Here is a 115343-nt window from a genome sequence, read left to right as displayed (position 1 = left end):
TACGATTGAAGAGTTAATGACTTTAAAAGGTATTGGACAAGCAAAAGGAGTTAATATTTTAGCAACAGTAGAATTGGGAAAAAGAATTCATCAATTTAAAGAAAAAGAGAAGTACGTTATTCGTAGCCCTGAAGATGGCGCTAATTTTGTCATGGAAGAAATGTATGCGCTAAAACAAGAGCATTTTGTCACCATGTTTCTCAACACAAAGAACCAAGTTGTTCATAGACAGACCATTTTTATAGGAAGTTTAAACGCTTCGATTGTACACCCTCGCGAAGTATTCCGCGAAGCCGTAAAGCGTTCGGCAGCCTCTATCATCTGTGCACATAATCACCCTTCAGGTGATCCCTCGCCGTCCCAAGAAGATATCCATGTAACCAAAAGGCTCACAGAATGTGGAAAGTTAATTGGAATAGAACTATTGGACCACTTAATTATTGGCGATCATCGTTTTGTCTCATTAAAAGAAAAAGGATATTTATAAGACTATCCATTTGGTTCAAAAATGAGTATAATAGTAGTTACAAGTATAAATAGCGCCATTTACACGGAAAGTGTGTATAATGGCGCTATTGTTAGAATAGAGATATAATAAATCAGTTGTACTGACTCATATACTACTTTTTTGATTGGCTCTGTGAAAAAGCATAGAATATGTTCAGGAAAAAATGTAAAAATGGTGAGAGGAAGAAGAAATTGGGATTTTTTAATTTTTCACAAGATTTAGGGATAGACTTAGGTACGGCAAATACATTAGTGTTTATTAAAGGGAAAGGGATTGTAGTTCGAGAGCCATCTGTAGTGGCACTTAATAAAACAACTGGGGATATTGAAGCAGTTGGCAGTGATGCCAAAAATATGATCGGTCGTACACCTGGAAATATATCTGTCATTCGTCCAATGAAAGATGGAGTTATCGCTGATTATGATACAACTGCTGCGATGATGAAGTACTATATTAAACAAGCACAACGTAATCGTTCTTCTTTTGCCAAAAAACCAAATGTGATGGTATGCGTGCCATCAGGGATTACGATGGTAGAAGAAAGAGCAGTGTTAGATGCTACAAAGCAAGCAGGTTCTCGAGATGCCTTTCCAATTGCTGAGCCATTTGCTGCAGCTATCGGTGCAGGTTTGCCTGTTTGGGATCCAACTGGTAGTATGATTGTAGATATAGGTGGTGGAACAACAGAGGTTGCAGTTATATCACTTGGTGGTATTGTAACAAGCAAATCTATCCGTACTGCTGGTGATGATATGGATGATGCGATTATTCAATATATTAGGAAAACATATAATCTCATGATTGGAGAAAGGTCTGCTGAATCGATCAAAATGGATATCGGTGAAGCACGCCCTTCAGAAGATGATGTAACGATGGAAATTAGAGGAAGGGATTTACTGACTGGGTTACCAAAAACAATCTCTATTAAAGCCTCTGAAATTAATTTATCATTAAAGGATACAGTTGATGCTATTGTGGAAGCAGTAAAAAATACATTAGAAAGAACACCACCTGAATTATCGGCGGATATAATGGATAGAGGAATTGTTTTATCAGGTGGCGGTGCGTTATTGAAAAATTTAGATAAAGTTATTAGTGATGAGACGAAGATGCCTGTATTTGTGGCGGAAGAGCCATTAGATAGTGTTGCGATAGGGACAGGGAAGTCTTTAGATTATATTGAACATTTTCAGTCACATCCGAATGTCTCTTCACAGCGTGTATCTGATTAAGAAGGTGTTGGCATGTTTTTTAGGAAGAAAAAATTATTTGTTTTGCTTATTTCATTGATTATTTTAGTTGGTATAATCGGCTTTTCGTTAAGAGAACGAACCAACTTGACGGTAGCAGAAGATTTTGTCCATGATACGGTGGGTTGGTTCCAAGCGATTGTGAATAAGCCTATAACTTTCACAACAAACATTACTTCTAATATAAAAGAAATAAAAAATGTTTATAAAGAAAATCAAATATTGAAAACAAGATTAGAAGAATTAAGAAAGCTGGAATACGAAAATCAAGAATTATCCAAAGAAATTGAGGAGTTAGAATTAGCTTTGGATAAAACAGAGTCTGATTTTTTAATGAATTTTACAACCATTCATGCCTCTGTAATGGCTAGGAGCAAGGATCAATGGTTTAAGCAAATAACCATTAATAAGGGGCAACAAGATGGTGTCGAGGCTAATATGGCGGTCATTACTGGAGAGGGCATGATAGGGAAAGTACAAACAGCATCGCCCTTTACCTCTACTGTACTTTTATTAAATGGATTTAATCGATCCAATCGGATATCCGTTAATGTGTTTCAGGATGACCAAAAGCGAGATATATCGGGTTTTATCGTCGATTATGATGAGGAAAGGGATTTGCTGTTATTAGAAATGAACGAGAATGATCCAGATTTAGAATCAGGACAAGTTGTTTTCTCATCAGGACTTGGCGGTGTATTTCCAAAAGGGTTGGAAATAGGAAAAGTAAAAGAGGTTGGGGTGGATCGTTATGAGTTAACTTCTATCGCATATGTAGAGCCATCCGCAAAATTGGACGAAGTGCAGCATGTTATGGTAATCGATCGTATGATGACAACTGAGGAAGAGAACGCAGAGGAGGAGGAGGATACATGATGCGTATCATTCCGTTTTCTCTTGCCTTTATTTGTGTCATCATGGTCGTTTTAGAAGGAACTATATCCCTAAATGTGCTACATATGATAGACTATTTAGAAAGTAAGTCTATTACCCCTCATTTTCTATTTCTTTTCCTTGTATATATAACCGTTTTTTTTGATCGAAGTCATACATACTATGGTCTAGCTTTTGCTGTTTTATTTGGCTTCACAATAGATTTAATATATACGGATATACTAGGAATATACCTTTTTGTTTATGCGTCAGTTATCTATGTGGTAAGAGAAATAATGAAGCTATTGCATGCGAATTTTTTAGTTGTCATGTTAATAAGTATAATGGGAATCTTGGCAACAGACATATTAGCTTATTTCTTATATAATATTATTCAAGTACATGATCAAATATGGCAAGTTTATTGGAAAAATCGTTTAATACCAACATTTATTTGGAATATTTTATTTAGTCCTCTTTTCTACTTGTTTTTTAACAAGCGTTTAAAAAAATGGTCAGCCATTATGTTTGATAGAAAAGGGTAGCAATCTATTACATGGTAGATAGGTGAAGGGTAGTCGTAATAAGGGGTTGAGTAGATCGTGTCAGCTAACCAAACTAACCAAAGGATTACAATAAAAGGGACAAGAGATGGTCTCACACTATTTATGGATGACACTTGTTCATTTGAAAATTTGTTAAAAGAGTTGCATGACATTTTAACATCACATCATTTCGCCGAAGATGAACCAATGATTACGGTAAAGGTTGAACTGGGGAATCGTTATTTAAATGGTGAGCAGGAAAGTCAACTTCGTGAAGTGATCCGGAAGCAAAATAAATTAGTAGTAGATCAAATCGTTTCCAATGTAATCTTAAAAACAGAGGCATTAGAATGGAAAGAAGATACCGAGATTCGGTTACATAATAAAATCGTGAGATCGGGGCAAGTTTTACATGTTAATGGAGATTTGCTATTAGTGGGTGATGTAAATCCTGGTGGTAAGGTGATCGCCTCGGGTAATATTTTTGTAATGGGAAATTTACGAGGAATAGCTCATGCAGGAGTAGATGGAAATGAAGAGGCTGTTATTGCAGCTTCCTATATGGCTCCTAACCAATTAAGAATTGCTGATAAAATAAGTCGTTCTCCAGATAATGAGCAAGGTGGAGTACATATGGAATGTGGATTTCTCGATGAACAACGAGAACAAATAATAATGGATCGAATCAGTTCACTAACAAAGGCTCGACCAGATCTAAATGCTTTTGAAAGGAGAATTTTCAATGGGTGAAGCAATTGTTATCACGTCTGGAAAAGGTGGGGTTGGTAAGACAACAACTACTGCTAATTTAGGTACTGCTTTAGCACTTTTAGATAAAAAGGTATGTTTGATAGATACAGATATTGGCTTACGCAATTTAGATGTGATTATGGGGCTTGAGAATCGTATTATCTATGACATTGTAGATGTACTAGAAGAACGTTGCAAAGTATCACAAGCATTAATTAAAGATAAAAGGTTTGACTGCTTATATTTGCTGCCAGCTGCACAAACAAGCGATAAGTCTTCATTAACGCCAGAAGGAATGATTGAGGTTATTAATCAATTAAAGCCTGATTATGATTACATATTAATAGATTGTCCGGCTGGAATTGAACAAGGGTATAAAAATGCAGTAGTAGGAGCAGATAAAGCATTAGTGGTGACAACCCCAGAAAAATCGAGTGTAAGGGATGCAGATCGTATTATTGGCTTACTTGAGCAGGAAGATATTGAACCACCTCACTTGATCATTAATCGTATTCGTAACCACATGATGAAAAATGGGGATATGTTAGATGTAGATGAAATTGTACAAGTGCTATCTATCGATTTATTAGGTATTGTGGCAGATGATGATGATGTCATTAAAGCTTCCAATCACGGGGAGCCAGTGGCTTTTCAGCCAAACACACGAGCATCCATTGCTTATCGTAATATAGCGCGGAGAATATTAGGAGAGTCTGTCCCGCTATTGTCATTAGAAGAAAAACCAGGGTTCATGGATAAAATCAAAAAAGTATTTGGATTAGCAAAATAAAGTAGTAAAAGAACTGGCTCATTGAGGCAGTTCTTTTTTAGCTAAGAAACTCTTAATTCTATATTATGATCACGACTGTATTCTATCTTTTGGTTCTTTTCCCTTATTCACTGTACAGTGGAACAAAACAGCGCAATACTGTGAGGGAGCGATTAAATAACGCTTCGGAAATATACTTCGCTTTCCGCGGGCAACGCTTCAGCTTCCTCGGAAGCAAAAATCGCTTCCTGCGGGATCTTCAGCTGTTGCTTTTCCCGCAGGAGTCTACGTATATTTCCTTCGCTAGTATGTACTGATTATCTTCATGTGTAGGATGTACAGTGGTTCAACAATGATGTTTCATAATCGTAACAGCAGCTGGAATATGCGAGACTCCTGTGGGAAAGCGATCCTAAGAGACCCCACAGCGAACGGTTTTGGTGAGCGAGGAGGCTCGTGGTGAGCCCACGGAAAGCGAGTATATTTCAGCTGCGTCGATAAATAGTCTCGCTACATTTACTTTATTATCACAAATTTTCTCTGCTTACGTCATATTTTATAGCTACTGTCCAATAGGTTTTATTTTAACAGCAACAATCTTTTAGAAAACTGCTTATCTTTTTGTGTGACTATCAAGGAAGCGCATCATAATTATTGTGTTACTCACATAGAATGGTACAAACCTTAATAAAGGAATGTGAGTAGGCCATGAGAAAAAACTTAGCACAAATTAGAAAAAACATTCATCGTCGTAAACAGGAGAGAAAACAGGCGACAGAGAAATTGATGTCACAATCAACGGACAAGTCTTTTATTAAAAATGTCATGATGGAGGATGAGGAGAGACATGGGTATTCTCCGCCTGTGCATGGTTGGGGAGGATCTTCTCAAAACTCATCAACTTCAAAGCCCTTCTTATTCAAGAGTGTATTAGCTTCTGCTATATTTTTTGTGTCCGTTTTAACAATGTCGATAGACAGTAAATGGATGGAAAAACCAAGACAATGGACAAGCTATGCGATTACGGAAGAATTCCCGTTTGCTACAGTAAATGCATGGTATCAAGCAAAATTTGGTGCACCATTTGCTATTCAAACAGATTTAGAAAAAGAAGAAGAGGTGGAACCAACCGCATTGCCAGTATCTGGACAAATTAGTCAGTCCTTCCAAGAAAATGGAGAGGGAATACGTATTTCCTCATCACAAGAAACAGAAGTGGTAGCAGTAGAAGCTGGTACTGTTCTATTTGCAGGAAATGATCGACATATGGGGAAAACGGTTATTGTTCAACATGCTGATAGAAGTAAATCTATTTACGGTTTTTTGTCAGATATAGAAGTATATTCGTACCAAACCATTCAAGAAAACCAGCCGATTGGGACATATATTCCGGATGAAAATCAACAGTCCATGTATTTCGCAATTGAAAAGAATAGGCAATTCATTGATCCGATTAGGGTGATGCAAGTTGATGAACAGCCTTAGAGTGCTGCCGCCCATTCATATTCACCCCATTGTCGTCTTTTTCTTTATTGTTGCTTCCTTTACGGGGATGTTCATTGAATTTTCCATTATTTTTTCTATTGTTCTGATTCATGAATTAGGACATTATGTTTGCGCCCGTTTGTTTCATTGGCGAATTAGGCGCATTTTTTTATGGATTTTTGGAGGGGTCATGGAGACTGATGAATATGGAACTAGACCGATAAAAGAAGAGTGGTTAGTTACCATAGCAGGTCCTCTTCAACATATATTTATTTTTTTATTCTTGTATTTAGCAAAAGATACAGGTATTCTTTCGGATTCAGTTATTTCCCTAGCGTGGCAATATAATGCTTTTATATTAATTGGGAATTTATTACCAATATGGCCCCTAGATGGTGGAAGAATTCTGCAATTATTATGGGATCGGTTAATTCCTTATAAACAGGCACGTCAAATTACATTAATCTTATCATGCAGTTCTATCTTGATTTGTTTGGTTATCGTTTATTTATTGGATTATTTATCATTAAGTTTAGCCTTACTTATGATTTTTTTATTTTGGGAAAATCGATTAGAATGGAAAAAGAGACATTTTAGATGGTGGCGTTTTTTGTGGGATAAACATTGCAGTTCTCCTCATTATGGTCGGGAGAAGCTTGTTTTTGCTGAAGAGGAACAATTACTCTCAGATGTTTTCCCTCGCTTTCGCAGAGATTGTTATCATATCATTGCAATTAAAAATAATAAAAATCCATCGATGATTCAATATATATCAGAGAAGGACTGTCTATTTGCTTTTTTTGAAGAAAAGTTGCATCAAGTAAGCATTGGAGAGATGGTTGAGTAATGAAGTTAGGGTGATCATAACACTATGGGCATTTTATATTTTCAAACAAAATTGTCCGAAAAAGTAGGATTATATATAGAAAACCAAAAAGTAAAAGATATACAAATAGATAGAGAATTAAACAATGGGGAGAATGTTGGATCTATTTATCTTGGGAAAGTTCGCAATGTTGATGAACAAGTAGAAGCTGCTTTTATTGATATTGGCGGAAAAAAGGTTGGATTTCTCCCGAAGAGAGAAATTCCTCCATCTAAGCTGAATGGCCGTAGATGGAGTTCTGTTCTTACAGAAGGGGCTGACATCATTGTTCAAATTGTAAAAGAAAGTTATCAAGATAAAGGGCCAAAGCTTACGGCTAATATTGCACTACCAGGTACGTCACTGGTTTATTTACCATTTAGCGATTATATAGCATGCTCGAAAAAAATTCTCTCTCGAAAACGTCATGAATTAGAGGTTTCTACAGCTCCTTTATTGTCTTATCCAGAAGGTGTGATTTTAAGAACCAATAGTGCCGAACTAACTTTAGCTGAATTGCAGCAAGAGCTAGTATCTCAGAGAGAAAAATGGGAATCTTATCTTCATTGGGCTGAAATAAAATCTCCTCCTGCTTGCTTGTATAGGCAATCTGTCATTCCAGAACAAATGCTGAATCAGTATCAGCATAAGCCATTAGATAATATAATTTTTGATCAGCCAAAAGTGATGAAATCAAGCAAACAATTATTTCCACAGCTGGCAATACGTATGGAATCGAAACAGCAAATGCCTCAAATAGAAGAAGGGGATTTGGACCAATTGTTTGATCAACTCCTATCACCATTGGTTAAAACAAAAGAAGGTTTATGTTTGATGATTGAACAAACAGAAGGATTAACGGTCATTGATATAGATAGCAGCCAATTTAAAAGTAAACAAAGTAAGCAGCGAACGGTTTTGGAAATCAATCAAAAAGCTGCTAAGTACTGTGCAGATGAAATTCGCAGGCGTAATATTGCTGGTATTATTGTGATCGATTTTCTTAAAATGAGAAAAAAAGAAGACCAAGAAAAGGTGATAAATGCATTAAAGACAGCATTCGGTGATGACCCTATTCGCAGTGAAATATATGGTTTTACAAAGCTTGGGTTGATTGAATTAACTCGTAAAAGAGAACGAGCTAGTATATTAGAATTATTCACTAAACCGCGGATAAGCATCGAGCGGACAGTTGAATCTTTTGCTTATCAGCTAGAACGTGAACTATTTGAATTGGATCAAACGCAAACAGAAGCTGTTATGATTGCGTGTCACCCGATATTATTAGACTATCTCAAGCAAAACATTTGGCCGACACTAAAAGAAATAATTTCTTTAACTGTTTTAGTGAAGAAGGACAAATCCATTCACTATTATGAATGGATTCGCTCAGGAAGTGAGAATTTGATACAGGATAGTTTAGAGGATAAATCGTTTCAAGAGATTGACAACATTCGATAAAGTATGGTATGATACATTCGTTGTTTTTATGTAGCACCTGTTGCTACAACCGCACAGAACAGGTTTTAAGCTTGAGAAAAAGCACCTGTATGGCGAGTCTGAGTCACATGAGGAGGTGCAGTTGATGTACGCTATTATTGAAACTGGTGGTAAACAAGTAAAAGTAGAAGAAGGCCAAGTGATTTATGTAGAGAAGCTAGCAGCAGATGCTGGTGAATCTGTAACATTTGACAAAGTACTTACAGTAGGTGGAGATGAATCCAAATTTGGTACTCCATACGTTGACGGAGCTTCTGTTACAGCAAAAGTAGAGAAGCAAGGACGTCAAAAGAAAATTACTGTATTCAAGTACAAGCCAAAGAAAAACTACTCTCGTAAACAAGGTCATCGTCAACCATATACAAAACTTACAATTGAAAAAATCAATGCGTAAGGTCTTGTCTATATGATTCAAGTGACGATAGATTGGGAGCACAATCATATAAAGTCTTTTACACTAAGCGGACACGCCGGAAGCGGTCCAGCAGGGCACGACTTAGTTTGTGCTGCTGTATCTGCTATTTCATTTGGTGCTGTCAATGCAGTGTTTGAGTTATGTGAGATTGATTTAATCATTGACCAAGCTGGCGATGAGGGCGGTTATTTACAAGTAGATATCCCCGATCATATAAAAGATGATACATTAGATAATGCATCTTTATTATTGAAGGGGATGCTTGTTTCATTAAAAACCGTAGAGCGGGATTATGGTCAATATATATCCATCCATGAAAATTAAGGAGGTGTAAAATATGTTACGTCTAGATTTACAGTTTTTTGCAACGAAAAAAGGTGTAGGTAGTACGAAAAACGGTCGTGATTCTGAATCCAAACGTTTAGGTGCTAAACGTGCTGACGGCCAATTCGTATCTGGTGGTTCTATTCTTTACCGCCAACGCGGAACTAAAATTTACCCTGGAGTGAACGTAGGCCGTGGTGGTGACGACACTCTATTTGCAAAAGCAGAAGGTGTTGTAAAGTTTGAACGTTACGGACGCAACCGTAAAAAAGTTAGTGTATATCCTGCATAAATAGGTATAAAGGCTCTAATCTAAATTTAGGTTAGAGCCTTTTCTATTGTTTGCTTATGTACATAAATTGTTCGTTCATGTAAAGGATGATTCTCCTTCCGTTCTATGCTATAATTTGCTTATTGCATAGGAGTGAGCGATATGAAAGAAGATAAAGTATTAGAAATATTAAGGCATTATCGTCATGACTGGCTCAATGACTTACAATTAATAATGGGATATGCACAATTGGGAAAGCTAGAAAAAGTACAAGATAAGATTAACCAAGTTCTGGAACGTACTGAAATGGAACGACAGTTGGACAGATTAGCCATTCCGCAAACAATGCTTTGGTTAATGACATATAATTGGAAATCTGAATCCGTCGATTTAACGTATGAGTTACGGCTTGACAAACGTCCAGATAAGTTATCAGATGAAGTGCTTTCGTCACATATACAAGAAGTGTTTTCTATCTTAGAACAATATCAGCAAAAATTTCAGCACTATCATGGTACACTGAAAATGCAATTACACAAAAAGCACTCCGTACATATTCAATTAATTTTTGAAGAAATTTGGGAAAATGAAGAAGAACTAATCGAGCAATTGCTTCATTTACCCTTTATTCAATCAGTTCATAGACCAGAGCACAAACCTTTACAAATTAAATGGTTAGAATAAACAAAGAAGGTGATACAGCATGTTTGTCGATCAGGTCAAAGTTTATGTAAAAGCAGGCGATGGAGGTAATGGTCTTGTTGCCTTTCGTCGTGAAATATATGTTCCAATGGGCGGTCCAGCAGGTGGAGATGGAGGAAACGGTGGAGATGTCGTTTTTGAAGTAGATGAAGGGCTCAATACTTTAATGGATTTCCGCTATCAAAAACATTTTAAAGCACCACGCGGAGAAAACGGCATGAGCAAAGGAAAACATGGAAGAAATTCTGAACCACTTGTCTTACCAGTACCTCCGGGAACGACGGTACGAGATGATGCAACAGGTGAAGTGATTGCAGACTTAGTAGAGCATAAACAAAGAGCGGTGATCGCAAAAGGCGGAAGAGGCGGTCGAGGAAATATTCGTTTCGCAAACCCGAGCAATCCAGCTCCAGAAATCGCAGAGAAAGGGGAGCCCGGTGTAGAACGTGACATCCAAATTGAATTAAAACTCATTGCAGATGTCGGTTTAGTTGGCTTCCCTAGTGTCGGTAAGTCTACTCTTTTATCTGTTGTCAGTGCAGCACGTCCGAAGATTGCTGACTACCATTTTACGACGCTATCACCTAATCTAGGAGTTGTGGATACGGCCGATCAGCGTGGCTTTGTGTTAGCGGACTTGCCAGGGTTAATTGAAGGTGCTCATGAAGGAGTCGGACTAGGATATCAATTTTTACGACATGTTGAACGTACCCGTGTTATTTTACATGTATTAGACATGGCAGGTACAGAAGGGCGAGATCCTTATGAAGATTTTGTTACTATTAACAAGGAATTAGAGCAATATGATCCATCGATTTTGGAACGGCCGCAAATCATTGTAGCCAATAAAATGGACTTACCAGACGCTAAAGATATGCTTGATATCTTTAAAGAACAATTGGAAGAAGATTATCCAATTTATCCAATTTCTACCGTGACACAGGAAGGTATTCGAGATTTACTGTTTGCTGTTGCTAATAAACTTGATGAAATACCGAAGAATTATCAGCCAATTGAAGATCAAGATGAACGCGTCGTATATCGTTTTGAAAAAGAAGAGAAAGCATTTGAAATCACAAGAGATCCAGATGGTGCTTTTGTTTTAACAGGTGAGAGAATAGAGAAATTATTCAAGATGACTGATTTTTCACGTGACGAATCTGTGCAGCGTTTTTCCAGACAAATGCGTGGAATGGGTGTAGATGATGCACTTCGGAAGAGAGGAGCAAAGGACGGAGACACTGTTCGATTACTTGATTATGAATTCGAGTTTATGGAATAATAGAAACAGTTTAAGTAGAAAACGTGTCGCTCCTTAGATAAAGAGAGACTTCCATCAGTGGGGGGCTTCATCCTACCCTGATGGTTAACGAAACTTATCAGGGTGCTAGCTTCCGTTATCCCCCACTTTATCCTGCTTTCATTGTTCTAAGTCATGAAATGTGGGGCTTACGGACGATTGTTCACCGTGATAAATAATTTTATAGGGGAATGAACGGATGACGGAAAAGAATGAAAAATTCTATTTAGTACGCGAAGATTTTTTGCCAGAAGCAATGAAAAAAACATTAGAAGCCAAAAAGTTGCTAGAAGGAAATAAAGTGGAATCTATTCATGAAGCGGCAAAACAAGTTGGGGTTTCTAGAAGTGTTTTTTATAAATATCGAGATGCCGTTTTTCCTTTTCAACATATGGTGAAAGAACAGATGATTACACTGTTCTTTCACCTTGAAGATCAAACAGGGGCATTATCGCACCTTTTATCGGTAGTCGCAAACGCCGGATGTAATATTTTAACCATTCACCAAACGATACCGATTCAAGGAAAAGCAAATGTGACACTTTCATTAAATACAACAGGGATGAGATCTGATTTGGATCAGCTCATTTATGATTTAAAACAGATCACATTTGTCAACCAAGTGGAAATTTTAAGTTCAGGTGTTTCATAATATAGGGGGAGCAATTTATGACAGGAGCTATCGGGTTTTTAGGACCAAAGGGTACTTTTACAAAAATAGCAGTAGATTCTATGTTCAATGGAGATGTAAAAAAGAGCTATAAAACTATTCCAGAATGCATTGATGCAGTTGTCAACAAAGAGGTAAAGTATGCTGTATTGCCATTAGAAAACGCAATTGAAGGAACTGTAAATATTACATTAGACTATTTAATTGATTCGAATGATGTCAAAATTGTGAGTGAGGTGATTGTCCCAATTAGACAACACCTGATGGTTCATGCAGACAATGTGGATCAGTGGTCTAATGTTGAAACCATTTATTCCCATTCCCATGCCATTGCACAATGTCATTCCTATTTACGGCAAAACTTTTCTGGTGTTGATACACAATCAATGACCTCAACGGGAGCAGCGGCAGAATATATAAGTCAAAATCCAGATAAGAACATTGCAGCGATAGCAAATCACTTAGCAGCTAAAGAATATGGATTGTCTATTGTGCAAAAAGATATCCATGATTTTGACAATAACCATACAAGGTTTGTGGTGCTGCATAAGCAAGATGCCTTTTTAACATCGAATAAACTAGAGGAAAAAGGACATAAAACGACGGTCACGGTTTCTTTGCCTTCGGATCGCCCAGGTGCCCTTCACCAAGTACTATCCGCATTTGCATGGCGAAACTTGAATTTATCTAAAATTGAGTCGCGTCCAATGAAAACAGGATTAGGCAATTACTATTTCCTTATTGATATAGAACAAAAAATGGATGATGTATTAATCCCTAATGCGATTGCGGAAATGGAATCTTTAGGTTGTAAAGTAGAGGTTTTAGGCAGCTATCCGTATTATTTGCATAGTGGAAATGGTGTAACGCTTGCGGTTTAATCCGCAAGCGTTACTTTTTTAATAACAGAAAGCATAAAAATAATGCACAAAAGGCATAAACTGCAACATAACTTTGAAATGTTTTGCTTTTGTCCTTTAAGAAGGGTGCTCAGAATACCGCTCCGGAAATATACTTCGCTTTCCGCGGGGCGACGGTTCAGCCTCCTCGTGAGCAAAAAGCACTCACTGCGGGGTCTTCACACTGTCGCTGTTCCCGCAGGAGTCTGCGTATATTTCCTCCGCTAATGAAAGGGCAACTACGTCTCTAACTTCGCCAAAGGCTCGTCAACCGACGAGTTTTCTTTACAAAAAGAGAGGTAAATATTATTGCACAATAAATCCCCTGTCATGTAATGCTTGCTCTGCTTGTTCTAGTTTCCATTCTTCATCTGCTATAATAGTATGATTATGAATACCGTCCGTAAGCTCTAGCAAATAAGGAGCTTTTTTATCCTCAATTTTTTGTACAAATTGATCTACTTCTGCTCGATTACTCACCATTACCGATGCTTCTAAATCACCATAAATGGGGTGCTCAATACTTACATTTTTCACAGTGACACCATGGTCCACTATCAAGTATAATTCTTCTCTTGTTTCTTCTGCTTTATGTTGACAAGCAATCACCTTATAAAAAGGTTTTTTCTCTTGTTTTTGCTGTATATATAAATAGCCATTACTTGTAGCGATAATAGGGTGGTTCTGTGCTTTTAATAGAGAGATATCTTGGACGATGACTTGTCTGCTCACATTCGCCTTTTGCGCAATATTCGTCCCTGTCATTGGTTCATCGCTCTGTGTTAACCACTTTACAATCGCTTTTCTTCGATCGCTTCCTGAAAGCTTTTTACCCATGAATGGCTTGCCCCTCCTTTATTCTTTGAAAAATTTGCTTAGAGATATCGATTAATTGATGGATGTCTTCTTCTGTTGTTAAATGACTAAAAGAAAATCTAACGAATCGTTTCCCATCATTTGGGCGTAAAACGGAAATAGATCTTGGTATTTCATGATGACCAAGTGTACAGGCACTGCCTGTCGATATCCCGACCCCAAATCGATTGTATTCAAGCATCACATAATCCCCTTGTATATAATTGTTCGTACAGCCGACAATACTAGGACATTGATGATTAAATTCAAGCGGTTCAAGTGGTATATTTTCTTCCGCTAATCTTCTAATAAATAGGTTCTTGATATTCGTAAGATGTGAATAGTTAGACGATAACTTTTCTATTACTTCTGTCACAGCAGCTGCAAAGGCAGCAATTCCCGGTACATTCACTGTACCTGGTCTCATCCCAGACTCATGATTTGTTGTAACCGGATGAGGGGTTGTTGGTACATGGGAATTTATATACAATGCCCCTACCCCTTTAGGGCCATAAATTTTATGACTCGAAAAGGTCATACAATCAACTGGCAGCTGATCCAGCTTCATGTTTATTTTACCAAAAGATTGAACAGCATCGCTATGAAAATATATGTTTTTCTCTTGTAAGAGTTGGCCGATTTCTGCAACCGGCTGCATAATACCAGTTTCCCCATTGACGTGTTGAATCGACACGATACACGTATTTGGTTTTATAGCTTTTTTAAGTGTGTTGATGTCTATGACCCCTTCTCCATTTCCTCTAAGAAAGGTTACTTCTATATCTTCCTTTTGGTTAAGTGATTTCATATAGTGATAGATCGAGCTATGCTCCATTTCTGTCGTAATAAGGTGTTTTTTAGGCATTGGCTTAGAAGCACGAAGTAAGGTATCGATTGCCAATAGATTACTTTCTGTCCCGCCGCTGGTAAAAGTGATGCAAGAAGCATCTGTTTGTAAACATTCTGCTATTTTTTTTCTTGACTGCTCTAATACCTGTTTTGCTTCTCCTCCAATATCATGTAAGCTGCTTGGATTTCCAAAATAGTTGGCAGCTACTTCCGTATATATATTTAATGCATTTGTAGACATTGGTGTAGTGGCGGCATAATCAAAATACAACATATTATCCCCTGTCCTTTCTAAAAAAAATACTTGCCATATGGTTCATTATATGTAAATATATCTGTAAAGACAACTGTAAAGTGTGGTGATAAATTGGTACAGCCAAAAGTATTGATCATTGGTGCAGGGTTAGCAGCATTTGCTCTAGCCGATAGATTATATCAACAAGCAGACGTCACCATTATCACGAAAGAATCGATACATGATACGAATTCTAAGCGTGCTCAAGGTGGTATTGCAGCTGCGATATCTGATGATGACGATTGGCAATATCATTATCAAGATACAATACATGCTGGCAATGATTATAATGACACATATATGGTAGAAATGTTAACGAAAGAAGGGATAGAAGGGGTACAAGAATTGTTGCAATCAGGGTTTCCAGCAGATCGAGATGAAAAAGGAAGGCTTTGTCTTGGAATGGAAGGTGCCCATCAGAATAAAAGGATTATTCATGCTGGCGGTGATCAGACCGGTAAATTTTTGATGTTGCATTACCAGCAAAAAGTTCTGGATAAAATTAACGTTATCTCACATCAAATGGTAGTCGAATGTTTGGTGAAAGAAGACACGTGTTATGGTGTGATCACAATAGATAAAAACGATCAATTTCATTTGCATATTGCTGATAAAGTAGTACTGGCAACTGGAGGTTGTGGGGCTTTATATGAAACGTCCTCCAATGATCCAACTGTTACAGGGGATGGCTTTTCGATCGCTTATCGAGCAGGAGCAGTGATCAGGGATATGGAGTTTATCCAATTTCATCCTACTATGCTTGCATCTAGTATGGATGGTAATGCTCTCATCTCAGAAGCAGTAAGAGGGCAAGGAGCCAAACTAGTAAATCAATATAAGCGTCCTATTATGGAGAAGGTTCATCCTTTTCAAGACTTAGCCCCACGTGATGTGGTTGCAAGAGCTATTACGAATGAAGAGATGAATGGAAATCACGTCTTTTTAGATATCAGCAATATTACTGATTTTAATAAAACTTTTCCATCGATTACTGCAATTTGTGAAAATTCGAGCATAGATTGGCGATCTGGTTATATTCCCGTTACACCTGGTGCTCATTTTATTATGGGGGGGATTCAGACAAACGAAAATGGAGAAACCAATATTCATCAATTATTTGCCATTGGAGAGGCAGCATGTACTGGGGTTCACGGAGCAAATCGATTAGCTAGTAATTCTCTTTTAGAAGGATTAGTTTTTGCTGATCGGCTTGCAAAGCGAATACTAAGTGATCCGCATAGTGCCAGACACGTTCCATCTGTGGCATATCCAAAAAAACGTGATTCTAAAAAGATGTATTTGCCTGAAAAAAATTTATTGAAGAAATATATGAAGCGATATGCAGGCATAGAACGAAATGAAGAAGGGCTCTTGAAGATGTGTAATTGGTTAGAGTCATTTGATTTAGATTTTCAAGCTTCTGACCTAAGTAGAAACGGATCACGAGAAGATATGGAATGGCTGCATATGTTGACAACTGCATGGTTAATCACTACTTCTGCTTTGAAGCGAACAGAAAGCAGAGGAGCACATTATCGAACTGATTTCCCAACAAGTGATACAAAATGGCACAGAGTACCTATCGAACGATTCAAGACGGAAGTACTGTCCAATAAGAGATTATTAATCAACCATTAAGGAGAGAAGCTATGAATGAATTGTTATTGGAACAAAAGTTAAAAGATTTTATGCATGAAGATTTAGGGGAAGGAGATAAAACCAATGATATCTTGTTTCCTGATTCGGAAATAGCAACGGGAATTTTTGTAGCGAAAGAAGATGGGATCTTTTCTGGACAGTTGATTTTGGAAAAAGGCCTGTCTTTACTAGATCAGCAAGTGGATATAACGATGTGGAAGAAGGACGGAAATTGGGTGAAAAAAGGGGAGACCATAGCCAAAGTCACGGGCTCGAAAAAAGCTTTATTGTCTGGAGAACGCGTTGTGTTAAATCTTGTTCAACGGATGAGTGGTATTGCGACGGTGACAAATTTAGCCGTTAGCAGGTTAGAGAATCAAGAAGTGAAAATTTGTGACACAAGGAAAACTACTCCAGGCATACGAATGCTTGAGAAATATGCGGTTACTTGTGGAGGTGGTGTTAATCATCGTCACGGTTTATATGATGCGATCATGTTAAAAGAAAATCATATTGCTGCAGTTGGGTCAATTACGAAAGCGGTGGAACAAGTTAGAAAATCGATCGGCCATATGGTCAAGGTTGAAGTCGAGGTGGAAACAGAAGAAGAACTGAAAGAGGCAATTAAAACGGATGTGGATGTGATCATGCTTGATAATATGGAGCCAGATCAAATCAGATCTCTCCTTTCAATGATTCCTGATTCTATTAAAACGGAAGCCTCTGGTAACATCGGATTAGACCAAATAAAAATATATGCAGAGACAGGAGTAGACTTTATTTCATTGGGATTTATAACCCATTCGGCAAAATCTTTAGATATTAGTTTTCGATTATCACGGTGAATAACCGTCCGTAAAACCCCTGCTTCAAAAATTCAAGTAAAGCAGTTTAAGTGGGGGATAACGGACGCTAATACCATTATTGGATCAACTAACAACCGGTGGGGGAAGAAAGAACCCCAACTGATTGAGTTTCACTTTATAAATTAAATGATAACCAAGATTAAATCATAGGGAGAGGATAAGATGGATGTTCAAGCACTTCTAGGTGTACAGCATCAGACATTACCTGAAAAGTATAAGCAATTAACAGATCGAGAAATGGAACTTCGAATACAAGAAATAAAACAAGAGTTAGGCGAACAATTATTTATACCAGGACACCATTATCAAAAGGATGAAGTGATTCAATTTGCGGACACAAGTGGTGATTCGCTCCAGCTAGCGCGAATTTCAGCCAAACAACATGCATCCTATATTGTCTTTTGCGGGGTTCATTTTATGGCAGAAACTGCTGATATATTAAGCAGTGAACATCAGCAAGTAGTATTACCTGACATGCGAGCAGGCTGTTCCATGGCAGACATGGCGGATAAAAAGCAGACAGAAGAAGCTTGGGAGATACTAACCGATATGTTAGGAGATACGATTCTTCCTTTAACTTATGTTAATTCTACTGCTGATATTAAGGCGTTTGTAGGAAGAAACGGAGGAGCCACCGTTACATCATCTAATGCAAAAAAGATGGTAAAATGGGCATTGGATCAAAAACAGCGATTGCTGTTTTTACCTGATCAACATTTAGGAAGGAATACGGCGGTGGACCTAGGCATTCCATTAGAACAAATGGCAGTTTGGGACCCTATTCATAGAAAACTTGAATATGAGGGGGACCTTGATAAGTTGCGTGTTATTTTATGGAAAGGACATTGTTCCGTACATGAAAATTTCACCGAAAACAATATTTCTTATATTCGACAGCAATACCCGGAAATGAATATCATTGTTCACCCAGAATGTAAAAGAGAAGTGGTGGAACAGTCCGATTATGCTGGATCTACGAAATATATTATTGATACCATTAATCAAGCGCCAAGCAGAAGTGCATGGGCTATTGGGACAGAGATGAATTTAGTGAATCGGATCATAGACCAACATGATGATAAACATATTGTGTCCTTAAATCCTTATATGTGCCCATGTTTAACGATGAATCGCATTGATTTGCCCCATTTATTATGGTCTCTTGAAGGAATTCGAGAAGGAGAAATTCATAACCAAATTAAAGTGGATCAAAATGTAGCTAAAGAAGCTAAGTTAGCATTAGATCGAATGCTCAATCGTTCATAAAGTAATTAGTAAAGAAGGTACCTTTTCAATGAAGAGGGTACCTTTTTTACTTTAGAAAGGTATAAGAATCACATTAAATGTCAAACACCTATTTTTTTAATCAACATTTTAGGCAAGTTGCATATGTTGGTAAGGAAGATGATCTTGAACGATGTTGGTTATCACAAGATACTTATAGGAAGAAAGGAGTAAGTACTTTGAAAATTCATATTGTACAGTCAGGAGAAACACTGTGGACGATATCACAAAAGTATAATGTAGATCTGCAAGATTTGATAGCGGCTAACGGACAGATTTCAGATCCAGATATGTTAATGCCAGGTATGAAAATTACCATCCCTTCATCAGGCCATTCTCCGAAGCCGAGTGGTGATAAGAAAGATAAAAAAGATAAGAAAGAACAGAAACCAAGTGATCAAACTCCAGTACAACCACAAATTACAGAAGACGATGATAAAAAATGGGAGCCATTAAAAAAGGAAATGCCGTCATTACCATTTCAATTTAAGAAGCAGCCATTAGATAAAAAGCCACAAGGTAAGCCAGGTCAAAAGTGGGATTTTTCCGAAAAAGACAAAAAATGGCCACCGTTTCAAGATAAAGAAAATAAGTTGCAACCTATGATGCCTATGGATGATTTTGATAAGTTGGAAGGTGCACAACAAATGCCACAGCAACAAAAGCCGCAACAGCAGCCAACACAAATGGCACCGCAACAACAGATGCCGCAACAGATGCCGCAACAGATGCCGCAACAGATGCCGCAACAAATGCCACAGCAGCCAACACCATGTCCGCAGTATATGCCTCACCAGCATGGTCCAAGTCAATTACCGCAGCATGGTCAAATGCCAATGCAGCAAGCACCATGTTATTCAACAGAAGGGATTCCTTATGGTTACGGGCACATGGGACCATCTTATCAACCGCAAGCTATGGGGCCATCTCAAACGCCTCCGTCTTCAATGCCTAAAGATAAACAAAGCAAAAAGCAAATGGATGATCAAAATTGGATGTCACAACCATCGACACCACATTCTCAACCTATGTATCCAGGAATGCAGCAAATGGGTACTCCTTATGGACAACAGAATCCGCAGCAAATGCAGCCACAGTATGTTAATCCTTACCAAATGTCCCACCAACCACAGCAAATGCCATACCAGCCGATGAATCAACATCCAATGATGGGGCAGCAAGGAGTACCATACTCTCCTTATCAGCAGCAAATGTATCCGCAACAACAGCAACAAATGCATCCGCAGCAACAACAAATGTATCCACAGCAACAGCCTTATACTCCATATGCAAAGCCTAAAAAAGATTGTGGATGCGGACACAGAGAAGGCTAACAGAAAAAAGCGGTTCTTATCGAATCGCTTTTTCTTTATTGCCATTTACGAAAGCGATATATTTTCAATATCTTCTTTCTGTGATAAAGTAATGAATAGAATAAAAATTTCATTCTAATGGATTGTAAGATAGATGAAGAGGTGAAAGAAATGGCAGGACATTCAAAGTGGAAAAATATACAGCGAAGAAAAAATGCACAAGATGCAAAACGTGGTAAAATTTTCATGAAGCATGCAAAAGATATTTATATTGCAGCAAAGCAAGGCGGCGGTGATCCAGAGATGAACCCAAGCCTTCGCTTAGCGGTAGAAAAAGCCAAATCAGATAATATGCCAAATGATAATATTGATCGTGCTATCAAGAAAGCAACAGGTGATTTAGATGGAGCTAACTTCGAAGAATTAACGTATGAAGGCTATGGCCCAGGTGGTACGGCAGTAATGGTAGAGGTATTAACCGATAATAAAAACCGTACTGCTTCTGAATTACGTCACGCCTTTAGTAAAAATGGCGGTAATTTAGGGGAAAATGGATGTGTAGCATTCATGTTTGACCGTAGAGGTTATTTAGTCATTGACCAGAATCAAACAGATGCAGATGAGGATACAGTCATGCTTGAATCCATTGAAGCTGGAGCAGATGAAATGGAGACATTGGAAGGTGCCTATGAAATTTATACGGATCCAGAAGAATTTCAATCTGTGAAAACCCAGCTTGAAGAAAGTGGATTTGTTTTCGATACGGCTGAAATTACCATGATTCCACAGACTCCATCACAAGTGGATGAACCGGATGCTAACAAGTTGGTCAAGCTCGTTCACATGTTAGAGGATATGGAGGACGTTCAAGAAGTCTATCATAATTTAGAAGCAGATGAATCCATTATGGCGCAATTATAAGTAAACGATAATCGTATAAGGCTATATTATATGAGGAGTACTTTTTTGGTAGTGAAATGACCGAAAAAGTGCTTTTTTTGTTGGTTAAAATTCCTACAATTGGACATTCTAATAATAGCCAACCAAAGGAGGGTCGATATGGGTAAAGTGTGGTTACTATTACATGTTTTAGTTTTATGTTTAGTAGGTATTATGACCTTTACTTCTGTTACCGAGTCAGACGACCAAGCTGAAGAAGAAAATATGACCGTTATGGCACAGGAACCATTAGAAATGAAGGTAACCTTAGAAAAATCGTATATGGATGGTAAAATAGAGAAAGAAACGGTGACCGAAACTATTTCGTCTATGCCTGATTTTTGGTCCACATATGAGGGCTGGGAAGTAATGGAGCAAAAGGAAGGACATATTCGTTTTCGAAAAGAAATGGACGATATCTCTCCATTTATGAAAACTTACGGTTATTTCGGTATAAAAGATGGTGTACTTACAATTTTTGAGGGTGTGCCAATAAATGAGACGGTAATTCAATCATTTTATCATATCGACACAGAAGAACTAGAAAGTCATTTATATGAAAATCTAAAAGATGGCATTAAAATAAAGACGAAAGAAAATTATCAACAAGTGTTAGAAACGTTTCGATCTTATCAAAATACAGAAGCAGTAAATAGTTGAACGATTTATGATCGTTCAACTATTTCTAGATCTTTGCTTTTTTTATATTTAAGAAAAATTCCTATCATGGCTACAAAAGTGACAATTGCCATCATATGGTACATGATATCTGATCCATAGTTTTCTAATATGGAACCCCCAATACTGCCTCCTGCAGCCCCTCCTAAACCAAAGCAAGTAGAGGTTAAAATCGCTTGTCCAGTACTTCTTAAATGATTAGGTATAAAATGGACCGCTGTTTGAAGAGCTACTAACCAGAATAAGCCAAATGTAATGCTTTGTGATATTTGCAGAAACACAATCCATTCAGCGGATTCAATAAACCCATATAGCATCCAACGAATCGTATAAAAAAAAGCAACACAGCCTAACAAAAATAAATGATTAAATTGCATAATTTTTGCTGTTAAAAAGTAAAAGACAGGAACTTCACTAAAGGCGGCTAGAGCCCATGCCAAGCCTACCAGAAACGTTGTAGCACCTAAACCTTCCAAATGCAACACTAGCATCGTATCATTCATTCGATGTGGTACCATGACAAGAAAGCATAAAGATAAAAACAGCATAAAAGGTTTATTTTGAATAATGGTTTTTAATCCATTTAATGTAACTGGATCAGCGCTATGGTTATCATCTTTTAAAAATAACGCTAAAGAAATAAAGAGAAGGATAAGGATCCAAAATAAGAGATAAATCCTGCTAATACCAACCCAGTCTAAAATTGGCCCAGAGATAATAGCAGTGGTAGCAAAGCCAACAGAGCCCCATAACCTTATTTTTCCGTATTGACCACGGTTTCTCTTACCTAAACTTTTAATGGCCATACTGTCTAACAATGGCATAGTTGGTGACATGACAAAATGAAATAGAATAAAGGAGCAGAAAACAATGAAAAAGTCTCCAACAAAAAAGATGCTGAAACTGACGGCGATCACACAAAAATATAATAGAATCAACAATCCTTTTATCGTTTTATATTTATCACTAATAAATCCAAAAAATGGTTGAGCTACAATGCTAACCATTGGTGCAATACCTAAAATGAGTCCGATTTCAAAGGAAGAAAACCCTCGGTAATATAAAAATAGAGGGAAAAAAGGTAGAATAAGTCCTTTATTACTTGCGTTCAACATAGTTAACGCTTTCAAAAATCGAATTTGTTGTTTCCTAGACATGCATATCCATCCTTTATGATTGGTTGATTATATTAATGTATCACATTATGTTTATCGCTATCATCTAATTTGCTTTTGCATCGACTTGAATTGCTCTACATAATAAGCTATGATAAATACGAACATATGATTGATTAGCTAGATATATTGGTGAAGAAAAGGGAGTTCATGATATGATTGCATATATTAAGGGGATTGTTGCAGATATAACAGACCAATCGGTTATATTAGAAGCAAACGGTGTTGGATATGAAATCATTTGTCCAAATCCATATCGATTTCAGTCACATATTGGACAAGAAGATAAAGTCTTTACATATCATTATGTACGTGAGGATACACAAATGTTGTATGGATTCCAAAATACAGATGAAAAAGATTTATTTGCTAACATATTAAATGTTTCTGGTATAGGGCCAAAGGGGGCTCTTGCCGTATTAGCTACGACAACTGTTCAAGATTTTGTTGTAGCCATAGAACAAGAAAATGAAAAATTTCTTACTAGCTTTCCAGGGGTAGGAAAAAAAACAGCTAGGCAAATGATATTGGATTTAAAAGGAAAGCTTTCGGCTTCTCAAGATTTATTGACTTCACAAGAAAATCAGGGAGATGCGGAAGAAGAGAGTACAGCCTTACTTGAAGCAATAGAAGCTCTGAAAGCATTAGGGTATTCAAATAAAGAAGTAAACCAGATTAAACCACAACTCAGCGCAGAACATCTAGATGAAACGGATGTATACATAAGAAAAGGGTTGGCATTATTGATGAAATAAAGGAAAGGAGTTCATAAATGGAAGATCGAATTATTTCAGGTGAGGTCCAAGAAGGGGATATGTCTGAAGAATTAAGCTTACGCCCAAAGCTGTTAAAACAATATATAGGCCAGCATAAGGCCAAGGAAAACCTATCTATTTTTATAGAAGCTGCCAAAATGAGAAATGAACCATTGGATCATGTCTTACTTTATGGGCCGCCAGGATTGGGGAAGACGACCATGGCCCAAATTATAGCTAATGAAATGGCAGTACAATTTAAATCAACCTCAGGTCCTGCTATTGAACGGTCAGGCGATCTTGCAGCCATTTTATCCTCATTGGAAGTAGGGGATGTATTATTTATAGATGAGATTCACAGACTACCTAGAGCAGTAGAGGAAATATTATATCCGGCAATGGAAGATTTTTGTTTAGATATTGTGATAGGATCAGGACCTAGTGCGCGATCTGTCCAGTTAGATTTACCTCCTTTTACTTTAGTCGGGGCAACAACCCGAGCTGGTTTGTTATCTGCTCCATTGCGTGATCGATTTGGTGTGTTAAGTCGCCTGGAATTTTATGAAGTGGAAGATCTGCAATCCATAGTGGAAAGAACGGCAGATATTTTTGCAGTAGAAATTGAGCAGACGGCTGCAGTAGAAGTAGCTCGACGCTCACGTGGTACTCCTAGAATTGCAAATCGTTTGTTAAAAAGGGTAAGAGATATCTCACAAGTAAAAGGAGAATATTCTATTTCGATGGAAACAACCCAAAAAGCTTTACACATGTTGCAAGTCGATCAAGAAGGGTTAGACCATATTGATCATAAATTACTGCTAGCTATGATGGACCATTTTCAAGGAGGACCTGTTGGTTTGGATACCATTGCGGCTTCCATTGGCGAAGAATCACAAACAATCGAAGATGTATATGAGCCATTCTTGTTACAGCAAGGCTTTATCCAACGGACGCCGAGGGGAAGGTTAATTACACCTAAAGCTTATACCCATTTTAACCGGGAGGTGCCTCACACTTGACGGATGTAGGGAAAATCTTTATTGTAATAGGGGTTGTTTGTATTATCATCGGTTTATTGTGGGGGTTTATAGGAAAATTGCCAGGTGATATTAGCTTTAAAAAAGGCAATGTGTCCTTTCATTTCCCTATTATGACATCCATTATTGTTAGCATTGTTTTAACGCTTATATTTTATATTATCGGACGCTTTAAATAGAAGGAGTAACATCATGCAAATTGAGGATTTTGACTTTGAATTACCAGAAGAGCTGATTGCCCAAACACCTTTAAAGGAACGAGCAAGTTCACGGTTAATGGTGCTAAACCGAGCAGAACGAACGATTACACATCGTCATTTTTATGATGTTTTGGATTATTTAAGAAAGGGAGACTGTCTTGTTTTAAATGATACCAAAGTATTACCAGCAAGGTTATATGGTGTTAAGGCTGAAACTGGTGCTAAAGTAGAAGTTTTGTTATTATCGCAACTGCAAGAGGATGATTGGGAAGTATTAGTAAAGCCAGCTAAAAAGATTAAACCAGGCACCAAAATATACTTTGGTGAAGGAATGCTCACGGCCACTTGTATAGAAATGAAAGAACATGGCGGAAGAATTCTTCGTTTTGAATATGATGGTATTTTTTATGAAGTATTGGATCAATTAGGCGAAATGCCACTTCCTCCATATATTAAAGAGCAATTAGATGAAAAAGACCGTTATCAAACTGTCTATGCCAAAGAAAAAGGGTCAGCTGCAGCTCCTACAGCAGGGTTGCATTTTACGGAAGAGTTACTTGACCAAATAAAGGATAAAGGAATTGAAATTGCCTTTATTACATTACATGTTGGATTAGGTACATTTCGTCCGGTTAACGTGGAAGATATTACAGAGCATGAAATGCATGCAGAGTTTTACCAGATGACAGAAGAGACAGCAAATCGATTAAATAAAGTAAAACAACAAGGCGGACGGATTATATCAGTTGGTACTACCTCAACTAGAACATTGGAGACGATAGCGAGAGATACTAATGGTGCATTTGAGGCTCGTAATGGCTGGACGGATATCTTTATTTATCCATCATATCAGTTCCGTGCAATTGATGGATTAATAACAAATTTTCATTTGCCGAAATCGACGTTGATTATGCTGGTAAGTGCGTTAGCTGATCGAGATTTTATTTTAGAAGCTTATCAACAAGCGGTAGAGGAACGATATCGTTTCTTTAGTTTTGGGGACGCTATGCTTATCCTATAACAGAAAAGCTTAAATGAAAGGGTTGCAAAAATGACAGCTATAACCTACGAACATATTAAAACCTGTAAGCAAACAGGTGCAAGACTGGGAAAAGTTCACACACCGCATGGATCTTTTGATACCCCAGCTTTTATGCCTGTCGGAACATTAGCGACAGTTAAAACGATGAGTCCGGAAGAATTACAAGAGATGGGTGCAAATATGATATTATCCAATACTTATCACCTCTGGCTTCGTCCGGGATCAGACATTGTAAAGGAAGCTGGCGGCTTACATTCTTTCATGAACTGGAACGGTTCTATATTAACAGATTCAGGTGGTTTTCAAGTATTTAGTCTTAGTGATTTGCGCAATATTGTGGAAGAAGGGGTTCATTTTCGAAACCATTTAAGTGGAGAAAAGCTATTCTTATCTCCAGAAAAAGCGATGCATATTCAAAATGATCTTGGTGCAGATATTATGATGGCATTTGATGAATGTCCGCCATATCCAGCAGAGTACGATTATATGAAAAAATCAGTTGAGAGAACGAGCAGGTGGGCAGAACGTTGCCTCGAAGCACACCAACGTCCAGATGACCAAGGTTTATTTGGTATTGTGCAAGGCGGAGAGTATGAAGACTTGCGTCGTCAAAGTGCTAAAGATTTGATTTCGTTAGATTTCCCTGGTTATGCCATTGGCGGACTGTCTGTTGGGGAGCCTAAAGATGTGATGAATCGTGTTTTAGAATTCACAGCACCAGTACTACCAGAAGATAAGCCCCGTTATTTGATGGGAGTGGGCTCACCAGATTCTTTAATAGATGGAGCCATTCGAGGAATAGATATGTTTGATTGTGTATTGCCTACAAGAATTGCAAGAAATGGGACATGCATGACTTCACAAGGGAGATTAGTAGTACGTAATGCAAAATTTGCCCGTGACTTTTCGCCACTTGATCCTAATTGCGATTGCCATGTTTGTAAAAATTATTCCAGAGCATATTTAAGACATTTGGTTAAATGTAATGAAACATTCGGTTTTAGGCTTACTACTTATCATAATCTATATTTTCTGTTAAAATTAATGGAGCAAGTCCGCGAAGCAATTAAGCAAGACAGACTTGGTGATTTTAAAGAAGCATTCTTTGAACAATATGGTTTTAACCAACCGAATGCCAAAAACTTTTAAGTAAGAAAGGGGGAGTTTTGATGGAGGGAGCATTAGCGACTTTTGCACCATTGATCTTGATGGTCGTGATTTTTTACTTTTTGCTTATTAGACCTCAACAGAAAAAGCAAAAGCAGGTCCGTCAAATGCAATCAGATTTAAAAAAAGGGGACAAGGTCATCACAATTGGTGGTTTGCATGCTACAGTACATGCATTAGATGAAAATGAAATTGTATTACTTGCGAATGATGGGTCAAAACTTACATATGACCGTTCAGCAGTAAGAGAAGTTGTCGAACAAAGCTAATTAGAAGCCATGGCAGTACTATAGCTGTCATGGCTTTTTTACCTTATTAAGAATTTTCACGGTGAATAACCGTCCCGTAAAACCCCACTGATTGAGTTTCACTTTATATCTTGTTACAGATGAAGTGAATTCGACGTAGAGACCACGATTAGGAAGATAGATAAGTGCAACTACGGCTTTGCTATCGCCTAAAGGCTCGGAAATCGCCGAGTTTTCTTTAAATTAGTAGCTCTCCTTTTCTTGACTATCAGACATATTCACTCCGATGATGGCACCAATTATTGCTAATAATAGAAAAGCAGTGTGATGGACGATTTCTACAATAGTAAATGTAGCACCTAATCCAAGGTATTGGTAACAAAACACGAAGAAAGTGAATAATAGACTTGTCAATCCGCCCACTAACATTCCTTTATGCTTCGCTTTTATTCCTGCAATAAATCCACCTGTAAATAATGCTAAAAAACTAATAAGTAACGTGGCCCACTGAAGTGTGAAATCAGCAAGAGATGTAAAACGAAGCAGCAATCCTAAAACAATACTAGCAACAAACATAACGATCAGAATACCAATCCATCCAAATAGTACTCCAACTATTGTTTTCATTCTATTCCCTCCTCTTAAAACCCTTCTCTATATTTATGTATGCACGTCCCTAAAAAATAAGACGCTTTCCTTTTTGAATAGTTTGGACACTTGCGAATATAAATGATATTAAGCTTGTCATATTTTGCGTGAAAGACATAAAGAGAGACTTCCATCAGTGGGGGCTTCATCCCCTTCTTGATGAGTTAGCGATACTTATCAGGGTGCTAGCGTCCGTTACCCCACCACTTATCCTTCTTTCATTTTGGGGCTTACGAACGATTGTCCACCGTGTTAAATAGTGATTTCTATACTGCTCATTTATACAGGGAAGGGGAGCAAAGAATGGCTGTTACAATTGCGATTGCAGTATTTTTAGTAAGTTATATATTTATCATGACTGAAAAAATAAATCGAGCACTAGTGGCTTTATCGGGTGGAATTTTACTTTTGTTAACTGGAGTCTACCAATGGGAAGATGCCGTGCAATCATATATCGATTGGAATACCGTAGCCTTATTGTTTGCTATGATGGTTCTTGTTGCGATTACAAAGAAGACAGGGGTATTTACTTATGTGGCGATATGGTTAGCCAAAACAGTGAAAGGGAAGCCCGTTCCATTGCTGGTGGGTATCGCTATCTTAACAGCTATTGGGTCAGCACTTCTGGATAATGTCACAACTGTGTTATTATTTGTTCCTGTAATCTTAACCTTAACTAATATCTTGAAACTTCCAAGCTTTCCTTATTTATTAACGATTATATTGGCAGCAAATATTGGCGGGACGGCTACCCTTATTGGAGATCCACCTAATATAATGATTGGTCAAGCTGTACCGCATTTAACGTTTGTTTCCTTTGTGCAGCATACAGCTCCGGTAGCCATTTTTTTGTTTATCATGACGATATCATTATTGGTGGTCTTATTTAAAAAACAGTTAAGAAAAGTGGATAAGAAAAACATCCATCGATTGATGGAAATGGAGGAAGAAAGTTATTTAAAGAAATCTCCATTATTATATCAATCTTTATCGATTTTAACCTTAACGATAGTTGGTTTTTTATTGCATCCTGTTTTTCATGTTGATCTAACGATTATCGCATTATGCGGTGCTATCCTTTTATTAATGATAAGTGAAAAAGAGGTTGAAACGGAGACGATTTTTCAACAAGTGGAATGGGTGACATTGTTTTTCTTCATTGGCTTATTTATGCTTGTAGGTGGACTAGAAGAAGTAGGGGTGATTGATGAATTAGCTCGAACCATCATGTGGGTAACGGAAGGAGACATTACCTCAACTTCCTTATTGCTTTTATGGACATCAGGTTTATTTTCGGGTATTGTGGACAATATTCCATTTGTAGCTGCTATGATTCCAGTAATAAAGGAGTTTGAAGCATACGGGATGGCAAATCTTGATCCGTTATGGTGGTCGCTTGCTTTAGGAGCATGTTTAGGAGGAAATGGCACATTAATTGGAGCTTCTGCTAATGTAGTAGTAGCAGGTTTAGCTGAGTCACAAAATAAACGAATCCCCTTTCTCAAATTTATGAAATACGGGATTCCAATAGTCATTCTTTCTTTAATTATTTCCACTATTTATGTTTACTTTCGATACTTATTGCCATTTCAACAGCCTTTTTAAGCATAGTTTCTAAAATGAAGGAAAAACTACTTCTAGTTTCTAACTAGAGGAAGTGAAGCAAGTGTCTTTAGAAGAAGCACTATTATTAGTTGTTCGGACACTTTTTTCCTATGTCATCGTAGTACTAATATTTCGAATGATGGGAAAAAGAGAAATTGGTGAACTCAGCCTGTTAGACATTGTTGTGTATATTATGATTGCAGAAATTGCTGTACTTACCATTGAAGATACGGAATTGTTTTTTGCTTATGGGGTGATCCCCATGGTAGTTCTCCTATTGATTCAACGTTTCACCGCATGGTTATCTTTAAAAAGTGCTTGGTTTCGTACTTGGTTTGAAGGGAAGCCTTCCATTATTATTTCCCAAGGGAAAATTGATGAATACGAAATGAAAAAAAATCGCTTTAACTTTGATGACTTATTACAACAACTTCGTGAAAATGGCACAGAAAGCATTAACGATGTGTCGTATGCGATTTTGGAGCCTTCTGGGAAATTATCGATCATTGAAAATAAGGAACAAAATATGCCGCATAATGATCAGATTAAGGGGCTTGTCTTGCCTTTAATAGTTGATGGGAAAATACAACCAAACGCCTTGAAATCTATTGAGCATGACGAAGATTGGCTGCGTCATGAATTAGACAATAGAGGGTTCCCAAGAGTGGAAGACATTTCCTTTTGTTCGATTGATGTCAATAATCAGTGGTATATTGATAGAAAAAATGAAAAGTAACACGTTATCTCAAGCGAGATAACGTGTTACTTTATTTTCTTTTTAGCTGTTGTAATTCTTCTTTACTTATAAATCGTAAGGAGAATAGGAAAATCATATAGCAAATAAGAAGGATAACCAAAATTAAGATGAAAGAATACATTTGCCCTTCGCTGAAAGAGAAAATCTTGATAAGTAAGATACCTGCCCAATAAGTAAAGCCTATAAGCGTAATCATTTTAAAAACCATTAGAAACGGAATGTAAAATCTTACTCTACGGTATAGCGTGACTAAGTGAAAAATTGTTCCGATCATGACACCAACACACATGGCAATAGCTGCACCATATATACCTATTTGCGGATTGGTGGTTAAACTAATTAAAATAGTAAATTTAATCATCGTCGCAATAATATTATTCCACATCGCTTGTTTGGCAAGGTCAAGTGCCTGAAGTGTAGCATTTAGCGGAAATTGGATATACATAAATAAGAAACATGGTGCCATTAATTTCAAGAAGAGACTTGCATTGTTTGTCCCATACATGGCTGTCAATATAGAATCAGCAAACAAGCTTAATATCACCGTTGCAATAGCTCCAGAAGCGAAAGATAACCGAATCGCTTGATGAATACGATAATGAATTAATTTTTTATGATTGTTCGCTTCTGCTTCGCTTATATTAGGTACCAATGCGACTGCTAAGGAATGGGTAATAAAAGTTGGAAGAAAAAGCAACGGTAATGCATACCCTGTTAAGGCTCCGTATTGTTTAGTAGCAACCGCTGTTTGCACACCGGCTATGGCTAAACTTTGTGAAACTAGTATTGGTTCTAAAAAATTGGAGATCGAACTTACCAACCGGCTTGCGGTACTTGGGATAGCGATAGAGAAGAGCTGGTGCAGTGTTTTTTTGCCTGATTGAATGTAATGAAAGAATTGACTTCTGAGCTTTATTCTCTTCTTTATTTGGAACATATGAAGCATAAATAACAGTGAAACAGCTTCTCCTATGATGACCGCAACCATTGCACCAGCTGCAGCGTATTCTATACCATAAGGTACTAGCCAGCTCACTAATAGTAGTATAAATAGAATGCGGACGATTTGCTCTATTACTTGGGCATAACTTTGCGGTTTCATGTTTTGCCGACCTTGAAAATATCCTCTAATGACCGCTGAGACAGCACTAATCGGAATAATAGGGATAATTGCCATTAAAGGATAATAGACACGCTGGTCTGTTAAAAGGTGGTTGGATATGAATGGTATCAGTAGAAACATGAGAACAGAAGAGATAATGCTAAGACTAATGGTTACTGTCAAGGAAATGACAAGTATTTGCTTTATTTTTTTATGATCATTTTTAGCATCTGCTTCTGCTACTCTTTTTGCGATAGCAATAGGTAGTCCAATTTGAGAGATGGTGTACATTAAGAACAGAGTGGGCAAAGCCATATTGTATAGTCCAATTCCTTCCTCTCCCATTAACCTTGCCACCACTATTCGATTAATAAACCCAAGAAACCTAGTGATCATACCTGCTATAATGAGAATGATAGTACCTTTTAAGAAATTTTGTTTGGTCACTTTTCTCGACCCGCCTTCTCAAATGGAAAATTTTCATATACAATGAAGTATATGCTTGGTGTTCGGACGAGCATGACAATTTTTTGGCTATTATCGGATATTAAAAAAAATGAGAAGGATAAATGCGTTAGGACTAGGATTCATTACATTGTAAAACGACGATAATGAGGGAGTGTGTGTGGTGAGCGTTTGTAAACCTGTTTCTAAGTGGAAGCAAGAAGTGGCAGGCATCTTGGAAAGTAAAGTAGAAGAATTGCAGCTTCTAGACTATTCAAAGGCTACTGTAGATGATGTGTGGAATTGTATAGTGGACAAGGTATGGAAAGGTAATCCAGAAAAAAGGCTCCATGAGGTGGTTCAGGACATATTCCACTTGCATCCTAATATCTATATTAGTTATTTAGCTCAACAATCCTGGCAGGATGATAATTTACAAGAGTCCATTGATGCTTTATTTGGAATGGAAGAAAATTCTCAAAAAAAGTGATGATGAATAAAGCAAAAGCTGTTGATTGAATATTTATCATTTTTTGTAGTAATATGGTTTTGGTGTGAAACTATTGGGGAGGCCTTACATATGGTGAAAAGAGGAAGACTCGTTGCTTTTTTTCTTATTGTATTAGTTTTAGGAGCAACGATTGGAACGACATACTCAGACGTAGCAAACAAAATAAAATTAGGTTTAGATCTACAAGGTGGATTTGAAGTTTTATATGATGTCGAGCCCATTGATGGAGATCAAGAAATAACAACAGATCAATTAGAGGCAACAGCACGTATTTTAGAAGAGCGTGTCAATGCGATTGGAATTAGTGAACCTAGTTTTAATATTGAAGAACCAAATCGAATTCGTGTTCAGCTTGCAGGAGTAGAAGACCAAGATGAAGCACGTGAAATGTTATCCACTACCGCACAGCTTTCTTTTCGAGATGTGAATGACAAAGAGTACCTAGATGGTTCAGATATAAAAGAAGGAAGTGCTAAACAAGACTTTGATCCAGATACGAATCAACCGATTGTTACGTTAAAGTTTAAAGATGCTGATCGTTTTGGTGATGCTACAAAGGAAATTTTTGAAAATCCAGATCTTCCTAATCGAATTGTGATCTGGATGGACTATGAAGAAGGAGATTCTTATCAAGAAGAAGCAGCCAAAACGGATCCAAAATTTATTTCTGCACCTGGTTTTGATCGAGTGTTAAGAACAACTGATATTATGATAGAAGGGCCGGATTTCACGATTGATTCTGCACAAAGGTTAGCAGATATCTTAAACGCTGGTTCTTTACCAGTAAACTTAGAGGAAGAATACTCTACTTCAGTTGGAGCTCAATTTGGACAGCAGGCTTTAGCAAAAACCGTCTTTGCTAGTGTAATTGGCGTTATCCTTATTTTCTTATATATGATTTTTTATTATCGATTCCCAGGGGTTATTGCAGCGATTACTTTAAGTATATACATATATTTAGTATTACTTGTATTCCAATTAATGAACGGTGTTTTAACATTGCCAGGCATAGCGGCATTAGTGCTTGGTGTAGGGATGGCAGTAGATGCCAATATTATTACGTATGAGCGGGTTAAAGAAGAGTTGAAAGAAGGAAAATCGACAAAAGCTTCCTTTAAAGCAGGGAATCAACATTCTTTATCTACCATTTTTGATGCAAACATTACAACAATGATCGCGGCGGCTGTCCTTTTTATCTTTGGTACAAGTTCTGTAAAAGGATTTGCGACATTATTAATGGTGAGCATTGTCTTGAGTTTTGTGACAGCAGTATTCGGTTCTCGACTGTTTTTAGGTTTTTGGGTAAAAAGTAATTTCTTAAATAAACGCCCTAGCTGGTTTGGTGTGAAAGAGGATCAAATCCAGGATATTAACAGTAAAGAAGAGGTCGAACCAACCTTTTTTGGTCGTCAGTTTGATTTTGTTCAACACCGAAAAAAGTTTTTCCGTTTATCGATTGCGTTGATTGCTTTAGGCATTATTTGTTTAGCTTTGTTCCGATTAAATGTCGGAATTGATTTCACAAGTGGATCTCGTGTGGAAGTGTTAGCTGATCAAAGCTTAACAGCAGAAGAAATAGAAGAAGCATATGAGCATTTGGAGCTGACGCCAAGCAGTCCCATTGTTTTATCTGGTGATAACCAAAACATTGCTGTCTCTCGCTTTGACAAAGAGTTATCACAAGAAAAAGTTGCAGAAGTTCGCAGCTATTTTGAAGAACAATATGGAAGTGCACCAACGATAAATACCGTTTCGCCGGTTGTTGGGAAAGAATTAGCAAAAAATGCGGTCATGGCCGTGCTATATGCATCTATTGGGATTATTATTTATGTCACGATTCGATTTGAATTTTATTCTGCACTTACAGCGATATTAGCTCTATTACATGATGCATTCTTTATCATTGCGTTATTTAGTATAACGAGGTTAGAGTTTGACATTACGATTATCGCAGCTATATTGACGATTGTCGGTTACTCGATTAATGATACCATTGTCACCTTTGACCGGATTAGGGAAAATTTGAAGAAGAAAAAACGAATCCGCTCCTTTACGGAACTTGCGGCTGTTATTAACAAAAGTTTAATGCAAACTTTAGCACGTAGTATTAATACGGTCTTAACCGTAATATTTGCGGCATTGATGCTTTTAATATTCGGCGCAACATCCATTACTAATTTTGCTTTTGCGTTAGTTGTCGGATTAATAGCTGGTACGTATTCTTCCCTCTTTATTGCAGCTCAAATTTGGCTTGTATGGAGAGGAAAAACGATCAACGAAAACCCAATCAACTACACAGAAAAGAAATATAACGATGGACCACAAGTCTAATCAAAGAAGCTGCGCATGAAAATGCCAGCTTCTTTAGTATTATCTAAAGTGCTTTCTAAAAAGTTATAATCAATCTCATGGCACAATAGAAAGATACTGCGTAGCAACTATGGGGAAGTTTCCCTGCTGCTCTGCTATAATGAGTCCTTAATCGACGCTGTGGAAACCGTAGTATCTTGGTGGAGCGTATCCCAGCACTTTTGCTCAATTGTGTCGTAAAACAACGAGGAATGAATGAAGATTTGTTTTTTGATAGATGATGCATGCATAGTGCGGTTAATTTAAGGGTAAAGGATTGAAAGACGTAAATTTTGTAAGTGATAAAAGGAGGGAGATATAGGTGAGAGGACAATCATATATTATTTTATCGGTGGTTTTTGCAGTGGTTATTGCGATTTTTGCAGTTATAAATGTCGATCCTGTTGAAGTGAACTATCTTTTTGGTAGTGGTGAAGCTCCACTAATTTTAGTGATATTATTCTCTGTGTTAATGGGGGCAGTAATAACAGCTACAGTTGGAGTATTTCGGCTGATTCAGCTGCAAAGAGAAATTCGTAGATTGAAACAAGAAAGCCAAACAAGAACAGAAATATATGAAGAACCGGATGTGTTGGTTGACAATAGGAGTGATCACTACAATTCGAACGAATTGTTAAAAAATGCCGAGGACAAAAAATAAATTCTGTTTGCTACCCTTGAAACACTTTTGTATAATAAGTGAGTCAGGGGTGAATTTATGTTATCAAGCCAATCTAATTGGACGTTTACATATAATGAAGAGAAAATAGAAGAACTAGCTATGTTGAAGGGTGTAGATCTGCCCGATACTTTAAAAAAATTATTATGGCAAAGAGGGATTCGAACAGAAGAGGAAGCAGAGCAATTTTTGTATCCAAGTTTGGATCAATTATGTGATCCTGCTTCTTTTTCTTCCATTGATCGTGCTATATCAAGAGTAAAGCAAGCAATCGAACAAGGTGAAAGTATCCTGGTTTATGGTGATTATGATGCGGATGGTGTTACCTCCACAGCCGTTATGGTGGAAGCCTTAAGAGAAAGTGGAGCTATGTGTGATTACTATATTCCAAATCGCTTTACAGAAGGGTATGGTCCTAATCAAGAGGCATTCGAAGAAGCTTACCGGCAAGGTTTTCAGCTAATTATAACAGTAGATAATGGCATTGCAGGGATTGACGAAGTTGAATTGGCGCAAAAGCGCGGAATGGATGTGATCATTACCGATCACCATGAAGTACAAGAACAATTACCAGAAGCCTATGCGATTATTCATCCAAAATGTTCGGATGCATACCCTTTTAAAGAACTAGCAGGGGTAGGAGTAGCATTTAAGTTTGCTACCCATTTATTAGGTTATTTTCCGAAACAATTTTTAGATTTAGTTGCAATTGGAACCGTAGCAGACTTAGTACCATTAGTAGATGAAAATAGAATTCTTGTGAAACATGGTCTAAAAACATTGACACAAACAAGCAGAGCAGGGGTTAAAGCTCTGAAAAAGCTTTGTTCTATTGAAGGAACCGTAAGTGAAGAAGATATAGGTTTTCGCATTGCACCTAGATTAAATGCGGTTGGAAGATTACAAGATGCTAACTTAGCAGTGGACCTTTTACTTACACAAGACCCTGAGGAAGCGGAAGAGCTTTCGAATTATGTACAAGATTTAAATACAGAGAGACAAAAAATTGTGGGAGAGATCACACAAGAAGCCATTCATATTTTAGAAGAAAATCAAAACTTAGAAGATCAACATGTATTAGTCGTTGCAAGAGAAGGTTGGAATCAGGGTGTACTAGGAATTGTCGCTTCCAAATTAGTACAAACCTATAGCCGTCCAGCTATCGTATTAACGATTAATCCGGAGACACTTCAAGCAAAAGGGTCAGCCAGAAGTATTGATGCCTTCGACTTGTTTCAAAATTGTATGAAAGTGAAAGAGCTTTTTACACATTTTGGCGGTCATGCCCAAGCTGCTGGTATGACCTTACCAGTTGACCATATAAAAGAACTTCAGCAACAGTTAGAGGATCTGGCTAAAAGTCAGTTAACTTCAGAGGATTTTAAGCCACAATTAAATATAGATTTGAGATTGAATATACAAGATATGGCGTTAGAGCTTGTGAAAAATCTGGAAAGCTTTGCTCCTTTTGGAATGGGGAATCCAAAGCCGCTGTTTCATTTAGAAGGTATACCGACTGAAATACGACAAATTGGTGCAACGAAAAGTCATTTGAAGTTAAAATTTACTTCAAAAGGAGTGCAATTAGACAGCATTGGTTTTGGCTTAGGTGATCAATATGAGCAACTTGCACAACAGACAACTATGGAGGTAGTTGGAGAACTTCAGGTAAACGAATGGAATGGTATTCAAAAGCCGCAACTGTTAATGAAAGATATGGCCGTCAATGACTGGCAATTGTTTGATTTTAGAGGGACTTCCAAGTGGAAAAAACAATTAGATCAACAAGTAAGGCGCAGCTATTATCTTAAATTCCAACAAGATACAGTAGTACCTGGAATAAACCAAATCTTGCAACCTTCAGAACTAATCGATATGAATGAATCTATAGATTCTTTGTATATTTTAGATTTACCACAACAATTAAATGAATTGACACGAGTTTTAGAAAAGATTCAAGTGAAAAGAATTTATGCGTGTTTTCAATTACAGCAAAGCAATTATTTTCAATCAATGCCGACAAGAGAAGAATTTAAGTGGTTATACCAGCTTATTTTAAAGCGAGGATATTTCAACTATAAAAAAGATGCACCGAAACTTTCTGAATTTAAAGGGTGGAAACTAGAAAAAATCAAGTTTATGTTTCAAGTTTTTCATGATTTGAACTTTGTAACAAAGGAATCAGCGAATATTATTCCAAAAAATAATCCTGAGAAGAAAGATTTAACAGAGTCTGCGCTTTATCAAGAAATGTCCGATAGAATGCAGGTAGAAGAAATTTTATATTATTCATCATATCATCAATTAAAAAAATGGATATCTGAGCAAATGGAGAAAACTCAGGTGCCGGAGGAGGAAATGGCTTATGGATTATAAAAAATATATTACGGTTGTAGAAGATTGGCCTAAAGAAGGAGTGCGCTTTAAGGATATAACGACATTAATGGATAATGGTCCTGCATACAAATCAGCAGTAAATGAAATTGTAAAATATGCTGAGGAAAAGCAAATTGATATAGTGGTGGGCCCTGAGGCACGTGGTTTTATTGTTGGTTGCCCTGTATCATATGCACTTGAAGTAGGATTTGCGCCAGTACGTAAGGAAGGAAAGTTACCAAGAGAAGTCATTAAAGTGGACTATGGATTAGAGTATGGTAAAAATGTCTTAACCCTTCATAAGGATGCTATAAAACCAGGGCAGCGTGTTTTAATTACAGATGATTTATTAGCTACAGGTGGAACTATTGAAGCAACGATCAAGTTAGTGGAAGAACTTGGCGGTATTGTGGTAGGTTGTGCTTTCTTAATTGAATTAACTTATTTGAACGGTCGTGACAAGTTGCAAGGTTATGATGTTCTTACATTGATGGACTACTAAGATTGGAAAGAGTACTCTTCGTGTTGAGTGCTCTTTCTTTTACTATGCCCTTGCATTAAGGGTAAGGTCAGACAAGGTATTACAATGACAGCGCTTTATTAAATAAAATGTCGATAAATGATACTGAATATAAGGAAAAATCCATTCATATTTGTTATGATATATAAAACACATTTCTTTCAACTGAAGTGGATAGTCTAATAGTAAAAGGTGATAACATGGCAAAAGATAAAATTTTGGCACCTGAAGAGGTTTTTGAACAAGCGAAAAGTTATTTGAATGACGAGGATATACGTTTCATTAAACGCGCATATGATTTCGCAGAGAAGGCGCATAGCAGACAATTCCGTAAGTCTGGAGAACCGTATATCATCCACCCTGTTCAGGTTGCCGGGATACTAATGGAGTTAAACCTAGATCCCGAAACAATCGCTGGGGGCTTTCTTCATGATGTGGTAGAAGATACATCTGTAACCGTTGATGATCTTTCTGCCTATTTTAATGAAGAAGTTGCGATGCTTGTGGATGGTGTAACAAAACTAGGGAAAATAAAATATATGTCGAAAGAAGAACAGCAAGCAGAAAATCACCGAAAAATGTTTATTGCAATGGCAAAAGACATACGGGTTATTTTAATTAAGCTGGCAGACCGACTTCATAATATGCGAACATTGAAACATTTACCTTCAGAAAAACAAAGGCGAATTTCAAATGAAACATTAGAAATTTTTGCGCCATTAGCACATCGTCTTGGAATATCAGCTATTAAGTGGGAATTAGAAGATACGGCACTTCGTTATTTAAACCCGCAACAATACTACCGCATTGTCCATCTTATGAAGCAGAAACGTGAAGAACGAGAACAATATATTGATGAAGTGATGAATGAGGTCAAAAAACAGCTTGATGATGTGAATATACAAGCAGAGTTTTCTGGCAGACCAAAGCATTTATATAGTATTTATCGGAAAATGATGATCCAGAAAAAACAATTTAACGAAATTTACGACCTTCTTGCTGTCAGAATCATTGTCTCCAGTATTAAGGATTGCTATGCTGTATTAGGCATTATCCATACATGTTGGAAGCCGATGCCTGGTCGTTTTAAAGATTATATTGCAATGCCAAAACCTAACTTATACCAGTCTTTGCACACAACCGTTATAGGGCCTAAAGGAGCCCCGTTAGAAGTACAAATCAGAACAAAAGAAATGCATGAAATCGCCGAATACGGGATTGCAGCACATTGGGCGTATAAGGAAGGTAAAACGGTTCAACCCAATCAGCAATCCAACGAGGATAAGTTAGCATGGTTTAGAGAAATATTGGAATGGCAAAACGATGCACATGATGCAGAAGAGTTTATGGAATCATTAAAAGTCGATTTATTTTCTGACATGGTCTATGTTTTTACACCAAAAGGCGATGTCATAGAATTACCTAGAGGTTCCGTACCAATTGATTTTGCTTATAAAATTCATACAGAAGTTGGGAATCAAACGATAGGTGCTAAAATTAATGGGAAAATGGAGCCATTAGATTATCCATTAAAAAATGGTGATATTGTTGAAGTAATGACTTCTAAGCATTCTTATGGACCGTCACAAGACTGGTTGAAAATGACCCAGACATCTCAAGCTAAAAATAAAATTAAACAATTTTTCAAAAAGCAACGTCGAGAAGAAAATGTCGCAAAAGGTAAAGAGTTAGTTGAGTACGAGATCAAAGCAAATGGATTTGAGCCTCGAGAAATATTATTAAGTGATAATATTCAACTGGCAATGAACAAATTTAATTTTTCAACAGAGGAAGATATGTTTGCCGCTGTTGGCTATCATGGTATTACAGCTTCTCAAATTGTCACAAGGCTGACAGAAAGGATTCGCCAGCAGCAAGAAAAAGATAAAGATATGGAAGAAACCATTGAAGAAGTGAATGCAACACAAACAAAGAAAAAGCGTTCTAAAAGAGACTCTGGTGTTCAAGTAGAAGGCGTCGACAATATGCTTATACGCTTATCAAAATGTTGTAACCCTGTTCCAGGTGATAAAATTGTAGGTTATATCACGAAAGGTCGAGGAGTTTCTGTACATCGAATGGATTGCCCTAATGTAGATACAGATGGTGCTAAGAGTCGTTTGATACATGTGGAATGGGAGAATGAAAAGTCGGAGACGAAACAATACCATGTGGACCTTGAAATATCAGGGTATGACCGAAGAGGTTTATTAAATGACGTATTACAAGTGATCAATGAGATGAAAACAAACATTATTGCAGTAAATGGTCGGTCAGACCGAAATAAAATTGCCATAATAAATGTGACAATTCTCATTCATAATATTAGTCATTTAAGACGAATTGTTGAACGTCTTAAGCAAATCCAAGATGTCTATACAGTAGAACGTACCATTCAATAAAGAAATTGTGAGGTAAGAATAGCAAATGAAGGTAGTATTACAACGAGCAAAAAATGCATCTGTAAAGGTCAATGATCAAATAATCGGCAAGATTAATCATGGATATGTTGCATTAATTGGTGTAACTCATACAGATACAGAAGAAGATATAGAATATATTGTAAACAAAATGATTCATTTACGGGTTTTTGAGGATAATCAAGGAAAAATGAACCTGTCTTTAAAAGATATTGAAGGGAGTATTCTATCTATATCCCAGTTCACGCTGTATGCAGATACACGTAAAGGGAGAAGACCTAATTTCATGCAAGCAGCTAAGCCAGATATAGCAGAAGAATATTATGAAACAGTAAACAGACGTTTAAAGGAAGAAGGAGTTGACGTAGAAACCGGTTCTTTTGGAGAAATGATGGACGTCACTTTTAGCAACGTAGGACCTGTGACAATGATTATCGATTCAGAGGATCGTAAGAAATAAATGAGAAAAGCTTAAATTCATATTAAGTATAAAAGACATCTTGTCGTAAGGTGTCTTTTTTTATAAAATTCATTCGTAATATCCATAAACTGTGCAGTAACTTTGGGGAAGTTTTTCCTCCACTTGTCTCGATGAGCGCGTAATCGGCGCTGCGGAAAAACACTCGCTTTCCGGGGGCAGCACCTCAGCCAGGGGGCTACTTGAAATAACAGCTTTGCTCCCTTGCACCGAGGAAGCTGAAGCGTTGCCCGCGGAAAGCGAAGTATATTTCTGGAGCGGTATTTATGCACTCACCCCATACTATTGCGCAGTTTTGTTCTACTACGAAATTTAGCATGTCAGAAAAATCATGAAGGACTAGGCGGGTTTTGCCTTGTTTTTCTTGACTTTTTTACTTTATCAGAATTCATATCGTGTTACAGATGAAGTGAATTCGACGTAGATACTACGATCAGGAAGATAGATAAGGGCAATTACGTCTCTAACTTAGCGAAAGGTTCGTTAATCGACGAGTTTTCTTTAGTCAGCTCCTCATTCTTTATATAAAAAATATTGGGCTAGCCCGTTTGTGATTCCATTACTTATTTGGTTTAAAAATTCCTCTGTTTGTATTACTTTTTCTTCTTCTTCGTTGGAAATAAACCCAAGCTCTAATAAAAGAGAAGGTTGGTTATTTGTTCTTAAAACTTGTAAATTCTCTTGGTGAATCCGGCGATCATTCAAGTCTGTATGTAATAAGAGTTGAGTTTGTATAAACTCTGCTAGTTTTTGATCACGGTTATGATAAAAATAAGTGCTGATACCAGCAGCCTCTGGAGCTTGACTGGTACTATTATAATGGATGCTTAAAAAGGCATCTGCATCTAACAAGTTAGATATTTCAGAACGTTCGGTTAATAACAAATCTTCATCTTGCTCTCTTGTTAATATTACCTCTGCTCCTCGTAATTCTAAATGGTCTTTTATGTATTCTGCTGTATGCAATGTATAATAGCTTTCATATCCACCACTTACTCCGATAGCCCCTACATCTCGTCCACCATGACCTGGATCAAGTACGATCAGCTTACCAGTAAAATCATATTCCTTATGAAGGCGATGGTCATCCTTTTGTTGTGTATAAATCATAAGCATTAGGGACAATATAAGAAAAACGGATAATGCTACGGTTACAGAACGATTACTTGTACGCAATTAGACAACCCCTTATTTCTAAGGTATAAATTGATGATAACGAACGAATTCGAAAAAATAAAGAAAAAAGGATGAAACCATGCGAAAGGCAAGTAAATCTTTACAACATGAGAAAATGAACTTTAGTCAAACAGTAAATATACACTGCTTTTCTGAGTTGCAATTACAAGAGGAAAAAACGGAGTTAACGCATCCATTTCATATTTCCTTCCCATCAACACAAAAATACAAGAAAAACCTCAAACAAACTTGACAAATGGTGAAAGCAAAGATTATGATAAAAGCAATTCAACTTTACAACATTCATGAATGAAAAGCTAATGAAGGAAAAAGTAGTTGATGTTATCAGTGGGCAAGAGAGAGAATTCCATAGGCTGTAAGAATTCTTCCTATCTGACTCAATGAAAGACATTCTGGAAGCTTTATACTGAAATGAGTAAGTATAAACGTATGCAGGCGTTAACTGTTTAAGTGGAAGTAGTTGTTGTGGAAAGCACTGCTTCAACCAGGGTGGCAACACGGGTAATCTCTCGTCCCTTTTTAGGGGTGGGAGTTTTTTTATGTCACTAAATGAATGTTAGTTTTCATACATAATGAAAAGGGGGATTTTCTAATGAAAGCGCCCAGAGGGACACAAGATTTATTACCAGGCGTAACAGAAAAATGGCAATATGTTGAAGAAAAATTAAAAGACCTGAGCAGACGATATCATTATAAAGAAATCCGGACGCCTATTTTTGAACATACTGAGCTTTTTCAACGAGGTGTTGGGGATACAACGGATATTGTACAGAAGGAAATGTACACCTTTCAAGATAAAGGGGATCGCAGTATTACTTTGCGTCCAGAAGGTACAGCATCGGTTGTTCGTTCATTTGTCCAACATAAACTATATGGTTCTCCCAATCAACCAACTAAGTTATTTTATATTGGTCCAATGTTTCGTTATGAGAGACCACAACAGGGGAGAATGCGACAATTTGTGCAGTTTGGTATTGAGGCTTTAGGAAGTGCTGATCCAGCAATAGATGCAGAAGTAATTGCACTAGCGATGAATGCCTATCGCGATCTAGGTCTTCAATCATTAAAATTAGTCATTAACAGCTTAGGAGATCAAGAAAGCCGTGAAAATCACCGCCAAGCACTGATTGATCATTTCTCACCTGTAAAGGATGAACTTTGTACGGATTGTCAAACAAGATTAGAGCAAAATCCGTTAAGAGTTTTAGACTGTAAAAAAGATCATGATCATCAAGCAATGGCGACAGCTCCATCTATTTTGAATTATTTAAATGAATCATCAAACGAATATTTTGAAAAAGTAAAAGCGTATTTAGAAGCCATGAATATACCTTATGTTGTTGATGAAAATCTAGTGCGTGGTTTAGATTATTATAATCATACAGCTTTTGAAATAATGAGCGATGCAGAAGGATTTGGAGCTATCACTACATTATCTGGAGGTGGAAGATATAATGGTCTTGTCCAAGAGTTAGGCGGACCGGAAACTCCAGGTATAGGTTTTGCATTAAGTATTGAACGTTTACTAATGGCATTAGAAGCAGAAGGAATAGAATTGCCAATTGATGAACGTTTAGACTGTTATGTCGTGGCACTCGGGGATGAGGCGAACTTGAAGGCTTCTGCTATAGTCCATGAATTGCGTGGAGCTGGCATTCAAGTAGATAGAGATTATCAAGGCAAAAAGATGAAAGCTCAATTTAAAGCAGCAGACCGATTGCAAGCTCGTTTGGTCCTTGTATTGGGAGAAGATGAACTAGCAAACAATCAAATTTCAGTAAAGAATATGGAAACTGGTGATCAAGAAACCATGTCACTTGATGATATTACATCTTATATAAAAGAAAAAGTTTAAGGGGGATATATGATAATGAGTAATCGTACAATGTCTGGAACTTTAAGAAGCCAGCATGTGGAACAAGAGGTATTATTAAAAGGCTGGGTGCAGAAACGACGAGATCTGGGAGAAATTATTTTTATAGATTTACGAGATCGAACAGGAGTCGTTCAAGTTGTTTTTAATGCTGAATTATCTAAGAAAGCACTAGAAATAGCTGATAGTGTACGTAGTGAGTATGTAATTGAAGTGAAGGGGAAAGTGGTGAAACGTGACGAAAGCACGGTTAATCCGAAAATTGATACAGGGGACATTGAGGTAATGGCAGAAGATATCACTGTCCTTAATGAAGCGAAAAACCCACCTTTCTCTTTGACAGATGATATTGATATCTCAGAAGATGTTCGATTAAAATATCGCTATTTGGATTTGCGTCGGGAAGCGATGCAAAAAACATTTAAAATTCGTCATCAAACAACTCAAGTGATTCGTCAATTTTTAAATGACGAAGCGTTTTTAGAAATGGAAACACCTATGTTAACAAAAAGTACGCCTGAGGGTGCAAGGGACTATTTAGTACCGAGCCGTGTTCACGAAGGATATTTCTATGCATTGCCTCAATCCCCACAGTTATTTAAGCAATTACTTATGGTTTCAGGTTTTGAGAAGTATTACCAATTTGCTCGCTGCTTCCGTGACGAAGATTTACGTGCAGACCGTCAACCAGAGTTTACACAAATAGATATTGAAACATCGTTTATGACGATGGATGATATTTTATCCATGACAGAACGAATGATGAAAAAAGTTATGACAGAGGTAAAAGGTATAGATATTGCTGTACCATTTAAACGTATGCCTTATGATGAAGCAATGGAACGCTTTGGTTCCGATAAACCAGATGTGCGCTTCGGTATGGAGCTTGTGAACTTATCAGAAACGGTGAAAGACTCTGGTTTTAAAGTGTTTAGACAGGCAATAGAATCTGGCGGGAAAGTAAGTGCTATTAATCTTGTAGGAAAAGCAGATCAGTATTCTCGTAAGGACCTGGATGGGATGACTGACTTTGCTAAGATTTATGGGGCTAAAGGACTTGCTTGGTTAAAAGTAGAGGAAGATTCTTTAACTGGACCAATTGCGAAATTCTTTTCAGAAGAAGAACAATCGCAATTTAGGAAGTTGCTAGATGCAAAAGCAGGGGATATTTTATTCTTCGTAGCCGATAAAAAACAAGTGGTTTATGATACATTAGGTGCATTACGCTTAAAATTAGCGAAAGATCATCAGTTAATTGATGAAAGCAAATTTGAGTTTTTATGGATAACGGATTGGCCGTTGTTAGAGTATGATGAAGAAGAAGGCCGCTATCATGCTGCACACCATCCTTTCACCATGCCTTTTGAATCAGACATCGATAAATTGGATGCCAACCCAGGTGAAGTGCGTGCACAAGCTTATGACCTTGTTTTAAATGGATATGAATTAGGTGGCGGTTCCTTACGTATTTATCAAAAAGAAATGCAAAATCAAATGTTTGAGAAACTAGGTTTTACGAAGGAAGAAGCAGAAGAACAATTTGGTTTCTTACTTGAAGCATTAGAATATGGAGCACCACCACATGGTGGTATTGCATTTGGATTTGATCGTTTTATCATGTTACTAGCAGGACATACGAACTTACGTGATACAATACTGTTCCCTAAGACCGCATCAGCGTCAGATCCGATGACAGATGCTCCTAGTGCAGTTGACCCTAAGCAATTGCAGGAGCTTCATTTAAAGTTAAAATAATGTAAAGAGATTGTAAAATGAATATAAAGATATTCGCTTGAAATCTTTGATACGATATGCTATTATTTAAGTACAATAAATGAAGGCACAATAATCCAATCCTGATGTGTACGTCGGATTACTAATGTTTTGACCGAACACCAATTACATCGGGAGCCTGGAGTTCCTGTGCGGTGTGCATGCCACTTACTTACTTTAGAATGTGGAAGCATGAAGTATGGGACAGGGCACCCACCTGCCAAGAGCGGGATCAAAACTAATCAAATCGACGGCACAATTGGGATTGGATTTTTCTAATTCTACATATGTGATACTTTAACTCCACGGATTTTCACCGTGGAGTTTTATTTGTAAATGTAATAGATTAAAACAACAGGTAGACTATTTAGCTACTTGCTCTAAATTACCGTTTTTATCCATACGGAATCTAGGAGTTGGTCTTGGTTGTTCTTCATCGAATACCACCATTTTCCTTGCTCTCTCGACGATTTGCATGAATGCTTGATAGTCTTCCTTCATCATGGATAGCTCCTGTTCAAGCTCTTTCACTTTCTTCTGTTGTTGATCAAGCGCTTGTTGTAGTTCTTTGTTCTCAGCAACTAGTCTTTCCTGATTATGCATCGAATGTTGCGCTTGAACCTGCTCTTCTTTCATAGACTGTAAACATTGAATAACTTGATCGAGATTATCCATTTCTGGAGAAGCTTCTTGTGGAATGGGCTTCGTTTCCTTTTGACGATTAAAGATCGGGAATGATTCTTGTTCATCAATGATCTCTTCTACTGGAGACTCAGGAGTTGATTGACTCTCTAAAGTCGATAGTAGGTTAGCAGAAGATTTTTCTTGTCTTTGATGTGCTATTGCACGCTTTCTATCTTTGCGTTGTTTTTTCGCTAGTTGCACAGCTTGCTCGTAACTTTGGCGCACCTCTGCATTCCAGCGAAAGCCACATGCAGCAGAAGTTCGGTTTAATTTGTCTCCAACTTCATCAAATGCTTTTAGTTGTGTGCTACCTTCTCTAATATGTCGTAAAACGGTTTCTGCTAATAAAAGGTCATCTTCATGTGACCAAGCATCTTGGCGTACTTTTGCCATGGCTTTTCACTCCTTGTGATTCTGGTATATTTTTCATTTTTTCTAGAAGATATTTATCACTATTGTTTAATAGATTGGTAAAAAATGCGTGAGTCTAGTTTCTATTGTGACCAGAATCGAGTGATTTAAACCTTATTTGTTCATATTTTCATGAATTTGTTTAAGCCCCTTTTCAAATTTACCTGTTTCTTTTGGATAATAGTATTGCTTATGTTTTAATTTATCAGGCAAATACTGCTGTTTCACCCAACCGCTCTCATAAGCATGAGGATATTTATAATCTATACCTCTTCCTAACTTTTCTGCCCCTTTATAATGTGCATCCTTTAAATGAATAGGGATGTCACCAGTATCTCCACTTCGTATATCGTTTAATGCTGCGTCTAGTGCTGTATAAGCACTGTTTGATTTTGGTGATAGACATAATTCTACAATTGTTACAGCTAGTGGAATTCTTGCTTCAGGTAAGCCAACTCGCTCTGCAGTTTCTACTGCGGCGAGCGCTCGAGGGCCTGCTTGTGGATTTGCTAATCCAATGTCCTCATAAGCACATACTAGCATTCTTCTCGTAATGCTATCGAGATCACCAGCTTCAATTAGTCTAGCTAAATAGTGCAAAGCTGCATCAACATCGCTTCCACGAATAGATTTTTGAAAAGCGGATAAAACATCATAATGCGCATCTCCATCCTTATCGTGGGAAAAGCTTTTCTTTTGCATACAAGCTTCTGCTTGATGTAAGTCAATCAAGATGATTCCATCATCTTGTTTAGGTGTGGAGTACGCAGCGAGCTCTATACCATTAAGGGCAGCTCTTAGGTCACCATTTGCTGCATTAGCGAAATGCTCCTTTGCTTTAGGGTCAATCATCAGATCTAATTCTCCCAATCCATTTTCCTTATCACCTGTTGCTCTGTCTATTGCTTCAAGTATATCTTGCTTTTCTAAACGATGAAGTTCAAAAATATGTGTACGACTGCGGATAGCTGGATTGATCGAATGATATGGATTACTAGTTGTGCATCCAATTAAAGTAATAAGATTTGATTCTACATGAGGGAGTAAGTAATCTTGTTTAGCCTTGTCTAATCGATGCACTTCATCTAATATAACGACAAGTTCACCAGTCATTTTTGCTTCTTCCACAGCAATTTCCATGTCTTTTTTCTTATCAATGGCAGCATTTAGCAGCTTATATCGGATGCCAAGACTGTTCGCAATACCGATAGCCATGGAGGTTTTCCCTGTTCCAGGTGGACCATATAATACCATGGAATGTAAACGTTCTGCTTCTACCATCCTTCTAATCATTTTTCCTTGACCAACTAAATGGGTTTGGCCAATGACATCATCTATATGTTTTGGTCTCATTCGAAATGCAAGTGGTTGATTTGCCATATAGGACATCCTTTCTTCTTTCTATGTAAAACAATCAACTTGACAATTTTTCTTCCCTTTTTTAATATAGGCAAGTATGTTAGAGAAACTTATCAAGGTGACAGCGTCTGTTATCCCTCTTAATTTTTCATTAATGAAGTGGTGAGGGTTACGGACGATTGTTCACCGTGAAAAACAGCTTATGCTGTATCATGTTATTAGTATACCATTCATGCTATAATAGCAAATAATACAATACTTCGTCATTCGAATATAGATATATTTGTTGGGGAAAATGAGGTGGAACAATGAAAATTTCAACCAAAGGTAGATATGGATTAACCATCATGATTGCTCTTGCTAAAAATGCTGGTAATGGTCCAGTATCATTAAAGACAATAGCAAAGGAAAATGATTTATCTGAGCATTATTTAGAGCAGTTAGTAGCTCCATTGAGAAATGCGAGCTTAGTGAAAAGTGTGCGAGGAGCTTATGGAGGCTATGTCTTATCTAAAAAGTCAACTGAAATAACAGCAGGTGATATCATCCGTATTTTAGAAGGTCCGATTACACCTGTTGAAGGAATTGAGGATGAAGAGCCAGCCAAGCAAGAGCTTTGGATACGAATCCGAGATGCTGTTAAAGATGTACTGGATACAACGACATTAGAAGATTTATCCAATTATGGTGAAAAAGGTACACAAGATCCTTACATGTTTTATATTTAATAGAAGGGTTGAACATTCATGGAAGCAATTTATTTAGATCATGCTGCAACAACACCTGTACATCCAGAAGTCATTCATGAAATGACAGAACAATTGCAAGAAAACTTTGGGAATCCATCTAGCATTCATTCTTACGGGCGAAAAGCAAGACAAGTGTTAGATCAAGCTAGAAGGATAGCAGCTAAGTCGATTAATGCTACCGAAAAAGAAATTGTATTTACAAGTGGCGGTACAGAAGCAGACAATTTAGCCTTAATAGGTACAGCATATGCGAATAAAGAGAATGGTAATCATATTATTACGACGAAAATAGAGCATCATGCAACGATACACACGGCAGAATATTTAGAAAAACAAGGATTTAACGTCACTTATTTAGATGTGGATAAAAATGGTGTTGTTGATTTAGATGAATTAAAACAAGCATTAACAGATCAAACGATTCTTGTCTCGATTATGATGGTAAATAACGAAACAGGAGTGATTCAGCCAATAGCTGAAATTGGTAAAATATTGGCGGATCATCAAGCATATTTGCATACAGATGCTGTACAAGCATACGGAATGAATCCGATAGATGTGAAAGATATGCAAATAGATTTGTTAACTGTATCTTCTCATAAAATTAATGGACCTAAAGGGTTAGGTTTTTTGTATGTTGGAAAAGATGTAACTTTACATGCACTGCAACATGGTGGAGAGCAAGAACGAAAAAGAAGGCCAGGAACGGAAAATGTAGCCTCTATAGCAGGGTTTCGTAAGGCAATTGAAATAGCTCAGTCGAAACGAGAGGAACACTTCAAAACCTATGAGGATTATCAATCTCATTTTTTAAAAACATTAGAGGAAGAAGCTGTTTCCTTTTCTATTAATGGAGCAGAAAGTGACAGAGTTCCAACGATTGTTAATATTAGTTTTCCTGGAACAAATGTCGAATCCTTATTAATGAACTTTGATCTTAGCGGTGTTGCAGCTTCAAGCGGCAGTGCATGCACAGCAGGTTCTGTGGAGCCTTCACATGTTTTAAGTGCTATGCATAGTGAAGAAAACCCTTGTACAACAAATTCTATCCGTTTTAGTTTTGGATATGCAAATAACAAAGATAATGTCATAGAGGCAGCCAAAAAGGTAGCGGCAATCGTGAAGAGATTAACAACATTATAGAAGGTGGTGACAACCATGAAAAGAAAAGAAGACACACGTGTTATTGTTGGAATGAGTGGTGGCGTAGACTCTTCTGTCACGGCTTTACTGCTCAAACAACAAGGTTATGATGTTGTCGGTATATTTATGAAAAACTGGGATGATACAGATGAAAATGGAGTGTGTACAGCAACAGAAGATTACGACGATGTAGTGCGTGTATGCAACCAACTTGATATTCCTTACTATGCAGTAAATTTTGAAAAACAATATTGGGACAAAGTATTTACTTATTTCTTAGAAGAATATCAAGCAGGGAGAACTCCTAATCCCGATGTCATGTGTAATAAAGAAATTAAATTTAAAGCCTTTCTAGACCATGCGTTAACCCTTGGTGCAGATTATGTCGCTACAGGTCATTATGCACAAGTAAGACGTGAGGGAGATCGTGTTAAAATGGTGAGAGGGATAGATGATAACAAAGATCAAACTTATTTCTTAAATCAATTATCTGAAGAAGTATTAGAAAAAGTGATGTTTCCGTTAGGTCATCTGCCAAAAAAAGAAGTGCGCCGTATTGCCAAAGAGCATGAACTGGCAACCGCGACTAAAAAAGATAGTACTGGAATATGCTTTATTGGTGAACGAAACTTTAAAGACTTTTTAAGTGAGTATTTGCCAGCACAACCGGGTAAAATGACAACATTAAATGGAGAAGTAAAAGGCGAACATGATGGATTAATGTACTATACCATTGGGCAACGTCAAGGGCTAGGCATCGGCGGTCCAGGAGGCCCATGGTTTGTTGTTGGAAAAAATGTCAAAGATAATATCCTGTATGTGGGGGAAGATTATCATAATGATGCGCTTTATTCGGACGGTTTAGTAGCTTCTGAAGTCAATTGGATTAATGAAACTCCAACAGATTCCTTTTCATGTACAGCTAAATTCCGTTATCGCCAAAAAGATAGTGGTGTTACTGTATATCCAAACAATGAAGGCACAGTAAAAGTAGTTTTTGATCAGCCAGAGCGAGCTGTCACACCAGGACAAGCGGTCGTCTTTTATGATGGGGATGTTTGCCTTGGCGGTGGAACCATTGATGAAATCATAAAGAATGATCAAGCATTAGATTATGTTGGGTAAGGGAAAGTAGGGACAGCACTTTGTCAAAAGGCTGTCCCATCTTTGTTTTTTTATAAAAATCAAGTAAAATATGAAGTGTGGAGGTTGTTAAACATGGACCAAGGAATTCAATATATGAAAGAAGGAAAAATAGAAGAAGCGGTAAAATATTTTACAGAAGCGATTGAAAACAATCCAAAAGATCCCGTTCACTATATTAATTTCGGAAACTTGTTACTACATATGAAAGATTATGAGCGAGCTATTCGATTCTATCAGCGCGCTACCGAGCTAGATGAAAGTGCAGCAACAGCTTTTTATGGTTTAGGGAACGCCTATTTTGAACAAGATGTGTATGATAAAGCAAAAGAATATTATCAAAAAGCTATCTCATTAGGCTTAGAAGAAGCAGATGTTTATTTAATGCTTGGCATGACGTTTTTATATGATGAACAGTTTAAACTAGCACTTCCGTACTTGCAGCGAGCGACAGAGTTAAATGAAGAAGATGAAGCTACTTTGTTCCAATATGGTCTAGCATTAGCGCAGACAGAACAGTTAGAAGCTGCTAAAGATACTTTTGAAAAAGTGCTGGAATTAGAAGAAAACCATAGTGACGCCCATTATAATTTAGGTGTTATTAGTTTATACCACGAAAAGGTACAGGATGCTTTACAACATTTTGAAAAAGCAATCGAGATTCAGCCAGATCACATGTTAGCTGCAAATGGCAAAAGTCAAATTGAGAAAATGTTAGAGGAAAATGATTCATAAAGGGGTCTATTAGCGATGGAAATGCAACAAGTCGTAGATCAAAAAAATTTTATAAAGGGAGAAATGATCTATACGATTTTTGAAAACAAACAGGAGCATTTCTCCATTGCTAAAATTAAAGTCATCGAAACAAACCAAGCGATTGAAGAAAAAGAAATAGTCGTGAAAGGGTACTTACGCAGACTGGACCCTGGAGAAACATATGAATTCTATGGAAAGCTGGTAGAACATAAAAAGTTCGGACGTCAATTTCAGGTAGACAGCTATCAACGGTTTTTACCAGAATCAAAAGAAGGAGTTATCGCCTACTTATCTAGTGATTTATTTCCGGGAATCGGTAAAAAAACAGCAGAACGAATTGTGGATACATTAGGAGAAACTGCTCTGTCAACCATACTGCATGATAAGGCAGCTTTGGAGCAAGTAAAAGGGATACCAAAAGAGAAAAGAGAAAAAATCTATCAAGTCTTGCAGGAAAATCAGGGATTTGAGCATATTGTGGTGGAATTATCTAAATATGGTTTTGGGTTAAAGTTAGCTCAAAAAATGTATAGTGCTCATAAAGAGCTGACTTTAGAACAGCTGCAAGAAAATCCTTATGCCTTTGTGTTCGAGGTGGAAGGCTTTGGATTTCTAAGAGCAGACCAAATTGCACAACAGAACGGATTATCTTTAGATCACCCAACCAGAATACAGGCAGCTTGTATTTATATATTGCAAAATAGTATCCAAAATGGACATGTTTTTCTTCCGTTAGACGTTCTATTAACAGAGATGGATCAACTTTTAGAAGGTGAATTAAACGAAATAGCGGTTGATAAAATGACTGAGCAGATAGTTGAATTAAACAAAGAAAAGCAGATTATTGTGTCCGAACAAAAGGCTTATTTGCCTTCGCTATACTATTCAGAGACTGGATTTTGTGCTCAAATAAAGCGAATTACAGATAAAAAAATAACGAGATCTTTTACCGATGCCGACTTATTAAAAATAGTTGGAGATTTAGAAGAGGAAGAGTCTTTAAGCTATGGAAAGGAACAATACCAAGCGATTGAGACCGCCTTAAGCGAAAAAATGATGATTTTAACAGGTGGTCCTGGAACAGGGAAAACAACGGTCATAAAAGGGATTATTAATGCGTATGCTGACATTCACGAATTGTCTATAGATAAAGATGATTACGATGATCAAGAAGATTATCCTTTTATTTTAACTGCACCAACAGGTCGTGCAGCTAAACGAATGCATGAATCAACAGGCATCGATAGTGTAACGATCCATCGATTATTAGGATGGGACGGGCAAGAAACATTTGATAAAGACGAAAATAACCAGTTATCAGGAAAAATATTAGTTATTGATGAGTTCTCTATGGTGGATACATGGCTTGCTTATCAGTTATTTCGAGCGATTCCTAGTGATATGCAAGTTCTGATAGTAGGAGATGAGGACCAATTACCGTCTGTTGGACCTGGGCAAGTTTTAGCTGATTTATTAAGCAGCGGTGTCATTCGTTCGATTCAATTACGAGAGGTTTATAGACAAAAAGAAGGATCCAAAATTATCCAATTAGCACATGACATTAAAAATGGACAAATCAAGCAAGAGGAATTACAAAAGGCAATTGACTTTAATTTTTTCAGTTGTGGTGAACATCAAGTCGTCGAAATAGTAAGGCGAATTGTTCAAAAAGCAAAGGATAAAGGGGTCGATTTACGCCAGATGCAAGTGTTAGCACCGATGTATCGTTCTAAAGCAGGGATTCATCGCTTGAATGAATCATTACAGCAAATGTTAAATCCATCTCAGCCTGGAAGAAGAGAAATGCGATTCGGTGAGGTTGTTTATCGAAAAGGTGATAAAGTGATTCAGTTAGTGAATCAACCAGAAGATGGTGTGTTTAATGGAGATATTGGCGAAGTTGTTGCCATTTTTGAAAAGGATGAAAACAAAGAACAAGAAGAGCAATTAGTTGTATCCTTTGACGAACGAGAAGTCGCTTATGCTAAGACTGATTTAATGAACTTGATGCATGCCTACTGCACTTCTATTCATAAATCACAGGGAAGTGAGTTTTCGATTGTGATCTTGCCAATTATTCCAGGTTATCATCGAATGCTTAGAAAAAATCTTATTTATACAGCTATTACTAGAGCGAAAGAATCATTAATCGTTTGTGGAGATAAACAAGCATTTTTAACAGGTGTGGAAACGGAAGATAAAAATAGAAGGTATACATCGTTAGTAGAGCATTTGCATGAATTGTTTGGTGTAAAGGAAGAACAAGAGGAGAAGGAAAACGAAGAAAAGGAAGTAAAATCCGCTGATGAACAATTGCTAGAAGTAGAAATAGAACAAGAAGATTTCTCGCCATATGATTTTATGGAAGAGTCAAACAAGTAGCATGCCTCTGGTGAAAAATTAAGGCATGCTTTTTTTTGTTCAAATAGAGGAAATCTCTCCATATAGCGTTATATAAGCTGTCACAAGGATAAAAGTTAGTGACTACCAAAATTGTTTCATGAAGTTCATTTTCGTATTCTTTGTAGTTTTATGCCGCAGTAAATATTGTACAACTTGGTTTATTTTTTAAATAAAATTTTTTTACTTTACTTATTTCAAATAATTGGTATAAAAAAACAATAATGGGGCAAGGATGGTAGCAAAAAGGAAAAGTGAGGGAAGAACTGTGCTATGTCCTAACTGTCAAAGCAAAGATATTGGCATTATCGGTCCAGAACAGTACTATTGTTGGAATTGCTTTATTGAACTTACTGTTCAGAATAACATGCTGCATCTTCATGAGGTAGAAATGGATGGGTCGTTAAGCTCTTTAGACGACTTATTTACAGATGAAGAACGCAGAATAGAAAGGTAACCATATGGCAAACCAATCTAAAAGAATTAGAATTGCATTACAGTTAGTTATTCTTTGTTTATTTGTCCTATTCATTTATTTATTATATGTACTGTTTCCATTTTATAAGCAATTCGTGCTCATGCTTTTACACGTGTTATTTCCTTTTCTAATGGCAGGGTTAATTGCATATTTGCTCCATCCTGTTGTGGAAAAAATACACCATTACCACATACCTAGACCAGTTGCCATATTAATTATTTATTTCTTATTTTTTGCGGGAACTGGCTTAGGTATCTACTATTCATTGCCAGTGTTCATCCATCAATTGAGAGAATTACAGAGTAACATTCCACAGTTTATGGATGCTTATCGTTCGTTTGTATACAATATTTATAGTCAGACATCCTTTTTACCAGAGGAATTTCATGACCGCTTAGATGTGTTGTTTCATGATGCAGAGGATACGTTAGGAGACCGCGTTACAGGGTTTGTAAAAAACATCCCCATGTTATTCGATATATTTGTTATGCTTGCAGTTATTCCGATTCTTGCCTTTTATTTTTTAAAGGATTATCAGATATTAGGAAGAGGTATTCTGAGAGTCATTCCATCTAAATTTCAAGATTTCACGAAAACATTAGCAAAAAAAATAGAAGATAGTCTAGGTCAGTATTTGCGAGGACAAATATTGGTTTGCTTTTTAGTCGGCTTTGTCAGCTTTCTATTATTGAAATGGATTGGCATGAACTACGCACTCATTTTAGGGATTATCATTGGACTCACCAATTTTATTCCCTACTTTGGTCCTATTTTAGGAGCGATACCGACAGTGTTAATCGCTTTAACCATTTCTACTAAAATGGTGATTTATGTTATTGGAGTCGTGTTAGTAGTTCAAATATTAGAAGGTAATTTATTATCGCCATTTATTGTAGGGAAAAGTATTCACATTCACCCTGTTTACCTTATTTTTGCCTTGTTTTTAGCGGCAAAAGTAGCCGGTATTATTGGAATGCTGTTAGCTATACCTCTGCTTGCCATTGGTCGAGTCTCTATTCCTTTCATTATGAAGCAAGTTAAACAAATTGACAGATAAGCAAAACTTTTCTATAATATGCTAGCGAAAGTAAATATTATGAATACGTTGAAGAACCCGAGTACATGACTACTCATTTGTATACATAATGTACGAAGAGAGGAATTTCCCTAGGCTGAAAGAAATTCTAAATGCAATGGTCATGGAAGCTAGTTCTAAGTGCAGCTAATCCCTGCCGGTACCATCACCGTTATCCGAGATAAAGTAGATAGTCTTAAATAGATAAGACTATAATTAGGGTGGTACCGCGGAATCATACTCTCGTCCCTGCAATATGCAGGGTCGAGAGTTTTTTAATACGGACTGTCTCATAAGTTCAGTTCATAGAAGGTAAGGATTACAGTAGCTGGAATATATGAGACTCCTGTGGGATAGAGAGCCTAAGAACCCCACAGTGAGGGGTATTACTCACGAGGCTTGTGGGGAGCCAAAGGAAAGCGAGTTATGTTCCAGTTGAGTGTACAGTGAGTTGACTTTTAGGACAGCTCCAGTTTTTAATAGATCAAAACTTATTGGAGGCGAAATCATATGAAACATTTAACATCAGCTCAAGTCCGACAAATGTTCCTAGATTTTTTTAAAGAGAAAAATCACCAAATAGAGCCAAGTGCATCATTAGTGCCGAAGGATGACCCAACTTTACTTTGGATTAACAGTGGTGTCGCTACATTAAAGAAATACTTTGACGGTCGAGTGGTTCCGGATAATCCAAGAATAACAAATGCCCAAAAATCAATTCGAACAAATGATATTACCAATGTTGGCTATACAGCTAGACATCACACTTTTTTTGAAATGCTCGGTAATTTCTCTATTGGAGATTATTTTAAAGAAGAAGCGATAGAATGGGCATGGGAATTCTTAACTAGTGACAAATGGATTGGATTTGATCCAAATAAATTATCGGTAACCGTTCATCCAGAAGATGAAGAAGCCTATGAAATATGGCGTGACAAAGTTCAGCTGCCAGAAGAACGTATTATTCGCATAGAAGAAAATTTCTGGGACATTGGAGAGGGGCCTAGTGGTCCAAATACCGAAATCTTCTATGATCGCGGTCAAGCATATGGGAATAACCCTAATGACCCCGAGTTATACCCAGGCGGTGAAAATGAACGCTACTTAGAAATTTGGAATTTAGTGTTTTCTCAGTTCAATCATAATCCAGATGATACTTACACACCTTTACCGAAGAAAAACATTGATACTGGTATGGGGCTAGAACGATTAGTTAGTGTCATTCAAGATACGAAAACTAATTTTGAAACAGATTTATTTTTGCCCATTATTCAAGCTACGGAACAATTAGCTAATGTAAAATATGGGGAGAAAGATGAAACAGATGTAGCATTCAAAGTGATTGCAGACCATATTCGTACAGTAACCTTTGCTGTTAGTGATGGTGCGTTACCGTCTAACGAAGGCAGAGGGTATGTATTACGTCGTTTATTAAGACGGGCAGTTCGTTATGCTAAGCAAATCGGAATTGAGAAGCCCTTTATGTATCACTTAGTCGCAACAGTTGGCGAAATCATGGAAGCTTTTTATCCGGATGTGAAAAAGAAAGAAGATTTTGTTAAGAATGTTATTAAAACAGAAGAAGATAGATTCCATGAAACATTACAAGAAGGTTTGCAAATTTTAAACACAATCTTGAACAAAGAATCAAAAAAAGGCAGTACCGTATTCCCAGGAGAAGAAGTATTCCGTTTATATGATACGTATGGTTTTCCAAAAGAATTGACAGAAGAATATGTTGCAGAAGCTGGTTTCACGATTGATGAAGAAGGCTTTGATAAAGAGATGTCCAAACAACGTGAGAGAGCTCGTAATGCACGTCAAAAGGTAGATTCTATGCAAATACAAGATGGTGTACTAGGTGATGTGGAAACAGCTAGTATTTTCGTTGGGTATGACAGATTAGAAGTGGAAACAAACGTGGTTGAAATTGTTGCTGATAATGAGCTTGTTTACAATGCAGCAGAAGGGCAAGAAGCTTATATTATTTTAGATGAAACACCTTTTTATGCAGAAAGTGGTGGTCAAATTGCGGATAATGGGATTATTGCATTTGACCAAGGAAAAGCACGTGTTCAAGACGTTCAGAAAGCACCGCAAGGACAAAATCTGCATCGCATTACAATAGAAGAAGGTACGCTAACAAAGGGGCAAGCTGTAAAAGCAAAGGTAGATAAAACTTCCAGACAGTTTATCATCAAAAATCATACTGCGACACACTTATTACACCAAGCGTTAAAGGATGTACTTGGCGATCATGTGAATCAAGCTGGTTCTCTTGTTGCTAGCGATCGTTTGCGTTTTGACTTTTCTCATTTTGGTGCAATAACAAAAGAGGAAATTGCAGAAATTGAAGAAAAAGTAAATGAGAAGATTTGGGATTCTATTTCTGTTGAAATCAGCAATAAATCATTAGAGGAAGCCAAAGAGATGGGAGCAATGGCTCTCTTCGGTGAAAAATATGGTGACGTTGTTCGTGTTGTAGAAATAGGTGAATACAGCATTGAGCTATGCGGTGGATGCCATGTTCGAAATTCAGCAGAGATTGGTTTATTTAAAATTGTTTCAGAATCTGGTATAGGTGCTGGAACAAGACGTATAGAGGCTGTAACAGCAAAAGCTGCTTATCAGTATGTGAATAGTAAACACCAAACTTTACAACAAGCGGCTAATTTATTAAAAACTAAAGAAGATCAAGTCTTAGATCGAATTGACCACCTTTTCAAAGACATGAAAGAACATGAGCGTGAGATGGATTCACTAAGAAGTAAAATTTCACAAATGGAGGCTTCTTCCATTTTAGATGATGTACAAGATATTGATGGTATTCAAGTGTTGGCAAAACAAGTAGATGTGTCTGATATGAATCAATTACGTCAAATGGTGGATGAAATGAAGCAAAAATTAAAGTCAGGTATTATATTGCTTGCGACAGTAAATAATGAAAAGGTACAATTGGCTTCCGGTGTTACGAAAGATTTGGTAGATGATGGATATCATGCAGGAAACTTAATCAAAGAAGCTGCTCAGATATGTGGCGGCGGTGGTGGAGGCCGCCCAGATATGGCACAAGCTGGTGGAAAAGATGCAAGCAAAATTCAAGATGCTCTTCAGTTTGTAGAAAAATATGCCCAAAATAACAGTTAATTTTGGTAATTTGAAGAATTAAACGATATAATAGACAGACAACAGGACATGAAATCGCAATAATATTTTGGGGGTGCTTCCATGGATGGAATGGATAAAACAATGAAATTTAACTTTTCAGAAGAGTCCATAGAAAAGGACGTAGGTGAAGTGCTTCTTCTTGTACATGAAGCACTTGAAGAAAAAGGGTATCATCCTATCAACCAAATTGTCGGTTATTTATTGTCTGGGGATCCTGCCTATATTCCACGTCATAAGGATGCACGTAACTTAATGAGGAGAGTAGAGCGCGATGAGATAATTGAAGAACTTGTCAAATACTATATTCGTGCTCATCATCAAGATGAATAAAGTCTTAGGTTTAGATGTTGGGTCTAAAACTATTGGAGTTGCGATTAGTGATGCATTAGGATGGACGGCACAAGGTTTAACAACAATTCACTGGCAAGAACCTGAGTACGATACGGTGAAAGATACGTTTAAACAACTTATAGAAGAGCATACTATAGAGAAAGTAGTCATTGGCTTCCCTAAAAACATGAACGGTACAATTGGACCTAGAGGTGAAGCATCACAAGAATTTGGGAAGTTTGTTGAAGAAAACTTTTCTCTAGATGTTGTATTATGGGATGAACGCTTAACAACAATGGCTGCAGAGAAAGTGTTGTTAGAAGCAGACATGAGCCGCAAAAAGCGGAAAAAAGTAATCGATAAGATGGCTGCTGTAATGATATTGCAAGGTTATTTAGACAGCCAATAGAAGGAGTTGAATATTGTGTCGTTAGAAGAAAAGGAACGTATCATTATTCCTGATGAAAACGGAGAAGAACATTTATTTGAAGTATTGTTTACATTTGATGTGGACGAGTCTGGTCAATCATATGTTGCTGTTGTTCCTGCTGAACAGAAAGAAGACGAAGAGGTAGAAGTATTTGCATTTCGGTATGAAGAGAAGCAAAAAGACGATGATTTGGCTCTATATCACATCGAATCAGACGATGAATGGGATATGGTGGAAGAAGTGTTAAACACCATCGCAGATAACGACGATTTAGCAGAATAAAGTAAAGCAAGCTGGCTAAAAAAAACCTTTTAGCCAGCTTTTTTTATCCGTTATCTTAAATAAACTGCCGCTTTTGCCACAATAGCTATATACTACGACGTAACTAAGCAAGTTAAGTGTTAAAAATTCGCTTAGGGATTGGTGGTTTTTCATTTTAGTTTACTTTGTAATTAATCTTGTATAAGGGAAATATTAACAAGTATAAAGTATGGTTTGTTGTTTAAGTGAAAAATTTAATAATTGTGAAAGTTTTACTTCATTTAAAATTGTAGTATAATAAATCGGGTGAGAGGAGGATGTCAAATGGGGAAGGAAAATGGAGAAACATCCAAACCAAAGTCCAAAAAACTTACACACACAGAAATTGCACAAATGAGAGGAAAAGAAGCAAGTATTGCACGTAAAATTGTAATCATTATATTAATCGCAATGGTAGCGGCTCTAATAATTGGCGGTTATAGTATATATAAATATATTCAGGAAGGAATCTCACCGGTCGATCCTGATAGTGAGGAGCAAATAGAGGTTACCATTCCATTAGGATCAAGTAGTTCTGACATTGCAAACATTTTAGAAGAAGCAGGGATTATTTCTAACAACTTAATGTATCGGTTTTATGTGAAATTTAATAATGCTGCTGATTTTCAAGCTGGTGACTATACGTTATCACCTTCTATGTCACTTGCCGAGATAACAGACGAGTTAGAAACCGGAAGTATTCAAAGGGAACCTGTTCTTAGAGTGACAGTACCAGAAGGAAGAAATTTAGAGGAAATTGCTGATATTTATGAAAGTAAAGCAAACATTGATGCAGAGACTTTTTTAGAAAAAGTAAATGATTCAGATTATATTTCCACATTAATGGACAGATATCCTACATTATTGTCTGATGAAATTCTAGATGATGATATACGCTATACACTTGAAGGATATCTTTTCCCCGCAACTTATGAGTTTTTTGAAGAGGAACCTTCTGTCGAAACGGTTGTCCAGAATATGCTTGACAAATCACGTAATGTTATTTTAAGTTATTATGAACAAATAAGAAAATCGGAAGAGTTTTCTGTGCATGATGTGGTTACTTTTGCTTCATTAGTAGAAGAGGAAGCTCCTTCATCAGATGATCGCCGTTTGATTGCAAGTGTTTTTTATAATCGTATGAATGATGACATGATGTTACAAACGGATCCTACAGTCATCTATGCGCATGGTGAACATATTTCTCGACTGAATTATGATCACTATGAAATAGATTCACCGTACAATACGTATCAAGTTAGCGGCTTACCTGTTGGACCGATTGCGAATTTTGGTGAAAGTTCACTGCAAGCTGTTATAGAACCAGAGTCGACTAACTATTATTATTTCCTTGCAGATGTTGATGGGCATGTCCATTATTCGAGAACATATGAGGAACATCAAAGGAAAGAAGCTCAATACATTCACAATAATTAAATGAGGAGCAGGGGAGCGATAGTATCCCTGCTCTTCCCATATAAGAAAGGAGTTCTCTAGTGATAGATCCGAACATTCTAGCGTATCTAAATGACTTACAGCCATCTGAAAACGATTTGGTTGGTCAAATGAAAGAGGAAGCAAAACGGGACCATGTACCGATAATGGAACAGCAGGGAATATCTTTTCTTCAACAACTTATTCGTATAAAGCAACCTGACAAAATTTTAGAGATTGGTACTGCAATTGGGTATTCATCCTTAATGATGTTAGAAGCAAAGGAAGACATGCTGATTACAACCGTTGAACGGAATAAGGAAATGATTGAGCGTGCTAAGTATTATATACAAGCACAAGAGAAAACAAGTCATATTGAAATAATTGAAAAGGATGCATTAGAGGCAGAAGTAGAAATAAAGGATAGGAGCCCATTTGATATTATATTTATTGATGCAGCAAAAGGTCAGTATCAACGTTTCTTTCAATTATACGAACCATATCTAAAAGATGACGGCATGATTATAACAGATAATGTCCTATTTAAGGGACTTGTCGCAACTAAAGACAATGAAAACAAGAGATTACAAAAAATAGCGAATAAAATAAATCAATACAACCAATGGCTAATAGAGCATCCAATGTATCATACAACGGTATTACCCATTGGAGATGGAGTAGCCATCAGTGTTAAGAATAAGCAAAGGTGTGACATAGATGACAAATAAGAAACCTGTCATTATAGGGGTTGCGGGTGGATCTGGTTCTGGCAAGACATCAGTTACTAAAGCGATTCAGAACCGTTTTACTAATCAATCTGTTCTGGTTTTAGAGCAGGATTTCTACTATAAAGATCAATCTGATATGCCAATGGAAGAAAGGCTTAAAACGAATTATGACCATCCATTAGCCTTTGATAATGACTTGCTTATTGAGCATGTCGAAAAACTACGAAATCAACAGTCTATTGAAAAACCAGTGTATGATTATACGATTCATACACGTTCCGAGGAAGTTATTCCTGTAGATCCAAAGGACGTAATTATTGTAGAGGGCATTCTTATACTGGATAATACTCGGCTAATGGATTTAATGGATATTAAAGTTTTTGTGGATACTGATGCAGATTTACGTATTATTCGACGTTTGTTACGTGATATTAATGAACGAGGTCGCTCTATTGATTCAGTTATTAACCAATATATACAAATGGTTCGACCGGCGCATTTGCAATTTATAGAGCCAACAAAGCGATATGCAGATGTTATCATCCCCGAAGGTGGACAGAACGAGGTGGCCATAGACTTATTGGCAACTAAAATAGAAAAAATTTTGGAGAAAAGCTAAGGGTTAAAACTATTGAAAAATTTAAAAAAATCTGCCATAGTAGTGATTAGTATTATTCATTATAACGTTATCACGCTTGTTAGAACTAATCTTATCGAAACGAGAGTGATAAAATTCAGATGAATTCATACAAATGAGGAAATCGATTTATTATCAATGTACTTATGCAGATTATAGGAATGGATAGAAGGAGTGTAGGACCATGGCAGAAGAAAAAAGCTTTTATATGACAGAAGAAGGTAAAAAGAAATTAGAAGAAGAATTAGAGTATCTAAAAACAGAGCGTCGTCAAGAAGTTGTCGAGCGTATTAAAATTGCTAGAGGGTTTGGAGATTTATCAGAAAACTCTGAATATGATGCAGCAAAGGATGAGCAAGCATTTGTAGAATCACGAATTGTACAAGTGGAAAATATGATCCGAAATGCTGTTATCATTGAAAATGATACGGATAATCCTGATGTGGTATCTTTAGGAAAAACCGTTACTTTTCAAGAGTTACCTGATGGAGATGAAGAAAGTTACACTATTGTTGGTAGTGCAGAAGCAGATCCGTTTGAAGGAAAGATTTCCAACGATTCCCCAATTGCCAAGAGTCTATTAGGGCATTCTATTGGTGAAGAGGTTGTTGTACCAACACCTGGTGGAGATCTGAACGTCAAAATTATAAATGTAGAATAAAGATAATGGGTGTCCAATTCAGACACCCATTTTTATATGAAAAATTAACTAATATCATCATATACATAATGTTGCATTAATATTTTTTCAATAAAGCTATCTTTATCTTGTTCCACCAAAAATTGGAAGATAATATTTTCTGATATGTTGTGAAACTTTATCGTTTTGTCATTAAAAAAATGAACAAACAATAACTTTTTGTTTTTATCATAGCTAATGGATTCAAATGAATTCAATTCCCATAACTTTCTATTAAATGTAACGGTTTTCAATAAACCACTCCTTACATATCTATCTTTTATATATATTCCATACTTATGTGAAAACTCCTTCATATATGACAAAAAAAGAAGAAAATCGAGGTTCATTTTATTTGTTTTTATACTATAGTTAAGCATAAAATTATAAGAAAAACTAAGGCTTTAGCCATAAGGCTTGGCTAAGCCCAAGTTTTCTGTATAGTTAAATGAATATTTTTTGCTGATTCTTATTTATTTTTAGTATAATAAATATTGGGAGGGTGGATAAATGAGTAATGATTTTCAACAGATAACAAGGAAAGATCGCTATGAAAAACAAAGAAAAAGTACAAAGGCGATCACGTGGTTAAGTGTTGCTGGAGGAGTATTCATTATCATTATAATAGCGATGGTGGTATTTGGAGGCACTGAGGATACTCCTGTAGCGGTGGGGGACGAAGAGGAAAACAAAATGCAAGAAGAAAATGGTGAAGAAGAATCCAATAACGAATCTTCCGAAAAGGAGGAATCAGACACGACTTTACCTGAAGATAGAGAATCTAATGATGAAAATGAATCTGTCGGACTTAATGATGAAGAGGCCGGCCAATCTGAAGAGCAAGAAGAGAATGATACTACGAATAATCAATCAACAGAAGAAGCGCAAACTTATCAGGTAGAATCCGATGATGAGAATGTAAGTAATGCTTATGAAGGTAACTGGGAACCAGTAGGTACTGAGCAAACAGGTCCACATACTATACAATTTGATAAAGAATCTGTGGATTGGGAAGAAATGTTACAAGCAGTAGAGGTTGCAACTGGCATACCTACAGAGGAACAGATTGTTTGGTGGATCGGAAGATCGGGAAAACAAGCTGTAGAAGCAACTATTTCGCCAAGTAATAACCAGAATGAGACTTTTCGGGTTCATTTATCATGGATTAATGAAAAAGGGTGGCAGCCGACGCTTGTGGAAGAATTAATAGAAAATGATGTAAAAGAGAATAGTAGTGATAGTGAAGAAACGAATGATACAGAGGAAGAGCAAGAAGAATAATAGGGGGATTTTTTGTGATTGGCATTATCGGTGCAATGGATGAAGAAGTAGAACTTTTAAAATCGAAAATGGAAGTAAAGGAACATTTACAGGTCGCGAATGGTGATTTTTATGTTGGTGGTTTAGAAGGGAAAGAGGTTGTATTATTAAAGTCAGGAATTGGGAAGGTGAATGCAGCATTAGCGACGACCATTCTGCATGAGAGATTTCAACCTGAATATGTCATTAATACAGGTTCTGCAGGTGGTTTCCACCATGATTTAGAAGTTGGAGATATTGTCATTTCATCGGAAGTAGTACATCATGATGTGGATGTGACTGCATTTGACTATGATTATGGACAAGTTCCAGGTCTACCGGCTACTTTTTTAGCTCAGCCCACATTGGTTGAAAAAGCAATGCTAGCTGCTAAACAGCTTGATAATGGTATTCAAGCGATGAAAGGACAAATATCAACTGGTGATTCTTTTATGCAAGACATAGAAAGAGTTAATTTTGTTAGGAGTAAATTTCCTGATATGATAGCAACTGAAATGGAAGCAGCAGCTATTGCTCAAGTATGTCATCAATACGACACGCCATTTGTTGTCATCCGTGCACTCTCAGATATAGCTGGAAAGGATTCCTCTATTTCATTTGAGTCATTTTTGGCAAAAGCAGCTAACAATGCTGCACAATTAATTATATCCATTATCAACGAATAAAAAGGCTGTCAATCGACAGCCTTTTTATTTTTTAATTCGTTACGGTAATATTCATGAAACACTTTCATTAGGGCGCGTTTTTCGATTCGAGATACATAACTGCGCGATATATTTAATTTTTTGGCGATCTCACGTTGCGTTAATTCATCCTTATTACCTAAACCAAATCTTGCAATAATAACATCTTTTTCTCGTTCATCTAATACACGTAAATATTTTTGTATCTTCTTTAATTCCATGTGCAATTGAATAGCTTCGGTAATATCATCGTTTTCCGCTTCTAAAATATCCATTAAACTAATTTCATTTCCTTCTTTATCTTGCCCGATGGGGTCTTGTAAGGAAACGTCTTTTTTGGTCTTTTTAATAGCACGTAAATGCATGAGAATCTCATTTTCAATACAACGTGCTGCATAAGTAGCTAGCTTCGTCCCCTTACCAATAGAGAAGCTCTCAATACCTTTTATTAACCCTATTGTACCAATAGATATTAAATCTTCTACATCTTCACCTGTATTTTCAAATTTCTTGACGATATGTGCAACGAGTCTGAGGTTATGTTCGATCAATTTGTTACGCGCTTCTTCATCTCCATTTTGCATTCGTTTAATCATTTCAGACTCTTCATCTGGGGATAAGGGGTGAGGGAAAGTATGATTCTTAATGTAGGCTACAAAGAACAAAGCCTCTTTTAAAAGTGCAACAATTCCAAAAAGGATCGACAAGATGACACCTCCCAAAGTAGGTATTTGCCCATATTTAATCTTATGCCGATCGTTTGTCTATTGTGCGAAATGTCCAAGCCAAAATTCTATTAAGATAAAAAACTCGTTGATTGACGAGCCATTGGTGAAGTAAAAGGCGTAGTTGCGCTTATCTATCTTCCTAATCGTGGTATCTACGTCAAATTTACTCCATCGGAAACATGATATAAATGCTGATAAAAAAAGCATTGCCATCTAAAAGATGACAATGCTTGGATTTTATCATGGTGAACAACCATCCGTAAGCCCCTCCTGATGGAAGTCTCTCTTTATTTTCGCTTCTTAGATTCTGCAAAGGCATCTTTAACTTCCGACCCTGTTTTTGTCCAAGGCATAACTCCTAATTGATGAGCAGCACGACCAAGCATATGAGCAGAAACAGGTGCCGTAAGCAGCACAAAGATAATACCTAAAATAAGTTTTCCGCTAATCATGTTGAGCTCTGTATATAGAAAGATAAAAGCTCCGATCATAATTCCAGCGATACCTAGTGTCGCAGCTTTGGTAGAAGCATGTAGTCTAGTATAAACGTCTGGAAATCGGATTACCCCAATTGTTGCAGATAAAATAAAAAACGTTCCAAATAGGAGTAATACAATAATAAGGATATCCAATATGACTTCAGTCGTGGTCCCTGTCAATGATAACACCCTTTTCTAAGTATTTTGCTAATGCAATTGTACCGATAAATAGTAAAATACCGATTAATAATATAACGTCATTTAACCTTGTGGTTGGAAGTAAAATGGCGACAAGACCCGCTGCTGCCATCAAATTAATCCCTATTGCATCAAGTGCAACTGCACGATCTGGATTGGTTGGTCCTTTGACTACTCGATACAACAGTAAAGTTATGGAAATGGTGATAACGAGTATGCATATGATTGTCACTATATTTAATACATCATTCATCGTGTAACCTCCATAATGGCTTTTTCAAAAGTATCCTTAATGGCACTTATGGCAATTTCGCTATCCTCAATGTCCATCGCATGGACGTAAATCTTTTGATTATCATCAGACACAGCTACTGATAGAGTACCTGGAGTTAAAGAAATTAATGATGTGAGTATTGTAATTTCCCAGTTGCTTCTTAAATCGGTTGGCAATTCAAAAATACCAGGGCGATAATTTTTACCTGGGCGATACACCCACTTTACGATGTCGATATTGGATAGAAGTAATTCCTTTATAAATAAGAAAACAAGACATAACATTTTCCAACCCCGATGCAAATAAAAAGCATCTGGAATAAATCTTCTTAGTACAAAAAGCAATAGCGCACCAATTAAGAATCCACTAAAGAAAGAGACAAATGTATAGGATTCACTTAAAAACATCCACATTATGGCAATAATTAAATTTATAATAAGTTGAAGTGGCATTTTATAATTACTCCTTTAGTACAGATTCAATATATATTGCAGGATTCATTAAATCATTACCAATTGATTCAATACCTGGAATGAACCATTCAGCTCCCACACCGAGAACTATGGAAAAGATTAACAGAAACGCAATCGGCATAACGAACTTTTTCGCAGCAGCTTTATTTGCAACAACCTTCTCATCTTTTTCACCCCAGAACCCTCGGATAAAGATACGCATCATCGATAACAATATAAGCAAACTTACCGCCAATCCGATAATAGCAATCATTATCTCATCAGCCTCCACAGCACCTTGCAGTAATAACAATTTACCAATAAACCCGCTGAAAGGAGGGATACCAGCTAACACGAACGCTGAGATAAACAAGAGCCAGCCTAAAAGTGGATAATGATGAATAAGGCCTTGCATTTTTCTTAGATCACTTGTACCGGCAAGGTATGTAATAGCACCAACTATGAAAAATAATGCTGCTTTAATAATCATATCGTGAATTAAGTAATATACCGTTCCACTCATTCCTGTACTATTATAGACACCAATACCAACTAGCATAAAGCCAACTGCAGGAATAATATTATAAGCCACAACAAGCTTTATATTATTGGTAGAAAGTGCACCGATTGCCCCGAAAATTAACGTGAAACCAGCTATCCATATAAATAACTGATGGGTAATATCTGTTTCATATACAAAAATGAGTGAAAATACACGAACAATAGAATAGATTCCTACTTTAGTCAGTAGTGCTCCAAAAAGGGCAGAGACAACGGGATTTGGAACAATATAAGGTTTTGGCAGCCAATAATAAAGTGGAAACAATGCTGCTTTTGTACCAAAAACAAAGAAAAGCAATATCCCGATCGTGGTTAGAATACCTGTTTGTTCCTCTTCCCCTACACGCTGTGCTATTTGTGCCATATTAACCGTTCCGACTACTGAGTATATAAAAGCTACGGTTGTTACAAATAACATCGAAGAAAATAGATTAATTAACACATACTTTATGGATTCTCGAAGCTGAACTTTTCCTCCACCTAAAATAATCATCGCATAAGACGCCATTAATAAAACTTCGAAAAACACAAAAAGGTTAAATAGATCCCCTGTAATGAAAGCTCCGGATACACCAGACACTAATAGGAAGTAAAAGGTATAGAAATAAAATTCTTCTTGTTTCTGGTTGAGTGAATGTGGTGCAAAAAAGACAGATGCTAAAGCCACAATATTTGTTGTTAATACCAGAGACATAGAAAGCATGTCCCCAACTAGCACGATCCCAAAAGGCGCCATCCAGTCACCAGATTCTAGAATGACAGTGCCATTTTGGTGAATATACCAGAGAATATAAGCAACCATCACCGTATTCAAAACAGTGATGATCTGTGAAAAGATACGAACAACTGACAATTTTTTATGAAACAATGTTGCAAGTATACCAGCAATAAGTGGTATAACAATTGGTAATACAGCTAAATTACTAATCATTTTCGTTACCCCTCAACTTTTCCATATTGTCTGTTCCGTTTTCTTTAGAAGCTCTATAAGCTAGTACCAGTAACAGACTTGTGACTCCGAAACTAATGACAATAGAAGTCAAAATTAGAGCCTGTGGTAATGGATCTGCATAATCTTTAATGTCGTAATCCAATATAGGCGGCGCACCGCGTTTTAACTTAGACATTGTTAAGATAAATAGGTGGGCACCGTGTGAAATCAATGCTGTTCCGATCACAATTCGCAAAAGTTGTTTTTGTAATAAATTATAAACACCTGTTGTAAAAAGCACGCCGGCAAGAATTGACATGATAATTTCCATTTATTCTGCCCCCTTCTTGTCGCGCAATTTGATCAGTCCATATATTCCGAGTGCAGCAATGCCAAGAACGACAATTTCAAATAGAGTATCTATGCCTCGCATATCTACTAGTATCACGTTCACGACGTTATCACCGCCACCGATATCGTGTGAAGTTTCTAAGAAATAACCAGATATCGTGTCAAAAAGTTTTGTGCTGTGTGAAGATATCGCAACAACTGTCATTAGTAGACCGAACCCAATGGAAATAACAGCATTTGTTAATTTTTGAGATGTAAGCTCTGTACGTTCTCTTAAGTTTGGTAAATGGTAAAAGCATAACAAAAATAACGCAACAGTTATCGTTTCAACAACTAACTGAGTTAAGGCTAGATCTGGTGCACGATATAATACGAATAATAAAGCTAGTCCATATCCGACCACCCCAAGAATAAGAATTGCCGCGATCTTATTTTTAGTAAAAATAGTGCTAATAGCTGCGATAGCCATCGCTAAAGCTATTAATACTTCATGTAGGGTAATCGGAGCTAAGTCACTCGTATCCCAAGCAAATCCATTTGTCAGGAAAATAACAGTAAAGGTACACACCATGATAGCAGACAATATAAGTATCATATATCGTCTTAAGGATCCGTTCATATAACTATTGGTAATTTTTCTTGACGTTTTTTCTGATTGATCTAATAGGTAATCATAGACTTTGTTAAAGCTTAACTTGCCAGGTATAAAGCTATATATTCCACTCCATGACTTTCTAATAATCGCTAAGATTGCACCAACAACTACTACCACGACCGACATATAAAATGCAGGAATTAGACCATGCCAGAAATGAATATCAGTTACTACTGGTTCCCCATAAATGGCCTCCGCTGTATGTGCTAGAAACGAGTTATTAAATAAGTTTGGGAATAAACCAATTATCACAACACCAAGCACTAAAACAATTGGTGAAATAAGCATCCCAATAGGTGCTTCATGTGGTTTAACAGGTAATTGATCTAATTTTTTTTCTCCTGTAAAAGTACCAAATACCAGGTACATGGAATATACAAACGTAAAAATACTACCAAATACAGCCAAATAAGGAATCGCTTGTGCTAAGACTTCGGAAATCCAAAGGTTTGCGTTTGCGACATCTATATGTAAAGAAGCATCAAAGAATTTCTCTTTACTATAAAACCCATTTAAGAATGGAAGGGGAACACCTGCCATCGAAAAAGTCCCGAAAAAGGCAAGAGTGGCGGAGATTGGCATTAGTGTCGCTAATCCACCAAGTTTCCGAATATCTCTTGAGCCTGTTTCATGATCGACAATCCCTGCAACCATGAATAAGCTTCCTTTAAAAGTAGCATGATTTAAAATGTGAAATACTGCAGCATAAATGGCAGCTTTTGTTCCAAAACCTAACATTGCCATAATCATACCTAATTGACTAATAGTTGAGAAAGCTAGAATACCTTTTAAGTCTGTTTGTCTGACTGCTACGTAAGATGCCCAGCATAGCGTTAATATACCTATTCCACTAACAATGATAAAAAACCATTCGCTTCCAGAAAATATAGGGGTAAAACGAGCAACTAAAAAGATTCCTGCTTTTACCATGGTGGCTGAGTGAAGGTAAGCACTAACCGGAGTTGGTGCTTCCATTGCATCTGGAAGCCAGATATGGAAAGGAAATTGCGCTGATTTTGTAAAGGCTCCTATGATAATTAATGTAAAAATCAACCCAAAGTAGTTACTAGATAATATAACATCTGCTTGGGCTATCATCTCTTGAATACTTGTTGTATTCGTCTCAACCGTGAGTAAGATTAAACCACCCAGCATGCTTAAACCACCAAAAACAGTAATTAGCATTGATTTTAGGGCACCATATCTCGATCTTTCTTTAAAATTCCAATAACCAATTAGTAAAAAGGATGAAATGGAGGTTAACTCCCAGAAAGAATATAAAACGAAAACATTGTCCGATAAAACAACACCGAACATTGCTGTCATAAATAAAAGTAGATAAACATAGAATTCATGTAATCTCTCAGATCCATGCAAATAGTAAGCAGAATAAAGTGCAACTAGTGTGCCAATTCCACTAATTAGTAATACAAATAATAAACTTAAACCATCTAAATAAAAGTCAAAGCTAATATCAAGAGATGGTATCCAATTGTAGCTTTGTGTAACTGGCTCAAAATCAGTGCCAATAAAAGAGACAAAATAAATAAAGATAGCTAGAGGTGCCAGCATAACAAAAAAGCCTGTATGTATTTTGTCTTTCCATTTACTAAGCAATGGAATAAACAATGCCAATAAGACTGGCAAGAATACCGCAAATAACATCTAATGATGATCCTCCTTATGTAAAATGATTTTTTCTAGTTTTATATTCATTTATGACATCATACTATTATATTCTAATCTAAAATTAAGGGTTAATACAAGAGTGATGTACTTATATGGCAGGCATCTATAAAGGTTTTGACGAGAAATTTCCTATTTAAGTACAAGAAGAAAAAAAATCATAAAAAAAACACTTAGATATAAATATTCTAAGTGTACAGCTTTAATCTTTAATTTGCATAGGAGAGGTAGTCTGTCAATGATCTTCTTTTAAGTTCTTCTTCCATTAGTTGTATAAATTCATAGCTTAATTGTAGTTCGTTTGCTTTTTTGTATGATTCAATTAGTAACTCATCTGATAAATTTTCCAATGCTTGTCCCTCCAATAGATAGGAAGTAATATCACTGATTTATAATGTAGCATGAATTACTTGAACGAACAAGCACACAGTTATCTACAATAAGTTGTAGATAACTTGTGTATAACGAGGGTGTTTTTAACGAAAGATACTATCGTTACGGTGTGGATAATGTGCACAAGGTTATCCACACTCTTTTTATTTGTAGAAATTTGTCGAACGATTTTACGAATAAAGCCGATTTTTTGCAAATATACTATAGCTTTTGTCAGAAATAGTAGAAATTAAATAAAATTTCACTTGTATGCGTTTTCTTAAGAGAATGCTTTGAACTATCTAATAAAATTGTTTATCATAAGAAAAGGTTATTCGTAATACATGTAGTTTTTTGAAATAGAGGTGGGCTTTCCTTGTTAAAGAAATTTTTGCCTAATGAGCATGTAAAAAGCATATTGGATATTACACCTTCCCGATTAAAAGAAATGGGGATCAAAGGTGTCATTACGGATTTAGATAATACGTTAGTAGCTTGGGATGTGAAAGATGCTACTCCGGAAGTAATAAAATGGTTTCAAGAACTGAAGGATAATGATATAAAAGTAACGATCATTTCGAATAATGACGAAGAGAGAGTTAGTGTTTTTTCAGAGCCTTTAGAGGCACCTTATGTGTATAGTGCAAGAAAACCACTTGTACATGCCTTTAAAAAAGCAACCAAACAAATGAAAGTAAATAAACATGAGGTAGTCGTAATCGGCGATCAAATTATGACGGATGTCTTAGGTGGTAATTTAGGTGGTTTCCATACAATACTTGTCGTGCCTATTGTGAAAACAGATGGAAAATTTACACGTATTAATCGAATGATGGAACGACGTATCTTAAATTGGATGCGAAAAAAAGGAATGATTACATGGGAGGATTGAAAATGGAAGCCGTATATTGTGAAGGCTGTGGTGCTCTATTACAATCTACTGATGAATCAAAAGCTGGATTCATACCAAAAAGTGCCATAGAAAATGAAAATAGGATATGTAAACGATGCTTTCGCTTAAAACATTACAATGAAGTACAAGATGTAGAGTATACGGATGACGACTACTTGCGGATGATTCAAACAATTAGTGAAACGGATAGTCTTGTAGTAAAAATAGTTGATATCTTCGATTTTGATGGTAGTTTTCTATCAAGTTTACAACGATTAACAGGCAATAATCCTATTCTGTTAATTGGAAATAAAGCAGATCTTTTACCGAACTCAACGAAGAAAAATAAACTTATTCATTGGATGAAGAAAACGGCGAGTGATTACGGTCTCAAAGTGCAGGATGCCTTTTTAGTATCTGCGTCAAAAGGATATGGGTTTAAAGAGGTAGAAAGAGCTATAAACGATATGAGAGAAGGAAAAGACGTATATGTTGTAGGCTGTACAAATGTAGGCAAATCAACGTTTATTAATCAATTAATTCATCGTACAAGTGGAGTAAATGATGCGATTACGACTTCTTATTTCCCAGGAACGACATTAGGTTTTATTCAAATACCATTAGATGAAAAAACATATTTATATGATACTCCAGGTGTAGTAAATCGAACACAATTGGTTCACTATGTAACAGATAAAGATTTGAAAATGATTACACCGAAGAAAGAAATTAAACCTAAAATATTTCAACTTGAAGATGGTCAGACTTTGTTTTTTGGCGGTTTTGCTCGGTTTGATTTCGAAAAAGGAATGAAACAGTCATTTGTTTGTTATTTTTCGAATCAATTAATGATACATCGGACAAAATTAGAACAAGCGGACCAATTTTATGAAAAGCATGTAGGAGAACTGCTGCAGCCTCCAAGTAAAAAAACATTAGACATATTACCTTCATTAGAACAACAGACAGTTAAAATTGGTCACGAAAAAACAGATGTAGTGATCCCTGGTTTAGGGTGGATTACGATTCCAGATGGCGGTATTACTATTACCGTTCATGTCCCAAAAGGGGTCCGGATGACACTGCGTAATGCATTAATTTAGATATAGAAAGGGAAGGGGAAATAGCATGTCATTATCTTTAGGATTAATCGGCCATCCAATTGGTCATTCTTTATCACCATGGATTCATGATCACTTTATTCAATTAGCGGGTTTAGATGGGGAATATAAGCTTTATGAAGGGGACCATGAGCAGTTGCCTTCTGTCTTAAAAAAGCTCAGAGAAGAGCAAATAGATGGATTTAATGTAACAGTACCTTATAAACAAGTTATTGTTGACTACTTGGACGAAATCGACCAGGACGCAGAGACCTTAGGTGCTGTAAATACTGTAGTAAATGAGAATGGGAAATGGAAAGGGTATAGTACCGATGGGGAAGGCTATGTTCGTTCCATTAAGGAGCCATATCCAGACCTTTTTCATTCTCAAACTTCTGTGTTAATATTGGGTGCTGGAGGTGCAGCTCGAGGGATATATCGGGCGTTGATGCAGCAAAAAGTCAAAAATATAGATATCGCCAATCGTACACAGGAAAAAGCGAAGGATTTATTAACTTTACAGAAAGACGACAAAAATTCGGATGTATTAAGCTTCGAACAAGCAGAGGCACAGCTTTCGAAATATGATTTAATTGTTCAGACTACATCTGTTGGAATGAAACCTAACACAGATAAACAAATTATCCAATTAAATAATGTGAAGCAAGGAGCTGTTGTAAGTGATATTGTTTATCAGCCAATTACCACAAAGCTTTTGGCTGATGCAAAATCTCGTGGTGCTCATATACATCATGGGCATGCAATGCTTTTATATCAAGGACAACTAGCATTCGAAAAATGGACTGGAAAAAATCTAGATGTAGGTCACTTAGTGCATAAATTAGAAAATAAATTAAGAGGTGAATAGTTTGACATTAACAGGTAAACAAAAGCGCTTTTTACGTGCTGAAGCACATCATTTAAACCCTATATTTCAAGTAGGAAAAGATGGTGTGAACGAAAATATGATAAAGCAAGTTGGTGAAGCATTAGAGCGAAGAGAGCTCATTAAAGTGTCAATATTACAAAATTGCTTGGAAGATAAAAATGTGGTAGCAGAAGAATTAGCAGAAGGAACAAATGCATATGTAGTCCAAATTATAGGTAATACAATTGTTTTATATAAAGAATCAGAAGAAAATAAGCAAATTACATTACCTTAAAGATAGAGAAAAAAAGAAGGTGTCAGCAATGAAGCGAATTGGATTGTTTGGGGGTACTTTTGATCCACCTCATTATGGACATTTGTTAATGGCAGAACAAGCTTTTCAAACATTAAGTCTGGAAGAAGTATGGTTTATTCCATCTTATCAACCGCCTCACAAGGATGATGCCAAAACGAAAGCAAGTTACCGTATTGAAATGACGAGGCGAGCAGTGTCAGATAACCCTCACTTTTATGTCGATACAATGGAAGTGGAACGAAAGGGTAAATCATACACCTTGAATACGATAAAAGAGATAAAAGAGAAACATCCCAATGATGAATTTTATTTTATTATTGGGGGGGATATGGTAGAGTTTTTACCTAAATGGCATCGAATTGAAGAATTGATGGAATTGATTACATTTGTGGGAGTAAAAAGGCCGGGATACTCCATGCAAACTCCATATCCTGTCAAGGAGGTAGAAATGCCGCTTGTGGAGATATCGTCAACAGATATTCGTCGTAGAGTGTCCAACAAGCAGTCTATTCGCTACTTAACACCCCCGGAAGTTATCGAAATTATTGAACGTAAAAGGTTATATTCGAAATAGCTTTTATCATATTATTATAAATAACCGGGCCTGGAGTTAGGAGTGACCGAAGTAGAATGGAAAGAGAAGTTGCACTTAATATTGTAAAAAAGCAGTTGAAAACGGCTCGATATGAGCATACGAAACGAGTGATGGAAACCGCATTAAAGCTCGCAGATCACTACAATGCAGATCAAAAAAAGGTAGAACTTTCGGCTATTTTTCATGATTATGCCAAATACCGAAATCATGATGAAATGAAGCGGTGGATTATTGCAGAAAAGCTGCCGCAGGACTTATTAGAGTATCACCCTGAACTTTGGCATGGCCCTGTTGGTTCCAAAATGATAGAGCGTGAAGTCGGACTTAAGGATCTAGAAGTCTCTAGTGCCATATATTGGCATACTACAGGTAAGCGAAATATGTCACTGATGGATCAAATTATTTTTATTGCCGATTACATTGAACCAGGGCGGGATTTCCCGGGAGTCGATGATGTACGAGCTGTAGTCTATGATGATATTGATAAAGCTTGTTGGATGGCAGCAAAAAATACGATTCAATTTTTATTATCCAAAAATGCATCCATCTATCCTGATACGTTTCAATTGTACAATGAAAGAATTGTGAAAGAACAAGAGTCTAAAAACTAGGGAGGAAATGGAATGGACAGTAAAGAATTAGTGGACCTTGTCGCAAAAGCATGTGACGATAAACGTGCTGAAGATATCGTAATTCTTGATATGAATAATGTTTCCCTAATCGCGGATTATTTTTTAATTTGTGAAGGGTCCAATGAGCGTCAAGTACAAGCTATTGCAAGAGAGGTAAAAGATATTGCTGACGAACACTCCATTCAAGTAAAACGGATGGAAGGGTTTGACCAAGCGAGATGGGTATTAGTCGATCTCGGGTATATTGTATGCCATATTTTCCATCGTGATGAACGGAATTACTATAATTTAGAAAAATTATGGGGAGATGCTCCTCAATTAGAAGTGAGACTTTAACCAGAACGAGGCGATTATATGGCTTATGCCAAATTAGCATATATATATGATTTATTAATGGAAGATGCCCCTTATAACGACTGGCAAGCATTTGTCAGCCATTTTATTCACCAACACCAGCCAAATGCTAAGACAATGTTAGACCTTGGCTGCGGTACTGGAGAAATGAGTATTCGATTTAACCAGACTGGATTTGAGGTAACAGGAATAGATTATTCATCGGATATGCTAGCCTATGCACATTCCAGATCTGTTGAACAACAATCTAATGTAACCTATATCAAACAGGATATTCGTCAATTAGGTGATGTAGGAACTTTTGATGTTATTATAAGCCTCTGTGATGTATTAAATTACATCACAGAGGAGCGAGATGTTTTAGCGGTGATACAGCATGTAGCAAACTGCTTGGAAGAAGGCGGGTTGTTTATTTTTGATGTTCACAGCCTGCAGCACTTTCAAAATAATATGATCGGAGAAACTTTTGCAGAAATTTATGATGATATATCTTATGTGTGGTTTTGTGAACCAAGTGGACGAACAGGAGAAGTCATCCATGATCTTACTTTTTTTGTTTTAGATGAGGATAGCGGGCTTTATGAAAGGTTCGATGAAAAACATCAACAACGTACTTTCTCCGTTGACTTTTACCGTGAATTGTTAAAGGAGGCAGGGCTGCAATTAAGAAGTATACATACCGATTTTTCCATTAACCACCATAATGAACCAGAATCTGGAGAACGAATATTTTTTGTTTGCAGTAAATAAAATGTCTAAAAAGCAGGCGTTTTATTGTGAAAGTGTAGCTTGGAGGTCTAAATGCTTCAAGTATCAAGATGGTGGTAGCTATTTAGTGGTATCCGATTTTGTATGGCATGTAATGACTCATGAAAAAATGGAATATACGTTCGTTATATGCATCGTATTATGTTATAATACAAGAGGATAATGTTCTTTTAGGGTAAGGTCGGCTAATCCCCATTAGAAAGGGGGGATGCCTATGAGTATGTATGAGATTTTTATGGTGTTATTTTCTTTCGGCACTATGCTCATTGCATTGCTCGCCTTGATCATCTCCATGATCAATAGAAAATAGACCTCCCTATTCGCCCAAAAAACTAACTAGGTGAGGTCTATTCCGATTGAATGGCCGAACCCTCTGGGGGAACCGCTTATCCATAAGCCACAGTTACCGCTGTGGCTTATTTATACTATCAGAAAATATAAAGTATTATGGTTGATAGTAGAAGTAAAACTGAGGCTTTTGTCATTAAGACTTGGCGATAAGCCAAGTTTTTTCTTTATTATTTCCTATTCATATTATAGCATATGCAGATCAATAAGAGAAGATACTCTAATCATTCAAAAGGAATAACTGCCATATAATTTCTCCAAACAATGCCCTATGATTCCAAAAAACACAAAGAGAAGAGCAGGTCTGGTTTTTATCTATATTATAGGCAAAATTAATTTTTCTATCCTCCAAAAAACAAGTCGATAATATTAGATGCTTTTGAGGCATTTTTATTATAAAATTCCGAATAACCACAATCCTCACAATATACAACGACAAACTGATTATGTTGTAAATCAAACATTTTTGAAAGTCCAGTGCCTGTCATCGCTACTTCTTTTTGTGCTGCATTGGTACTTCCGCATTTAACACATCCATTATCTGACATATGGCCCCTCCTAACAGGATTCTATAATTAAAAATCAATGTCTGTGTATTAATCGTACCAAAATAAGAATATGAAGGAAAATATTTTAGCGGTATGGAATGAAACAACAAAGGGGTTTTTTACTTTTTTTATTAAATCATTCTAGATATAATAACAGTAAGCGATATCATTATATTTTACATAATAAAGAAAGGGAGAGGAGACAGAGATATGTCACAAGTAGAGAAAATAGTGGAGAGGTTACAACAGCGTGATCCATTGCCATCGTTAAGTCCCACTGAAATATGGGATAAGCAATTAAATAAAGAAATTCAAAGTCTTTCGCCTGAAGAGTTGACCGGAAGGGCAAATGCTTCTGAATTAGCAGCCCAAGCAACTAAATCTGGATTATTATTATGGAATGATGATTTATATGGTTCCCATACATTATCCCAAGGAATATCAGAACCTGTAGGCAGTTATTGGCACGGAATCATGCATAGAGAAGAAGGTGATTATGGCAATGCAAAATATTGGTTCTCGAATGTAGGAGAGCATGACATTTTCCCGGATTTATATAATGATGCAACTGATATATTGCCAGAAATAAAGGATTGGGGGAAATGGAACCCCAGTAACTTTATTGATTTAGTGGCAGAAATAACGTCAAATGGTATGGAAGATAGTCCAAAAGCTGAAAAGCTGCGTAGAATTCAAGCGATTGAATTTTCTTTGCTTTTATCTTATTCTCGAACATTGTAACCCCTAACAAGTTTTTTAAAAGAAATTATTGAGAAATGATTAAGAAAAACTCCTCCATCTAAGAGCATCTCTTAGATGGAGGAGTTTTACAAATTAAGCAGATTTCTTTGATGGAACTTGAGTAGGACTTCGCCTCTTACCAAAGCTATTGACAAGGATTACACCAGCAAGGGCTATGCCCCCACCAATTATGGACAACATGCTAGGTAATTCGTTTAACCAAATCCAAGCAACGAACACAGCAATAGCTGGAATTAAGTACATCATACTAGTTACAGCACTTGCTTTCCCTAAAGAAAGTGCTGTAGACCACGTTACATAGGCAATTGCGGTCGGAAATATTGCTGTGAATATTGTTGATATATGTGCTTCTAAGGTGCCTTGTTGAAGAGATTCTGTAATACCTGGTGCGTATAAAAAAAACGGAATGGTACCTGACCAAGTAAAGAATGCTGTTAATTCTACTGGTTTATATCGTCTTAAAAAGGGTTTTTGAAAAACGAAAAAAATAGATGTCGCAATGGCAGATAACAACAAGAGAATAGCACCACTCGCAAGTGAAAAAGAATCAGCTGTTCCCAAAGTAATGAGAATGACACCAATAAATCCAATTCCCAACCCACTCCAACCGTATATTCCTAATCGCTCTTTTAGCACGAACATAGCTATAATGGAAGAAAAAATGGGGGATGATCCTATGATCAGACCAGCTGTACCCGCTGTAATGGTTTGTTCACCAAAAGTAACACCTGTATGATAAAAGCTAATTCCAATCAAAGCTAAAATGGTTAATGGGAGTAGATCTTTTTTATCGGGAAGTCGAAAATTCACACTCGGCCATAAAGCATATATAGCCAATAAAATGGATGCCATGAAGTAACGTGAAAAAACAAGATGTCCAGGCTCATATCCTCCGTGCAGACTAGCTCGAATAGCGGCATAGGTAGATCCCCATATGATAATGGTGATGATCCCGTATATAAATGCTTTTATGTTCAAAAAATCACTCCTAAAAACAAATAGACCCCACCACAGGGGTCAAGCAGGATACACTATAAAACTCACAAATAAGTATAACATAATTGTAAACAAATACCATCCTAAATACTTCAAGTACCTTCGGCAGTACCCCTAATATTTGTTAACTATTTTCAGTAAGATTAGTATGATGAAGTGTTGCGATGTAAAAATAAACGATGCCGATAAGACAAAGGATGCCCATGGCAGCAAAAATGGTACTGTAACCATAGAAGTCTGCGAATATGCCACCGAATACTCCTCCGATTATATGTCCTAATCCAGTTAAAATAATTGCATTCATCATTTGACCACTGACTTTTAATTCTTTTGAGATATGTCTATGAACATATTCTGCGAGACAAAGGTATAAAAGCATAAACGAGCCCCCGTGTAAAATCCACAATAATAAAACGGTATAACTATTAAGTGCAAATGCATACAGTATCCATCTTAATGCATTCACAAATCCTGCAAAAAGGATGATCTTTCTGATGCCGAATTTCTGGTAGAATTTTGGGAAATACAACATGAAAGGAAATTGGCTGAACGAACCGATCATAATACCGATTCCTAATAAGCTAACTGAAATGTTTTGCTCCACACTATATAAAGCATGAAAAGAAATAAAAAAACCAAATGTAGAACTAATAATTAACACATAAATATAAATTTTCCGAAGCGAAGGACTTTGTAATACCTGCATAAAGCGGACAGTGGAGTGTTTTTGCTGATGACCTTTAATCTTCGGTAATTTTAAAAATATAAGAGAAGCTAATATAATTAAAATGGAGTATATAAAAAAGATGGAAAAAATATGGATATCTACTAACATTCCTGCTACCATAGACATGATGGCATATCCTAGGGATCCAGCAGTTCGAACTTTAGAAAATTGAAAATCGTAGCTAGACGCTAATTCTAACGATATAGCATCACTAAGAGGGTTGACCGCTGTTTTAAAAAAAGAAAAAATACATGTTGCAGCAAGTAACAACAAAAAACTATTCCCAAATAAAGGGAGCAACCATACAGAAAGAGTCGCTAAGAAAAGACAGGATAAAAGTACATGGTTTTTGCTAGTTGCACGATCTCCTCGTATTCCCCAAAACGGGTTAGCTATAATCCCCATAACCGCTCCAGCAGAGGTTAATATACCAATTTGTGTGTCGGTACTATTCATTTCACCATAAAACAAAGATATGTAAGAGGTTAAACCTGAAGACGCCATAAATATCAATGAATAATAAAAGCATGTCACCACAAAAGGTTTATTCACGTTGAAAACCTCACTTTTAAGAAAAATGTAACCGTTTATCTCATTATATATGTTCTATATCCTTATAACAACGTTTGAAAAAATTAAGGTTTTTATTTTAGTTCACTATTAAAAATATCTGACACAATATAAACGTTGCAAAGCAGTAGTTAATCAAGTAGTTGTGACAGTTATGCATATTGTCTTCAAAATTGTAGCAAGATAGATGTGAGATCTAGTAAAGACTATAGATATTAAGGTCTTTACATATATAGAAAAGGAGTGATCAAAGTGAATGCAGAAAGAGCACAGGAAATAGTGGAGTCACCTAATATGCTTAATGTCACATACAATGGAGATAAAGTCTACATTGAACATGTGGATCAGGGTACTGGTCATGCTACTGTTCATCCATTAAACAATCCAAATCAAAAAGTAATGGTGTCCATTGATGAATTAAATGAGCAATAAAATTAAGTTACTCAGAGTCATGGGGTTCTTGAAATGAAATAATGGAAAAGCCACTCCTAAGAATAGCCGGGTGGCTTTTTCATTGGATCACAAGATATATGTAGCAATTAATTTATCTAATTTTCGAATATCTACTTTTTTGTTTAAGTTTAATTTAAAATGTCCTGATCGAGTCCAGAGTTCTATTTCAGCATTTAAGTCTAATCTCCCGCCATTTTCAGAAGAATACATATCAATGGATTTAAAGGGGATAGTGTAAATCTCTACTTTTTTCCCTGTAATACCCTGTTTATCAGCGATTATAAAACGTTTATTCGTTACAACTGCTACATCTCGAACTGTTTTATATGCTGTTTCTGTTACTTCTCCTTCGATTAATAAATCTTGAATGTCTTCTGGGACAGGCACTTCTTCATAAAAAGTCCATTCCATTAATTGTGAAACATCTGCCATTTCCTATTCCTCCTATTTATTTCATCATAATTTGTAGTCTATCTTATCATATGTATTACGTATCAAAATAAAACCCCTACCATTAAGTGTAGGGGAGAGATTATTAATTAGCTTGCGCGGCTTTTCTAGATGGCTGACGGGAAGTAGAAGAGGCCGTCGATTCTAATCGAAGTGTAATTGTTGCGACAAAGCAAACCAATAAGGTTAGAGAAATGGCGATAAAAAAGAAACTAGGGAAAAAGATGTTTAAAACAGCTAAAAAACATAATGATCCTATATTTCCATATGCTCCGACCATACCAGCAATTTGTCCAGTTCTGCTTTTTTTAACAAGCGATACCATAGAAAAAACTGAACCAGAAGCCGCTTGACTCACTAATGAACAACAGATAGTTAATAGAAGGGCTAAAAAAATTGGCCAACTGCTTGATAAAAAGGCCATTCCAATATAAAAGATGGATAGCACTAGTAAAAGTGACATTAACACTTTTTTACTGCCAAAACGGTCACTTAACCAACCACCAGCAGGTCTGGCTATTAAGTTCGTAAAGGCAAACCCGCTTGCTACTGCTCCAGCTGCAACAGCCCCAATGGTGAATGTTTCTTGGAAAAACATCGGAAGCATGGAAATGATAGCTAATTCAGAACCGAATGTTGCAAAATAAGAGAAACTTAATATTCCTACTTCTTTCATCGAAAATTTCTCAGAATCCGGAACTTTAGTTTGAAGGTAAGCTTTATTTTCTTTCCAAACTTTCACCATATTATTTAAATATAATAATGCAATAGCTATATAGATAAATGTAGATAAGCTATCACTTATAATTCCAGTATTTTGTAAAGACCACACTAAAACAGCCATTCCGCCATAAATAGGAAACAATATAGCTAATAGTAACCATAAATCACGTATACTAGTCGCTTCCATCATTTTTGTTGATTTAGCTCGTTGGAAAGTTTTCCATTCCGGTGCATCCTTGGCTTTTAAATAAAATACAACACCATATATTAATGACAGAACACCGGTTAGAAGCATGGCATATCTCCATCCATTTTCTCCGCCAAATAAGAGAGCTAGTGTAGGGAGGGTAAGGGCAGCAAAAGATGACCCAAAATTTCCCCATCCTGCATAGATCCCTTGTGATAGTCCTGACTGGTTTGGTGGAAACCATTCTGAAACCATTCGAATACCAATAACAAAACTAGCTCCAATCGTACCAAGAATTAAACGAGATATTAGTAGTTGCAGGTAAGACGTACCTAAAGCAAATACGAAACATGGAATACTCATGATTAGAAGTAGTATGGAAAAAACATTTCTTGGTCCGAATCTATCTACCAACCTGCCCATCAAGATTCTTCCAGGAATAGCAAGGGCTAGGTTCACAATCATCAAAGCCCCAATTTCATTTTCTGTTAATGCCAATTGTTCCATAATGGTAGATTGGAAAGGAGCCATGTTAAACCAAACCATTACACTAATAAAAAATGCAAGTGTCGCTAATGTTAGCATTTGTTTCTGTCCATGATAGGATTGTTTCTGATTCATTGTTTGATCCCCCAACATTTTATCGTTCGATAACTTTTCTTATACATTATTTACCGGACGTATATTAACAGCACTGATTTTAAAACTAGGCATTCGGCAATATGGATCCAATTGATCGCCGACTAAACGGTTTACGTTTTGGTTTTCATCCCAGTGAAAAGGAACAAAAATAGTATCTTTCCTAATTGTCTTAGAACACTTACTCCGTACAATAATCCATCCTTTTTCAGAATTAATTTTAACTAAAGTATTTTCTTTGATCCCAAAATTTTCAGCAGTATCTGGATGAATTTCCATATATGCTTCAATGTTCCTAGCTGCAAGAGACGGACTTTTTCTAGTCTGTTCTCCTGTTAAGTAATGGGACATAACACGTCCAGTGGTTAAAAGCAAAGGGTATTGCTTATTTGCTTTAGGTTTTAATGACTGAGATTGCTTCGTTACGACAGCCATTTTAGCTTTTCCGTCTTGGTGCGCAAAAGAGTTTTCAAATAAGCGAGTCGTGCTCGGTTCGTCTGGTGACGGACAAGGCCAAAGAACTCCTTGTTCTTTTTTTATTCGATCATAAGTGATTCCATAGTAATCTGCTTTGCCTCCACGACTAGCGATTCTTAATTCCTCAAAAATCTCTTCAGCTGACTGAAATGGAAAATAAGCTTCTTTCCCTAATTTGTGTGCAATTTCACAAAGTATTTTCCAGTCATGTTTAGCATCACCTTGGATAGGGAAACTTGCTTCTCGTAACAAAACTCTGCCTTCAACATTCGTTAACGTCCCTTCATCCTCTAAATAAGAAGTGGTAGGGAGGACTAGGTCTGCCAATTGCGCAGTTTCTGATAAAAATAGATCTACAACTACTAAAAACTTTAATTTCTTTAAAGCTCTTTTGACGAAATTAGCATTAGGATTGGAAATGACTGGATTGGAACACATAATCATCATGCTCGTAATCGCATCTTCATTTATTTTCTCAAACATTTCATAAGCAGATACACCTTTACCAGGCAAGCAGCTTTCATCTATTCCCCATACATCAGCTATATATTTACGGTGTTCTGAGTTTTCAATTAATCTGTACCCAGGTAATTGATCTGCTTTTTGTCCATGCTCTCTAGCTCCTTGGCCATTCCCTTGACCGGTGACAGCCCCATATCCAGAGTACGGCTTTCCGATTTTACCTGTAGCAAGAAGAATATTTAAGAAAGCTCGAACTGTATCTGTACCATTAATTTGTTGTTCTATCCCGCGAGCGGTAAAGATCATACCAGATGCTTCGCGGCCAAACACCGTAGCTGCTTGTTCCATGTCACTAATAGAAATACCTGTAGCATCAGCAATATCCTCTAGATGAAGGTTGGATAGGTAATCTTTGACTTCATCAAAATGATCAGTTCTTTCTTGAATGAATGCTTCATCAATCAAGTCATTTTCAATAATGATTTTTAGCAACCCGTTCGCCAATTCAATATCCGTACCAGGTTTATTTTTTAGGTGTAAGTCTGCTAATTTTGTTGTCGATGTTTCCCTTGGATCTATTGCGATAATATAAGCACCATTCTCTTTTGCTTTTTCGAAATATGGCATAATGGTAGGCTGACATTCCGCAATATTCGTACCTGCTAGTATCATACATCGAGTATGCGGAATTTCTTGTATAGAATTGGTAAAACCACGATCCATACCGAAAGTTTGGTTTGCTCCTGTTGCAGCCGATGCCATACAGAGTCTTCCGTTATAGTCAATGTGCTTAGTTTGAAGTGCAACTCGAGCAAACTTACCCAGTAGGTATGCTTCTTCATTGGTAATAGAAGCACTACCATAAACGGATAATGCATCCTTTCCATCTTCTTGTTGTATCTGTGTAAACTTTTCTTTAATGGTTTCTAAAGCAACCTCCCAAGATACAGGAACGAATTTACCATTTACTTTCAATAAAGGTTGTTTTAATCGATCATGGTGAAGGGCGTGTTGGTGTGCGTTCATCCCCTTTACACATAATCTTCCTTCTGATGTTACATTATCCTGACCGATTGTTTTATATTTTTTTCGAGATACAACCTTTTGTTCGATTAATTGCATTTTGCATTGCATACTGCAATAGGGGCATTGCGTATTATATACCTTTTCCGTTTGAACTTTTTGTTGTTTATCTCGAAAATATTTCAACATAAGCTCTGTCATCTATCTTTCATCCTTTCAAGGCTGTTCAATTTTTTAGTAAAATTTGTTTTCGCTGCATTTGGTCTTTTTTTAGTTTATCTGTTAGTAGATTTAATAAGTCTTTATCAAATAGTACTTCACGTATATGAACGATACTAGCTCGATCAATCCATTGCCATGTTCTTTCGGCGAAGTTAGCAGATTGTCGATAGTATTGAATGAATGCCAGGATGATTTCAATCGTTTCTTTTTCGGATTGTGCAACATATAATAATTCACCAGATCGTACATGACGACCACTGCTTCCGCCAACATAAATCTCCCAAGTATCATTATTCATATGAATCACACCGATATCTTTTGAAGTAGCGCCAGCACTGTTATGATTACATGCTGAAACTCCAATACGAATTCGATAAGGTGTTTTAATAAATTCAATTTGTTTTTCTATTTGGGCAGAAATTTGTATTGCAGGTTGCTTGTCGCAGTGGCATAGATGGTCCGAATTACTAGTTTTTACACTTTGTATCGCATTCGCTGTAACGGAATGTAATGGCATGTTTAAGTCGGCCCAAACAGCTGTTAAATCTTCTTTTTTAATACCATTTAGGACCATTCTTTGACCACTTGTAAGAGCGATAGGTGATAACTGATATTTCTCAACTACTTGATAAATTTTCTCTAACTGTTCCAAGTCAACTAAACCGCTATATAGTTGTGGAATAATGGAATACGTATTATCTTGTTTTATTAATGCATTCATTTTTTCATTGATATAAACAGTATCTTGATTTTGTTCATACTCTGGGTAAATCATTTCTAAATAATACTCCAAAGCAGGTTTGCAAGTAGAGCAACCCTCCGTGTTTTTCCAATTCAGTTCTCGCATGATGGAGGCTATATCGGATAATCCACGTGTCTGTATTTCCGTAACAATTTCATCCTCTGTCAAATCAGTACAAGAGCAAAAACGATTATCTTCCATTTTTTCATCAAAATGATCACTGTAAATATAAGTTAAAAGTTCATGGACAACTGGTTTACAACCTCCACATGAACTAGATGCCTGGGTACATTTTTTTACCTCGTTCACTGTCTTTAATTCATTCTTTAGTACATTATCGATAATTTCGCCTTTAGAAACACTATTGCAAGTACATACAAATTCTTTCTTATCAAGTGTTGCACCATAAGAGTTACTTGGATCAACAGGTTGAAGCAAGTCTTGCTTTTGATGATCTGGTATATATTTTTGTTTCACGATAGTATCTAACAGCTTAGGGCTTGCTGATGTATCTCCAAATAATACTGCCCCAACAGCTTTATCTTCTTCAAAAATAATTTTTTTGTATGTGTCTGTAATTTCATCATGGAAGTAGATCGCTTTTCTTTCAGGTGTCTCATGAAATTCTCCAACCGAAAATACATCAACTCCTGATATTTTCAATTGTGTGGAAATAGTAGATCCTTGATATCCTGCTGTATCCTTTTGACAAATATGTTGAGCAAGAATTGCTCCTTGTTCGTAAAGAGGTTTCACAAGGCCGTATACCATCCCGTTATGTTCTGCACATTCTCCCACCGCATAGATTGATGGATCCTCTGTCTGTAAATTGTCATTTACGATAATCCCTTTATTGATTGTTAAGCCTGCTTTATCAGCGAGGGATATGTTGGGTTTTACCCCAACCGCCATAACAACTAAATCAGAGTCAATACTAGATCCATCTTTGAACCTAATGCCCTGTGCTCTATCATCACCAAATATTTCTGCTGTTTCTTTTTCTAAAATAAAACGCATGCCTTGCTGCTCTAATTCTCTTTGAAGCATTTTGGCTGCTTTTTGATCAAGTTGATTGTTCATGAGGCAGTCAGATAGATGAATCACATCAACCTCCATACCGAGATGAAGTAACCCGCGCGCTGCTTCCAGCCCTAAAAGCCCACCACCAATTACGGCTGCTTTTTTATAAACTCGCGAAGCTTTCATCATCTTTTTACAATCTTCAATGGTTCGAAAGGCCATGACACCTTCTTTATCATTTCCTGGAATAGGCAGTATAAAAGGGTTAGATCCTGTAGCAATAATTAAGCGGTCATAATGCATTTCTCTGCCTTTATCCGTTTGAATAGTTTTCTCTTCTTTATGAATGTCCGTTACCGTTTCATTTGTATATAGTTTAATTTGATTTCTTTCATACCAATCCCAATTATGAATCGTGATGTCATCTAAAGTCGTATCACCTTGTAGTACGGACGAAAGCATAATTCTGCTGTAGTTCGTATAAGGTTCACTTCCAAAAATAGTAATCTCATAAAGGGAGCTGTTTTCTTCCAAAATATGTTCTATTGTCCTTAAACCAGCCATCCCATTTCCAATTAAAATCAATCTTTTCTTTCTCATCTGATAAAACCTCCACTAATCCGTAAATCATATATATATGAACAGTTGCAGCTGGTATTTGCGTGATCCTTTCATAGTTTCTTATTTGCAGATTAGCATGATTTCCAAGATTTTGTCTTAGCTTTCGTAAGGAAATATGACGGAGTTTTTTTAAAAGGCAGGTAATATACATTCAAAAAAAGAAATGGATCGGTAATCTGTCAATAGGTGAGAAGGATCGTCGTTTTTTGCGGTTTCCCGGGTAATAACTGCCTTTTAATTAAACAAAAGGCCTTTTTAAAGAAATTGTGGCTATTTAAAACAAGCCACAATTTCCATATAATACGCAATAAACTTAAAAAGTTTTCCTCTCACTCTGTTCACAATGAGTGCTTAATCGACGCTGCGGAAAAACACTCGCTTTCACCCAAGGGCACAAGTGCGACATCTACTCAAGCTCCCTTTTGGTCGCTTTCGCAGTGTCTTCTTTGCCGTGGGGAACGCTTCAGCCTCCTCACTCACCAAAACCGTTCGCCTGAGGGGTCTTCAGACTGTTCCTTTCCTACTGGAGTCTTGTATTTTTCCGCAGCTTCGTAAGCTTTTCTATTGATGGAAGGAGGAATTCTCGAAATGTTGATTTCATGAGCTTCCTCTTTTTCATCATCAGGTAATTACTATTAGCGTAGGCAGAATACGGAGACTACACCGAGACAACTTTTCACTATTGCGCAGTTTTGTTAAACTTTGCAGGTAACACAAAGGATGGAAAAGGGCACAAAAAAACTTGGCTATAGAAGCCAAGTTAGGGTGAAAAAACTTTCCATATTTTCCAATCTAGTATATAATAGGGTTATCCTTATTGAACTTTAACTTCTTTGTAAATTTCTTTTTTGTCCTCACTGAATTTATGGTGTGTACTATGAATTAATTGCTTGAATAGTTCATCTGAACGACCTTCTAAAGCTTCGATTCCCACTCCTGTGATACCGCCTTTTACACATACTTTTTCAATTAATTCATTTAACGAATAATGTTTTTCTGCTAACAACTTACCAAAACCAACAAACATTTTCTCCATTAACGTACTTGCCTCATCTGTTGTTATAGCTGTTTGACTATCTGCTTCTTGTATATATTTCTTGGCCAAAAAGGCAAAGAAAGCTGGTCCACAAGATACCATATCGGAAGCAATTCTAATTTGTTTTTCTTCAATTTCAATTGGCTCTGAAAACCTTTTACATCTTTTGTAAAATAATTCTCTTCTTTGAGGATCTACTCTTTCTCCAAAAGTAATCAAGGAAACGCCAGATAAAGCTCTGTTGGTTATGCTCGGCACCATCCTTGCCACTTGACAATTTACAATGGATTCTATTTGATTAACGGATATGCCGCTTGTTATGGAAACAAGTAGTTGGTCTTTACTTATAACATGCTTTATTTCTTGTAAAAGTTTCACCATTTCAAGAGGCTTAACACAAAGGAAAATAGTATCCACTTCTTCAATAAGGTCAAATACATTATCCGTAATTTGCACATTTGGGAACTCTTCTTTTAAAGTATAAGCTTTTTCCATCGTTCGTGTTGTTAAATATAAATCATGTTGATTCAGCAATTGCGACTGGAGAAAAGCGTGTGTTAGCACTTGCCCCATGTTTCCCGTACCAATAATTCCCCATTTCATTCAATTCCCCTCCTAGAAGTCATCTTTATTGGTATTTTATGTTTAACCTTTTTATTCTATGATAAAGGATTGATATACATGTATTGGTTTAAAAAGTATTGGTATTTTATTTTTATTGTTGCCGTCATTTTCATTTGGTTTTGGATAGACACATCTAGTGAACCATCGAAACAAAATAATTCATTTGTAATAGATGAGATGGAGGAGGAAACTGATGATTCTACGGAGAAACAACAAGATGTAGTATTAATGGTTGATATTAAAGGTGAAGTAAGGCAACCGGGAGTGTTTGAGGTGCAACAGGATTATCGAGTGAAGGATGTGGTTGAAAAAGCGGGAGGCTTTACAGAGAAGGCAGATGTATCAAGCATCAACTTAGCTGAGCGAGTTTTTGATGAAATGGTCATTATGATCCCTTCAGCAGAAGGAAATGAAGTGGAATCAATCATGAGTACTCATGATGGGAAAGTGCGAATAAATAATGCAACATTGGAGGAAATAACTGAAATCCCAGGAATAGGAAATGTTAAAGGGAACGCTATTGTGGAGTATCGGGACACACATGGAAAATTTCAATCGATGAGCGATTTGCAAAATGTGTCAGGGATTGGCGAAAAAACAGCGGAAATGTTAGAAGAACATGTACAAATTCCATAATGTATATTGACGCTTTTTAAGGGTATTAGTAAACTCTAAATAGTGTAAAAAAGATGATAAAGAGAAGGATGATAAGTGTGGAAAGAATTTCTTGGCATCAATACTTTATGGCTCAGAGTCATTTGCTAGCATTGAGAAGTACATGTCAGCGATTGATGGTTGGAGCTACCATTGTTCGAGATAAACGAATTATAGCTGGCGGATATAATGGCAGTGTTTCAGGAGGTGTGCATTGTATAGATGATGGTTGCTATGTCATTGATGGACACTGTGTACGAACAATTCATGCGGAGATGAATGCTATCCTTCAGTGTGCGAAATTTGGTGCATCGACGGAAGGGGCAGAAATTTATGTCACTCATTTTCCTTGTTTAAATTGTTGTAAAGCCATTATCCAAAGTGGAATTAAAACAGTTTATTATGCAACTGATTATAAAAATCATCCTTACGCAGTAGATTTATTTAAAGAATCAGGAGTTCATGTTGAAAAAGTGGCATTAGAAAGAGATTTTATTCAGCTAAAACAAAATTAATCGTCAAAAGGAGGGTTAACAGTGTGGGTATATTCTTACATTGGTATGTGATTGTTCTTGTCATTGTTATTATGATACCATCTGCATATCATGTGTTGGCATTCCTCCTTCTTTTATTCCTTCTAGTTTATGGTCGCTGGAGGTGGAATGTTTCGGCTTTTTTTATATGCAGTATCATGGTTTGCTTTGTTATTAGTTCAAACGCCTTTTCCAATATAAATCGATTCAATGAATCTTCCGACCTAACCGAAAAGACAGTCTTACATGGAAAGATTGCTTCAGAAGTTACATATGAATCCAATTTGATTACTTTTCATTTTTTAGAGACATCAACGAAACAAAAATTGTCTATTATTTCTTTCTATGATGATAAAAAAGATATGGAAGAATGGAGGCAATCATTTAAAACTGGAAGTACTTGTCGCCTCTCAGGTGCCTTTCAACCAATATCCTCTCAACGTAACCCTGGTCAATTTAATTTCCAACAATACTTAGCCGATCAAGGAATCAGTAAGCAGTTTGAGTTATCGCAAGACAAAGAACAATATTGTCAAGGTTCTTCTATGGAACAGTTTATATATGATTTGCGAAATAGTTTAAAATCTCAAGTAAAAGAAAAGGTAGATCCATTAACCTTTGCTTGGTTTAATGCTTTAATGCTTGGAGATAGAGAGGCTTTGTCAGATGATACGGTCAGATTATTCCAGAAATGGAATTTGTCTCACTTACTTGCTATTTCCGGATTACATGTTGGATTAATCATCACTTATTTTTATCTGATGTTTGTATATATTTTCCGTCTTACCATAGATAAAGTGACTGTGTGGTTATGTTTTTTTCTGCCTATATATCCCCTTCTTGCTGGATCTGCTCCATCTGTTTGGCGAGCGAGTATTCTTGCTTTCATTATTCTACTTTTACAGAGGTTTCGTATCCAAATTCCTTTCATTCAAACATTAAGTATCGTGTTTCTTCTTTTAGTTTGTATGGATCCGTATATAGTATATTCCTTAGCGTTTCAGTTTAGTTTCATTGTTACATACGCTATAGTGCTATCCAAAAAGATTCTCATAGCAAAAGAACATACATTTTGGGGAATGTTAGATATTAGCTTGATAAGCCTCTTGGTGATATTGCCTATTCAGCTACAACAATTTTATGAGTTTCAGCCTTTATCCATTTTAGTTAATGTTTTAGTCATTCCTTATTTCACTTTTTTTGTGCTTCCATTTTTTCTATTTCTATTGTTTGTACTAGCCTTACCTTTTCTAGTCCCATTGTTAGATCGATTATTTGTTTTTGTGCATACCGAAATGTTAAATGTATTAATTTATATAGATCAGTTCTTTGGAGATTCGTGGGTGATTGGTTATATTTCTTTTGTATCCCTTTTGTTATATTACTTTTTATGTATTTTGTTTATGATTTTTTTCGAAAAGAATGATAAGCGTAAAGCATTTATTATAGGGGGCATCTTAGTCTGTTTTCTTATTTGCATGAAGCTATCTCCATACATAAATCCTTACGGCAGCATCACCATGCTTGATATTGGACAAGGAGATGCCATCATTATAGAACTTCCATATAGAAAAGGTGTTTATATGATTGATGCCGGAGGTACTATGACAAATGATTACTCAGAAAGCAGTGACAGAAACTTTAAACAAATTATAGAGCCGTATCTAAAATATAGAGGTATTGATCAGCTGGATGCTCTGGTTCTTACACATGCAGATCATGATCATGTTGGCAGTGTACCATATTTATTAACACATATTCCTGTAAATTATTTGATTACTAGTCCTTATTTTAATAAGGAGCTTGTGAATAGATATAAAGAAATATCTCCGCATTTAATTCATCAAAAAGTTCAAGCAAAAGAATATATGGAGCTAGGAGGTCACCCATTTTTAATTTTACATCCTGACAAGAAAGAAGAAAATGCAAATGAAAATTCATTAGTATTACATAGTGAATTTGGCGGGCTTAGTTTTCTATTTACAGGTGATCTTGGGGCAGAGAATGAAGAAGGTTTAGAGTATCTGTTTTCAGACAGTAAGGTCGATATTTTAAAAGTAGCTCATCATGGTAGTAACACCTCCACTTCAGACATTTTTTTAGATAAGATTAATCCACAATTTGCTTTTATATCAGTGGGGAAGGATAATCGCTATGGGCACCCGCACCATGAAGTGATTAGCCGTCTAGAGGATAGAAATGTATATATATTTCGAACAGATCAACACGGTGCCATAACTTATAAATTCACCAAACGAAGTGGAACCATTTCAACATTCTTACCATATGATAAAGTAAACTAAATATTATTTAACGCACCAAGATTAGTACAAAAAATAAAAAAACGAGACTAAAGTCAGCCTCGTTTAAGATCCTATTGCATCAAAAAATATTCCAATAAAAAAGATAATCATAAAAAATAAAAATGAGAATACAAAGCCGAACCCAGCATCAAATAAATCGTGGCGCTTTGATTGAACATCCTTTTCAAATTCATTCATTCTTAAAAACCCCCTTAACAAGCAAATTATGTCATTTCATCATCGTATGATTCCCTTACTTAGCAAGAGTTTACACCTATATATTTGTGCAAAACGGTCAATCTATATGTAAAGGAAAATATCGTAGCATATATAGTTACCCGGGGCTAAATATGCTGCGTTGATATAGATTGGAGAAGGGAGTGTAGTGTCATACGCTCCCTTCTTTGCTTTCGAACATATGCTCACGTTATGCAAGTTTGTTATGTAAATTGTACAAGGAAATAAACTCTTAAAGCAAATGGGTTTCTTTTCATAAAATAAATCTTATTATACAATAAAACATATCCTCATTTTTTTCAAGCTATTCCTTTGATGAAATGAAGAAACATTGTATACATAATGGAGATGAGTGTATGAATTATTTAGAATGTATAGAATCAATCAAAAAAGGACAACTCTCTTATACTTATTATTTTTATGGAACGGAAGCGTACATGATAGAAGCTTTAAAACAAGCTTTATTTACACATAGTATGGAAGAAGAGGAACGAGAAACAAATGTGTCTATTTATGATTTAGAAGAAACATCTATACAAGAAGTGGTAGCAGATGCAGAAACTTTTCCGTTTCTGGGGGATCGTAAGCTTATTTTTGCAACTAATCCCACATTTTTGAAAGCAAAAAATACCAATGTAGAAGTAGATCATCAACCTGAAATGTTAGTAGAATATTTAGAAAATCCCGCTCCTTATACGATTTTTGTGTTATTAGCACCATATGAAAAATTAGATGAAAGAAAAAAACTGGTTAAGAGGTTGAAGAAAAAAGCGACTACTGTTTCTTGTCAGCCATTAAAAGAGTGGGATATGGATAATGTGATAGAACGAATGACTAATGAAAAAGGTGTTTCCATCGAGAAAGAAGCAGTACGATATATCATTTATGAATTAGGTACAGATTTAATGGTGCTGAATTCGGAATTAGACAAACTTTCTTTATATGTTGGGGAAGGGAACCAAGTAAGGTTACACGATGCAGAGTTACTTGTCTCTCATCAAGAAAATAGTTCAGCCTTTAAACTAATGGATGCGATTATGGCCAACGACTTAGCTAAAGCAATTGATATTTTAAAGGATTTAGAAAAAATGAATGAAGAGCCGATTGCATTATTAGCCTTAATCGCTTCTCAGTTTCGAACTTTATTACAGGTGAAACTGTTGAAGCAAAAAGGATATAACCAAAAACAGATGGCTCAACAGTTGAAAATCCACCCTTATGTGGCGAAACTTTCTGTTTCAAGGCAGGAGAAATTTTCATTAAAAGAATTAAAAGATGCCATTGCTTTACTTGCAGAAGCAGATATGAAAATGAAGACAGGACAAACCGATAAGTCTCTAGCTTTTGAATTATTGTTGTATCAACTAGTCACAAAAAGAAAAACGAAAGTAAATCATTGAAAAAAACCACAACACCTTTAAAAAGGGTTGTGGTTTTTTTCATGTTAAGCACTAATTAAGCACTAAGTTCATTAACAAGTTTAGATAAGCGAGATTTTTGACGGTTACCTTTGTTTTGATGTACTAAACCTTTTTGTACTGCTTTATCAATCTTCTGTACTGCAGTGTTTAATGCTTGTTTTGCGTTATCCGCATCTTTATTCGCTACTAATGATTCAACTTTTTTAATATGTGAACGCATATCCGTTTTAATGGATTGGTTATGCTCACGTGCATCTGCATTTAAGCGTACACGTTTAATCGCTGATTTAATGTTAGCCATTCTATTCACCTCCATCATACTTCGTACCATATCAACATTAGGTCAAATGACATTTTACCAAAGCTTTAAAGACATTTCAATATAAATTGTTGTTTTAACCTGTGTATCAATTTGAAGAAGACGGAAAAGCTAGGAAAAAAATAGAGGAGTGAAGTGAGTTGCAACAAAAAGATATGGACGTTCGTACAGATCTGGCCGTGGAAGCGAAGGATATGTATGTAGAAAAAGATGAAAAACAGGAACAAAAGATAAAAGGGGTCGATATTCGGGAGGAACAGCGCGGAAATATTAAAATAACTCACGTTAATGTAGATGAAGATGGTGCAGAACAAATTGGGAAAAGTCCTGGTTCTTATCAAACCGTATATTCGGAAGCTATTAAGAAACAAGATACAGCACTACAGGAAGAGACGGCTCAGGTGGTTGCTGGTCAATTACTCGAATTATTTCATAAAAATAATGTAACGAAAGAAGCATCTGGTTTAGTGGTAGGATTGGGAAACCGAAATGTAACTCCTGATGCATTAGGTCCAATAGCGATTGAAAAGGTATTGGTGACCAATCATTTATTTGAGCATGAACCACAATATGTACAAGACGGTTATCGTAGGGTTGCGACTATTAATCCAGGAGTAATGGGTGTTACAGGTATCGAAACCAGCGATATTATTAAGGGAGTAGTGGAAAAGCTTAAACCTGATTTTGTGATAGCTATTGATGCATTAGCATCTCGTTCGATTGAGCGTGTCAATGCAACCATACAATTATCTGATTCTGGTATACATCCAGGCTCAGGTGTAGGAAATAAACGTAAAGAATTAAGCTTAGAAACATTAGGTGTTCCTGTATTTGCAATTGGAGTACCAACAGTGGTAGATGCTGTGACGATTACTAGTGATGCCATTGACTATGTTTTTAAACATATCGGGAAAGAATGGAAGGAAAAAGATAAGCCATCTAAATCTCTAACACCCGCAGGAATGAGTTTTGGTGATCGTTCATTATCGGAAGATGATATGCCGTCGATAGAGAAACGAGAGAAGATCTTTGGAATGATTGGATCATTAGATGATCAAGAAAAGAGGGCGCTGATGAGAGAAGTTTTAACACCATTAGGACATAACTTAATGGTAACCCCTAAGGAAGTAGATGGGTATATAAAAGATATGGCACATTTGGTAGCAGAGGCCATTAATGCAGCATTGCATAAAAAGATTGATGTTGAAAATTTTGCGAAATATACAAGATAGTTATTAGAAATAAAAATATGAAAAGGACGGTTCTACTTTCTATTGAATCTACATACATTCTAGTACAGGTGATAGAGGAGATAGAAAGGGGACCGTCATGAAACGAAATAGAAATCGAAGAAAACGTATTATTTTACTATCTAAAAACAAGCTGTTCGCTACAATATCTATATTTATAACCTCATTTTTTGCCATATTTATTTTAGTAGGTGTGATTACAAGTTTAAATCCTGATTATCGCGTGTCCTCTAATACTGTTAAAAAATGGACGACCAACGTAGATGAAGTACATTATTTATCTTTATTTATGTTAGAAAATAGAGTGTTCAAAGAAGCATTGCCCGAAGATAAACCTCCGATAGACGTTTGGAAAGTGGCGTTTGAATTAGGGACCAATATTAGGGTGCATGATGTAAGAAGTTTGTTAGGCAGAGAGCTGCCTGGGTTTGAAATGTATGATCGTCAAATATTAATTGCAGGCGAAGGTACAGACTACACGAATTTAACAGTGGAGTCTACTCCTCCATTAGACACAGTGTTGGAAGAAAGAGAAGCAACTATACCGGAAGAAAAAGATCCTACATTAGAGCCGGAAATTGAAGAATCTACTGGAGATAAAAAAGTTGTATTTATTTATAATACACACAACCGTGAATCGTTTTTGCCGTACCTTCCAAAGACAGATAACCCCAATGATGCCTTTCACCAAGAAGTAAACATTACTAAAGTAAGTGAGCGTTTAGCACAAGACTTAGAGCGAAATGGGATTGGATCTCAAGTGGATAATACAGACATTGGTTCCATATTAGTAGAAAATGACTGGGATTATTCTAGTCATTCTTATAGAGCATCAAAAGATGTAGTCGAAGCAGCGATGGCAGATAATCAAGATATAAACTATGTGTTTGATTTGCATCGTGACAGTATGCGTAAAGATATTACAACGAAGGAAATAAATGGTAAAAGTTATGCTAAATTAATGTTTGTTATTGGTGGAAATAATCCAAACTATGAAAAGAATTACCAATTAGCAGCAAAGCTTCATGAAAAGATAGAAGAAAAATACCCTGGTCTTAGCAGAGGGGTCGAAATGTATGATGGACCAGGTAGAAATGGTATTTATAATCAGGACGTTTCAGACAATGCTTTAACTGTTGAGTTTGGCGGTGTAGATAATACGATGGAAGAACTTTTTAACACCTCAGAGGCTTTTGCTGAAATTTTTAGTGAACTATATTGGGATGCTGAAAAAGTAGATGCAGAATAATTGAAAAGGTGTGAAAAGTAATGAAATTTCTCTTTTATTTATTAATATTGTCATTAATCTTCTCACTCGGATTATACATTGGATCAGATCGAAGCAGTACTAGCTTGGAAGTTAGTTCTTTAACGGAACAGAAAGAAGAGATAAAGCAAGTCAGTGAAACGGGACAAGATAGGTTAATGGATCGTGGGCAAATCATGGAAGAAATCAATCAATCTGTATCACATCAACAATCTTTAGAACCTACAGTATTGTATCAAATAGCCAATACAGGTCAGCACATTGTTCAAAAATTATGCGATAGTGTCCTGCAAACCTTTTATTTCGTTATTAATGAAATGATTTAATCTCCTGATACTCATAGTTTCTGTTGAACATCCATCTATTCACTGCTATAATCAATCCTAGTATTGTGCTCGAAATAGGAGTTGAATAATAGTGACGAACGCAAGAAATCAAGGAAATGTACGTAATTTTTCAATTATTGCACATATTGATCATGGAAAATCAACTTTAGCTGATCGTATATTAGAAAAAACGAAGGCGCTCACGAGTCGTGAAATGAAGGAACAATTTTTAGATGCTATGGATCTAGAACGTGAACGTGGTATTACCATAAAGTTAAATGCGGTTCAGCTAAAGTACCAACAAGAGGATGGCGATGAGTATTTATTTCATCTGATTGATACTCCAGGTCATGTCGACTTTACATATGAAGTGTCAAGAAGCTTGGCAGCATGTGAAGGCGCCATTTTAGTAGTGGATGCAGCACAAGGGATTGAAGCGCAAACTTTAGCCAATGTGTACTTGGCGTTAGACAATGATTTAGAAATTATTCCAGTTATTAACAAAGTTGATTTACCAAGTGCTGACCCTGAAAGAGTAAAGCAGGAAATTGAAGATGTGATCGGTATTGATGGCGATGAAGCGATTCTGGCAAGTGCTAAATCTGGTATCGGAATAGAAGAAATATTAGAACAAATTGTGGAAAAGATACCGGCTCCGCAAGGAAATGCTGAAGAACCGTTAAAAGCATTGATATTTGATTCCTTATATGACCCTTATAGAGGGGTTGTTGCCTATATTTGTATTAAGGAAGGCTCGGTAAAAGTAGGCGATAAAATCAAAATGATGGCTACAGGTAAAGAATTTGAAGTGAACGAAGTAGGGGTTTTTAATCCGAAGCCTATTCAGCAAGATGAATTAACAGTAGGAGATGTAGGATATCTAACTGCTTCTATAAAAAATGTTGGTGATACGCGAGTAGGGGATACAATTACACTTGCAAACCGCCCTGCTGAAGAACCACTACCTGGCTATAAACGATTAAATCCTATGGTGTTCTGTGGACTTTATCCGGTAGATTCAAATAATTATAATGATTTAAGAGAAGCATTGGAGCGATTAGAGTTAAATGACTCTTCACTACAATATGAAGCAGAAACATCGCAAGCACTTGGCTTTGGCTTCCGTTGTGGTTTTCTTGGATTACTTCATATGGAAATCATTCAGGAACGTATTGAACGAGAGTTTGGCATTGATCTCATTACAACCGCTCCAAGTGTTATTTATAAAGTACTGAAAACAGATGGAGAAGAGGTAAATATTGATAATCCATCTTTCATGCCGGACAATCAATCCATCGAAGAAGTGCAAGAACCATATGTCAGTGCAACGGTTATGGTGCCAAATGACTTTGTAGGGCCGGTAATGGAAATTTGCCAAAAGAAACGTGGAGATTTCCAAGACATGGAGTATTTGGACGATAATCGTGTCAACATTGTGTATGAAATTCCGCTGTCAGAAATTGTGTATGACTTTTTTGATCAGTTGAAATCTCAAACTAAAGGCTATGCCTCGTTTGATTATGAAATGATGGGTTATAAAGCATCTAATTTAGTGAAAATGGATATTTTACTAAATGGAGATTCAATTGATGCATTGTCATTTATTGTGCATCGTGACTTTGCATTCGAGCGTGGCAAACAAATTGCAGATAAATTAAAAGATTTAATACCAAGGCAGCAATTTGAAGTGCCTGTTCAAGCGGCAATTGGCAACAAAATTATTGCACGAACTACTATTAAAGCAATGCGTAAGAACGTATTAAGTAAATGTTATGGCGGGGATATTTCCAGAAAACGTAAATTGCTAGAAAAACAAAAAGAAGGTAAAAAACGTATGAAGATGGTAGGTTCTGTGGAAGTTCCGCAAGAAGCATTTATGTCGGTATTAAAAATGAACGACGAATAATGAAAGGATCAACCCTTGTCGCATGGCAAGGGTTTTGCCGTACAATAAGGAGGACCAAAAATGGTTTCATCTGTCTATATACACATTCCTTTTTGTGAGAAGATATGCCATTATTGTGATTTTACAAAGTTTTTTTATGATGAAAAAATGGCAGATGAGTATTTGATTGCATTAGAAAATGAGATAAAAACCGAGATAAAAGAACCTCGAAAAAAAGTGAAGACCATATTTGTTGGAGGTGGTACTCCAACAGCATTAAATGAAAAGCAGCTGCAAATATTGGTTAATATGATTCAACATTATTTTGAAGTTTCTGGTGTGGAGGAGTACACTTTTGAGGCGAATCCTGGTGATTTAAATAAAGAAAAAATGTATATATTAAAATCAAGCGGGGTAAACCGAATTTCGATGGGGGTTCAAGACTTTAATGATAGGATGCTTGAACAACTAGGAAGGTTACACCGAGCAAAAGATGTATATGAAAATGTCAATGATCTCGTCAAGATCGGTTTAACCAATATTAGTATTGATTTAATGTATAGTTTGCCAAATCAAACTTTTTCACAGTTTTCTGATACGTTGAAAGAGGCTTTACAATTTAACTTGCCACATTATTCAGCCTATTCCTTGCAAATAGAACCCAAAACCATTTTCTATCAACGGTATAAAAAAGGAACATTAACAAAGCCTCCAGAAGAAATAGAAGCAGATATGTATGAACATTTAAGAGAAGAGATGAATGCAAAAGGAATTTTTCAGTATGAAATAAGTAATTTTGCTAAGCCAGGGTTCGAAAGTATGCATAACTTAACATATTGGAATAATGATTATTATTATGGTTTCGGAGCAGGTTCTCACGGTTATCTGCCTGGGGAAAGAATAATAAATATTCGACCATTCCCTGCTTATGTAGAAGAGGCAAATAAATCTGGAAAACCGATTTTACACATTGAGAAAATTGGTTTAAAAGAACGAATTGAAGAAGAAGTATTTCTTGGTTTGCGAAAAAATCAAGGAGTATCATTAGATAGGTTTGAGCAAAAATATCAAAGAAGCTTGTCATCTATTTATCAAAAAGAATTGGACAAATTAACTCATCTAGGATGGCTAGAAGAGAGAAATGGTCATATACGCTTAACAGAAAAAGGAAAACCGTTTGGTAATGAGGTATTTCAAGAATTCTTATTAGAGTGTGATATACCGGAGCTTCATAATTGACAAGTTAAAGTGGATTTGATAATTTATAAATAGATTTAGCACTCATGTAAAAAGAGTGCTAACAGAGGTGATCATCATGCTTACAGAGAGGCAATTACAGGTTTTACAGGTTATTATTGATGAGTTCATCCATACGGCACAGCCGATTGGGTCAAGGGCGATAGCGAAAAAAGAGGATATTTCTTTTAGTCCTGCTACCATTCGGAATGAAATGGCCGATTTAGAAGACCTCGGATTTATTGAAAAAACTCATACATCTTCAGGTCGTATCCCGTCTGAAAAGGGATATCGCTTTTATGTAGACCATCTCTTGTCTCCATCCCGTTTATCCCGTCAAGAGATGACGGTCATAGCAGATACGTTTCAGCGAGAGATGATTGAGTTTGAAAAGGTGGTGCAAAAGTCAGCGAGGGTATTGTCTGATTTAACAAACTACACTTCGATTATTTTGGGGCCACGGGTTTTTGAAACAACATTAAAGCAAATTCAAATTATCAGTTTATCTGATCAAGCTGCTGTTGCTATATTAGTGACAAGTACTGGACATGTGGAAAATCGGTACTTTAATGTACCTGCTTCCATGAATGCAAGTGATTTGGAGAAGTTGGTCAATATTTTAAATGAACGATTGACTGGTGTTCCTATTATACAATTACAAGAAAAGCTTTATGGTGAAGTGGCAGAGCTATTATTAAAACACAGCAGTGATTTTGAAGCCACTTATAACTATTTAAAAGCAGCGTTACTTGAAGAGCAGCCTGTAAAACTATATATGGATGGAAAAACAAATATATTATTGCAACCTGAGTTTAATGATGTTCATAAAATCCAAGCCTTGTATTCGGTTATGGAACAAGAAGAGGAAATGGCGAATATTTTACGAACATCTGGGGAAGGAATTAAAGTATCCATTGGTCAAGAAAACCAATTAGATGAAATGCAAGATTGCAGTTTGATCACGGCTACTTATTCCCTGGGAGAAAAGCAAATGGGTACCATTGCACTATTAGGTCCAACCAGAATGGAGTATTCAAGAGTCATTTCTTTATTAAATGTTTTATCTAAACGATTGACAAATACCTTTCATTCTTGGTATTAATAAATTTGCAAAAAGGGTATGGTTGATCCCGTACTCTTTTCTCATGTGTTTCTATTTGCTATTTAATAATTTTTATGTTTAGCTATACAATGGTTCAACTTAGGAGGTGACAATCATGGAAAATAATAGTGTCAATCAAGAAGACAACAATGTGGAAGAAGAAGTAATAGATAATGTTGATCAAGAGCTTGTAACAGAGGAGTCCTCTAATGATGAAGGATCAGAAGTCAATCAAGAACAGATAAAGCAATTACAAGCAGAAAAAGATGAACTTCAAGATCGTCTCCTCAGAGTTCAAGCTGAATATGACAACTTTAGAAAGCGAACAAAAAAAGAAAAAGAAGCTGATTTAAAATATAAATCTCAGTCGATTGTAACTGAAATTCTACCTGTATTAGATAATTTTGAAAGAGCACTTCAAGTACAGATAGAAGATGAAGCGGCTAAAAGTGTAGTAGAAGGCCTTGAAATGGTTTATCGACAATTAAAAACTGTATTAGAAAATGAAGGTGTCAAAGAGATTGAAACAGAAAATCAAACATTTGATCCACATCTTCATCAAGCAGTTATGCAAGTTGAAAAAGAAGGTTATGAATCTAACCAAATTGTTGAAACTTTACAAAAAGGCTACCAATTAAAAGATAAAGTTATTCGACCAGCAATGGTGAAAGTTAATCAGTAATTACATATGTTGTGAAGGAGGATGTTAGAATGGGTAAAATCATTGGTATTGACTTAGGTACAACGAATTCATGTATTGCAGTTATGGAAGGTGGAGAATCAAAGGTAATTCCAAATCCAGAAGGAAATCGTACAACACCGTCTGTTGTTTCTTTTAAAAACGGAGAGCGTCAAGTTGGGGAAGTAGCAAAGCGTCAAGCAATTACGAACCCAAATACTATTCAATCAATTAAGCGTCATATGGGTACAGATTATAAAGTTGAGATTGAAGGAAAAGAATATACGCCTCAAGAAATTTCAGCGATTATTCTTCAACACCTTAAATCATATGCAGAAGATTATTTAGGAGATACAGTGGAAAAAGCTGTTATTACCGTTCCGGCTTATTTCAACGACGCAGAGCGTCAAGCAACTAAAGATGCAGGTAAAATCGCTGGTTTAGAAGTAGAGCGTATTATCAATGAACCTACAGCAGCAGCACTTGCTTATGGTATTGATAAAGCAGAAGAAGATCAAACGGTTCTTGTTTATGACCTTGGTGGAGGTACGTTTGACGTATCCATCTTAGATATTGGCGACGGTACTTTCGAAGTAGTTTCTACTGCTGGTGACAATCGACTAGGTGGGGACGACTTTGACCAAGTATTAATCGACCACATGGTAGCAGAATTCAAAAAAGAAAATGGTATTGATTTATCTCAAGATAAAATGGCATTACAACGTCTGAAAGATGCAGCAGAAAAAGCGAAAAAAGATCTTTCTGGTGTTGCACAAACGCAAGTTTCTTTACCGTTTATCACAGCAGGAGATGCTGGTCCATTACACTTGGAGATGAATATTACAAGGGCTAAATTTGATGAACTATCTTCTGGTTTAGTAGAACGTACTATGGGACCTACTCGTCAAGCATTAAAAGATGCAGACCTTTCAGCTAGTGATGTAGATAAGGTGTTGCTAGTTGGTGGTTCTACACGTATTCCAGCTGTTCAAGAGTCGATTAAGAAAGAAGTTGGGAAAGAGCCTTCTAAAGGAGTAAATCCTGATGAAGTTGTGGCTTTAGGTGCAGCTATTCAAGGTGGAGTGTTACAAGGTGATGTCAAAGATGTTGTCTTGTTAGACGTAACACCACTTTCTTTAGGTATTGAAACAATGGGTGGCGTAACTACAAAACTAATTGAACGTAATACAACCATCCCAACTAGCCATTCACAAGTGTTCTCAACAGCCGCAGATAACCAAACGGCAGTAGACATTCACGTATTGCAAGGTGAACGTGAAATGGCTCAAGATAATAAAACACTTGGACGTTTCCAATTAACGGATATTCCACCAGCGCCACGTGGAGTTCCGCAAATTGAAGTATCTTTTGACATTGATGCAAATGGTATTGTTAATGTTCGAGCTAAAGATATGGGGACAAATAAAGAACAATCTATTACCATCAAGTCTTCTTCAGGTCTTTCTGACGAAGAAGTTGAACAAATGGTAAAAGATGCAGAAGAAAATGCGGAAGCTGATAAAAAACGTCGCGAAGAAATTGAATTACGTAATGAAGCAGATCAGCTTGTATTTCAAACAGATAAAACTATTAAGGATCTTGGAGATAAAGTAACAGACGAAGAAAAACAAAAAGCAGAATCTGCAAAAGAAGAGCTGCAAAAAGCATTAGAAGAGAATGACCAAGAGCAAATTAAAGCGAAAAAAGAAGCGCTAGAAGAACAAGTGCAAGCTTTAACAGTAAAAATGTATGAGCAAGCACAACAAGAAGCTCAAGCAAGCGGTGCAGCAGGTGCAGAAGGTCAACAGCAAGATGATGATGTAGTAGATGCAGATTATGAAGAAGTAGACGATGAAGACAAGAAATAAACAATAATGCAATACTTTGTTTGCACTTGAATGATTGAAGTGCTGCAAATAACGAAGGATGATTCGTTAATTTTCTGGAAAAGTCAAAGTCAGTGTAAACATGGCTTTGGCTTTTTCCATGTTTAATATTGGTTTTTATAAATATTTGCTAATGTTTTATGAAAAATGTTATGATTAAGTTTATGCAATAAACGACCGGGAGCGTGATCAGCCAGTGAGTAAAAGAGATTATTATGAAGTGCTAGGTGTATCGAAAGATGCATCTAAAAACGATATAAAGAAAGCATATAGAAAGCTTGCTCGACAATACCACCCAGATGTTAGTCAAGAAGAGGGTGCTGCTGATAAATTCAAAGAAGTAAAAGAAGCTTATGAAGTGTTAGGGGATGAACAGAAGCGAGCACAATATGATCAATTTGGTCATGAAGGGCCACAAAGCCAAGGATTTGGTGGCTTTGGAGGTGCAGAAGATTTTGGTGGCTTTGGAGATATTTTTGATATGTTCTTTGGCGGTGGACGAAGAAGAGATCCAAACGCACCAAGACAAGGAAATGATTTACAATACACCATGACTTTAGAATTTGAAGAAGCTATTTTTGGTAAAGAAACTGATATTCATATTCCAAAAGAAGAGCAATGTGAAACGTGTGAAGGATCAGGAGCCAAGCCAGGAACTACACCAAAAACATGTTCGCACTGTGGTGGAAGCGGACAGTTAAACGTAGAACAAAACACACCGTTCGGAAGAGTTGTCAATAGACGTGTATGCCATCACTGTCAAGGATCTGGAAAAGAGATAACAGATAAATGTAACACGTGTGGAGGGGCTGGGACAGTAAATAAACGTAAGCAGATTCATATTAGCATCCCAGCAGGAATTGATGATGGTCAGCAAATTCGCATTGCAGGTCAAGGTGAACCAGGTGCGAACGGAGGACCTGCAGGGGACCTGTATGTTGTTGTCCAAGTAAGACCACATGAATTTTACCAACGTGAAGGCGATCATATTTTCTGCGAGATGCCAATTACATTTACTCAAGCAGCATTAGGCGATGAAATTGAAGTTCCAACCTTACACGGAAAAGTCAAATTAAAAGTACCAGCGGGTACACAAACAGGAAAAACGTTCCGACTCAAAGGAAAAGGAGCACCAAATGTAAGAGGGTATGGACATGGTGATCAACATATCAAAATCCGTGTGATTACACCTACAAACTTAAGCGACCGCCAAAAAGAGCTTTTAAGAGAATTTAATGAAATCAGTGGAAACCAGCCTACAGATGAACATGAAAATTCGTTTTTCCAACGTGTAAAACGTGCCTTTAAGGGAGAATAATTATTCAAATTCTATGTAAAGTGAGTTGATCTGTTTGAAGTGGACAGAGCTATGTATTTATACAACAAATGAAGCGATAGAGCCTATTTCCAACATAATTCATGAAGCTGGGGCTAGTGGTGTGGTGATAGAAGATAAACTTGATTTAGAAGCGGATTGGGATGATTCTTTTGGTGAAATATATGAACTTAACCCAGATGATTACCCAGAAGAAGGAGTTAGACTTAAAGCATATCTACCGGTTAATAGTTTTTTAGGAGAGACGGTCTCTGAAATAAAGCAAGCTATCAATAATTTATTATTATTTGATATTGATATTGGACCTAATAAAATAACTTTAAGTGAAGTAAATGAGGAAGAGTGGGCAACAGCTTGGAAAAAGTATTATAAGCCTGCAAAAATTTCAGAGAGAGTGACCATTACCCCCACCTGGGAAGATTATCAGCCTGTCTCAACAGATGAACTTATTATTGAACTGGACCCTGGAATGGCTTTTGGAACGGGTACACATCCTACGACTGTTTTAAGTATTCAAGGATTAGAACAGTATGTTAATGATGGAGATATCGTAATGGATGTAGGCTGTGGCTCCGGAGTATTGAGCATTGCATCTGTACTGTTAGGTGCAAAAAGGGTTTTTGCTTGTGATTTAGATGAAGTCGCTGTTCAAAGTGCTAAGTTGAATGTAAAAGTAAATAAAGTAGGTAGCCAAGTGCAAGTCAGGCAAAACAATTTGCTTAATAACGTAAACGAACAAGCAGATATTATTGTCGCTAATATTTTAGCTGAGGTTATTTTGCGCTTTGAACAGGATGCATTTCGGATAATGAAGCCAGGTGGAGTTTTTATTACATCAGGTATTATTCAAGCAAAAAAACAGCAAGTGAAAGATGGTTTAGAAAACGCAGGTTTTGATATAGTAGAAATAAATCAAATGGAAGATTGGATATCCATTATTGCGAAAAAGCCAGAAGAAAGCAGGTGAGGCTTTGCAACGTTATTTTCTCCCTGAAGAGAATTGGCACGGATCGATCGTATATATTAGCGGTGACGATTTTCATCATATTGTTCATGTAATGCGCATGGTAGAGGGGGATGAAGTGATTTGTAATCACCCTAACGGAAAGGCGGCCATTGCTAGAATAAATAAGGTCGGCACGGATGACGTGGAAGCTGATATCAAAGAATGGTTAGAAGAAAGTAAAGAATTACCGATAGATGTATGTGTCGTGCAAGGTTTACCAAAAGGCGATAAATGGGAGTTTATCTTACAGAAAGGAACAGAGCTAGGTGCCAGCAGCTTTGTACCATATCAAGCTGAACGTTCGATTGTGAAGTGGGATGCGAAGAAAGTGAAGAAGAAACACAGTAGATGGGGAAAGATTGTAAAGGAAGCAAGCGAACAATCACATCGAAATAAAATACCTCATGTAGCGTATGTGCATACATTCCAACAAATTTTAGAGCTATCAGAAAAGTTTGATTGGAAGTTCATAGCATATGAGGAAGAAGTGAGAGATCGCCAAAACATAAAGTTGCATGATTATTTCTCTCAAATTCAAGAAGGTCAGTCTGTTATGATTTGTATTGGTCCGGAAGGTGGGTTTTCAACAGAAGAAGTAGATCAATGGAAACAAGCTTCCTTTCAAACCATTAGATTAGGCCGAAGAATTCTTAGAACAGAAACAGCACCTCTTTATGCATTGAGTAGCTTATCTTATTATTTTGAAGAAATGAGGTGATGAAATGCCGACAGTGGCTTTTCATACATTAGGTTGTAAAGTAAACCATTATGAAACAGAGGGTATATGGCAAAAGTTTAAAATTGAAGGTTATGAGCGAGTAGAGTTTGACCATCATGCTGATGTGTATGTCATTAATACTTGTACTGTTACGAATACTGGTGATAAAAAAAGCAGACAAGTTATTCGCCGTGCTGTTCGTAAAAATCCTGAAGCGGTAGTCTGTGTGACGGGGTGTTATGCACAGACATCACCTGGTGAGATTATGGAAATCCCTGGTGTCGATGTAGTGGTAGGAACGCAAGATCGTGGCAAAATGATACAATACATTGAAGAACATCAAGAGCACCGTATACCGATTAATGGAGTCTCTAATATAATGAAAAATCGAGTATTTGAAGAAATGGATGTTCCAACTTTTTCTGATCGAACAAGAGCCTCATTGAAAATCCAGGAAGGATGTAACAATTTTTGTACATTTTGCATTATTCCATGGTCTAGAGGATTATTACGTTCTAGAAAACCGGAAAATGTATTAAAGCAAGCTCGTCAATTGGTAGATGCAGGATACAAAGAAGTGGTCTTAACTGGAATTCATACTGCCGGATATGGCGAAGATATGAAGGATTATAATTTCGCTCAACTTTTACGTGATTTGGAATCAGTTGAAGGGTTGAAACGTATTCGTATTTCTTCCATTGAAGCGAGTCAAATTACCGATGAGGTTATTGAAGTGTTGGATCAATCAAAGAAGGTTGTACCACATTTACACATCCCGCTTCAATCTGGATCAGATACGGTATTAGAGCGTATGCGACGTAAATATACGACAGACTTTTACCGTAAAAGAGTAGAAAGAATTCAAAAAGCTCTACCGCACTTAGCTGTTACATCTGATGTAATTGTTGGTTTCCCTGGTGAAACAGAAGAAGAGTTTCAAGAAACGAAGCATTTTGTGAAAGAAATTGGTTATTCCGAATTGCACGTTTTCCCGTTTTCCAAACGTACAGGTACTCCTGCTGCAAGAATGGATAATCAAGTCGACGATAAAGTAAAACATGCAAGAGTTCAGCAGTTAATTGAATTGTCCAATCAGCAGGCTTTGGAATACGCGAAACGATATGAAAATGAGGTTGTAGAGGTTATTCCAGAAGAAACGGTGGATGAAGAACAACCTAATATGTTGGTAGGGTATTCAGATAACTATTTGAAAGTCAAATTTGAAGGAACAAAAGATATGATAGGAGAAATTGTAAGAGTAAAAATTACGAAAGCAGGGTATCCATATAATGATGGAACTTTCGTTAGAGTTATGGATGATGAAGTATTAAACATTTCTTCCTAATCGAAACGAAAGCCACAGTCTAATACGCTGTGGTTTTTTGTATGGTGACATGGTATTCTAAATGAAGGAAAGGGGGAAGGGGTCGTGAATAAAAAAGAAATAGCAAAAATGATTGATCATACGATGCTGAAGCCAGAAACGACAGAAGCAACAATCAATCAATTGATAGAAGAGGCAAAAGATTATCAATTTGCTTCTGTATGTATTAATCCAGTATGGGTAAAGCATTGTGCAAGTGCTCTTAAGGGAACTGGTGTGGAAGTATGTACTGTAATTGGCTTTCCTCTAGGAGCTACATCGACTGAGGCAAAGGTGTTTGAAGCAAAACAAGCTATAGCGAATGGTGCTACTGAAGTAGACATGGTGATTCAAATTGGTGTGTTAAAATCAAATAACTCTGCACTTGTCGAAGAAGATATTAAAGCGGTAGTAGATGCTGCACATCCAGATGCTATCGTCAAAGTTATTATCGAAACGTCACTTTTAACAGACGAAGAGAAAAGAAAAGCATGTCAATTGGCGAAAAAAGCTGGTGCAGATTTTGTTAAGACTTCTACTGGTTTTGCTGGAGGCGGAGCAACTGTCAAGGATGTAGAATTGATGTACCAAGAGGTCGGTGATCAATTAGAGGTTAAGGCTTCCGGTGGTGTGCGTAACCTTGAAGCAACGCAAAAAATGATAGATGCTGGTGCCACAAGAATTGGCGCAAGTGCAGGTGTTGCTATTTTAAATGGAGTGGAAGCGGAAACGGAATATTAGTACTTATGGAAAAAATGGTTGACCTATCCTATTTACTGTATTATAATTTCAAGAGACATATGTACCCTTACATATGTTAGATTAATTTTTTTGAATGCTTCGGAGGGAGGGAAATTTGCATGTCTAACACAACTCGCGTTCGTAAAAACGAGTCACTTGAAGATGCTCTTCGTCGCTTTAAACGTAGTGTATCAAAATCTGGTACATTATCTGAATATCGTAAGCGTGAATTTTATGAGAAACCTAGTGTGCGCCGCAAGAAAAAATCTGAGGCAGCTAGAAAGCGTAAATTTTAAAGAGGGTGTAGCATAAATGGCAATCGTTGAACTTTTGAACCAGGATATGAAACAGGCGATGAAGGATAAAGATAAAGTAAAACTTAGTGTTATTCGAATGGTCAAAGCATCGATTCAAAATGAAGCCATTAACTTAAAGAAGGATGCATTGTCTGAAAAAGAAGAAATCACCGTTTTAGCGAGAGAGCTAAAGCAAAGAAATGATTCCCTCCAAGAATTTAAAGAAGCTGGACGTGAAGATCTTGTAGGCAAACTAGAAGAAGAAATTCGTATTCTAAAAGAATATATGCCAGAACAGCTATCCGAAGAAGAATTAGAGGAATTAGTTGTTCAAACGATCAAAGAAGTTCAAGCTCAATCAAAAAAAGATATGGGAAAAGTGATGAGTGCTTTAATGCCTAAAGTAAAAGGAAAGGCAGAAGGCTCAAAGGTGAATCAGTTAGTTCAAAAACATTTATAATTATACGAACATCTATAGATTCATTATATATAAAAATCCTTAGCTCCGTAATGCTAAGGATTTTTATTTGTCCTTTATAGTAGACATTATTACTTTATAAAACGCTCTCAATTGTGATAGAATTAGGACAATCAATTTAATGCAAGAATTTCTTGTTACTTTGAAACCATTTATATAATAATTACGTATGACTTTATGGGAATATTATTGGGTGAAAGGGAGGGTGTAATCTTCAAATGAAAAAGGTAATATGGATGTTGCTCGCTTTTGGTGTTTTATTTCTTTTGCCTGTTAGCCATCCATTCTCTCCCGTAACGGACGCAGATGAAAATGGTGAAGGAAAAAAAGTATATTTTATTCCTATTGAAAATGAGGTGGAAAGAGGGTTAGAAGCTTTTATTCGCCGTACTACGAATGAAGCGGAAGAAGCTAATGCAGATCATGTTATTTTCGAAATTAATACCCCTGGCGGTCGTGTGGATGCTGCTAAAAATATTGGTGCGATCCTGCAAGACCTAGAGATGGAATCTACTTCCTTTATTACAATTGAAGCCTTATCCGCTGGTTCATACATAGCATTAAATACTGATAATATCTATATGACATCTACAGCTGCGATGGGGGCGAGCGGGGTCATTAATAGTGACGGTACTGCTGCAGATAAAAAGGCACAGTCAGCATGGATTACAGCTATGAAAAGTGCTGCTAGTTCAAAAGGTCGTGATGAACTATACGCTGAAGCAATGGCTGATGCAGAGATTGATTTGCCAGAATATGGAGCCCCTAAAGGGGAATATCTCACATTGGGCCCGCAATCAGCGGTTGAAGTAGGATATGCAACTGGAATAGTGAATCATCGGACTTCCTTACTGAATAATTTATCTTTAGCTAATGCAGAAATTATAGAAAATTCACCTACATTAGCAGAAGAAATTGCTCGCTTTTTAACCAACCCAGTAGTTGTTCCCATATTATTATCACTGGCGAGTATCGGACTAGTTGTTGAACTATATTCACCTGGATTCGGTATCCCTGGTTCCATTGGCCTAGCTTCTTTAGTCCTGTTTTTTTATGGGCATATTGTGGCAGGATTGGCCGGTTATGAAGCAGTTATTTTGCTTATTCTAGGGATCGTATTACTTATTGTTGAAGTATTTGTTCCTGGCGGCATTCTCGGTCTGATAGGTGTAGGTGCTATGGTTGGGTCATTATTTATGTCGACAGATAATGTAGGCCATATGACACTTAGTATAGGAATTGCCTTAGTAGCAGCTATTGTAGTTTCTGTTATACTCTTTAAAACTATGGGGTTGAACAAAGGAATGCTTAGGCATATTATACTTCAAGATGCCACCACAACAGAACAGGGGTATGTATCTTCTGTTTCACGAACAGATCTAGTTGGATTAGAAGGAGTTGCCATTACTCCGTTGAGGCCATCAGGTACTGCTGTATTTGATCAAGAACGGCTAGATGTTGTAAGTGAGGGAGGTTTTATTAAGGTGAACCAACCTGTGCAAATAGTAAAAGTGGAAGGTTCACGAATAGTGGTTAGACAAAACAATGAAATAAACTAGGAGGAAAAGAAATGGAATTTGAAACATTAATACCAATCATATTTGTTGGTCTGATTGTCATTGCAGTAGCTATTTTATTTACTTTCATTCCAGTAATGCTCTGGATTAGTGCCTTAGCAGCTGGTGTAAAGGTGAGTATCTTTACGTTGATTGGGATGCGTTTAAGACGAGTTATCCCATCGCGTGTTATTAACCCATTAATTAAAGCGCATAAAGCAGGGTTAGATGTAAATACAAATCAATTGGAGAGTCACTACTTAGCAGGCGGTAACGTGGACCGAGTGGTAAATGCATTAATTGCAGCACAACGAGCTAATATTGAATTAAGCTTTGAAAGATGTGCGGCAATTGATTTAGCAGGTCGTGATGTTTTAGAAGCTGTTCAGATGAGCGTTAATCCAAAAGTAATTGAAACACCTTTTATTGCCGGTATTGCAATGGATGGTATTGAAGTAAAGGCAAAAGCCCGTATTACAGTTCGTGCAAATATTGACCGCCTTGTAGGTGGTGCAGGTGAAGACACTGTTATTGCTCGTGTAGGAGAAGGGGTAGTAAGCACAATTGGTAGTTCAGAAGCACATACCGCAGTACTTGAAAACCCTGATTCTATATCGCATAACGTGTTAAACCGTGGTTTGGACGCAGGAACCGCATTTGAAATTCTATCAATCGATATTGCTGATGTAGATATTGGTAAAAACATTGGTGCGATCTTACAAACTGATCAAGCTGAAGCAGATAAAAATATTGCCCAGGCGAAAGCAGAAGAACGTCGTGCAATGGCAGTTGCCCAAGAACAAGAAATGGTTGCAAAAGTACAAGAAATGCGTGCAAAAGTGGTGGAAGCAGAAGCGGAAGTACCACAAGCGTTGGCAGAAGCTTTACGTTCTGGAAATATGGGTGTTATGGATTATATGAATTACAAGAATATCGATGCAGATACCGATATGCGTGATTCTATAGGTAAGTTGACAGATACAGAAAATGATGAGAACGATTCGAACTAATTGGACAGTAAAGTAGTGAGAAAGGAAGGTGAATATGGGGGAAATATTAAATCTTATTATTCCAGTAATAGCTTTTGCTATTTGGTTGTTTAGTTTATCTAATAAATCTAACCAAGAAGAGGAAAATAAGCCCAATAGACCAATTGAAAAAGCCCCGCCTTCCCAAAAACAAAAGAAGGCTGAACCAGCAAGTGCCGAACAAGTAAAAGAAGATCAAAACACGGAAACTTCTTTACATGATACGTTGAGTAGTTATCAAGATCAGGCCAATGAGCAAATGAATGAATGGCAGGAGAAGCTTGAAAAAGCGAAGAATATACAAAATAATCAAAAAAATAAGCATGATGCCATTTTAAAAGAAACTACTCCTACAGCTTATCAAAAGAAACGAGACCAAAAAGTTTCTTTATCTGTTACAGGTCAATTGACGAAAAAAGGAGTTGCACAAGGTATTATCATGTCAGAAGTACTTGGTAAACCACGTGCTCTTCAAAAGAGACAAAAAAGAAGACGATATTAATAAAAAAGACTGTCTATAGCTTGATTAAGCTAATAGGCAGTCTTTTTTTATGTCAGCCTCTTTTTTTGCATAGTTTGTTGTTTTATTACACAGTTGAACAAAACTGCGCAATACTGTAGGGTGAGAGTTTAAATGACGCTTCGGAAATATACTTCGCTTTCCGCGGGCAACGCTTCAGCTTCCTCGGAGCAAAATACACTTCCTGTGGGATCTTCAGCCGTTGCTTTTCCCGCAGGAGTCTACGTATATTTCCTACGCTGTCAGGATGGTGAA

Annotated in this window: 116 protein-coding genes, 1 other RNA gene and 2 other annotated features (1 of these 119 running past the window's edge); of the genes, 90 read left to right on the top strand and 27 right to left on the bottom strand. The window is 36.7% G+C overall.

Translation table 11 applies throughout. From position 1 onward, the window contains the following. The 16 genes from radC to pheA all read left to right on the top strand — a co-directional run. Positions 1-487 carry the 3' portion of a RadC family protein gene (radC, locus tag GHD00_RS09355; RefSeq protein WP_163537948.1) on the top strand. Its footprint begins 191 nt before the window's first position, so the window shows 487 of its 678 coding nt (coding positions 192-678); its start codon lies off the left edge, out of view; its stop codon occupies positions 485-487. Positions 488-699: 212 nt separating this feature from the next. Continuing rightward, a complete protein-coding gene (locus GHD00_RS09350) occupies positions 700-1740 on the top strand; it encodes a rod shape-determining protein (protein ID WP_240468655.1) in 1041 nt (346 codons plus the stop codon). Between the two features lie 12 nt (positions 1741-1752). Next, positions 1753-2634 carry a rod shape-determining protein MreC gene (gene mreC, locus GHD00_RS09345; protein ID WP_163537896.1) on the top strand — a complete coding sequence of 294 codons (882 nt, stop codon included), beginning with the start codon at positions 1753-1755 and terminating at the stop codon, positions 2632-2634. After that, entirely contained in the window at positions 2631-3176 is a 546-nt protein-coding gene (gene mreD, locus GHD00_RS09340) for a rod shape-determining protein MreD (RefSeq protein WP_163537895.1), read from the top strand. Before mreC ends, mreD begins: the two co-directional genes overlap by 4 nt. 57 nt (positions 3177-3233) lie before the next feature. Continuing rightward, positions 3234-3926: a septum site-determining protein MinC gene (minC, locus tag GHD00_RS09335; protein ID WP_163537894.1), complete on the top strand. Its 693-nt coding sequence runs from the start codon at positions 3234-3236 to the stop codon at positions 3924-3926. Next, positions 3919-4716, top strand: a complete 798-nt coding sequence (gene minD / locus GHD00_RS09330; protein ID WP_163537893.1) for a septum site-determining protein MinD — start codon at positions 3919-3921, stop codon at positions 4714-4716. Before minC ends, minD begins: the two co-directional genes overlap by 8 nt. 687 nt (positions 4717-5403) lie before the next feature. After that, positions 5404-6180: a M23 family metallopeptidase gene (locus GHD00_RS09325; protein WP_163537892.1), complete on the top strand. Its 777-nt coding sequence runs from the start codon at positions 5404-5406 to the stop codon at positions 6178-6180. Continuing rightward, positions 6167-7027: a M50 family metallopeptidase gene (locus GHD00_RS09320; RefSeq protein WP_163537891.1), complete on the top strand. Its 861-nt coding sequence runs from the start codon at positions 6167-6169 to the stop codon at positions 7025-7027. The genes GHD00_RS09325 and GHD00_RS09320 overlap by 14 nt, the downstream gene beginning before the upstream one ends. Before the next feature lie 24 nt (positions 7028-7051). Beyond that, positions 7052-8506: a ribonuclease E/G gene (locus tag GHD00_RS09315; RefSeq protein WP_163537890.1), complete on the top strand. Its 1455-nt coding sequence runs from the start codon at positions 7052-7054 to the stop codon at positions 8504-8506. 37 nt (positions 8507-8543) lie between these two features. Beyond that, positions 8544-8616 (top strand) — a sequence feature (ribosomal protein L21 leader region). Between the two features lie 14 nt (positions 8617-8630). After that, on the top strand, positions 8631-8939 hold the full coding sequence (rplU, locus tag GHD00_RS09310; protein WP_163537889.1) for a 50S ribosomal protein L21: 309 nt from the start codon (positions 8631-8633) through the stop codon (positions 8937-8939). 12 nt (positions 8940-8951) lie between these two features. Then, a complete protein-coding gene (locus GHD00_RS09305; protein WP_163537888.1) occupies positions 8952-9284 on the top strand; it encodes a ribosomal-processing cysteine protease Prp in 333 nt (110 codons plus the stop codon). A gap of 13 nt (positions 9285-9297) precedes the next feature. After that, entirely contained in the window at positions 9298-9576 is a 279-nt protein-coding gene (gene rpmA / locus GHD00_RS09300; protein WP_163537887.1) for a 50S ribosomal protein L27, read from the top strand. A 141-nt stretch (positions 9577-9717) separates the two neighbouring features. Beyond that, on the top strand, positions 9718-10239 hold the full coding sequence (locus GHD00_RS09295; protein WP_163537886.1) for a Spo0B domain-containing protein: 522 nt from the start codon (positions 9718-9720) through the stop codon (positions 10237-10239). Positions 10240-10258: 19 nt separating this feature from the next. Further along, a complete protein-coding gene (obgE, locus tag GHD00_RS09290; protein WP_163537885.1) occupies positions 10259-11539 on the top strand; it encodes a GTPase ObgE in 1281 nt (426 codons plus the stop codon). Positions 11540-11756: 217 nt separating this feature from the next. Next, positions 11757-12209, top strand: a complete 453-nt coding sequence (locus tag GHD00_RS09285; RefSeq protein ID WP_163537884.1) for an ACT domain-containing protein — start codon at positions 11757-11759, stop codon at positions 12207-12209. 17 nt (positions 12210-12226) lie between these two features. Next, on the top strand, positions 12227-13108 hold the full coding sequence (gene pheA, locus GHD00_RS09280; RefSeq protein WP_163537883.1) for a prephenate dehydratase: 882 nt from the start codon (positions 12227-12229) through the stop codon (positions 13106-13108). A 324-nt stretch (positions 13109-13432) separates the two neighbouring features. On the opposite strand, the gene GHD00_RS09275 is transcribed toward pheA, so the two are convergent. Both GHD00_RS09275 and GHD00_RS09270 read right to left on the bottom strand, forming a co-directional pair. Beyond that, a complete protein-coding gene (locus GHD00_RS09275; protein WP_163537882.1) occupies positions 13433-13963 on the bottom strand; it encodes a transcription repressor NadR in 531 nt (176 codons plus the stop codon). Next, positions 13956-15104: an IscS subfamily cysteine desulfurase gene (locus tag GHD00_RS09270; protein ID WP_163537881.1), complete on the bottom strand. Its 1149-nt coding sequence runs from the start codon at positions 15102-15104 to the stop codon at positions 13956-13958. The genes GHD00_RS09275 and GHD00_RS09270 overlap by 8 nt, the downstream gene beginning before the upstream one ends. Positions 15105-15197: 93 nt before the next feature. On the opposite strand from GHD00_RS09270, the gene nadB reads away from it, so the two are divergent. From nadB to GHD00_RS09240, 6 genes are all read left to right on the top strand, one after another. Continuing rightward, positions 15198-16763 carry an L-aspartate oxidase gene (gene nadB, locus GHD00_RS09265; protein ID WP_163537880.1) on the top strand — a complete coding sequence of 522 codons (1566 nt, stop codon included), beginning with the start codon at positions 15198-15200 and terminating at the stop codon, positions 16761-16763. Positions 16764-16774: 11 nt separating this feature from the next. Next, complete coding sequence (gene nadC / locus GHD00_RS09260; protein WP_163537879.1) at positions 16775-17608, top strand: carboxylating nicotinate-nucleotide diphosphorylase; 834 nt, start codon at positions 16775-16777, stop codon at positions 17606-17608. Positions 17609-17791: 183 nt separating this feature from the next. Continuing rightward, a complete protein-coding gene (nadA, locus tag GHD00_RS09255) occupies positions 17792-18895 on the top strand; it encodes a quinolinate synthase NadA (RefSeq protein ID WP_163537878.1) in 1104 nt (367 codons plus the stop codon). A 197-nt stretch (positions 18896-19092) separates the two neighbouring features. Further along, entirely contained in the window at positions 19093-20247 is a 1155-nt protein-coding gene (locus GHD00_RS09250; RefSeq protein WP_163537877.1) for a LysM peptidoglycan-binding domain-containing protein, read from the top strand. A gap of 150 nt (positions 20248-20397) precedes the next feature. After that, complete coding sequence (locus GHD00_RS09245; protein WP_163537876.1) at positions 20398-21147, top strand: YebC/PmpR family DNA-binding transcriptional regulator; 750 nt, start codon at positions 20398-20400, stop codon at positions 21145-21147. Between the two features lie 138 nt (positions 21148-21285). Further along, positions 21286-21825 carry a BofC C-terminal domain-containing protein gene (locus GHD00_RS09240; protein WP_163537875.1) on the top strand — a complete coding sequence of 180 codons (540 nt, stop codon included), beginning with the start codon at positions 21286-21288 and terminating at the stop codon, positions 21823-21825. A gap of 5 nt (positions 21826-21830) precedes the next feature. On the opposite strand, the gene GHD00_RS09235 is transcribed toward GHD00_RS09240, so the two are convergent. Next, positions 21831-23000 carry an MFS transporter gene (locus GHD00_RS09235; RefSeq protein ID WP_163537874.1) on the bottom strand — a complete coding sequence of 390 codons (1170 nt, stop codon included), beginning with the start codon at positions 22998-23000 and terminating at the stop codon, positions 21831-21833. Between the two features lie 173 nt (positions 23001-23173). Here GHD00_RS09235 and ruvA point away from each other — a divergent pair, with 173 nt between their 5' ends. The 6 genes from ruvA to yajC are packed head-to-tail and all read left to right on the top strand — an operon-like array spanning position 23174 to position 27488. After that, positions 23174-23773 (top strand): Holliday junction branch migration protein RuvA, encoded by a 600-nt coding sequence (gene ruvA, locus GHD00_RS09230; RefSeq protein WP_163537873.1) that lies wholly within the window; start codon positions 23174-23176, stop codon positions 23771-23773. A gap of 17 nt (positions 23774-23790) precedes the next feature. Then, complete coding sequence (ruvB, locus tag GHD00_RS09225) at positions 23791-24792, top strand: Holliday junction branch migration DNA helicase RuvB (protein ID WP_163537872.1); 1002 nt, start codon at positions 23791-23793, stop codon at positions 24790-24792. Further along, positions 24789-24989: a DUF2905 domain-containing protein gene (locus tag GHD00_RS09220; RefSeq protein WP_163537871.1), complete on the top strand. Its 201-nt coding sequence runs from the start codon at positions 24789-24791 to the stop codon at positions 24987-24989. The genes ruvB and GHD00_RS09220 overlap by 4 nt, the downstream gene beginning before the upstream one ends. A gap of 13 nt (positions 24990-25002) precedes the next feature. Beyond that, entirely contained in the window at positions 25003-26031 is a 1029-nt protein-coding gene (gene queA, locus GHD00_RS09215) for a tRNA preQ1(34) S-adenosylmethionine ribosyltransferase-isomerase QueA (protein ID WP_163537870.1), read from the top strand. 30 nt (positions 26032-26061) lie between these two features. Next, positions 26062-27201 (top strand): tRNA guanosine(34) transglycosylase Tgt, encoded by a 1140-nt coding sequence (gene tgt, locus GHD00_RS09210; protein ID WP_163537869.1) that lies wholly within the window; start codon positions 26062-26064, stop codon positions 27199-27201. Positions 27202-27221: 20 nt separating this feature from the next. After that, positions 27222-27488, top strand: a complete 267-nt coding sequence (yajC, locus tag GHD00_RS09205; protein WP_163537868.1) for a preprotein translocase subunit YajC — start codon at positions 27222-27224, stop codon at positions 27486-27488. A gap of 222 nt (positions 27489-27710) precedes the next feature. Here yajC and GHD00_RS09200 read toward each other — a convergent pair whose 3' ends face one another. Further along, positions 27711-28094, bottom strand: coding sequence for a TIGR04086 family membrane protein (locus GHD00_RS09200; RefSeq protein WP_163537867.1), 384 nt, complete (start codon positions 28092-28094; stop codon positions 27711-27713). 324 nt (positions 28095-28418) lie between these two features. Between GHD00_RS09200 and GHD00_RS09195 the strand changes: the two genes are divergently transcribed. Both GHD00_RS09195 and GHD00_RS09190 read left to right on the top strand, forming a co-directional pair. Beyond that, positions 28419-29720, top strand: coding sequence for an ArsB/NhaD family transporter (locus GHD00_RS09195; protein WP_163537866.1), 1302 nt, complete (start codon positions 28419-28421; stop codon positions 29718-29720). 61 nt (positions 29721-29781) lie between these two features. Continuing rightward, a complete protein-coding gene (locus tag GHD00_RS09190) occupies positions 29782-30456 on the top strand; it encodes a DUF421 domain-containing protein (protein ID WP_205600734.1) in 675 nt (224 codons plus the stop codon). Between the two features lie 31 nt (positions 30457-30487). Here the strand turns inward: GHD00_RS09190 and spoVB are convergent, their stop codons facing one another. Then, positions 30488-32026 carry a stage V sporulation protein B gene (gene spoVB, locus GHD00_RS09185; RefSeq protein WP_163537865.1) on the bottom strand — a complete coding sequence of 513 codons (1539 nt, stop codon included), beginning with the start codon at positions 32024-32026 and terminating at the stop codon, positions 30488-30490. 181 nt (positions 32027-32207) lie between these two features. On the opposite strand from spoVB, the gene GHD00_RS09180 reads away from it, so the two are divergent. The 7 genes from GHD00_RS09180 to dtd all read left to right on the top strand — a co-directional run bounded on the left by GHD00_RS09180 (position 32208) and on the right by dtd (position 41338). Further along, positions 32208-32513, top strand: coding sequence for a post-transcriptional regulator (locus GHD00_RS09180; RefSeq protein WP_163537864.1), 306 nt, complete (start codon positions 32208-32210; stop codon positions 32511-32513). Between the two features lie 90 nt (positions 32514-32603). Then, positions 32604-34865: a protein translocase subunit SecDF gene (secDF, locus tag GHD00_RS09175; protein ID WP_163537863.1), complete on the top strand. Its 2262-nt coding sequence runs from the start codon at positions 32604-32606 to the stop codon at positions 34863-34865. Positions 34866-35205: 340 nt separating this feature from the next. Further along, positions 35206-35544 carry a LapA family protein gene (locus GHD00_RS09170; protein WP_163537862.1) on the top strand — a complete coding sequence of 113 codons (339 nt, stop codon included), beginning with the start codon at positions 35206-35208 and terminating at the stop codon, positions 35542-35544. 57 nt (positions 35545-35601) lie between these two features. Next, positions 35602-37938, top strand: coding sequence for a single-stranded-DNA-specific exonuclease RecJ (gene recJ, locus GHD00_RS09165; protein ID WP_163537861.1), 2337 nt, complete (start codon positions 35602-35604; stop codon positions 37936-37938). After that, positions 37928-38440: an adenine phosphoribosyltransferase gene (locus GHD00_RS09160; RefSeq protein ID WP_163537860.1), complete on the top strand. Its 513-nt coding sequence runs from the start codon at positions 37928-37930 to the stop codon at positions 38438-38440. Before recJ ends, GHD00_RS09160 begins: the two co-directional genes overlap by 11 nt. A gap of 218 nt (positions 38441-38658) precedes the next feature. After that, positions 38659-40860: a RelA/SpoT family protein gene (locus GHD00_RS09155; RefSeq protein WP_163537859.1), complete on the top strand. Its 2202-nt coding sequence runs from the start codon at positions 38659-38661 to the stop codon at positions 40858-40860. A 25-nt stretch (positions 40861-40885) separates the two neighbouring features. After that, positions 40886-41338, top strand: a complete 453-nt coding sequence (gene dtd / locus GHD00_RS09150; RefSeq protein WP_163537858.1) for a D-aminoacyl-tRNA deacylase — start codon at positions 40886-40888, stop codon at positions 41336-41338. A gap of 531 nt (positions 41339-41869) precedes the next feature. Here the strand turns inward: dtd and GHD00_RS09145 are convergent. Next, positions 41870-42532 carry an N-acetylmuramoyl-L-alanine amidase family protein gene (locus tag GHD00_RS09145; RefSeq protein ID WP_163537857.1) on the bottom strand — a complete coding sequence of 221 codons (663 nt, stop codon included), beginning with the start codon at positions 42530-42532 and terminating at the stop codon, positions 41870-41872. Between the two features lie 311 nt (positions 42533-42843). Further along, positions 42844-43073: a binding site (T-box leader), on the top strand. A gap of 72 nt (positions 43074-43145) precedes the next feature. On the opposite strand from GHD00_RS09145, the gene hisS reads away from it, so the two are divergent. The 3 genes from hisS (at position 43146) to ssrS (ending at position 46469) form a co-directional block, all read left to right on the top strand. After that, positions 43146-44408, top strand: coding sequence for a histidine--tRNA ligase (gene hisS / locus GHD00_RS09140; RefSeq protein ID WP_163537856.1), 1263 nt, complete (start codon positions 43146-43148; stop codon positions 44406-44408). 15 nt (positions 44409-44423) lie between these two features. Further along, positions 44424-46181, top strand: a complete 1758-nt coding sequence (aspS, locus tag GHD00_RS09135; RefSeq protein ID WP_163537855.1) for an aspartate--tRNA ligase — start codon at positions 44424-44426, stop codon at positions 46179-46181. A gap of 95 nt (positions 46182-46276) precedes the next feature. Continuing rightward, positions 46277-46469: non-coding RNA, 6S RNA (ssrS, locus tag GHD00_RS09130), on the top strand. A gap of 93 nt (positions 46470-46562) precedes the next feature. Here ssrS and GHD00_RS09125 read toward each other — a convergent pair. Together GHD00_RS09125 and GHD00_RS09120 are read right to left on the bottom strand one after the other, a co-directional pair. Beyond that, positions 46563-47276, bottom strand: a complete 714-nt coding sequence (locus tag GHD00_RS09125) for an RsfA family transcriptional regulator (protein ID WP_163537854.1) — start codon at positions 47274-47276, stop codon at positions 46563-46565. 132 nt (positions 47277-47408) lie between these two features. Next, a complete protein-coding gene (locus GHD00_RS09120) occupies positions 47409-48674 on the bottom strand; it encodes a replication-associated recombination protein A (RefSeq protein ID WP_163537853.1) in 1266 nt (421 codons plus the stop codon). Between the two features lie 287 nt (positions 48675-48961). Here GHD00_RS09120 and cymR point away from each other — a divergent pair, with 287 nt between their 5' ends. The 15 genes from cymR to greA all read left to right on the top strand — a co-directional run bounded on the left by cymR (position 48962) and on the right by greA (position 64085). Further along, a complete protein-coding gene (gene cymR, locus GHD00_RS09115; protein ID WP_163537852.1) occupies positions 48962-49381 on the top strand; it encodes a cysteine metabolism transcriptional regulator CymR in 420 nt (139 codons plus the stop codon). Positions 49382-49399: 18 nt separating this feature from the next. Further along, positions 49400-50545 carry a cysteine desulfurase family protein gene (locus GHD00_RS09110; protein ID WP_163537851.1) on the top strand — a complete coding sequence of 382 codons (1146 nt, stop codon included), beginning with the start codon at positions 49400-49402 and terminating at the stop codon, positions 50543-50545. A gap of 15 nt (positions 50546-50560) precedes the next feature. Then, positions 50561-51670 (top strand): tRNA 2-thiouridine(34) synthase MnmA, encoded by a 1110-nt coding sequence (mnmA, locus tag GHD00_RS09105; protein WP_163537850.1) that lies wholly within the window; start codon positions 50561-50563, stop codon positions 51668-51670. A gap of 84 nt (positions 51671-51754) precedes the next feature. Further along, positions 51755-52423: a tetratricopeptide repeat protein gene (locus GHD00_RS09100; RefSeq protein WP_481810384.1), complete on the top strand. Its 669-nt coding sequence runs from the start codon at positions 51755-51757 to the stop codon at positions 52421-52423. A gap of 15 nt (positions 52424-52438) precedes the next feature. Then, positions 52439-54826, top strand: coding sequence for an SF1B family DNA helicase RecD2 (gene recD2 / locus GHD00_RS09095; protein ID WP_163537848.1), 2388 nt, complete (start codon positions 52439-52441; stop codon positions 54824-54826). A gap of 253 nt (positions 54827-55079) precedes the next feature. After that, positions 55080-55301: a hypothetical protein gene (locus GHD00_RS09090; RefSeq protein ID WP_163537847.1), complete on the top strand. Its 222-nt coding sequence runs from the start codon at positions 55080-55082 to the stop codon at positions 55299-55301. A 4-nt stretch (positions 55302-55305) separates the two neighbouring features. Further along, the gene (locus GHD00_RS09085; protein ID WP_163537846.1) at positions 55306-56379 is read left to right on the top strand and encodes an AI-2E family transporter; all 1074 of its coding nucleotides are present in this window, start codon (positions 55306-55308) and stop codon (positions 56377-56379) included. 528 nt (positions 56380-56907) lie between these two features. Beyond that, a complete protein-coding gene (alaS, locus tag GHD00_RS09080) occupies positions 56908-59544 on the top strand; it encodes an alanine--tRNA ligase (protein ID WP_163537845.1) in 2637 nt (878 codons plus the stop codon). 81 nt (positions 59545-59625) lie between these two features. Further along, positions 59626-59895: an IreB family regulatory phosphoprotein gene (locus tag GHD00_RS09075; protein WP_163537844.1), complete on the top strand. Its 270-nt coding sequence runs from the start codon at positions 59626-59628 to the stop codon at positions 59893-59895. Next, complete coding sequence (gene ruvX / locus GHD00_RS09070; RefSeq protein WP_163537843.1) at positions 59888-60304, top strand: Holliday junction resolvase RuvX; 417 nt, start codon at positions 59888-59890, stop codon at positions 60302-60304. The genes GHD00_RS09075 and ruvX overlap by 8 nt, the downstream gene beginning before the upstream one ends. A 15-nt stretch (positions 60305-60319) precedes the next feature. Further along, a complete protein-coding gene (locus GHD00_RS09065; protein WP_163537842.1) occupies positions 60320-60607 on the top strand; it encodes a DUF1292 domain-containing protein in 288 nt (95 codons plus the stop codon). A gap of 303 nt (positions 60608-60910) precedes the next feature. Then, positions 60911-62062: an endolytic transglycosylase MltG gene (gene mltG, locus GHD00_RS09060; protein WP_163537841.1), complete on the top strand. Its 1152-nt coding sequence runs from the start codon at positions 60911-60913 to the stop codon at positions 62060-62062. Between the two features lie 59 nt (positions 62063-62121). Beyond that, entirely contained in the window at positions 62122-62787 is a 666-nt protein-coding gene (locus GHD00_RS09055) for an O-methyltransferase (protein ID WP_163537840.1), read from the top strand. Beyond that, the gene (udk, locus tag GHD00_RS09050; protein WP_163537839.1) at positions 62777-63406 is read left to right on the top strand and encodes a uridine kinase; all 630 of its coding nucleotides are present in this window, start codon (positions 62777-62779) and stop codon (positions 63404-63406) included. Before GHD00_RS09055 ends, udk begins: the two co-directional genes overlap by 11 nt. 202 nt (positions 63407-63608) lie before the next feature. Further along, positions 63609-64085 (top strand): transcription elongation factor GreA, encoded by a 477-nt coding sequence (gene greA, locus GHD00_RS09045; RefSeq protein ID WP_163537838.1) that lies wholly within the window; start codon positions 63609-63611, stop codon positions 64083-64085. 44 nt (positions 64086-64129) lie between these two features. On the opposite strand, the gene GHD00_RS09040 is transcribed toward greA, so the two are convergent. Then, complete coding sequence (locus tag GHD00_RS09040) at positions 64130-64357, bottom strand: KTSC domain-containing protein (RefSeq protein ID WP_240468654.1); 228 nt, start codon at positions 64355-64357, stop codon at positions 64130-64132. A gap of 256 nt (positions 64358-64613) precedes the next feature. On the opposite strand from GHD00_RS09040, the gene GHD00_RS09035 reads away from it, so the two are divergent. Further along, positions 64614-65384 (top strand): YrrS family protein, encoded by a 771-nt coding sequence (locus GHD00_RS09035; protein WP_163537836.1) that lies wholly within the window; start codon positions 64614-64616, stop codon positions 65382-65384. A 14-nt stretch (positions 65385-65398) separates the two neighbouring features. After that, a complete protein-coding gene (gene mtnN / locus GHD00_RS09030; protein WP_163537835.1) occupies positions 65399-66088 on the top strand; it encodes a 5'-methylthioadenosine/S-adenosylhomocysteine nucleosidase in 690 nt (229 codons plus the stop codon). Between the two features lie 8 nt (positions 66089-66096). Here the strand turns inward: mtnN and sigK are convergent, their stop codons facing one another. The 8 genes from sigK to sda all read right to left on the bottom strand — a co-directional run bounded on the left by sigK (position 66097) and on the right by sda (position 72771). After that, positions 66097-66813: an RNA polymerase sporulation sigma factor SigK gene (gene sigK / locus GHD00_RS09025; RefSeq protein ID WP_240468653.1), complete on the bottom strand. Its 717-nt coding sequence runs from the start codon at positions 66811-66813 to the stop codon at positions 66097-66099. Between the two features lie 308 nt (positions 66814-67121). Beyond that, positions 67122-67493, bottom strand: coding sequence for a monovalent cation/H(+) antiporter subunit G (mnhG, locus tag GHD00_RS09020; RefSeq protein ID WP_163537834.1), 372 nt, complete (start codon positions 67491-67493; stop codon positions 67122-67124). Next, positions 67474-67764 carry a Na(+)/H(+) antiporter subunit F1 gene (locus GHD00_RS09015; RefSeq protein ID WP_163537833.1) on the bottom strand — a complete coding sequence of 97 codons (291 nt, stop codon included), beginning with the start codon at positions 67762-67764 and terminating at the stop codon, positions 67474-67476. The genes mnhG and GHD00_RS09015 overlap by 20 nt, the downstream gene beginning before the upstream one ends. After that, positions 67761-68237, bottom strand: coding sequence for a Na+/H+ antiporter subunit E (locus GHD00_RS09010; protein ID WP_163537832.1), 477 nt, complete (start codon positions 68235-68237; stop codon positions 67761-67763). Before GHD00_RS09010 ends, GHD00_RS09015 begins: the two co-directional genes overlap by 4 nt. Before the next feature lie 7 nt (positions 68238-68244). Next, positions 68245-69729, bottom strand: a complete 1485-nt coding sequence (locus tag GHD00_RS09005) for a Na+/H+ antiporter subunit D (protein ID WP_163537831.1) — start codon at positions 69727-69729, stop codon at positions 68245-68247. After that, complete coding sequence (locus tag GHD00_RS09000; RefSeq protein WP_163537830.1) at positions 69722-70060, bottom strand: Na(+)/H(+) antiporter subunit C; 339 nt, start codon at positions 70058-70060, stop codon at positions 69722-69724. The genes GHD00_RS09005 and GHD00_RS09000 overlap by 8 nt, the downstream gene beginning before the upstream one ends. After that, positions 70061-72400 carry a Na+/H+ antiporter subunit A gene (locus tag GHD00_RS08995; RefSeq protein WP_163537829.1) on the bottom strand — a complete coding sequence of 780 codons (2340 nt, stop codon included), beginning with the start codon at positions 72398-72400 and terminating at the stop codon, positions 70061-70063. It lies immediately after the preceding gene. Positions 72401-72630: 230 nt separating this feature from the next. Then, on the bottom strand, positions 72631-72771 hold the full coding sequence (gene sda / locus GHD00_RS08990) for a sporulation histidine kinase inhibitor Sda (RefSeq protein ID WP_163537828.1): 141 nt from the start codon (positions 72769-72771) through the stop codon (positions 72631-72633). A 398-nt stretch (positions 72772-73169) separates the two neighbouring features. Here sda and GHD00_RS08985 point away from each other — a divergent pair, with 398 nt between their 5' ends. The 9 genes from GHD00_RS08985 to GHD00_RS21075 all read left to right on the top strand — a co-directional run bounded on the left by GHD00_RS08985 (position 73170) and on the right by GHD00_RS21075 (position 78628). Beyond that, entirely contained in the window at positions 73170-73685 is a 516-nt protein-coding gene (locus tag GHD00_RS08985) for a YqeG family HAD IIIA-type phosphatase (protein ID WP_163537827.1), read from the top strand. 2 nt (positions 73686-73687) lie between these two features. Continuing rightward, positions 73688-74788, top strand: a complete 1101-nt coding sequence (gene yqeH / locus GHD00_RS08980) for a ribosome biogenesis GTPase YqeH (protein WP_163537826.1) — start codon at positions 73688-73690, stop codon at positions 74786-74788. A 25-nt stretch (positions 74789-74813) separates the two neighbouring features. Continuing rightward, the gene (aroE, locus tag GHD00_RS08975; RefSeq protein WP_163537825.1) at positions 74814-75653 is read left to right on the top strand and encodes a shikimate dehydrogenase; all 840 of its coding nucleotides are present in this window, start codon (positions 74814-74816) and stop codon (positions 75651-75653) included. A gap of 1 nt (position 75654) precedes the next feature. Beyond that, positions 75655-75948: a ribosome assembly RNA-binding protein YhbY gene (yhbY, locus tag GHD00_RS08970; RefSeq protein ID WP_163537824.1), complete on the top strand. Its 294-nt coding sequence runs from the start codon at positions 75655-75657 to the stop codon at positions 75946-75948. Between the two features lie 28 nt (positions 75949-75976). After that, a complete protein-coding gene (locus tag GHD00_RS08965) occupies positions 75977-76543 on the top strand; it encodes a nicotinate-nucleotide adenylyltransferase (protein WP_163537823.1) in 567 nt (188 codons plus the stop codon). Positions 76544-76599: 56 nt separating this feature from the next. Then, entirely contained in the window at positions 76600-77175 is a 576-nt protein-coding gene (gene yqeK, locus GHD00_RS08960; RefSeq protein WP_163537822.1) for a bis(5'-nucleosyl)-tetraphosphatase (symmetrical) YqeK, read from the top strand. Positions 77176-77187: 12 nt separating this feature from the next. Further along, a complete protein-coding gene (gene rsfS, locus GHD00_RS08955) occupies positions 77188-77532 on the top strand; it encodes a ribosome silencing factor (RefSeq protein ID WP_163537821.1) in 345 nt (114 codons plus the stop codon). A gap of 18 nt (positions 77533-77550) precedes the next feature. Then, positions 77551-78300 carry a class I SAM-dependent DNA methyltransferase gene (locus tag GHD00_RS08950; RefSeq protein WP_163537820.1) on the top strand — a complete coding sequence of 250 codons (750 nt, stop codon included), beginning with the start codon at positions 77551-77553 and terminating at the stop codon, positions 78298-78300. Positions 78301-78532: 232 nt separating this feature from the next. Next, positions 78533-78628: a putative holin-like toxin gene (locus GHD00_RS21075; protein WP_240468652.1), complete on the top strand. Its 96-nt coding sequence runs from the start codon at positions 78533-78535 to the stop codon at positions 78626-78628. Between the two features lie 379 nt (positions 78629-79007). Here the strand turns inward: GHD00_RS21075 and GHD00_RS08945 are convergent, their stop codons facing one another. Then, on the bottom strand, positions 79008-79214 hold the full coding sequence (locus GHD00_RS08945; RefSeq protein WP_163537819.1) for a zinc ribbon domain-containing protein: 207 nt from the start codon (positions 79212-79214) through the stop codon (positions 79008-79010). Positions 79215-79424: 210 nt separating this feature from the next. On the opposite strand from GHD00_RS08945, the gene GHD00_RS08940 reads away from it, so the two are divergent. Further along, positions 79425-79955: a hypothetical protein gene (locus tag GHD00_RS08940; RefSeq protein WP_163537818.1), complete on the top strand. Its 531-nt coding sequence runs from the start codon at positions 79425-79427 to the stop codon at positions 79953-79955. Between the two features lie 93 nt (positions 79956-80048). On the opposite strand, the gene GHD00_RS08935 is transcribed toward GHD00_RS08940, so the two are convergent. Continuing rightward, positions 80049-80954, bottom strand: a complete 906-nt coding sequence (locus GHD00_RS08935; RefSeq protein WP_163537817.1) for a DMT family transporter — start codon at positions 80952-80954, stop codon at positions 80049-80051. Between the two features lie 142 nt (positions 80955-81096). Continuing rightward, on the bottom strand, positions 81097-82251 hold the full coding sequence (locus GHD00_RS08930) for an MFS transporter (protein ID WP_163537816.1): 1155 nt from the start codon (positions 82249-82251) through the stop codon (positions 81097-81099). Between the two features lie 270 nt (positions 82252-82521). Between GHD00_RS08930 and GHD00_RS08925 the strand changes: the two genes are divergently transcribed. Next, the gene (locus tag GHD00_RS08925; protein ID WP_163537815.1) at positions 82522-82701 is read left to right on the top strand and encodes an H-type small acid-soluble spore protein; all 180 of its coding nucleotides are present in this window, start codon (positions 82522-82524) and stop codon (positions 82699-82701) included. An 87-nt stretch (positions 82702-82788) separates the two neighbouring features. Here GHD00_RS08925 and GHD00_RS08920 read toward each other — a convergent pair whose 3' ends face one another. The 5 genes from GHD00_RS08920 to comER all read right to left on the bottom strand — a co-directional run bounded on the left by GHD00_RS08920 (position 82789) and on the right by comER (position 90927). Continuing rightward, positions 82789-83154 (bottom strand): PH domain-containing protein, encoded by a 366-nt coding sequence (locus GHD00_RS08920; protein WP_163537814.1) that lies wholly within the window; start codon positions 83152-83154, stop codon positions 82789-82791. Between the two features lie 103 nt (positions 83155-83257). Next, positions 83258-84703: an MFS transporter gene (locus GHD00_RS08915; RefSeq protein WP_163537813.1), complete on the bottom strand. Its 1446-nt coding sequence runs from the start codon at positions 84701-84703 to the stop codon at positions 83258-83260. A 39-nt stretch (positions 84704-84742) separates the two neighbouring features. After that, positions 84743-86884, bottom strand: coding sequence for an assimilatory nitrate reductase catalytic subunit NasC (gene nasC, locus GHD00_RS08910; protein WP_163537812.1), 2142 nt, complete (start codon positions 86882-86884; stop codon positions 84743-84745). 25 nt (positions 86885-86909) lie between these two features. Further along, complete coding sequence (gene nirB / locus GHD00_RS08905; RefSeq protein WP_163537811.1) at positions 86910-89267, bottom strand: nitrite reductase large subunit NirB; 2358 nt, start codon at positions 89265-89267, stop codon at positions 86910-86912. Positions 89268-90102: 835 nt separating this feature from the next. Further along, entirely contained in the window at positions 90103-90927 is an 825-nt protein-coding gene (comER, locus tag GHD00_RS08900) for a late competence protein ComER (RefSeq protein ID WP_163537810.1), read from the bottom strand. A gap of 78 nt (positions 90928-91005) precedes the next feature. On the opposite strand from comER, the gene GHD00_RS08895 reads away from it, so the two are divergent. The 3 genes from GHD00_RS08895 to GHD00_RS08885 all read left to right on the top strand — a co-directional run bounded on the left by GHD00_RS08895 (position 91006) and on the right by GHD00_RS08885 (position 94438). After that, positions 91006-91584, top strand: coding sequence for a helix-hairpin-helix domain-containing protein (locus GHD00_RS08895; RefSeq protein WP_163537809.1), 579 nt, complete (start codon positions 91006-91008; stop codon positions 91582-91584). 77 nt (positions 91585-91661) lie between these two features. Then, positions 91662-92117, top strand: a complete 456-nt coding sequence (locus tag GHD00_RS08890) for a ComE operon protein 2 (protein ID WP_163537808.1) — start codon at positions 91662-91664, stop codon at positions 92115-92117. A 23-nt stretch (positions 92118-92140) separates the two neighbouring features. Continuing rightward, positions 92141-94438: a DNA internalization-related competence protein ComEC/Rec2 gene (locus GHD00_RS08885; protein ID WP_163537807.1), complete on the top strand. Its 2298-nt coding sequence runs from the start codon at positions 92141-92143 to the stop codon at positions 94436-94438. 63 nt (positions 94439-94501) lie between these two features. Here GHD00_RS08885 and GHD00_RS08880 read toward each other — a convergent pair whose 3' ends face one another. Beyond that, positions 94502-94636 (bottom strand): YqzM family protein, encoded by a 135-nt coding sequence (locus GHD00_RS08880; RefSeq protein ID WP_163537806.1) that lies wholly within the window; start codon positions 94634-94636, stop codon positions 94502-94504. Positions 94637-95031: 395 nt separating this feature from the next. Between GHD00_RS08880 and holA the strand changes: the two genes are divergently transcribed. Then, positions 95032-96075, top strand: a complete 1044-nt coding sequence (gene holA, locus GHD00_RS08875; protein WP_163537805.1) for a DNA polymerase III subunit delta — start codon at positions 95032-95034, stop codon at positions 96073-96075. Positions 96076-96130: 55 nt separating this feature from the next. On the opposite strand, the gene rpsT is transcribed toward holA, so the two are convergent. Further along, entirely contained in the window at positions 96131-96397 is a 267-nt protein-coding gene (gene rpsT / locus GHD00_RS08870; protein ID WP_163537804.1) for a 30S ribosomal protein S20, read from the bottom strand. A 173-nt stretch (positions 96398-96570) separates the two neighbouring features. Between rpsT and gpr the strand changes: the two genes are divergently transcribed. The 18 genes from gpr to GHD00_RS08780 all read left to right on the top strand — a co-directional run bounded on the left by gpr (position 96571) and on the right by GHD00_RS08780 (position 115070). Beyond that, positions 96571-97647: a GPR endopeptidase gene (gene gpr / locus GHD00_RS08865; protein WP_163537945.1), complete on the top strand. Its 1077-nt coding sequence runs from the start codon at positions 96571-96573 to the stop codon at positions 97645-97647. Positions 97648-97744: 97 nt separating this feature from the next. Further along, positions 97745-98914: a stage II sporulation protein P gene (gene spoIIP, locus GHD00_RS08860; protein WP_163537803.1), complete on the top strand. Its 1170-nt coding sequence runs from the start codon at positions 97745-97747 to the stop codon at positions 98912-98914. 20 nt (positions 98915-98934) lie between these two features. Next, a complete protein-coding gene (locus tag GHD00_RS08855; RefSeq protein WP_163537802.1) occupies positions 98935-99258 on the top strand; it encodes a hypothetical protein in 324 nt (107 codons plus the stop codon). 91 nt (positions 99259-99349) lie between these two features. Continuing rightward, positions 99350-101164: a translation elongation factor 4 gene (lepA, locus tag GHD00_RS08850; RefSeq protein WP_163537801.1), complete on the top strand. Its 1815-nt coding sequence runs from the start codon at positions 99350-99352 to the stop codon at positions 101162-101164. Between the two features lie 60 nt (positions 101165-101224). Further along, the gene (gene hemW, locus GHD00_RS08845) at positions 101225-102382 is read left to right on the top strand and encodes a radical SAM family heme chaperone HemW (protein ID WP_163537800.1); all 1158 of its coding nucleotides are present in this window, start codon (positions 101225-101227) and stop codon (positions 102380-102382) included. Between the two features lie 76 nt (positions 102383-102458). Next, entirely contained in the window at positions 102459-103481 is a 1023-nt protein-coding gene (gene hrcA / locus GHD00_RS08840) for a heat-inducible transcriptional repressor HrcA (protein WP_163537799.1), read from the top strand. Positions 103482-103596: 115 nt separating this feature from the next. After that, positions 103597-104163 (top strand): nucleotide exchange factor GrpE, encoded by a 567-nt coding sequence (grpE, locus tag GHD00_RS08835; RefSeq protein WP_163537798.1) that lies wholly within the window; start codon positions 103597-103599, stop codon positions 104161-104163. Between the two features lie 29 nt (positions 104164-104192). After that, positions 104193-106028: a molecular chaperone DnaK gene (gene dnaK / locus GHD00_RS08830; protein ID WP_163537797.1), complete on the top strand. Its 1836-nt coding sequence runs from the start codon at positions 104193-104195 to the stop codon at positions 106026-106028. 214 nt (positions 106029-106242) lie between these two features. Further along, a complete protein-coding gene (dnaJ, locus tag GHD00_RS08825; protein ID WP_163537796.1) occupies positions 106243-107364 on the top strand; it encodes a molecular chaperone DnaJ in 1122 nt (373 codons plus the stop codon). 34 nt (positions 107365-107398) lie between these two features. Beyond that, positions 107399-108349: a 50S ribosomal protein L11 methyltransferase gene (prmA, locus tag GHD00_RS08820; protein ID WP_163537795.1), complete on the top strand. Its 951-nt coding sequence runs from the start codon at positions 107399-107401 to the stop codon at positions 108347-108349. Then, positions 108321-109106 (top strand): 16S rRNA (uracil(1498)-N(3))-methyltransferase, encoded by a 786-nt coding sequence (locus GHD00_RS08815; RefSeq protein ID WP_346427636.1) that lies wholly within the window; start codon positions 108321-108323, stop codon positions 109104-109106. The genes prmA and GHD00_RS08815 overlap by 29 nt, the downstream gene beginning before the upstream one ends. A gap of 4 nt (positions 109107-109110) precedes the next feature. After that, entirely contained in the window at positions 109111-110451 is a 1341-nt protein-coding gene (gene mtaB / locus GHD00_RS08810; protein WP_163537793.1) for a tRNA (N(6)-L-threonylcarbamoyladenosine(37)-C(2))-methylthiotransferase MtaB, read from the top strand. Between the two features lie 108 nt (positions 110452-110559). Further along, complete coding sequence (gene deoC, locus GHD00_RS08805) at positions 110560-111210, top strand: deoxyribose-phosphate aldolase (RefSeq protein WP_240468656.1); 651 nt, start codon at positions 110560-110562, stop codon at positions 111208-111210. A 119-nt stretch (positions 111211-111329) separates the two neighbouring features. After that, positions 111330-111506, top strand: coding sequence for a 30S ribosomal protein S21 (rpsU, locus tag GHD00_RS08800; protein WP_018931586.1), 177 nt, complete (start codon positions 111330-111332; stop codon positions 111504-111506). Between the two features lie 16 nt (positions 111507-111522). Continuing rightward, positions 111523-111966 (top strand): GatB/YqeY domain-containing protein, encoded by a 444-nt coding sequence (locus tag GHD00_RS08795; RefSeq protein WP_163537791.1) that lies wholly within the window; start codon positions 111523-111525, stop codon positions 111964-111966. Positions 111967-112202: 236 nt separating this feature from the next. Further along, positions 112203-113543: an NfeD family protein gene (locus GHD00_RS08790; RefSeq protein ID WP_163537790.1), complete on the top strand. Its 1341-nt coding sequence runs from the start codon at positions 112203-112205 to the stop codon at positions 113541-113543. A gap of 11 nt (positions 113544-113554) precedes the next feature. After that, positions 113555-114550, top strand: a complete 996-nt coding sequence (gene floA, locus GHD00_RS08785; RefSeq protein WP_163537789.1) for a flotillin-like protein FloA — start codon at positions 113555-113557, stop codon at positions 114548-114550. A gap of 34 nt (positions 114551-114584) precedes the next feature. Then, positions 114585-115070: a hypothetical protein gene (locus GHD00_RS08780; protein WP_163537788.1), complete on the top strand. Its 486-nt coding sequence runs from the start codon at positions 114585-114587 to the stop codon at positions 115068-115070. Positions 115071-115343 lie beyond the last annotated feature (273 nt).

Source organism: Gracilibacillus sp. YIM 98692 (genome assembly GCF_010993965.1).
In the GTDB taxonomy this organism is placed as follows: Bacteria; Bacillota; Bacilli; order Bacillales; family Amphibacillaceae; genus Gracilibacillus.
Note: the sequence above shows the minus strand (reverse complement) of the source record. Positions and strands in the feature narration are given on the sequence as shown.

Bases quoted from the DNA above. Each gene is read 5' to 3' on its own strand.
- mreC (WP_163537896.1), top strand. From the start codon at position 1,753: ATGTTTTTTAGGAAGAAAAAATTATTTGTTTTGCTTATTTCATTGATT.
- mreD (WP_163537895.1), top strand. From the start codon at position 2,631: ATGATGCGTATCATTCCGTTTTCTCTTGCCTTTATTTGTGTCATCATG.
- minD (WP_163537893.1), top strand. From the start codon at position 3,919: ATGGGTGAAGCAATTGTTATCACGTCTGGAAAAGGTGGGGTTGGTAAG.
- GHD00_RS09325 (WP_163537892.1), top strand. From the start codon at position 5,404: ATGAGAAAAAACTTAGCACAAATTAGAAAAAACATTCATCGTCGTAAA.
- GHD00_RS09320 (WP_163537891.1), top strand. From the start codon at position 6,167: ATGAACAGCCTTAGAGTGCTGCCGCCCATTCATATTCACCCCATTGTC.
- GHD00_RS09315 (WP_163537890.1), top strand. From the start codon at position 7,052: ATGGGCATTTTATATTTTCAAACAAAATTGTCCGAAAAAGTAGGATTA.
- rplU (WP_163537889.1), top strand. From the start codon at position 8,631: ATGTACGCTATTATTGAAACTGGTGGTAAACAAGTAAAAGTAGAAGAA.
- GHD00_RS09305 (WP_163537888.1), top strand. From the start codon at position 8,952: ATGATTCAAGTGACGATAGATTGGGAGCACAATCATATAAAGTCTTTT.
- rpmA (WP_163537887.1), top strand. From the start codon at position 9,298: ATGTTACGTCTAGATTTACAGTTTTTTGCAACGAAAAAAGGTGTAGGT.
- GHD00_RS09295 (WP_163537886.1), top strand. From the start codon at position 9,718: ATGAAAGAAGATAAAGTATTAGAAATATTAAGGCATTATCGTCATGAC.
- obgE (WP_163537885.1), top strand. From the start codon at position 10,259: ATGTTTGTCGATCAGGTCAAAGTTTATGTAAAAGCAGGCGATGGAGGT.
- GHD00_RS09285 (WP_163537884.1), top strand. From the start codon at position 11,757: ATGACGGAAAAGAATGAAAAATTCTATTTAGTACGCGAAGATTTTTTG.
- pheA (WP_163537883.1), top strand. From the start codon at position 12,227: ATGACAGGAGCTATCGGGTTTTTAGGACCAAAGGGTACTTTTACAAAA.
- GHD00_RS09275 (WP_163537882.1), bottom strand. From the start codon at position 13,963: ATGGGTAAAAAGCTTTCAGGAAGCGATCGAAGAAAAGCGATTGTAAAG.
- GHD00_RS09270 (WP_163537881.1), bottom strand. From the start codon at position 15,104: ATGTTGTATTTTGATTATGCCGCCACTACACCAATGTCTACAAATGCA.
- nadC (WP_163537879.1), top strand. From the start codon at position 16,775: ATGAATGAATTGTTATTGGAACAAAAGTTAAAAGATTTTATGCATGAA.
- nadA (WP_163537878.1), top strand. From the start codon at position 17,792: ATGGATGTTCAAGCACTTCTAGGTGTACAGCATCAGACATTACCTGAA.
- GHD00_RS09245 (WP_163537876.1), top strand. From the start codon at position 20,398: ATGGCAGGACATTCAAAGTGGAAAAATATACAGCGAAGAAAAAATGCA.
- GHD00_RS09240 (WP_163537875.1), top strand. From the start codon at position 21,286: ATGGGTAAAGTGTGGTTACTATTACATGTTTTAGTTTTATGTTTAGTA.
- GHD00_RS09235 (WP_163537874.1), bottom strand. From the start codon at position 23,000: ATGTCTAGGAAACAACAAATTCGATTTTTGAAAGCGTTAACTATGTTG.
- ruvA (WP_163537873.1), top strand. From the start codon at position 23,174: ATGATTGCATATATTAAGGGGATTGTTGCAGATATAACAGACCAATCG.
- ruvB (WP_163537872.1), top strand. From the start codon at position 23,791: ATGGAAGATCGAATTATTTCAGGTGAGGTCCAAGAAGGGGATATGTCT.
- queA (WP_163537870.1), top strand. From the start codon at position 25,003: ATGCAAATTGAGGATTTTGACTTTGAATTACCAGAAGAGCTGATTGCC.
- tgt (WP_163537869.1), top strand. From the start codon at position 26,062: ATGACAGCTATAACCTACGAACATATTAAAACCTGTAAGCAAACAGGT.
- yajC (WP_163537868.1), top strand. From the start codon at position 27,222: ATGGAGGGAGCATTAGCGACTTTTGCACCATTGATCTTGATGGTCGTG.
- GHD00_RS09200 (WP_163537867.1), bottom strand. From the start codon at position 28,094: ATGAAAACAATAGTTGGAGTACTATTTGGATGGATTGGTATTCTGATC.
- GHD00_RS09195 (WP_163537866.1), top strand. From the start codon at position 28,419: ATGGCTGTTACAATTGCGATTGCAGTATTTTTAGTAAGTTATATATTT.
- secDF (WP_163537863.1), top strand. From the start codon at position 32,604: ATGGTGAAAAGAGGAAGACTCGTTGCTTTTTTTCTTATTGTATTAGTT.
- recJ (WP_163537861.1), top strand. From the start codon at position 35,602: ATGTTATCAAGCCAATCTAATTGGACGTTTACATATAATGAAGAGAAA.
- GHD00_RS09160 (WP_163537860.1), top strand. From the start codon at position 37,928: ATGGATTATAAAAAATATATTACGGTTGTAGAAGATTGGCCTAAAGAA.
- GHD00_RS09155 (WP_163537859.1), top strand. From the start codon at position 38,659: ATGGCAAAAGATAAAATTTTGGCACCTGAAGAGGTTTTTGAACAAGCG.
- dtd (WP_163537858.1), top strand. From the start codon at position 40,886: ATGAAGGTAGTATTACAACGAGCAAAAAATGCATCTGTAAAGGTCAAT.
- hisS (WP_163537856.1), top strand. From the start codon at position 43,146: ATGAAAGCGCCCAGAGGGACACAAGATTTATTACCAGGCGTAACAGAA.
- aspS (WP_163537855.1), top strand. From the start codon at position 44,424: ATGAGTAATCGTACAATGTCTGGAACTTTAAGAAGCCAGCATGTGGAA.
- GHD00_RS09125 (WP_163537854.1), bottom strand. From the start codon at position 47,276: ATGGCAAAAGTACGCCAAGATGCTTGGTCACATGAAGATGACCTTTTA.
- GHD00_RS09120 (WP_163537853.1), bottom strand. From the start codon at position 48,674: ATGGCAAATCAACCACTTGCATTTCGAATGAGACCAAAACATATAGAT.
- cymR (WP_163537852.1), top strand. From the start codon at position 48,962: ATGAAAATTTCAACCAAAGGTAGATATGGATTAACCATCATGATTGCT.
- GHD00_RS09110 (WP_163537851.1), top strand. From the start codon at position 49,400: ATGGAAGCAATTTATTTAGATCATGCTGCAACAACACCTGTACATCCA.
- mnmA (WP_163537850.1), top strand. From the start codon at position 50,561: ATGAAAAGAAAAGAAGACACACGTGTTATTGTTGGAATGAGTGGTGGC.
- recD2 (WP_163537848.1), top strand. From the start codon at position 52,439: ATGGAAATGCAACAAGTCGTAGATCAAAAAAATTTTATAAAGGGAGAA.
- GHD00_RS09090 (WP_163537847.1), top strand. From the start codon at position 55,080: ATGGTAGCAAAAAGGAAAAGTGAGGGAAGAACTGTGCTATGTCCTAAC.
- GHD00_RS09085 (WP_163537846.1), top strand. From the start codon at position 55,306: ATGGCAAACCAATCTAAAAGAATTAGAATTGCATTACAGTTAGTTATT.
- alaS (WP_163537845.1), top strand. From the start codon at position 56,908: ATGAAACATTTAACATCAGCTCAAGTCCGACAAATGTTCCTAGATTTT.
- GHD00_RS09075 (WP_163537844.1), top strand. From the start codon at position 59,626: ATGGATGGAATGGATAAAACAATGAAATTTAACTTTTCAGAAGAGTCC.
- ruvX (WP_163537843.1), top strand. From the start codon at position 59,888: ATGAATAAAGTCTTAGGTTTAGATGTTGGGTCTAAAACTATTGGAGTT.
- mltG (WP_163537841.1), top strand. From the start codon at position 60,911: ATGGGGAAGGAAAATGGAGAAACATCCAAACCAAAGTCCAAAAAACTT.
- udk (WP_163537839.1), top strand. From the start codon at position 62,777: ATGACAAATAAGAAACCTGTCATTATAGGGGTTGCGGGTGGATCTGGT.
- greA (WP_163537838.1), top strand. From the start codon at position 63,609: ATGGCAGAAGAAAAAAGCTTTTATATGACAGAAGAAGGTAAAAAGAAA.
- GHD00_RS09035 (WP_163537836.1), top strand. From the start codon at position 64,614: ATGAGTAATGATTTTCAACAGATAACAAGGAAAGATCGCTATGAAAAA.
- GHD00_RS09015 (WP_163537833.1), bottom strand. From the start codon at position 67,764: ATGAATGATGTATTAAATATAGTGACAATCATATGCATACTCGTTATC.
- GHD00_RS09010 (WP_163537832.1), bottom strand. From the start codon at position 68,237: ATGCCACTTCAACTTATTATAAATTTAATTATTGCCATAATGTGGATG.
- GHD00_RS09005 (WP_163537831.1), bottom strand. From the start codon at position 69,729: ATGATTAGTAATTTAGCTGTATTACCAATTGTTATACCACTTATTGCT.
- GHD00_RS09000 (WP_163537830.1), bottom strand. From the start codon at position 70,060: ATGGAAATTATCATGTCAATTCTTGCCGGCGTGCTTTTTACAACAGGT.
- GHD00_RS08995 (WP_163537829.1), bottom strand. From the start codon at position 72,400: ATGTTATTTGCGGTATTCTTGCCAGTCTTATTGGCATTGTTTATTCCA.
- yqeH (WP_163537826.1), top strand. From the start codon at position 73,688: ATGGAAGCCGTATATTGTGAAGGCTGTGGTGCTCTATTACAATCTACT.
- aroE (WP_163537825.1), top strand. From the start codon at position 74,814: ATGTCATTATCTTTAGGATTAATCGGCCATCCAATTGGTCATTCTTTA.
- GHD00_RS08965 (WP_163537823.1), top strand. From the start codon at position 75,977: ATGAAGCGAATTGGATTGTTTGGGGGTACTTTTGATCCACCTCATTAT.
- yqeK (WP_163537822.1), top strand. From the start codon at position 76,600: ATGGAAAGAGAAGTTGCACTTAATATTGTAAAAAAGCAGTTGAAAACG.
- rsfS (WP_163537821.1), top strand. From the start codon at position 77,188: ATGGACAGTAAAGAATTAGTGGACCTTGTCGCAAAAGCATGTGACGAT.
- GHD00_RS08950 (WP_163537820.1), top strand. From the start codon at position 77,551: ATGGCTTATGCCAAATTAGCATATATATATGATTTATTAATGGAAGAT.
- GHD00_RS21075 (WP_240468652.1), top strand. From the start codon at position 78,533: ATGAGTATGTATGAGATTTTTATGGTGTTATTTTCTTTCGGCACTATG.
- GHD00_RS08945 (WP_163537819.1), bottom strand. From the start codon at position 79,214: ATGTCAGATAATGGATGTGTTAAATGCGGAAGTACCAATGCAGCACAA.
- GHD00_RS08940 (WP_163537818.1), top strand. From the start codon at position 79,425: ATGTCACAAGTAGAGAAAATAGTGGAGAGGTTACAACAGCGTGATCCA.
- GHD00_RS08920 (WP_163537814.1), bottom strand. From the start codon at position 83,154: ATGGCAGATGTTTCACAATTAATGGAATGGACTTTTTATGAAGAAGTG.
- GHD00_RS08915 (WP_163537813.1), bottom strand. From the start codon at position 84,703: ATGAATCAGAAACAATCCTATCATGGACAGAAACAAATGCTAACATTA.
- nasC (WP_163537812.1), bottom strand. From the start codon at position 86,884: ATGACAGAGCTTATGTTGAAATATTTTCGAGATAAACAACAAAAAGTT.
- nirB (WP_163537811.1), bottom strand. From the start codon at position 89,267: ATGAGAAAGAAAAGATTGATTTTAATTGGAAATGGGATGGCTGGTTTA.
- comER (WP_163537810.1), bottom strand. From the start codon at position 90,927: ATGAAATGGGGAATTATTGGTACGGGAAACATGGGGCAAGTGCTAACA.
- GHD00_RS08895 (WP_163537809.1), top strand. From the start codon at position 91,006: ATGTATTGGTTTAAAAAGTATTGGTATTTTATTTTTATTGTTGCCGTC.
- GHD00_RS08880 (WP_163537806.1), bottom strand. From the start codon at position 94,636: ATGAATGAATTTGAAAAGGATGTTCAATCAAAGCGCCACGATTTATTT.
- holA (WP_163537805.1), top strand. From the start codon at position 95,032: ATGAATTATTTAGAATGTATAGAATCAATCAAAAAAGGACAACTCTCT.
- rpsT (WP_163537804.1), bottom strand. From the start codon at position 96,397: ATGGCTAACATTAAATCAGCGATTAAACGTGTACGCTTAAATGCAGAT.
- gpr (WP_163537945.1), top strand. From the start codon at position 96,571: ATGGACGTTCGTACAGATCTGGCCGTGGAAGCGAAGGATATGTATGTA.
- spoIIP (WP_163537803.1), top strand. From the start codon at position 97,745: ATGAAACGAAATAGAAATCGAAGAAAACGTATTATTTTACTATCTAAA.
- GHD00_RS08855 (WP_163537802.1), top strand. From the start codon at position 98,935: ATGAAATTTCTCTTTTATTTATTAATATTGTCATTAATCTTCTCACTC.
- hemW (WP_163537800.1), top strand. From the start codon at position 101,225: ATGGTTTCATCTGTCTATATACACATTCCTTTTTGTGAGAAGATATGC.
- hrcA (WP_163537799.1), top strand. From the start codon at position 102,459: ATGCTTACAGAGAGGCAATTACAGGTTTTACAGGTTATTATTGATGAG.
- grpE (WP_163537798.1), top strand. From the start codon at position 103,597: ATGGAAAATAATAGTGTCAATCAAGAAGACAACAATGTGGAAGAAGAA.
- dnaK (WP_163537797.1), top strand. From the start codon at position 104,193: ATGGGTAAAATCATTGGTATTGACTTAGGTACAACGAATTCATGTATT.
- mtaB (WP_163537793.1), top strand. From the start codon at position 109,111: ATGCCGACAGTGGCTTTTCATACATTAGGTTGTAAAGTAAACCATTAT.
- deoC (WP_240468656.1), top strand. From the start codon at position 110,560: ATGATTGATCATACGATGCTGAAGCCAGAAACGACAGAAGCAACAATC.
- rpsU (WP_018931586.1), top strand. From the start codon at position 111,330: ATGTCTAACACAACTCGCGTTCGTAAAAACGAGTCACTTGAAGATGCT.
- GHD00_RS08795 (WP_163537791.1), top strand. From the start codon at position 111,523: ATGGCAATCGTTGAACTTTTGAACCAGGATATGAAACAGGCGATGAAG.
- GHD00_RS08790 (WP_163537790.1), top strand. From the start codon at position 112,203: ATGAAAAAGGTAATATGGATGTTGCTCGCTTTTGGTGTTTTATTTCTT.
- floA (WP_163537789.1), top strand. From the start codon at position 113,555: ATGGAATTTGAAACATTAATACCAATCATATTTGTTGGTCTGATTGTC.
- GHD00_RS08780 (WP_163537788.1), top strand. From the start codon at position 114,585: ATGGGGGAAATATTAAATCTTATTATTCCAGTAATAGCTTTTGCTATT.